Origin of the sequence: Gluconobacter frateurii (genome assembly GCF_002723955.1) — a bacterium.
Taxonomy (GTDB): Bacteria; Pseudomonadota; Alphaproteobacteria; order Acetobacterales; family Acetobacteraceae; genus Gluconobacter; species Gluconobacter frateurii.
Genome location: NZ_BEWN01000001.1, coordinates 1,034,672 through 1,131,991, shown reverse-complemented (window position 1 = coordinate 1,131,991; position 97,320 = coordinate 1,034,672). Strand labels below are relative to the sequence as shown.

The window sequence follows — 97,320 nt, the reverse complement described above, 5'->3', positions numbered from 1 at the left end:
TTCTTTGCCCCACCTGCCCTAGCGCTCGATGGTCAGATCAGGAGCACTCTGTTAACGGTGTGAAAAGCTTTCTACGGTATTCATCAGCGAGATATATGAGAGCGCCTTTACCAAGCTGTGTATCGTACGCACCCATTTTCTCGTGAGCCGTTTTTCGTTCCAGGAGTCTCTGATGACGGTCGATACACTGCCCGTAACTACCTCTTCCCTCTCTACCGATGAGATGGAATGGCAGTTCATCATAGATGCTGTAGATCCAGCAATCCGCTCGCTTGTCGCCGATATCGTAGAAAAGTGTGCTCCTGAAGGAGTCGAATTCTTTTACTCCACCCTATTAAATCACCCGGAGGCAACTCCCTTCCTCTCAAGCCAGATTGTCAATGATCACCTGCATGCAGCGCTGTTGAAATGGTGTCGGTCTCTTTTTTCTTCAACTGCGCCAGATCTATCGGCACTCGTTGCTACTCAACGTAAGATCGGCTTTGTCCACGCGAGGATCCGGGTTCCTCTCCACGTTGTCATGCATGGAGCACGCCTTCTTAAAAGTACTCTGAGACAATCACTTTTCGAAAATCTAAGTTCCCCGACAGACTTGCCCAAGGCGATCAACTATGTCGAAAATATGATGGATCTCGCTATAGAAACGATGAGTAGGGAATTCGTCCGGGACCTTCAGAAGGAAATTGAAACTGATGAAGCGTATCGCCTGGTTACGCTAGGACAGGACGTTACCCTTGAAAGAGAAGTCCAACGGGCGGCCCTTCTCGACTGGGGCCACAAAATCCTATTGGCCATCTGCTGCAATGCGCCCCCTCCCCTCCCCTTGCTTGAAGCTTCAGGTTTTGGCTTATGGCTCAATCACAAGGGTAGCCTACTTTTTCCTAATACTAGTGGGATCGAACATATCAAGGCTGCCATCCGTAAAATTGATCGCGTTCTAATTCCCTCTCTCGCCACCGAAACTCCCCCTGCAGCTACACGCATTCATGAGTTACAGGCCCAAATCGAAGAAATCCGGTTTTTAATGGATGACCTATTCAAGAAGAGCGAAGCATTTGAAAGCGGTCGCGATCCACTCACCTGCACTCTGAACAGACGTTTCCTACCCACGATCATGGCAAGAGAAGTTGCTCAAGCCATTAGAAGACAAGTTCCATTGAGCATTCTGATGATCGACATCGACCACTTCAAAACCATCAATGATCGTTACGGGCATACCGGGGGGGACGCTGTTCTTCGGGAAGTCGCTGAAAAATTAATCGCCTCTTGCCGGACCAGTGATTTCGTCTTCCGTTACGGAGGAGAAGAATTCCTTGTCGTCCTGGTAGAGACCGACCAGCAACGTGCGTTCCGAATTGCTGAAAATATTCGCGGGAATATTGCTAAAGTTTCAACACAACCAACTGGGAACGCTTTATCTGTGACAGTCTCCATCGGCGTCGCCCATTTTGACGGACACCCGGATTATACTCATCTTATCGAGGATGCTGACCGTGCCCTTTACTACGCAAAAGAACGGGGCAGAAATTGCACCGTTCTTGCAACTTCAGAACTGGCTAGCCTGCCACGTTTATAGAGCCTAGGTTTTGTTGATAAGATGTAGGAAAATTTTACAGCTACTCGGTTAAGAAATGCGCGAAGCGATTGTTTTGTCCTAGCCGGATAGCAATATATCTAAACTTTTCAGTTTGTTGAGCAGAAGATTGATACAATTGCGATCCTCATAACAAAGAAACAGGCGCTCATCTTCAGTCTGCTCACAGAACCTGAAACAGATTCCCCTGCCCAAATCCATGGGTCCTGAGCCTGGGCTTAAGTGGGTTTTATTTCATTTAGGCTAGCTCTGTACGGCCCTTGCATTAATCTGAAAAGATTTTGTGGCTTAGTCTGACCAGAGACAAAAGCTATGATCATTACCCCACAAGGAGCCGAGCCCGTTCGCGCACCGCTTCAAGTTTCTTTTCCGAGACCCGCCCTTTATGCTTCGCTCGGTGGGCACGCCAGTCAAGACTACGCACCTGATCAGAGAGAACGACGCTCGTAGCCTCGCCCGCCAAAGGCAATTCAAAAGGATACCCTTTGATTTTTGTCGTTGTGGGACAACAAACAATCATACCGGATTTTTTATTGTAGCTGGCTGGGGAGAGCACCACAGCAGGACAATGTGCGGCCTGTTTGCGTCCTGACTGCTGATCGCGTTCTAGCCAGACAATGTCTCCGCAATCTGGCACCCAGGAGGCTGACATTTATCAGACCTCTCCGCCTGCCTCAGGCCCAAAATTCACTTCCCCATGACGCTTATCATCTGTGATGGCAGCAGTTAAGGCTTCCAGAGAAAGTGTCGCAGGCCGAACAGGCTGAATGATAATACGCACATCTTCTTCGCTGACATCAACGGCCTGATCCACCTGCAGCTGAGCAGCTTCAAGAATATTGGATGGCAGACGGATGGCAGCACGGTTTCCCCATTTCCGAACGGTTCCAAGGATTGGATCTCTCCTGCGTATGTCTCCATGGTAGATACTATTCCGAGTGACCTTACTTCTATCCTAAAATGGCCGATGTCCGCTTTTAACGGATCGAACGTACGAAACGGACATTCCTCCTCCCCGGCAAAACGGCCACAACTCTAGACCATGGTTCGCAGCACGCCATCGCGACGGATCAGTCCATGGAACAACGCCGCTCCGATGTGAGCCAGAACCAGCCCAAAGAGTACAAACGCCAGAATTGAGTGAGCAAAACGAAGCCAGGACCAAAGCACCGGATTGTGCGGCAGAATTGGAGGGAGAAGAACGGACTGCCCCCATAGCGGGATGGGAAAGCCGCCTGCTGAAAGCATCCCCCAGCCTACAAGCGGCAGAGCAATCATCAGCCCGTACAGCAAAATATGCGAAGCTGTAGCGGCACGTCTTAAAAGGCGAGGCAAATCATTTGGGATGGGCGGAATGGATGATCGCAGGCGATTTCCCAGACGGAGGATTGCCAGCACAAGGATCGCAATGCCCAGAGGGCGATGCAGTGTTACCAGTCGGTGATAATTTGGCCCGACTGAAGACGCCATGAACAGACCAATAAACAGCATAGCCAAAATCATGACGGCCATGAACCAGTGCAATACGCGCGACAGAAGCGGGAAAGATGCCATGCGGGTCATGATTTTTTGCTTTCATAGGTTTGAATGAGGTTGGGCGTCACAGCGCTTGGACTACGTTTTTCGCCAGAACGGAGTGAAAATGAGCGCATGTAAGCGGCTGAGCGGACCTGAAGGATTGGATCATCCGACGGCTGAATGCCTGGCGGCAAAACGAGAGGGTCAAAGGTAATACCTGTACAGGGACCACCGTCCTCGCTTTCAATGGAATTCAGAGTCAGGGTTCCAGCATCGATCGTCTGGTCATTCAGTGCCCAGATCTGGCTGGGATCGTTGATAACGTCATGCGCATCCGCCAAGGTCATCACCAGATGCCACTGCAAGGGACGTTCATGAATGTCACCAATCAGCGTGCGGAACAGATAGTCATGATCTCCTGTTTTTCCGTCACCCGGCTTAACAGGTTGCATCGGTATCATGGTCCAACGCACAGCTGTTTTCGTGCCGTCGGCAGCGACGAGCACAAAGCTATCAAGACTGTGAAATGTATCGTCTGCAAAGCCTGATGAAATAAAGCGATGGGCATTCTTCTCAGCCGCAGACTTGAGCCAGGGATGGGTCAGACCGAACGCTTTCGTGCGTGCGGGGCTAGGCTTTCCAGTTGCCGGATCAATCTGCTGCGATGCAAAAAAATCAGAGACGTCGCGCGCATCACGGAGTGGCAAAACTGGCGGATCATTCATACCTGTCCGCCATTCTTGTGCGTCGGGCGGCATAAAGCGGAGCGCCATACTTCGCACAGTAGTGCCGCTATCCGGCATATAAGGCTGTCCTACGGCAAGGGCGAACCGCCCAATGACCGGCACATGCTGCTCATGAAAAACTGCGGCTTGTGACAGATGCGCGGCGTCGCCGCTCGCATCAAACCATCCACTGACACACACCCCCTTGGCATGAGCTCGCCGGAAGCCATGTCCATAGCTTCCGGCGTTATGCAACTCACCCATCAAGCGGTTCTGCGTCACGCGGGCGGGAGAAAAACAGCCTCCAGCCCATAGGAAGGCCAGCGCAAGTGCGGTAGGTCCGGCACCAACGCCGAGCCAGCGCAGAGCCAGCATTGCAGGACGTGTAGGTTTTTGAAGCATGGTTTTCAATCCGATGCGGTTATCTCCCGCAAAGACGCCAGGCAGGCCGGATTTATTCCCGGGGAAACATGTTATTGGGAAATATTTCAGTAATCCGCTGTTTTGTACGGAATAAATGACCTCCCAGAACGTCTTTGTCTGTGAGAGTGATCCTGTGAAAGGCAAGACGGAGTTGAGTGATGACGCACATCTCAGGTTGCAGGCCGCCATTCCGGCGTTGAGACGATACGCTCGTGTCCTGACCCGCGACCCGCCTCAGGCGGACGATCTTGTACAGGACTGTCTGGAACGTGCCCTCACCCGGCTGCATCAAGTTCGCGGTCAACCTGACCTGCGCCCCTGGCTCTTCACGATCGCGCATCGTCTTAATGTCAATCACTGGCGTCGTTTACGGCGCTTCGTGTCGTGGGCAGAAACAATGCGCCCTGAGGCGTTACAGGAGGCCGCACAGATCCCTCATCTGGAATGGCAGGACGTCGTGCATGCGTTTGAACATCTGTCGGATGATCATCGGCAGATCATGATGCTGGTCGGTGTTGAAGGGCTTCAATACGGCGTGGTCGCAGAAATTCTGGATCTGCCGATCGGGACCGTAATGTCACGCCTTTCCCGTGCGCGTGCAGCGCTGCACACTCTTGTTGAACGTGAGGAGCGCCCAAAGCTCCGGAGGGTCAAATGACACAGCCTGATCGCCCTGTGACCGAAGATGACCTGCAGGCCTGGGTTGATGGATTTCTATCTCCCGAGCGGTTACGAACAGTCGAGACATGGTTCGAAAGTCATCCCGAGACATTGCGACGTGTCATGGCATGGCGGCACGAGCGTGATGTACTCCGCTCAGGACTGGGCCCGGACCTTAAGCAGCCGGTGCCCGCGCGCTTTAATATTTCGAACCTGCGGCAACGGAGTGCAATGGGTTCCAACACGCCTCGGATGGCGGCCTCCATCGCTCTTGCATTGTCGATAGGATTTGGTAGCGGGTGGTTTCTTCGGGATCATCGCGTGCCGGTCGGACTTGCCGCCGTTGAACAGGAAGCAATGATCGTACGTGATGCTAGCAAAAGGAGCGCGATTACGGAAGGCAATGTTGCACAACTGGCAGCGTGGGGCGGAAGAACACTGGGCCGTCCGGTACGACCACCTGATCTGTCGGCGGCAGGCTATCATCTGGAGGGAGGACAACTTGTACCAACGGATCATGGGCCGGCCTGCGTCTTTTTCTATAAGGATGACAGTGGTACCCGGATCTCCCTGTTCGTAAGGCCAATGTATGGTGTGGACGTTACGGCCCCAATGCGTCCGATGCGTCATCTGCCGGGCTATCTCTGGGCACAGGACGGACTGGGGGTTAGTATGGTGGCAGACACTTCCATGAGCAGCCTGCACACTCTGGCTGACCGTGCTCGCGATCTAATGGCGAAAGGCAGTTGAGGGTCAGAACATCAATCAATGGTTCTTCGATCCCTCCAACTCGCGTCGCATATCAAAATACAGTGGTTTTTTGCCCTAAAATCCATGTCCATTTTTCCCTTATTATCGGACATAAGCCAGTTTTCTATCAGCTCACGGAATTTGTGAGAATTTCTCACTGAAGAGAATGGCATTTTATGGTGGCTTCGCGACCGGTACAGTCATCTCCTTGAGGGAGTGAAACCAGTGCGCTGTCTGCGTGCCGCAGGCGGGCTCTGAAAAAGTTTGGGGGGCAAGCAGGATGTCTGGTTATGGACGAAATTGCCGATATTCAGACATTCCTTTCAGCTCGCATGGATTAAAAAGATATCCGATCTCTTTCCATAAGACCCGTAACAATCTCAATTCAAACGGAAAATCCCGAGAAGATATTTCTCACCCTAAATTTCTTGTACCCAGCCATCGGACTTTCTCAGGATCGCGGTGATCGAAGAAACTGCTGGCTTTCTGATCAAGCGTGGCAATTGCCTCAACATCAGCATCGTCCAACGTAAAGTCGAAAATAGAGAAGTTTTCGGCCATACGCTCTTTGCGGACTGACTTGGGGATTGCGACAATTCCACGCTGGTTCAACCAACGGAGCACGACCTGAGCGATGGTTTTGCCATGTTTCTGCGCAATTGACTGAAGCACATCATTAGAGAACAGCCCGTTTCGCCCCTCTGCAAACGGTCCCCAGGCTTCCGCCTGAACATCATATTGCTTCAGGATTTCCAACGCATCGTCCTGTTGATGAAAAGGATGGAGCTCAATCTGATTGATCGCTGGCGTGATCTCGTTATGCAGGACGAAATCCACCAGTCGGTCAGGATAGAAGTTACTGACGCCGATCGCCCGGATGCGTCCCGCACGATACAGTTCTTCCATTGCGCGCCATGCCCCATAGACGTCACCGTAAGGCTGGTGGATCAGCCAGAGATCGAGATAGTCCGTCTGAAGTTTGTTCAATGAGCGGTCGAAGGCAGCCTTGGCTCCCTCATAGCTTGCATCTTCAATCCAGAGTTTTGTGGTGACGAAAAGTTCGTTTCGGTCGATCCCATGGTTGCGGATCGCATGACCGACTGCTTCCTCGTTGCCATAGGACGTTGCTGTATCGAGAAGCCGATAACCGACATCAATGGCGTCCCGAACACTGCGTTCACACTCGGCAGGCTCAGGAACCTGAAATACGCCGAAGCCAAGAGAGGGCATCTGGATCCCATTGTTCAGCATCACGGCAGGAGTGGTGTTTGTCATGACTATTCTCTCCGTGGCCCTGGCTCAGCGATTGATCAGGTTCTGATATGAAGCAGGATAACGAGCCCCTTGAAGCGGGATGTCATTGAGGGACCGTTCAATGCGGGCCAGATCATCCTGCGTCAGAATGACATCAGCCCCTCCCAGATTTTCTTCGAGGCGGTGAAGTTTGGTTGTACCGGGGATGGGAACAATCCAGGGCTTCTGAGCCAAAAGCCACGCCAAGGCGATCTGCGCAGGCGTGCAGGATTTTTCAGATGCGATGGCTTTGACAAGATCAACAAGAGCCTGGTTCGCGGCCAGTGCCTCAGCCTGGAAACGGGGAACGGTGCTGCGGAAATCATCCTTGGGAAACACGATTTTCGGGTCGAGTTTTCCGGTCAGGAATCCTTTTCCAAGAGGCGCGAACGGGACGAAACCGATCCCCAGTTCCTCAAGGAGCGGCAGGATTTCTGCTTCGGGCTCGCGCCAGAACATCGAATATTCACTCTGGAGCGCTGCAATCGGCTGTACAGCATGCGCACGACGGATTGAATCCGTACCCGCTTCGGACATGCCAAAATGCTTGACCTTGCCCGCTTTGATAAGATCTTTCACCGTTCCGGCAACATCTTCGACCGGCACGTTCGGATCGACGCGATGCTGGTAGAAGAGATCAATCCTGTCAGTCCGCAGGCGCTTCAGGGCTTCATCCGCGACCTGTCGAATACGCTCCGGCCGACTATCCAGCCCGTGTGCTGGCACGCCGTTTACGAAACCAAACTTGGTGGCAATCACAACCTGGTCACGAACCGGCTCAAGCGCCTCCCCAACGACTTCCTCATTAATGCCTGGTCCGTAAGCTTCAGCAGTATCGAAAAAAGTAACCCCACGCTCATAAGCAGCACGGATCAGGGTAATAGCATCATTGCGGTCGGTAGCAGGGCCATAGCCATAGCTTAGACCCATGCAGCCGAACCCAAGCGCTGATACTTCAAGGCCGCTCCGGCCTAATAGACGTTTCTGCATGCTTCTTGACCCCACGTGTTGATTCCTGGGCAGCTCTGCCAAGGCTCTGTTTGGCAGAACTGTACACTCGGGCTTATCAATCAATTAGACAGGGTAAATTTCTTGGGTCTATGACGTTTAGTCATTAAACTCATAAAAGGGTTAAGCACAATGCGGCGTGAAGAGCTTGGAAGTCTGGCCATGTTCATGGCAGTTGCTGATGAAGGCAGCTTCACCAAGGCCGCAGGCAAGCTTGGTATTTCACAATCTGCGCTCAGCCATTCTCTTCGGCGGCTTGAAGCCAGACTGGGCCTACGGCTCCTTACGCGCACAACCAGGAGTGTCGCACTTACACTGGCTGGGGAACGCCTTATAGAAACACTTCGCCCCGCCCTTGAGGATATTGATCAGAAGCTTGCCGCATTGACCGAGTTGCGAGACCGCGCCGCTGGCACGGTTCGAATCACAACGAGTTCTCACGCGGCGTATACAGTGCTCTGGCCAGTGATTGATCGTCTCACAGCCGAAAATCCTGACATCAACGTGGAAATCAATATCGAAGGAGGCCTCGTCGATATCGTGGCTGAGCGATATGACGCGGGAATAAGGCTTGGAGAAAAACTGGAGCAGGACATGATTGCGGTGCCAATCAGCCCACGCCTACGGATGGCCGCTGTGGTCGCACCATCATATCTGAGCGGAAAGGCCATTCCGGAAACGCCGTACGATCTTGCGCAACATAACTGCATCAATCTACGCTTGCCAACTTCCGGCGGATTATATGCTTGGGAGTTTGAGCGCGATGGCAAAGAGATCCGGGTTAAAACGCAAGGACAGCTTGTGTTTAACGATATCAATCTGATTGTGAAAGCCGCACTTGCCGGACACGGTATTGCTTTCATGCTCGAGGATCATGTCGGAGATCACCTTTCTTCCGGAAGGCTGGTACGAGTTCTGAAAGAATGGTGCGAGCCATTTGACGGCTATTATCTGTATTACCCAAGCAGGCGCCAGCCCTCTCCAGCGTTCAGTCTTGTTCTGGACGCTTTGCGTTATCGAAAATGAATAAGGTTCATTACGAAAAAGAAGAGTCTGGAAGATCTGTTATCGGTTTAGAATGCCCAAAGTCAGACATTCGCACAATTAACCTTTATAATTAAGTGCCGTGATTATCCATCCCGGTGTCCAATCACCAGCTATGCGCGTGACATGAACCCTGTGCTATGATGGTTCGATTAGGGAGAATAAAATGCCCAACCGAAATGGGGAGCGTAAAAAGGCCAAACAATCTTTGCCGAAAAAGCCTGATCGTCTCAATGAGGCAAGGAAAGTACTTGCTCCGGTTATGATCATCGCGGTTCTGTTGCTCGGGGCAATCGGAATGCGTAGCATTTTGCTGAATCGAGCTTCACATGCCTTAGGCGGCCCTTATACGCTTATTGATACGCAGGGCCATACTATCACCGAGCGCCAGTTTCAGGGGCGCTATACACTGATTTATTTTGGATACACGCATTGCATTGATGTATGTCCGTTAACCCTTGCGACTGTTACACAGGCTCTCGACCTCATGGGGAAAGATTCACACCGAATTGTCCCACTTTTCATCACGGTCGATCCATCGCGTGATACTCCAAAGGTCGTAGCCGATTACGTCAACCATTTCTCTCCTGACATTGTCGGGCTAACGGGAACGACAGCGCAGATTCATGCGGTAATCGAGAGCTTTCACGTAATGTCGCGACGTCGCGACGTTCCAGCGGGGCATATGTCCTCAGACTACCTTATGGATCACAGTTCTGTTCTGTATTTAATGGATGGTGATAACCGACTGGTGTCTGTCCTTCCAGTTGACACCAGCCCACAGGAAATCGCCACACGACTGAGGCGTCTCGTTCCTGCCAGTTAGTTACGACGCACGGTGAAATCGTCTTGAGAGCATGGTAGCAATACCAAGCAGCAGAAGAGAGGCCCCGAGTTCTGGCAGGAGTAATCCCAATATGATTAGAACAGCCCACATGCTCACACCAATCTGTTTATCAGACAGCGCAGGCGGAGCTCCCAGCTGTCCAGGCGGTCTACGCCTGAGCCATAGGACGATCGCCGCCGTGCTCATTGTGAGCAGCCCCGACGCCACAAGAAAGTTCAAAAGCTGATTGGTTCTTCCAAAGAGCTGCCCTTCATGGGCTGCAACTCCATATCCGATAATACGATCAATCAGCGCCTTCTCTTCAAAGCGTTGGACTGAGCGTACCGTCCCGGACGCTTCTACAAGCGCACTAACGCGTTCTGGACGGTTCTGAGTATCTGAACGAATATGCCACGCGGTCTCGTTCGGTTCTGGTGGCGTTATGAGAACAGGCGCGGGGAAGTCCAGTTGAGATGCAATCATCACCACACGGTTCAATCCGTCTGGGAGGGGGTGGCCCGACATAGTCATGGATCCCATATCCATCCCTGGCATTATGTCCGCCTTTTGCGGAGAAAGCTGGCGTCCAGCAAGAAGATTACGCGCAGAAACGGCTCCAATTTCCCAGTCGGGGATCGTGGTCATTCGGCTGATTTGTGTCTCCACACGCGACAAAGCGTGTCCCCAAACGAAAGACCACGGTAAGCCGGAGACCAGAAAAAGCAGGAGAAACAAGGATATCCATATCCCTGTTACGGCATGGAGATCCCGCCATCGAAGCCGACCTTTTCGAGTAATCCGAGGATAAAAAACACCTCCCAAGCTCTGCGCGCGGCGTGGCCACCAAAGATACAGGCCCGTAGCAATCAGCACGATTGTCCAGGACGCCACCATTTCCATGATGATGGAGCCAGTGTTCCCCAATAAGAGCTGCCCGTGCAGTTTGAAGATGATGCGTTCAAAACGTTCTTCTTCAGGGACCTGTTTGAGAACCCTGCACGATGTCGGGTTGACAAACACGCGAATGGCCGTGTCCTGGTGATCAACGATCACCCGAACAGCACTGGACCGCGTCTCTGGGAGTTCATAGGCTAGGAAATGACTATCAGGTACAGCGCTCAGGGCGGCTCTGACTTCCTGCGTTGGAGTGGACTGTGTCGCACCACGCGCAAGGTGATCATAACGCCAGTCGATCCAATGATCGATTTGCGGCTTGAACAGGTAAATGGACCCCGTGAGGCACAGAAGTATTATAAAGGGCAGGCAGAAGAGCCCTGCAAAAAAATGCCATCGCCATACGGTGTGATAGTCCGGCCACAGAGGCGTTCTGAAAGACTTCATCATCGTAAACACTTTCAGAACTTGATCCGAACGCCACCGAAAAATGCTCGGGGCGATCCAGCGTAGATGGATCCGGTTTTATCGGCCAGAACACTCCGCCCAGCCTGCTGTCCTGTCGAGAGGAGCGTATCACTGATGTCGGTCGCACCGGCAGCATAGACCTGATTGGTCACATTCTGCACTTCGAAATAGCTGTGCAGGCGGTGAGCCCAGCCCATACGCGGAGGTGGATCGTAATGGATTTCCAGGTTCAACAATGCGTATGAGGGGGCTTTCAGAATATTGGCGTTGTCGAGGTAAAAGGCGCTCCGCCATGTCACTTCTGCAAAGCCCCCCAGTCCTTGGAGCCATCCGTCTGGCTGATCATAGAGCACGCGCGCATCTAGGAAATGCGGCATAACACCTGGGATCAGGTTGCCCCTCCGTGAGAAGTTCCGCGCCATCGTGCTGTTGGACAAGGTCTCGGTGTATTTCGTATAGATCTGGTTGTCGTAGGTATAAGACAGCTTCAGTCGTGCACCCGGCAGAGATGCCTGTAATGGCTGCCACGTTGCACCAAGTTCAATGCCACGATGCTCAGAAGCCGGGGCATTGAAGGTATAGCTTCCTGCAGGCGTATTGACACCGGCCGACTGGCTTACGAGTTCGTTTCTATAGAATTCATAGAACCCGGTGGCCTGAACATTGATGCTGGGCGAAGGGTGCCATTCGGCACCCAGATCGAAGCCGAGACTTGTTTCACTCTTGAGCTGCGTGTTGTTTCCGTAGATTCCCTGAGGGGTCACGAAAAAACTGGAATAGCCGGGAGTAGCATAGGCCGTTCCGACACGGGTATGGAGGGTCCAGTCTTTGGTCGGCGCATAAACCAGCGATGCCTCCGGTGCGAGATTGAAGAAGCGCCGATTGGCTGTGATGTTTTGAAGAGAGGTTGCGCTTACAGACCTGTTATAGAGCGTCTGAACGGCTCCAACATCGGACTGCGTGCCCCCAAGTCCGATAATGGCATGCCAGACCTCAGAAAACTGCCAGTCTTCCTGGAAGTGAAGTCCAATATTCCATTGATGACCGTAAGACGTGGAATTCAGGGCACCGCGCGTCGCACCGCCTTGCGAAGTCAGATTATAGACCTGATAGCCATAATCCATGTAATCAAAACTGGCACCGACAAAGCTGGTCAGGGGCATTGTTCCAATATGGCCACGGTTCGTCAGATCCGTTTGCACATTGTAGGAATTAAACGGACCGACAAAAGCCGTCGTCGAGGTTGGCTGGTCAGTATGACGTTGATCGTAAGTAAACTGGGTATGCCAGGTTGTTCCTGGATCGAAGTCATGTTCCCATCGAAGGCCAACAATGGTACGTCGGTCAAAGCGACCTAGCCCTGCCTGCTGCGGGCTCATCGTCTGGGTCGGTCCATACGCACCGTTTACCAGGAGGTTTACCGAGGCGCATCCGGCAGCCGCCGATGCGGCGTTGGCGCAGCCGGTCTGGTAGGGATTGCTGTGGAACTGGTTAAGAGAGAGACGCAGTGGTAGCGACGTATCGGTGACGTTATTAACGAATTTTAGGATGAGGCGATCTGAGGAGGTCAGATTGACCCGCAGACGCATATTTTCGGTGGACGTGTTGTACTGACTGTTCGCGATAAAGCCTTTGCCACGCACATCACTGCCAAACAGCATGAAGTCATAGCTTTTATTGCCTGTACCGATGGTGACGTAGTTATTGAACAGGCTGAAACTTCCAAAATCTGAACCCAGTTCCAGACCGTGAATATCAGCTCCATTTCGTGTACGGAAATTGATCGCACCGTTGATTGCATAATTACCGTATATCGTGGAAGCCGGTCCCTGAAAAACGTCCATGCCTTCATAGGCATGCGGATCGATTATGTCCGCTCTAGCCGTGCCATCGGGTTGCGTCATGGGAAATCCGTCTTCCATGACCTGAAGGTTCTTCAGTCCATAGGACTGACGTGCGCCCGACCCACGGACGGAAACGACGCTATCGCGTGGGCCATTACCTTGCAGAACGGTCACTCCGGGAATGGTTGCAACCATATCGCTCACGGTCTGTGCGACCCTGTTGGCGAAATTTGTGCGCTCTGCGCTGTAGGTCGTTTCACCGACTGGGCGAAGGAGTGCCGAACCCCACGCCGCACCTCGCACGACGATGTTTTCAGTTGCTTGTCTCTTGTGCAACGCAGATCTGATCGTTGCTGTCTTGCGAGGACGTGTATGAAGGCGTTGCGCGTGAGCCGGAAAGGCCCCCAGAGAAACGCAGGCAAGCACAAGCAAGCCGAGGGAACGGCTTGATTCAAAAGAAGTATTCATCTGTTCGTTCTGATCTGAAAAACGCAGAAAACCTTTCATCGCATGGGCGATAAGGCACTAAATCATTGTCAGATCAGGTGGGGAGGTCCTTGAGCACAAATGCCCGATAGCCGCAATAAGGGAGGGCCTCGCACTGGCGGAAAACACCAGAAAAAACGCCGACCTGCCGTAGAGAGTACGAGAAAAACAGTAGCGGCGCATCCAATTACCAGGATCGTCAACAGATCGTTGATCAGGAAAATACCATCACCGACATCCGCTGCGTGCTGGTGGTCGGGACTATGGGGATGTGGGTCCTGGCTGTCGCAAAGGGTCGACAAGCTGGCGAGCTGTTTGACCGGATCGTCGAGAAATACCTGAGGTAAAGGCAGACTCCCAACGCTGATACGAATGATGATGGCGAGCAGAGCCAACGGCCAAAAGACCAACCCCCATCTACTCTGCCAAGAGTCTCGCATCATGCTTCTGCACTTAAAGGGTCTTACCGAACTTGGCCAGCCGGCGATTCTCCCCCTGATCGTTTGGGGTGTAAAGCATTTCGTTCAGATTGCTTCCGTCCTCGGACCCTATTGCCTATGTCCGCTTTGCGGATAATCAGTAATGACAGACATGAAGACGATGGCGGAGCGGCTGCTCCCGCCGTTAGCAAAGTCGTCTTTACCTAAAAAGACAGCGATGCAGGTATGGTGATAACCTGTGGTCTCTCCGGAGGCAGTCACGCTTGAGCGAATAAACCTGCTCTTGGCCATGGCCTGACACGACGAGGATTGGCCTCGTCCGTGGTCGGTCGTCTTTGGCCATGTTGCGACCGGCTCGTGTCCGTCATACCAACGACGGAAAGGCACAGTCATGAATCGGAACCACATCAACCTTTACAGCCACGATACTGAGACTGGTTGGGCAATGTTCGAGCAGTATTTCGGTTTGCACACTCTCGTTGTGCGTGGAACCAAGATGGCCGTCATGCAGGACAGCGATGGGTTGGTGCTGATCGTCAACCATTTTGACAACAAGCTCGAAGGCTTCAATTATCCCAAGCAACTCGACATTCTACACATCCGTTTCATCCAGAAGTCTCGCGACGCCGTTGATGCTTTAATATTAGAGGTTGAGCGAGGACGACTGGGAGGCGCAGGCCTCTCGCGACGCACATGACGCGTGGTCTTTCTACTTTCAGGCCAAGGGCGGATATTTCGTCGAAGTGACGACCCTAACTCGGGTTCGCCCCGAAGAAGCATATCAAAGAAAATAACAATAATGCCCGGTATGATCAGCTGAGTAATCGGCCGATCCCCGCCAGTCATGCGGATCACACGCGCCGTTATTGCTCCAAAGTCAGTGAACTAAGGAGGCTGCTTAAGTGTGGGCCGTAAGTGTGTTTCCGCTCGGATCACGAAGGTAAACTCTTCTAAACAGGCATTTTGATAGGCAATTACTGGGGTGATATCAGACCTCTGTTTTGTCAGCGAGCGGCAAAGAGTAGTTCACTAACTAACGATGGGCGTTTATCCGGCATTGCTAGCAAGACCTAAGCCGGTCCGGTTCGATGACTAGGCCCATGTTTTCAGTTCAAAAGGGGCCCTTTGGCAACCCCGATGCTCCTGGCAAACTGTACCTGAGACAATCCAGTCCGGGTTCTGATGACTGCCACGTACACAGACAGAGCACGTCCCTAAGGGGGTATAGCTGTTTGTCTGCCTGAACTTCCGAGTATGCGAGAGCCTTATTCAGGCCCTTGTAGAATACTGTCATAAACACTCATGATGATTCTTCATATTTCGCAGTCAGCGTCTTTTTCGGTTTTAGGAACAAACAGTCAGCAGAAACAGAGACCTCTATCTTGCACCAAAGGCGTCAAAAGATTCTGTCCCCTTCCCTCTTTTCGGTACTCTCGCGTGAAAAGCGGATTTTTCGCAGACCCTCCCTCTATTTTTCTATTACCCGGTACAAGTTCCTTATTTTCAGTCCCCTCGCAGTGCCTGAATTTAGGACCTTTCTCTGAAATTTAGCGATCCTGTTTCTATAAAAAGAAGCCACATAAAAGCATCATCACCCGATAACAATTTTGAGCCTTCCTGGTAGGACGTTTGTTTGCGAATGATTCTTAGTTGTGCTAGATGGCTGATCATCACACGGGGTTGGATCACTACAGAAAGTGGACAGAACACGAATAAGCCGCCTGTTTTCGGGCCATAGACGGGAGTTGGCTGACTATGTCGGGCGGCAACTGAATGACCGTGATCTTGCCGCTGACTTCGTACAGGAAACCTTCATTCGCTTCATGGAGCATGGAGACGCCCTTCCGGCGGATTCATGTCGCGCGTTCCTGTATAGTACACTTCGTAATCTGGTAATCGACCATGTCAGATCTGTCCGTCGACGCAAGACATCCAATGTCCTTATCGAAGATCTAGCCTGCACGATCGACGACAGGCCTCATGCGGAAGACGTAGTGGCGGCGAGGCAAAAAATTCGCCAGATTGCAGCGCTTCTGGATGAACTACCGCAAGTAACTCAACGTATATTCGTGCTCAATCGCGTGACTGGACTGAATTACCGCACGGTAGCGAAACAGCTGGCCGTCTCGGAAAGTACCGTGCAAAAGCATCTTGCAATAGCGCTTCGGCATCTTCTGTCGCGCCTGCCTCGCTGATTTTCATGTTTTTCTTTACTGGTCTTGTGATCTCCAGACGTCTTATCTGTAGCGGGTCCAGCACGATCAGAAGGCTGATCTCATGACGGATACTACGGACGACCAGCTGGACAGGATTGATACGGAAGCTGCGGAGTGGGTCATTCGCCGCGGCGGTGGCGAACTAACGCTGGAAGAGCAGCAGTCTTTCGAAATATGGCGATCTGTATCGCCTCTTCATGAGGCGGCATTCTGCCGGGCATCCAGTCTGTGGTCGGATCTTGATGTGGGCGGTCGAAAGAAGAAGACCCGGCAGCGGCAAACAGCAACACATGCCGCGGCGGCAGGTATATTCGTACTCGTGCTCGGGGTTGGTGTGAGCTGGCTTGAACCCGCCCGCTGGTTTGCCGATTACACAACGAGCACAGGAGAAATTCGCACTGTCGAGCTTAATGATGGCAGTCTTGCCGAGCTGGATACCCATGCTGCCCTCACCTTGCGCTATACGGCAAACGAACGACGCGTCATCGTGGTTGGAGGGCAGGCCTATTTTACCGTTGCTCCTGTGAGTGGGACGGAACACAGGCCTTTTGTTGTCGATGCGGCTGGTGGCACGGCGACTGCACTGGGCACCCAGTTCATGGTGGCACGTGACGGTTCGGACGCGGATACAACCGTCACTGAACATACTGTCCGTGTCGCAAGACAGGATCATGACGGTATTTTACGGTCCGTTGTCGTTTCGGAAGGACAGAGCGTCCATTTCGGCCGATCGGGCCTGAGTGACCCGCATGCAGTGTCTACCACAACGCTGACCGCATGGCGGACTGGCCAGCTTGTTTTCGATAATGAGCCACTTTCGGACGTGATCGCTCGCCTGAATCGATACCGCCACGGCCGGATCGTTTTGGCGAAGCGAAGTCTGGCCAGTCGAAGAGTAAGCGGCGTCTTTGCCTGTGAGGATATTGAGGGTGCCCTGACAACGATCAGTCAGGAACTGCATGTAAAAACAATTTCTGCGGGTATGCTGGTAACAATCATCTATTGATGGCTGCTTCAGGCAGAAGCGTAGAGAGTTTTTGCAACGATAAAGGGCTGTAAACAAACAGATAATCGAAAAAAACTGGAAAAACCGAAAAAGCCTTACTGATTCCCGCTGGCTCAGTCGTCCTACTCCCTGAAGAAAATGCAATTCATTCGCGGTTGCGTCCATAAGGCTTCGGGAAATGGGAAGAGAATGAGTTTTCAGAAGGCGTACCGTCTGGCAGGACGGTGCAGAAACTGCACAACGGGCCTTTATTGGTTGATGTCGGGAACGGCCCTGGCTGTTACGGGCCTGCTGATATCTGAAATGCCCGCACATGCGCAGGGACAACTCGACCCCAGTGCCGCAGCCCAACCGATGATCTCGGTCAACATTCCTGCAGGTGATCTCAACGCATCTCTGCTTACCCTGAGCCGAAAAGCCGGGCTGCAGGTGTTTTACGACATGAACAAGGTCGATGGGCTAAGAGGGAACGCCGTGTCTGGGACCATGACACCAGATGAGGCCCTCAGTCGTATTCTGGCCGGAAGTGGTTATACGTTTTCGCGTTCAGGTCAGCGCATTTCCATCTTGAAAGCCTCCTCCACCATTATGCTTGGCCCCGTACGGGTTGGAGGGCGTTATCGCATTGCAGTCCCCGCCACAGCAATGATCGGCAATCTGCCACCGACGCTTCCCGGCGGAGAGATCGCGCGTGGCGGACAGCTCGGGCTGCTTGGCAACCGGGATGTGATGGACACGCCGTTCAATATGACAAGCTATACTGAGGCGTTCATCGAGGAGAGACAGATCCGGACAATCCGGGATGCCCTGAAGGACGATCCTTCGGTCAGAGGAATATTCTCCGAAGGAACGGCTGGCGTAGAGCGCCTGCAGATCCGTGGCTTTACACTGGATAATGTGGATATTTCCTACGGTGGAATGTACGGGATGATGCCATTCAGCGGCATCACCTCGGAACTTGCCGAACGGGTTGAAGTGCTGCGCGGTCCCGCTGCCTTGCTGAACGGCATGTCCCCTGGAGGTGCGATTGGGGGTGTCGTCAACGTCGTGCCCAAGCGGGCCCATGATACGCCGATCACGAAGATCGAAGCGGATTACACCTCCAACTCGCAGTTTGGGGGGCATGCTGATATCGGACGGCGCTATGGCAAGGAAAAGCAGCTCGGTATCCGTGTAAACGGTATGATCCGCTCAGGCTCGACAGCAGTCCCCTATAGCGGAATGAAAACGGCGCTGGTTGGAGCGGGCGTTGATCTTCGACTACACCATGTCCGGCTGTCGACTGACTTTGGCTACCAGGTTCGTAACATCGATGGGGTTCTTCCGTACTACTCGCTGGCTGCAGGCGTGCCGGTCCCCGATGCCTCGAAGGTTAAAAGAAACTACAAGCTGCCGTGGAGTTACTTCAATGGGGAAGACATTTTCGGAGTATTCCGAGGGGAAGTAGATCTTTTCCGTAACTTTACGGCCTATGGCAGTGTTGGTGTTCATGATTACAAATACAGAGGCGCATATTCCCAGTATGTGGTCGTCAGCAATGCCCAGGGAGCGGGATCTGGCTCCAGCCCGGTTGGGATTGTACAGAACGGTCGTTATCTGACTGCCGATTTGGGCGTTCGCGGAAAAGTCGATACCGGTCCCCTCAAGCATGATCTGGCGTTCTCAGCCAATCGTCTTGATCTTACGATGGGTCGGATTTTTGGTTCGAACACTGATATTCCCGCGTATGCTTTGAATATTTACAGCGGAAAGAATTATTATCTTCTGAGTCGCAGTGTCTCTGTTCCCTATAGTTCGCCGAAGACTGGAACATCGACCCTGTCCAGTCTGGCTTTTGTCGACACGATTTCTGCATTGCATAATCGTATTCAGGTCACGGCCGGGCTGCGCGCTCAACGCGTACAAAGTGCGAGCTACAGCACCACAACAGGGGCAGCTTCTGGACTCTATGACAAGACAGCCATAAGTCCGGCTGTGCTTGCAGTGTTCAAACCGCTGAAGAATGTCTCGATCTATGGAAACTGGATTCAAGGCCTACAGCAGGGAACGACGGTTGGCACGACTTATGCCAATGCAGGTGAAATCCTCGCTCCATACAAGTCGACGCAATATGAAGTCGGCGTAAAGGCGGATTTCAGGAAATTCATAGCCACATTCGATGTTTTCCAGATATCCCAACCAAACACCGTTTCCAACACGGCGACCAATATACTGACAGTAAACGGGAACCAGCGTAATCGCGGTCTCGAACTGAATATTGCCGGCGAAGTCCTGCATGGTCTGCACGCTACGGGCGGTGTGATGCTTCTGGACCCTACCCTTACAAATACGCAGGGCGGCACTTATAACGGCCAGCGCGCGCTGAATACCTCTCCAGTCAATTTCAACATGGGGCTGGATTACGATGTACCGTTTATAAAAGGTGTCTCTGTAACGTCCGACATCATGTACACGGGGTCGGAATACATTGAAAATTCTACATCCTATCGGAGACGTATTCCCAGTTGGGTCAGGCTCGACCTGGGCGCACGTTATGTCATGAAAAATCCGGCTACGAAAAAAGGAAAAATCACATTTTTCCTGAACGTGGATAATGTAACCAACGCCCGATACTGGAACTCCAGTGGAGCCAGCTACCTGTCATTGAGCGCACCGCGAACGGCTCGTTTCTCGATCGCTGCTGATTTCTGATGAGCCGGTCCAGATCAGGCGTTGTCGCGAGAGTTCTTCTGGCAACCGGAGGCGCCTATTTTGTCACCTCTTCAACTCTCGCGGCGTTCTGCATCGTGCTGTTTGCTTCGGGTATGTCGCGTGTGAACGCCGTAGCATTGGGAACAATGCTGGGATTCATTCTCTATTTATGTCTGATCCTTTGGGTCTTCTCTTCCCGAAGGCCGTGGCAGGTTCTCGCAATATTTGTTCTCGTGATTGCCTCTGAGAACTGCATGATTTTTGTCATCGGTCACGGACACTGACATGGAGCAGGATTTCAGACGTTCCATGGGCTGGCTGCACACCTGGGCGGGGGTCGTACTGGGAAGCATTCTGTTTGCGGTCTTCTGGATGGGCACGCTTTCCGTGTTCGATAGCGAGATCGATTCCTGGATGGAGCCGGCCACGCGCCTTCCTGCCGCGACTAGCCCTTTACCACTTGAAACGTTCAGACCCTCACTGAACGACGCGATCGCTGCGAAAGCCGCCTTCTGGAACGTGATCATGCCCGATGACCGTCAGGCCGTCGTTCATGTCCATTACCGAACGCGCCAGAAATTCATCACGCGTGAGTTCGATCCGGTAACAGGCAAAGAACTGCCGAATAGCGGGACGCTTGGAGCGACAGGTTTTATTTTCCCGTTTCATTATACACTTGAAATCGGGTTAATGAATCTTGGGGAATGGCTAGTCGGATTAGCGTCCATGGCCATGCTGGCCCTGTGTGTCACGGGCGTTATCATCCACCGCAAACTGTTTGCGGAGTTTTTCACCTTCAGGCCCACCAAAAAGCCACGCCGAATGTTATTGGACTTGCACAACATGGCTGGTGTGCTTGGCCTGCCCTTTCATATCATCCTCACATTTTCCGGGCTCGTCATTCTGAGCACGACCTATTTCCCCGGAAGCGTGAAAGCTGTTTATCCGAACCCGCGTGGTTACTTCTTCGAGGTCAACGGCCTGACATTCCTCCCGGTAAAGCCCGGCAAGGCTGGTGCCTCCGTTGCTTCGCTGGATAAGGCCGCCTCTTACGTTCGGAATGTATGGGGCGGAGCGGAACCTCATACGATACTCGTGATTAATCCCGGCACGACAACAAGCCGGATGGCGTTTTTCCGCGAAAGCGACAGACAGGTCATCGTTGACAGGGATGTCATCTCGTTCGAAGGTCCGACAGGGAAAAATTTCTCTCGATCTCCAGCGCCGCATCCGATCATTCGCGCTGAACGCTTTCTAAGTGGTGTGCATCTCATTCAGTTTCATCATTGGGCCTTGCGCTGGCTCTATTTCATTCTGGGGCTGGGCAGTTGTGTTCTGATTGGAACAGGATTTCTGTTCTGGCTTGAAACACGTCGAAAGACACAGGAAAGCACTTTCGGCTTCCGGGTAGTCGAAGGGCTGGCTTCAGGATCAGTGACGGGGATCATCATTGCGACACTGGTCTTCTTCGTCGCCAATCGCCTGCTGTTTCCGAATGCGAATTTATTTGGGCAAGACCGTGCCACTCTTGAAATTGGGGCGTTCTATTTTGCTTGGCTGGCAACATTCCTGCATGGCTGGATCCGGCCTCACCGAATGTGGATCGAACAAAGCGCCACAATCGGGGTTCTGGCGGCCCTCGCCGCCTTGCTGAACTGGATCACAACGGGGGACCATCCACTGCGAACGCTCTTCCATCGCTATCTCTGGCCGGTAGCAGGAATGGATGTCGTGCTGCTAGTCGGGGCTGCGCTGGCGTTACTGACGACGATACGCCTGTCTCGTAGGACACGGGTACCCACTCCCCTGAACGTCCCGTTTGGAGAACGCCTGTAATGGTAACTGTCATGATCTACACGGCTTTTGGACTAATATTATTTGTCGCTTTTGCACTGTTGGCGTTAACGCAATTTCCGCACCGCCGAGCTACAAAGACGCCGCAGTTATTGCCGGGTGCGGCGCTTAAGGCTCGCCTGCTGGCAGGACTGCTGCTGGTCGGTGTTCTGATCATGGCTATCTGGCGCGAAGGAGGCGGCTTCGGATTTCTGCTTTGGGGCAGTCTGCTATCGCTTTCTGCCTGTGCTGTGTCGCTGATTTTAGGGTGGTGGCCCCACCTGCTGGCACTATTGGCGAGACTGATGCTCTCCCTGAACTCTCGCCATACCACTGTTCGCCTAGACGTAAAGGGATGAGGTCAGTCGGACTGATACAATATACTCAAACCTCTTGGGTATTTAATTCTTGGTTTCTATAGAATAAATTAAGATGGGTTTTTTCGGTTTTGAAACCAGTATCTTGTATATATATTTTCGATGCGTTAATATAGAAACAACCTAAACATCAACTATAATATTTAAGAAGTATCGATTATTGTATATTAAAGTTATTACTTGGTATTATTGTGATATACTTTCTATGTCATATAATTAAATATATTTATTTTCAGTACGATGATAACGAAAAATATATCTCACCTACATTAGGTCAGACCTCCTCTATATCAAGAAGGAAGAAGCAGACTGTATAGTGCCTGAATCACTGATGTTGATCTTATCGCCTTTGATGGCCGCCAGAGATTAGCCTCAGGAGTCATAGTCAGACCAAACGGTTGCAGCGAGGCAGATGGCCGAGAAGAAGACAGCCGGGCATCTGTCGTGCGGGTGGCGACCCGCTGCTAGTGCTTGAGCCTTCCGAACATGATCTCGATGCGGTTGCGACTGAAGGGGGACAGACAGTATGGGAGAACTAGGAAGTGGGATGTACCGGGACGTTGCGGGATCTCACGGGATATAAAACGGCGGGTTTCTTGGTGTGATGTGCCGTTCGTCCCTTTCGCCGCCCTGTGAGGCGGGCTTGCCTCCACGACTGCCTTTCGGGCGGAAGAGACAATCAATTTGGAACCTGCTGTGAAATTTAGGCTTCCAGATTTAGCCTCGTTTTAAGAAGTGTTTTAGACAATCTTAAAACCCACTTACTCGTCAGCCGTCTGTTCGTCCCGATCTCGCTTCGGGTCGTATTGCACCTGCGGAACGGCTATTGGGTGAATGCGATGGGATCGAACGATCTTTAGGATCTCATTTGCTCGGGCGACCGCAGTCTGGTCCCTTACCCCGCCTACAGCTTCGCACCTGTTCTTAGTGATGTCTTTGTCCAGATCACTGAGATAAGGAGATCCCAAGCGCATCAGAACAAGCCTCCAGGCGCAGCTCTGAATGTTGTTGACGCGTACAGCGCCCGCCAACGGTTCAGAAAACATGGTCGAGACATTCGAGATTGCCAAATAGTCTCCGGAATGCGCGTTGATATATTCTCTGACGAACTGATCCTGAAAATCCATACAGTCTTTAACGGAGTAATCTCCCGTATTGAGGCATGGAGACAGGTATTCAACTGCCTCACCTGAAAGGTTTTTAGGCAAAATTTGTGTCGTATCGGGCAGGTGAAATTTGTTTTCTTCTACCTCTGGTACGGGACTACTTTTTGCATCAGTGGGTGTATTGCTACCGAATATCGTGAGCAAACCTAGAACGAGGAATAAAGGAACTGTGATTGCAATAAAAATTCTCTTTATCACGACAGTCCCATTCCCATTCTCCAGACAACTCTGCCAATGATTGCCATTGGAGAGCCGCCGTCTTCTGTCATTTGGCGAATTTCGGTGGCGCTAATTTCGTCCGTCGGGTAGCGGGCATTGTCGCTGGCTACGATCAGATTACCGTTCGCGCGGACGGAAAGCCGTTTGACCAGGAGCTGATCCCCCACGCGTAAGCCGTAAACACCGCCAGTAAATATAGACCTATCATTAAGGTCTAGAACGATAATATCCCCCGAACATATATAAGGCTCCATACTGTCGCCCCTTGCCCGAACGGCAATTAGCTTTCTGTATGGTTGTAGAAGCTCGTCTGGGAGGATATCCGCGCTTATTGAAAATGAAACTACTTCGATATTTGTATTTGGCGTAAATCCGAAGCCCGCAGATAACTCAACGTCATATCCAGATATTATTTTCGTTTTATCGTTTGTTTTCTCTGAAAGCACTGGGGGCGTTCTATCGGAGGAAGTGCCTTGCTTGCCTTCGTCTCCAAATAATAGCCATTGAAGAGAGGTACCGCACGCATCCGCGATTTTGCGAGCGACGCCAACCTTCCACTCTCCCCCATTCATGTATGCGCTGAGAGTAGATGCCGCGATACCGGATAAGGCTGCCACGTGAGCGTTGCCACCAGCGGCTTCAACACAGCTTTTCAAACGTCGATAGCGAAAAACCTCTTCGGAGTTGTTTTCGCTATCTGCGAAATCTTCTTTTCCGATTTTTTGATTAGTTGAAGTCATTGAAAAGCCTATTGAAATTCGACTTATCAACAGAAAAGACGATTTTATGATCTGCGAAATCGTTTTTTCCGGTTGCTGCAAATCCGAAAAAGACTATTCTCACCGTCAATCCTATCGAGCAAACGGGACCGCGAAAGTTCCCGTGGATGGGGGTCAAGAAAAGGGGCGGCTGGCACCGCCCCGGTCGAGGAGAGTTATCATGGCACGAAAGCCAAAAGGAATGCACCCCGAGGAGATCGTGGCGCATTTCCGTATGAAGTACGGCAGCCTCAGTGCCTACGCAAAGAAAATCGGGAAGACTGTTCATGCCGTTTCGAACGCAATCCGCCAGCAGGGCTATTCCCTGCCGATCCAGCGGGAAGTTGCGAAAGATCTGAACATGTTGCCGCATGATGTCTGGCCTGAGTGGTTTCTGTATGACGGCACGCCCGTCTCCGTTCGTGCCACTCGAATTTCTATCGAGGATTCTGTGGCTGATCTTCGTAGAAACGGAGTGGCGGCATGAACGTCATTGAGATCCCGCTAAACCAGATCGAGGTTGGTAATCGTCTGCGGACGGTAGACCCGTCATGGGTTGAGTTTCTGGCCGCTTCCATTGCGGAACGTGGACAGGACACACCGGTCTGGGTTCGCAAGATCGGGCGCAGTGAGAAGTATGCGCTGATTGCTGGTGGTCATCGCTACGCGGCGCTGGAGAAAGCCGGGAAAGAGGTTGCGATTGCATCTGTCGTTAAGGCGACGGAGACAGAAGCACAGCTTCTTGAAATCGACGAAAACCTGATCCGCCGTGAGCTGACGCCACTGGATCGCGCAACCTTTCTTGCACGGCGTAAGGCCGTTTATGAAGAGCTACATCCAGAGACGAAACAGGGCGGCGACCGCAAGTCCGATCAAAACGCAGAGCTTTGCGGTTTGATCCCTGCGTTCTCGGAAGCGACTGCCGAGAAGCTGGGTTTGTCCCGCCGAACCATTGAAACAGCCGTGCAGTTGCATGGTCTGATTGTCGATGATGTGCGCAAAACGATCTCCGGGACATGGCTGGCGGCGTCTGGTGCGCAGCTGATGGCTCTGGGCAAGCTGACGCCTGATCAGCAGCGCAAGGTTGCGTTCTTTACGGTTCAGCATCCTGACGTTCGCAATGTGGGCGAGATTGTTCGGCAGATTGAGAACCGTCCGAAGCCACCTGCACCGGAGAAGCTGGAAAAGTTCCTGTCCTTCTGGCGCAAGTGCGATCCGGAAGAGCAGCAGCAGATCGTTGAATATGCGTCTTCGCAGATGCCGTCTGTGGCGTGCAATGCGGCGTGGCTGAAGGCTTCCGAGTTTGAGAAGCGCACGATTGTGGAAGACTTTGCGCCTCGTCTTCCGGGGTTTTCTGAGAAGGAGGCCGCGTGATGAACCATCGTTTGAAAGATCCGGCGACCGAGAACCGGAATCAGGCTTTCCGCTTCAAGTTGGGCGCTATCATCCGGCGTGAACGGACGAACGCAAGGCTGTCCCGCCGGGTATTGTGCGAGCGTGTCGGGCTGGCAGAAACGAGCCTGTGCCGGATCGAGGACGGAACCATGACCCCGAACATTGTTCTGGTGATGGATCTGCTGTGGGAAATTGATGCGCCCCAGTCCGCCTGTCTGGAGCTGTTCCAGGCTGATGCCGAGCTGCGGAGGGCTGCGGCATGATCAGGAGTGGCGAACAGCTTGATCTGCTGGCCTGGGCACCACCTGAAACGGTGTTGTCTTTCGATCCGCAGATGATCCGGGGAAACTCTTATTCCAGCCGGTTGTCTCGGGCGATTTCGGTGTCTTTGGATAGCTGCGGGTATTCTCGGGCGGAGATTGCCGAGCGCATGAGCCAGCATATGGGGCGGAAGATCAGCCTCAATATTCTGAACGCTTATGCGTCCGTTGCACGGGATACGCACGAGATTTCGGTGTCGCGGTTTGACGCGCTGGTGACGGCGACGGGGGATCGGAGGCTGGTGGAGTTTGTGGCGGCCGATCACGGGTGGAGTGTCATCGACCGCCGTTACCTACCGATGATCGAACTTGCGGCGGTTCAGGAACATAGGCGCGATCTGGCCCGGAAAGAAAGGGAAATCCGTGGTGCAGTCCGGGGAGGACGCTGGTGATGAGTGGCACGTCTCACATCTGGTATTCCGCTTCCCAGCTTGCAGCGATGGCTTTGCCGGGGATGCCTGGAACGGCACGTGGCGTGCAGATCCGGGCGGAGAGCGAGAACTGGCTTGCGCCTGAGCTTGAAGGACAGACGTGGCGGAGACGTCAGGGGCGTGGCGGCGGGTTTGAGTTTACGCCGTATGCCTTGCCGCTATCCGCACGCGTTAAACTCGCCGTGGCAAACGCGCCAGCACAGGCTGAGACGTTCGTTGAGAAACGCGAGCGGGAGGATCTGTGGCGGCGGTATGAGGGCATGCCGGAAGCGTTGCGGCGCAAGGCACAGAAGGCGCTTGAAGTGATCAACGCTGTTGAGACGCTGGTGGCCAGTGGCACGCGCAAGACCCATGCCGTGATGATGGTGGCGCATGAAACGGGCGTCGGGAAAACCACGATCAACAACTGGTATCGCGACCTGCGGGGTCTCAACCGGTGTGACTGGCTACCTGCGCTGGCTCCGCACTGGGGTGGTGGTGGCAATGCGGCGGAATGCACGCCGGAAGCCTGGGAGATGCTGAAATCTGACTGGCTTCGGGTGGAACAGCCAAATTTCACGGACTGTTATCGTCGCGTGAAGGCCGCTGCGGTGGAGCATGGCTGGAAGGTGCCGTCTGCCAAGACGCTGCTGCGTCGGTTGCAGGCTTTCCCGCCCGAACTGGTGGTGCTGGCCCGCGAAGGCGTGGACGCGCTGAAGCGGCTTTATCCGGCGCAGCAGCGTCGCCGCGATGTGTTCCATGCCCTCCAGGCGGTGAATGCGGACGGTCATCGTTGGGACGTATTCGTGAAGTGGGAAGACGGCACGATCGGACGTCCGGTCATGGTTGGTTTTCAAGATCTGTTTTCGGGCATGATTTTGTCCTGGCGGATCGACAAGTCCGAAAATGCGGAGACGGTGCGTCTGGCATTTGGCGACATGGTCGAGACCTATGGCATTCCGAAGATGTGTTACCTCGATAACGGCCGAAACTTTGCCTCAAAATGGATGACGGGCGGTATCCCGAACCGGTTCCGCTTCAAGGTGAAGGAAGACGAACCGGTGGGTATCATGACGCAGCTAGGCGTCGAGGTGCATTGGACCACGCCCTATTCCGGCCAGTCCAAGCCGATCGAACGCGCCTGGCGCGATCTGGCGCAGGGTGCGGCCAAGCATCCGAAGTTTGCTGGTGCCTGGACGGGTAACAACCCGATGGCCAAGCCTGAGAACTATGCGTCCAAGGCCGTGCCGATTGAGGTGTTTGTGGAGACCATTGCGGCGGAAATCCGGGAGCATAATGCCCGCACGGGCCGTCGGTCTGCGGTGTGTGGCGGGAAGCTGTCTTTCATGGAGGCGTTCAAGGCGTCTTATGAGGCCAGCCCGATCGTTAAGGCGACAGCGGAGCAGCGCCGTCTGTGGCTGATGGCGGCGGAGGCAATCAAGCCTAACCGCATCTCGGGTGAAATCACGCTGGAAGGAAACCGCTTCTGGGCGGAGGAACTGATGGCGTTGCGTGGGCAGCCCTGTGTGGTGCGGTTTGATCCGCAGGCGTTGCAGGAACCGCTGCATGTGTATCGGGCGGACGGGACTTTCGTTGTTTCCGCGCCATGCATCGCGGCGGTGGGCTTCTCGGACAAGATGGCGGCGCAAGAGCATGGCCGTGCACGGCGCAAGTTCGTCAAGGCGGCGAAGGAGCAGCTGGAGGCAACGAAGACGCTGTCTCTCAAGGAGCTGGCTGCCCTTTCCGCACCAATGCTGGAGGATGATCCAGAGCCGCTAGACGCGAAGATCGTCACGCCCTTCCAGCCCGCCACACGCTTTCATGGGAACGCCGCACTGGCACCGGAGCCGATGCGATTTGAAGACGAAGACGAAGATCAGGACGCGATCGAGGCTGCAAAGATCCTGAGCTTTATTCGGGGATAGATCGGACCGGAAGTTGCGATCCGGTTGAGCAAGTAAAACACGACTTAGAGGTCAATAAATCATGAGTGAGACGGTTATTAACGACGCCCCTGTGGGCGGCGAACAGGAGAGCTTTATCCCTTCGGAGGCGGCTGTCCGCTTCAAGGCGCATATGGATGCAGAAGGGCTGACACTGAACCAGGCGGCGCAGGTCAGTGGTATTCCGAAGGGCACGCTGGGGCTCTGGCTGCACGGCAAGTATCCGGGCCGCAATGATCTCCAGGATGAAAAGGCAGAGAAGTATCTGGAGAGCCTGCGGACGCGGACACAGGTTCGCAATCTCATGCCACGCGATCCGGCCTTTATTGAGACGCCAAGTGCTCTGACGTTTCGCATGGTGTTCGAGTACGCACAGAGCGGGCCAGACATTGGCCTGATCACCGGAAACGCTGGTGTCGGTAAGACGATGTCTGCCGAGGCATACCGGAAAGAAACGCCGAACGTCTGGCTGATGACGGCAGACAGTTCCATGCGCTCACCGACCGCAGTTCTGCGGGAACTGACGGAGATTGTGGACGCGGCGGAGAAGCGTGGGCCGCGCATGATGGCAGCCCTGATCCGGAGGGTTCAGGGGACGCATGGGCTGATTATCGTGGATGAAGCGCAGCACCTTCAGACGGAAGCCATTGATCTTCTGCGGACGATTAATGACCGCGCCCGGATCGGTCTGGTGTTCATGGGGAACGAGCCTCTGAAGGGTCGCATTGAAGGCATGAGCCGCGACACGTCTCACGCACAGATCTTCTCCCGCATTGGCATGCGCAAAAACCGCAAGCAGCCGCAGGTGAAGGACACGCGAGCTATTTTCGATGCCTGGAACATTGCGGATTCCAAGCTGTTCGACCTGTGCAGGTGGATTGCGGGGCAGCCGGGTGGTCTTCGTTCAATGAACAAGACACTTCGCTATGCCTGGATGTTGGCGGCTTCTGACGAACGGACCCAGATTGGCGAGCAGGATGTGCAGGCCGCATGGAAACAGCTGACGAACGGTGAACTCCCCTCCTACGCAGGGAGGGAGTGAGCGCCATGGCACGCAAACCGAACAAGGCGTCGCAGGACGAGACCGTCAAGGCGAAGTCGGACGAGGATATTCACGAGGCGTTTCTTCAGATCACGGACCAGCGGACCGTGACGGCCAGCATCGCGCCGGAATCCCGCATCGTCATCCGCGATTTCCTGCTCTCGGTGGATGGGGACAAGCGCGTGTTTGAAGTGCTGTCCGCTCTTGAGGAGGCGTTCTCGTGAATGTGGTGACAGCAGCCCCGCGCCTGGAGCGCGCGGGTAAAACGCCGAGCCAGAAGGCGATCCTCTGGCTCCTGCGGGAACATGGGCGCGTGAGGCATGAGCGTGGGTCACGGGAATTTCGGTGGCGCCTGGTGGACGGTGTGGTGACGGTTCTGGCTGAACCGGGACCGTGGGCATTTCTGGCTGCTTGTGGGGCGACTGTCGTAGGTGCTGACGGGTTCGCGACACTGACGGCAGCGGGGCGCGCGATCTGTGCCGGTTATCGTGTCGAGCCGGGGATTGTTGCGGCGGGGCGCATGCCGGACCAGGTGACGTGGCTGACGGAGGAACAGATGGAGCGCGTTGCACCGTGCTTCCCTCTCTCGCACGGCAAGCCGCGTCTGGATGATCGGGTCGTTCTGAGTGCGATCGTGCATGTTCTGCGTCATGGGCTTCGCTGGAGCGATGTTCCGGCAGAGTATGGCGTTCAGTACCGCCGCCTGCGGAGCCGATTGATCCATTGGGCACACCGCGGGGTGATGGATCAGGTTCTGGCGCAGCTGATGGAACGCCGCGACGGCATCCTGCGGCTGGTTCTGAGTGAACGGCAGATCCTGTCTCACCCGACAGGCGCGCTTCTGGCATCGCGTGGGCTGTTTCCGATCATGGCTCCGGTTGAGGAGGACATGCCATGTGCGGCGTAAAGTCCATCCGGCAGCTTGGTGTGGAACTGGCAGAGAAGCATGGCACGACTGCGGACTACGCGCAGCGGGCTATGACGGCCTATTTCCGAGGCTTGAGTGAGCTGCGGACAGTAGGCTGGTGCAAGCAGGTTCGCGCTCTGAACCCGATCCCAAAACCTTCGAAGGGGCAAAGCATCATTGTGGATGCTGTCGCCTACTACCCTGAAAATCTGACTGTGGGCGACGTGCTTGCCCTGAAGGACGTGTCATGAACGCTGTTGTCATGCTTCGGGAAGCGGCTTCCCAGACGATGAATTTCGATATGAACCGGCTGCCGCTGGTTCAGTCTGCCTTGGTCAATCTTTTCACCCGTTGTGCGGATGGCCTGACGGTTGAGCAGTGCCTGGACGGCATGAGCCGAGTGGGACCGGACGCGGTTATGGATGCGGTGATGTGCCGCATTGCGCTGCGGTTTCTGGCGCGCATGCCGCATGATCGGCTGGTTCGTGAGGTTTACGACGAGCTTGCACAGGATCTGGACGGTGCAGCTGTCACGGAAGCTGCACGGATTTACGACCCTCTTTCGACAAAACTGCGGCGCGAAGCCGAAGCCATGCGGGGCTTGGGCTTTGTTGCGATCACCCGGACGCAGGGTGAGGAATTTGCCCGTGATCTGGAGGAAAGCGCTCTCCAGGCGCTTCGCCTGGAACAGCGATGTGCAGCGCTGGAAGCGCAGATCCGGATGATGGTGGGCGCGCAATATTCGCCCAGCATTATCGGCATTGATTTCGCTCAGGGCGCGGATTTCACGGTCGATACTGTTCGTTCCATGCGTGGAGCCAGAGCATGAGAGCGACGGTGATGCTGACGCCTCTGCTGATTGACAGCACTGTGCGTGCTTTCAGGGCGGATCTGGAAACTCACCTGGCGAAAGCTGGTCCCGTTTCGATCTCCGGGGAGGTTCAGCTTTGTCGGGAGATGCTGAAGCGGGTCTCCCATCAGGGTGATGGTGTGCTGTCTCCTGAGAACGAAACCCGGATGTGGGGCGTGGCCCTCTCTGCGGTTGTTGCCGTGATGATCGGGCAAGCCGTGCACGGGATCGGCATTCCAGAATCAGATGTGAATTGAGGGCTGTCATGATCAACAAAGAAAAGTCCCTTGCTGAGGGCCGTATTCTTCGTTCTTGGTGCGGGGTTGAGCGCCGTGCAGACCGTTTGAAGCCTCGGGAGCTACTGGCCAGTGATCTCGCAGAGGAAATGATTGCGCTTGCGGTTGCCGAACAGGAGCGCATCCGGGCGTGGAAAGAACAGCGTTATGCCGACATTGATGCGCTGCTGGATCTGATCCTTCAGGACTACGGGCTGCGGCTCGGTGGTTCGCGTGGGGGCAACACGTTTGAGAACCATGACCACACGCGGAAGGTGACGATCACGGTTGCTGATCAGAAGTCGGTCAATCAGGCAATTGTGGCTGCCCAGGCGCTTCTGAACCAGATCCTGGACGACATGATGGGGACCGTATCAGCGGACCTGCGGAAGGTGGTGAACAGTGCCTTTTCCCGGCATCCGACCAGCGGCCGGATCTCGACCGAACGCATTCTGGCTCTGAAGCGGCAGGACTTTGATCACCCGTTGTGGCCGGACGCCCGCAAAGCCCTCTCTGACGCTGTGGAAGTGATCGGGAGCCGGACTTACCTGCGGTTTTACATGCGTGAAACCAGCAAAGAAGGCTGGAAAAACGTCGATCTCAATTTCTCTTCTCTCTGAAAGAGCCGACCATGCTCCATTATTTCCTTATTGCTGTTCTTGCTGGCCCGCAGATGCTTCCATTTCCTCGCCTGGTCCAGGGAAGCACGTTCTTGCCCGCGCCCGCCGGACAGAGCCTTGTGGCGCTTCACCCTCAATTCCGGCCTGTGACGCAGGTTCTTTTGTCGGGTGGCCGGCTGTCGTTTGAGAGCCAGCAGGCGTGCACGGCATTCGCTCAAAACGAACTCAAGTCGTCAGGTGGCGTGCAGCTTTTGTGCCAGCCTGACGGCACGCCGTGAGGGGGAAGCGATGAATATTCTCACTCTTGTCGGGATCGGCTGGCTGGTTGTCAGTCCGGTTGTGGCTTTGATCTGGGGGCGCATGTGCGCTGCTGCCCTTGGTGGCGCGGAGGCCGATCATGTCTGACCATAAATTTCAGATTGAGGTTGTGCAGACGGTTTCCGTGACGCTCAAGAAAGACGCGTTTACCGAGCAGTTCATGGAAGAGTATCGGGCCGGTTTTTTTCCGTTTTTCGAGATGCGGGAACATGCCGAGCATATCGGACAGATGGTTGCACGCGGCGTGATGGACGAGGTCACGCGTCACTATGGAGCCGATCAGTTCATTGAAGGATATGGCCCGATCGGGCCGTTCGTTTCCGAGGCGACGATTACTGAGACGACGGTTGATGAGGTGATGTCGTGAGAGGACGCGTGCTGAAAAAGATCACCGTGAAAATCGGAAAGACTGAAGCGCAAGCGTATCTGCGGAGCCAAAAGACTGTGGAGGCGCAGCTTCGGGAAGAGAATCACACTCTTCGAGCGGCGCTCAACAAAGCTGAATATGCCTCTCGCAAAGACAGTCTGACGACTACCGAGCGACTTGAAAGCGTTCGTGCTGTGTTGATCGCTGCCCTCACACGCGAGGGAAAGGTCGATGGCTGATAATCGCAAGGGGCGTTATGCCCGGTTATCCATTGCCCGGAAGCAGTTGTGCCTGGATGAGGATGCCTATCGGGATCGGCTGGAACGCGAGACAGGAAAGCGGTCTGCGAAGGACATGACCATCGCGGAGATGGACAAGGTTCTTGCGGGGTTCAAGCGGGACGGATTTCGGCCCTCGCCTCCCAAAGGCAAGCCTACGTCGTCCCGGCCGGAGGTTCGGAAGGTGTTTGCATTGTGGAAGGAGCTGGCTCCTTGCCTGCGATCGGGCGGATCTCGGGAGAGCCTTCGGGCTTTTGTGAAGCGGATGGTTGGTGTGGACGATCCGAATTTCCTGTCAGGCGCGCAGGCTGGTGTTGTGATTGAGGCGCTGAAGGCGTGGGGAGAGAGAGTGGAAGGGCAAAAGTCATGACTAAGATGGCTATTATTGAAATAGGTTATCGCAACTACGCCATGTCCATGACTGATGCGATGAAGCTAATTTCGATCGCGCAAAAAGCAGTAAGGGTTGAGCAAAAAGATTTTCGCGGCCCGTATTACATTGAAGAAAATCCCGGAGAGGAACCGTTCGCTTCGCGTATGGAGATTGCAGATGTCCAGAAAAAGAAAATTTCCAAAATCACGGCTCCGGAAATCCTTCAGATCACGCACGTCAGAAAAATTGGAAAAGAATAAGGGAATGCCAGATTTATCGTCCGAACAGCGTGCCAGACTGATAAATCTGGAAAGGAGCCTGATCAGTCTTCGTCAGAAGGTCTCTGGGGCATTGAATGGCGGGATAGAGAAAAACCGCGAACAGCTACATTTGGAGATTGGATATCTTCAGGTGCGGCTGTGTGCTTTGGCGGATGCAGAGGATATCTCTGCAACCGAATGCAGGCGGCACGCCCGAGGAATACTTGGCATAATGAACGACCTGGAATGATGATCAGAAAGAGCCCCTTCACCGGGGCTCTTTTTTGTCTGCATTATTGGAGGCATGATGATTTTGGCTGATGAACAGACACGCTTCGAGGCGCTCGAACAATTCTTGCGAGCACAGTGCATTTTGCGGGAGAAACTTTCTCTGGAACTATATCCAGATCGACTGACTCCAAAACTAGATCCGCGAATTTTAGAGGATATTTCTGATCCCGCAGGATCGAGGAAGAACTTTTACAGAGGAACTATGGTACCGCTCGACGCTAAAAGTTCTGAGCTTAAAGGGAAAACCTTCAACATGAGTATGACTAACGCTCGCTTTTTCGGCGGTGCACGCCATGGTATGGTGACGGCGCTCCTTAATGCGAATAGCGCGATCTGCCCTGAAACCAACGATGAACCCTATTATCCTCGGGAAGTTTATCGGCGCACTGATCTGGTCCTGTTCGGAGAGACGTTATTCGTGCCGAAAGATATGACGGATCAAGAAGTGAAAGACCTCGTCTTTGAAAGACTTTTTAAGCGAGAAAAGCGATAAATTTATTAAAAGGAGAGCCCCTTCACCGGGGCTCTTTTTTTGTCTGCACGATTATTTTTGACGTGGTACAGTTCTTTACGGAAAGCGCAGAAAACAGAGAAATATTGGTTATGGTCCCGGTGCCGGAAAGTTTGGCTTGTCTGCTCGACGAGGTGGATGAAGACGTGGTGCTTGCGTTCATTGAAGGAACGCAGGGACAGCGTATTTCTGTGCCTAAGAAATCCGAAGGATCGCGGCTTGCTGCCGTTTATGGTGAGGGTATTGCGCGGGCATTGTGTCGTGCCTGGGGCGGCGATAAATACGTTGTCCCAAGTTGTCGGGCGTGGCGGGCTCGGAAATACGCTGACCGGGGACTGCCGGTTTCTGATATTGCCGCCCGCCTTGGTCTGACGCGAGGCGGCACTTACGATCTGTTAAACAGATCCGGGACGCAGCTTTGCCAGAACCGCCGTTCGTGGCAGGATGATCGCCAGATTTCCTTGTTCTGACAGGTCTGGGGGTAAGCTCTCGGACCCTGAATAGATAAAGCCTCCCCGCCTAATGTCGGGGCATGGATTTCAATTTCGATATCGCCGCACAATTTACCGCCTCGCGCGAGGGGCTTTACCAGTGTCTGCACTCTGATGCGGGGAACTGGACCTTTGGCGCTGTAGGCCAAGGCAACCTCGTTGGCACGATGCGCGGGATTTCTGCGCCTGTCATGGTGCGGTGGCTGGGCGACGCGTCGATGGTCACGAAGACTGTCATGCAGTCCATCACACAGGATCAGTTCAACGCTATTTCGCGGTGTCTTTACTGGCGGGCGATCAATGGCGATCAGCTTCCGGCTGGTGTGGATCTGCTGCTGTTTGACTTTGCGTTTAACTGCGGCGTGGCGCGGGCTGCCAAGCAGTTGCAGCGCGTGCTGTGTATGCAGCCTGAGCAGATTGACGGCGATATTGGCGAACTGACGCTTGCCGCAGTTCTGCGCGCGCCCGTTCAGGACATTCTCCTGTCATTGTCAGACCGATATCGGCGTCGTCTTCAGGATGATCTGGGTGTGACGTCTGATGGCATTATCGGTCCGGGCACACTGAAGGCCGTCAAAGCCCAGGACGCGCGGCTGCGGGTACTGATTTATGCGTGTGCCAGCCAGCAGGAAGCGGCTTATCGCTCATTCAAGGGTTTTGCCCAGTTCGGTCGAGGGTGGCTCGGGCGGCTGGATCAGCGTGTTGAGGCTGCTGTTGCTCTTCTGACGGCAATGCCCGCGCTCGCCTAACGGTTCTGGCCGTGCTGCGGGCGCGCACCGGCCGGTCAACGTACCTGCGCGAGAACGCGGCGCACCCAGGGAGGCCGACATGGCCGTTAAGCTCAATCTCACGTCTCTTGCGTCCATTGGTGCGCTGATTACTCCGGTCATTGCCAGCGCGATTTCCGGCAAAGGGGCGCGGTACCAGAAGATTGCCAATCAGGCTGTCCGTTCGGCCGTGACGGCCACGAATGGTGGCATTGACCATCTGGTGACGTCTTTCAAAACCTTTGAAAGCGAAAACCCTCTGGTTCAGACCGCGATTTCCGAGTTTGCCACTCTGGCCGTCGCAGCCGGTGTCTCCGTGCCGTCTCTCGACGCTGTGCAGAGCCACCTGAAATCGGCGATTTACGATCTGGCGACGACGCTGGTTCCCCTGGATCAGCTTACGGATGCGACGTCTGACGACGCAGCTTCTGGTGCGCAGACCGAGGGTGCGTCTGTCGAGCCTGCCGCAAGCTGATGGGCGACGCGGCCCATGTGGCCGCGAGCGTGGTGTTGCCTTGGCCGGTGATGATCATTGCCCTGATTTTTGGGCTGGTCCTCACCGTCTGGGCGGTGGTTGCGCTGTTGCGGCATCTGACAATCGAGCGGCGCATCATTAGCCTGGAACGAGGGCACGCCAGCCTGGAGCAAGGGCATGCCATTCTTGAGCGAGAGCACGCTGCGAATGAAGAGCGTGACCGGCACACGGCGCAAATGCTCCAGAAAATTTCCAATGACCAGGAGCAGTCAAACAAGCTCCTGCACCTGATTGTTGAAGGGCATCTGAGAAAGCCATGAAAAGCGTTTTATTCGAGGTGGCAATCATCGCTGTGGCTTTTTTGGCGGGTGCCTTTCTGGGCGTGACGGCCGATAACCTCAGTTGCCCGCCTACCACTCATTTATCTCGGGGAGAGCGGCTGTGAACGCTGTTCGTCAGGTCTTGGTTGAAAACCGTCGCTGGTATGTTTTGGACGCGATTGCGCAGATGGCAGACCGTCGTCTGAACGCAGACATTGTTCTGAAGTGCATCCGGGCCATGGGCCATCCTGCGCAGGCGCAAGACATTCAGGAAGATCTGGAGCATCTGGAACGTGAAGGCTGTGTCACGCTGGAACGCTATCCGCTGGCGCCTGGACGGCCACTCTGGGTTGCCACACTGACAGTCGAGGGCTTGCAGGCACGTGATAACGAGCGAGCCGTTCCCGGTGTCGCCTCTCGGAAGCCACTGTAAATCATGGCGCGGCCGTCTTCGATTGATCGTATGCCGGATGAGATCCGGGAGCGGATTGGCCAGTTGCGTGATGGTGGCTCAACCATTGATGAAATTCTGGCGGCATTGGCTGAACTGGACGGTGTCGAAATCAGCCGTTCGGCACTAGGACGTCATATTCAGAACCTTGACCGGCTGGGCGTGCAAATGCGTCGTTCGCGCGATGTCGCGACGGCTCTGGTCGGACGGTTGGGAGCAGCGGAAATCGGACGGAATGCGCAGCTGAATATTGAGCTGATGCACACGGCCATTCTTGACCTGTTTATGAAGGCTCAGGAGGGAGACCCGTCCGAACTGTCCAAGGGCGGACAGGCATTTGCCAAGCGCGATCCTATGGGGATTTCCCTTGTGGCTAAGGCTCTGGAGAGCTTGTCCAAGGCCAGTAAGACGGATGCGGAATATCGGGCCGAGGTTGAGCGACAGGTTCGCGAGATGCTTCAGGCGGAAGCCAAGGAAAATATTGGTGTCATCGCAAAGAAGCAGGGTCTGTCTGCCGAGACGGCAGCGGCTCTTATGGCAGGAGCGTTCGGCGTCAAATGAGCCAGCCAGTTTTCCTGCGTTACCAATCCGAGACTATGCAGGCCGTTCGGGACCACAAGGTGGTCGTGGTGGAGAAAAGCCGCCGTACGGGCTTGTCCTGGGCCGCGTCCTTCATTGCTGACATCACGGCGGCGACGGCACGTGGCGAAGGCGGCATGGACGTCTTTTATATGGGCTATAATCTCGAAATGGCGCGGGAATTTATTGATTACTGCGCCGAACATGCCGCGACGATGCAAGACGTCGTGGCGACTGTGCAGGAATCCTTCTGGCGAGATCCAGAGCACCCTGAGAAGGACACCAAGGTTTTCCGGCTGGATCTGGCATCGGGGCACAAGATCCTCGCACTTCCTTCCCGTGCGCGAGCGCTTCGAGGAATGCAGGGACTGGTTATTCTGGATGAGGCCGCGTTCCATGATGATCTGGACGAGCTACTGAAGGCCGCCATGGCGCTGCTGATCTGGGGCGGGAAGGTTCTGATCATCAGTACCCATGACGGGGATCAGAACCCGTTCAATGTCCTTGTGCAGAAGATCCGCGCCAAAAAAGTGCCGTATCATCTGATCCGGATCACGCTGGATGATGCATTGCGGGACGGCGTGTATCACAAGATCTGTGAGGCTCAGGGCATTGAATGGACGCAGGCCGGACAGGATGCCTGGCGAACCGAAATGCTGGCGTTTTATCAGGATAATGCGGACGAAGAGCTGTTCTGTATCCCGAACCCGTCTACCGGGGCATATATTCCCCTGGCGCTCATTGACGCCCGGAGCGACAAGGCCGTTCCAGTCAAGCGATGGGCCTGTGACGCGGCATTTACGCTGATGGCAGATCGCCTTCGTGAGCTTGAAGCCCGCTCATTCTGTGAAGAAGAACTTGCGCCTGTTCTGGACGGGCTGGACCCAAAAGCATCGCATGTTTTTGGCGAGGACTTCGGTCGTTCAGGCGATCTGACTGTGATCTGGGTTCTTCAGATGCGGCCCAATACAGACCGGGCGACAGTGCTGGTTGTTGAATTGCGCAACACGCCCTTCGAGCAGCAGAAGCAGATCCTGCATTATGTTCTGGACCGTCTGCCCCGTTTTCGGGCGGGTAAGATGGACGGACGTGGTAACGGCCAATATCTGGCTGAAGTGACGGTGCAACGGTACGGCTCCCGCGTTGAAGCGGTCATGCTTTCTGAGGGCTGGTACCGTGATGAGATGCCGCCCATGAAAGCGGCGTTTGAAGATGCAACACTTACGCTTCCAGCAGACCAGGAAATTCATGATGACATTCGCGCCCTGAAGCTGGTTCGAGGTGTCGCGCGTGTACCAGATCAGCGGAGCGAAGGTGGCACCGGCAAGCGGCACGGTGATGCTGCGATTGCGCTCGCCATGGCTTATGCGGCCAGCAGGGCCGATCCGGAAGAATATGGCTATCGGGCAGCGCCCTCTCCTTATGCGAGTGCGGCGGATGATGAGCGCAGAGCGGGTACTTGGCCGGTGCAGCAGGAAATAGCGGAAGAGCGGTCCAGGCGGCACACTGGCCTCGATAATTACGGCATTCGTGGGAGGCTTAACTGATGGCTCTGCTTGATGCTGAAGGGCGTCCGATCCCGCAGGATCTTCTAAAGAGGCCCGTTGCTCCGCCCACTATGGTTGGATTGAGACCAGCGGCTGTCAGCACACCAATGGCGGGAATGAATCCTGCCTCTCTTGGTAGTCTGATGCGGGCGGCCGATCAGGGAGATAGTCAGGCCTGGCAGGAAATCGCGGCAGAAATCGAGCGGCGGGATCTGCATTATCTGGGCGTTCTCGGGACCCGGAAGCGGTCCGTTTCCCAGTTGCCGATTACGGTCACGCCAGCTGATGACAGCAAGCGTGGCAAGAAGATTGCGGACTGGGTTCGGGACTGGGTTGAGACCGGAGTGCTTCGGCGTTCCCTGTTCGATATGCTGGATGCCATCGGAAAGGGCTTCAGTGTTCTGGAGATCGACTGGAAGCTGGAACCGGGGAACAACCGGCCGTGCGGTTTCCAGTTTCGCCCGCAGCGCTGGTTCGAGATCTCTTATCAAGACGGGGAAACCGTCAACCTTCGCAGTATGGAGGGCCAGAGCGCTTCGGGGATCGAGGACGGCTATCCCATGGCCGGTCTGGCAGAACTTCCCGCACGAAAGATGGTCATTCATCGACATCCCAGCTGGTCGGGACTGACAATCCAGAGCGGCCTGACGCGTGCTGTGGCTTGGGCTGTGATGTTCAAGATGTTCACGCTTCGGGACTGGAGCATCTTTGTTCAGAACTATGGCCTTCCCATGCGGATTGGCACGTATGGGCCGGAAAGCACAGAAGAAGACCGGGACGTTCTGTGGCAGGCCGTCACGGATATTGCAGGGTCCTGCGCGGCTATCATTCCAAAAGGAATGGAGGTTGAGTTTGTTGAACCGAAGGGTGGCGCGGGCTCCCATGAACTGCATCTGAGCCGTATCCGCTGGTTTGACGAACAGATTTCCAAGGCGGTGCTGGGTCAGACCGGAACGGCAGACAGCCATCAGGGCGCGCACGCCTCCAGCAAGACGCATCGGCTTGTCCAGGAGGATATTGAGCGGGCTGATGCGATGCTTCTGGCTCATACGGTCAATGAGCAGATTATCCAGGTCATGGTGGATTTCACCTTTGGCCCACAGGAAAAATATCCAATCCTTGCGATCGGCCGCCCGGATGAACCGACGCTGGATGAACTGATCAAGTTTATTCAGTATGCCGGGCCGCAAGGCTGGAAGGTTCGGGCGCAGGATCTTTATGACCGGTTAGCCCTTAACCCGCCTGAAGAAGGCGACGAGGTTGTGGGGCTTGCTGCCCAGCCGCAGCCCGTTATTGCGCCTCAGGCCAAGCCGGGGACGATCGAGCCACCACGCGACCAGCCGGGCACGGTGACGCCGCCGTCGGTCAAGCAGCCACGGGATGAGGATCAGAATGTCCAGGTTCAGCCTGCCCAGGACCCGGAACGCGTCGCGTTGCATACGCAGATCGGGAGGCTCGTGGATCTGCATGTTCAGTCCGAGGGGCCGCAGCTGATCGAGTTGATGACGCAGCGCCTGGGACGTGATGCGATGGCTGGTCTGTCGAAGATGACGGATGCCGCCCGCGAAGTGGTGGAAACGTCCGGGAGCCTGGAGGAGATGAAAGGCCGCCTGGCCGGACTGAAGTTGCCGGACGAAGAGTTTGCTGAAGCCGTCAGCACCGGCATGGCAATCGCACAACTCGCCGGACAGGCACAGATGCTTCAGCAGATGCAGCGTCGTGGCTGACGGTTTCGACCACGCTCTTCTGGATGGAGCTGCGCTGGCGCCGAGTGAGGCTATTTCGTTCTTTCGTCAGAAGGCTCTGGTGCCGACCGAGCGCTTTGGCGAGGTGATGGACAAAGCGCATTCGGTCGGATTTTCCGTTGCCGGTGCGGCTTCTCAGGCGTTGCTGACGGATCTTAAGACGGCTGTAAACCGTGCTTTGACCGATGGCACGACGCTGCATGACTTCCAGCAGGACTTCGACAGGATTGTTGCGAAGAACGGCTGGCAGCATGGTAGTGATCCGGCCTGGCGGGCCAAGATCATCTACAACACCAATCTGACGACAGCCTATGCGGCCGGTCAGTATGCCCAGCTGGCGACCGAGGAAGCACGGGATATTTTCCCGGCATGGCGCTACCGGCATCATACCTGCCCGCATCCCCGGCCGGAGCATGTTGCCTGGGACGGACTGGTTCTGGCGAACGACGACCCGTGGTGGGATACGCATTTCCCGCCGAATGGCTGGCACTGTCATTGCACGGTTGAGCCGGTCACGCGCTCGCAGCTGAAGCGGAATGGCTGGACGATTTCTGAAGCACCGCCGCTGGATCTGCGCCCCTGGAAGAACCCGGCAACCGGGCGAACGGAGATGGTCCCCAAAGGGATTGATCCCTCATTCGCGTATAATCCGGGCAAGGCGTGGCTGGACAATCAGAAGGCCCGCACGGCCGTTCAGCCGAAACTGGAGCCGAGACCCACCGCGCCACCGTCGCATCACGTGACTGTTCCAGCTGATCGGGAGGCGCAGCAGGTCAAGGATGTGGAAGCGCTGCTGAAGCCAGGGGCACATGGTGAAGTCACGGCCGGGACCATGCCTGCGGAAGTGCAGCATGTTCTGGGGTCTGAGACAGCTGACGTGATCCTGTCAGACGATACGCTGAGCAAGAATATCAAGCATGGTGAGGTCGAGCCCCATTATGTGGACCTTCCCGGCATGATCGGTGCGCCTGGCGTAGTGTTGCCAGGGAATACGCCGCTGCATGTCCGGATGGTGACGTCCCATAAGGACAAGCTGTTTAATATCGTTGTGAAGCGCACAGGAGATGGGACGAAGAACTATCTTCAGTCGTTCCAACGGATCAGCGCCAAGGATGTGCGGCGTTGGCTTCGGAAGCACTCCCCTCTGTTCGGCAGAGGGGCTGACCTTCCGGATTTTGAACAGTGATGCGACGCACGGGTGGGCCTACAAAAACCCACATGGCGCTCCTGCTCCTGAACGGGGCAGTGCTACGGCCGGTAGATTTATCACCGTGTCACCGTGCGTCGCGGTTTGGACTGTACTCCTGCGGGTAAAAGGATTGCAAGCATGGCGAGCATCAGTCTGACGGGATCATTCCAGCCCATGCGGGACACACTGGAACGCATTGCGGGCATCGGCCGGAACCCTGAGAATGTTCTGAAAGCTGTGGGGCATATCGTTCTGACCAGCACCCGGCATCGCATTGAACAGGAAGTCGATCCGCAGGGGCAGCCGTTCAAACCTCTGAACCCGCAGTATGCTTTGACGAAAGAAGGACCGGGCATTCTGCGCGGGCCAAATTTCAATGCAGGGCTGTACGGTTCTTTGACTGCTCAGGCGTCCGGACCGGTTCTGCGGTGGGGATCAAACAAGGTCTATGCCGCCGTTCATCAGTTTGGCGCGGTGATCAAACCCAAAAATGCCAAGCAGCTTTCGTTCGAAATGGGTGGCAGCCTGTTTCACAGGGGCAGCGTGACGGTTCCGGCGCGGCCATACCTCGCATTCACCTCTGAGGACCGCGAGGATGTTCTCACAGAGCTTGAAGGGTTCCTTCGGCGGGCAATGAGGCCGCGCTGACGAACCGTGGGTGCTGATTGAGTTTTTGAACACGTTTAAAACAGTTTAAGACGGGTCTAGAGCGCGTTTCAGGTCTTTCCGGTAGAACCGGAGGGGCAAAAGGGCTTTCATGGGCCTGTCGCGCGAAATATGCAGGACGGAATTTCGGGGGTATGAACCCGGACCGTTAGCAGCGCTGACACGAACCGGCAGTGTGCTGGTTCATGAGAAACCTTCATCTCCACATGACCCTGCCCGAGGGCAACGATGTTCCGCAATGGATACACCTGCTTCCTGCCGGTGACTTCCGGGGCACGGATGGTCGTGGCCCTTATACGGTACCGGATGCCGAGAAACTGATCCTGCACACCATGCAGGGACAAAAGCGGCTTGTCCTGGATGAAAACCACGCAACGGATCTGGCGGCCGTAAAAGGCGGCAGCGCTCCGGCCGTGGGCTGGATCGTCGAGCTTCAGGCTCGCCAGGACGGGATCTGGGGACGTGTGGACTGGAACCGTCGTGGCAATGCCCTGATGCAGGACAAAGCCTATCGGGGGGTTTCACCTGCTTTTGCCGTTGATGCGTCTGGTAAAGCGGTCACGCGTCTGGTTCGCGCCAGCCTGACCAACCTGCCGAACCTGACGCTCACTGAACTTCACACACAGGAGACCGGGATGAACCCCTCCGACATCGCGCGGAGGCTTGGCCTCCCCGAAAATACTCCGCAGGCAGATCTGGAAGCGGCTTTGTCCCGTGCCGGTCAGGCCCTTCAGCTTCATACACAGGTCGTCGGACTTGCTGGCCTGAGCGGTGAGCAGACCGTAGAGGCGATTGTGACGGGTCTGAAGGCCAAGACATCTGCGGTGCAGACGCATGCGCAGCAGGTGACGGCCCTTGAGGCACAGGTGAAGACACTTCAGGAACAGGCGTCTCGCACAGCGGCTGAAGCGGCTCTGAAGACTGCGGCCGATGGCGGCGCTGTCATCACCGAGGACATGAAGGCCGAGCTGATCACCCTGCATATGCAGAACCCGGCTTCTGCCGAGAAGATCATTTCTGGCCTGCCCAAGCTCGGAACCTCAGTCGAACGCCATACGCAGCGCAAGACATCCGCCAGCGACGACGACACCAAGGTGGCTGGGCTCCTTGGCATCAAGGTCGAGGACATGAAGAAAATGCGGGGTGATGTCTGATGCTGACCGCTGATCGCACGCTTCGTCAGAAGATGGGGCCACGCTCCCCGCAGTTCTCCGGCAAGGTTGCTACAGGATTTGCGCTCTATCGCAATTCCATCACGGCCGTCTGCGCAGACGGCACGCTGGTTCCGGCCGGTTCCACGGGGACGCCGTCCGCGCTGGTGGCCATTCTGGGTCTGGCGCGACACGCGCAGATCAACACGGCGAATTTCCCAGGCACAGGTCCGGGCGTTGGTGGCGATACGGCGGTGGACTGTCTGACCGGCTGTTATGACCTGCCGTTCTCCGACACGGCTCCGACCTGGGCGGACAAGGGCAAGCCTGTCTATGCGGTCGATGATGAGACCGTATCCCTCACACAAACGCCGGAGGGCGGCACGGCCCGTCTCCAGGTTGGTGTCTTTGCAGGCATCGACGCTGACGGCACGCCTTACACGGAGATCTGATCCATGGCAGAAATTTCTGGTCCTTTCATGCGGACTCTGGACGTGGGTGTTCGCACCCAGTTCAACCAGTTTCTCCAGACCGCGCCGTCGATGTTCAAGACGATTTCGATGGTTATCCCGTCCACCTCGCGTGCGAACTTCTACCCTAAGCTGGATGAAATTCCGGGTCTTCGGGAGTGGCTGGGCGATCGCGTCATCCACAGCATGAAGACTGGTGGATTTTCCATCGAGAACAAGACGTTTGAAGGCACGATCGGCATTGATCGCGACGATATCGACGATGACCAGTTCGGCATCTTCAATATCGGCGTGCAGCAGCTGGGAAAGAATGCCGGTGACTTTCCGGATCTACTCGTTTTCGGCCTTCTGAAGAAGGGCACGACGACGAAGTGCTGGGATGGCCAGAACTTCTTCGACACGGATCACGAGACGTCCGATGCGAACGGCGACACGATCAGTTACGCCAATATCAGCACCCCGCAGGGCACTGAGACGGCAGGACCAATGTGGTTCCTGTTTGATACGAACCAGCCGTTGCAGCCGATGATTTTCCAGAATCGTCGTGACTTCAGCATCACGTCCAAGACGGCGCTGGATGATGACAATGTGTTCCGCAACAAGCAGTTCCTGTGGGGAACGGACGGCCGCTGCAACGCTGGCTTTGGACTGTGGCAGCTGGCTTACGCTTCTACCCGTCCGCTGAACAGCGACACCTACGGGGCAGCCCGTGCGGCCATGGCGGGCCAACGTCGTGTCGATGGCACTCCATATGGCATCAAGCCGAACATTCTCATGGTGCCTTCTGCCCTTGAGGGGCAGGCCAACGGACTGATGACGTCCGACCAGGTTCCTGTTCTGGCTCCGGATGGCAAGACGTGGGTCAGCGGGTCCAACCCCTGGAAGGGCACCGCCAAGCCGGTTGTCTGTTCGCATCTGTAAGGGGAAAGACGCATGACTGCGAAAAAGAGCACACCGGCTGCGAAGTCGACTGATCTGCCTGATGAAGTGCTGCCACCGAGGCCGGAGGATCTGCCGGAACAAGAACTGCTGCCCCCAACGCCGCGTGTAGAGTTCCTGTCCATGCGGACGTCCGATCTGGAGCCTGTTTCGGGACAGATCATCATTGTCTCACGTCAGCCAGGGCTGCGCCGTGCTGGTGTCGTTCATCCTCCCGTCGCGGTCTATGCCGATGGGCATTTTTCCACTGATGAGATGGATGCCCTGACGAAAGAGCCTCTTCTGGAAGTGATCGAGGTCCTTTGATGCCGTACGCATCCGTCAGTGACATGATCGACCGGTTTGGTGAACGCGAGCTGATCGCGAACACCACGCCTGAAGGGATGCCGAAAAACGGTATTGATCAGGCCAAGGTGACCTTGGCACTGACGAATGCGTCATCATTGATCGACAGCTATCTGAACCGGCGTTTTGCAACACCGCTTGCAACGCCGCCGAATAGCATTGCGGATGCCTGCTGCCGGATCGCACGCTATGCGCTGGCCCAGACGGGAGCCTCCCAGCCAACGGAACAGATGCGTCTGGACCGCAAGGATGCTGTGGAATGGCTCACGCATATTTCGCGCGGGACAGTGACGTTGGACGGACAGACACCTGCCAATGAAAGCAAGTCCTGGTCCCGGATCAGTAGACGGCAGGCTATGCAGTCTGGAGGGCGTCTGTGGTGAACCGGGTATTTTCTGACAACCAGTATCCAGACATGCTGATTGCCGGGGGTTCGCTTGCGGTCGCTTTTGGGACGATCCGAAAGCGCCTTGAAGAGCTGTTTGATCCGGCGGTTTACGAGCACGCGGTTATTCCACCACGGGCGACGCTTGCGGACTGGAAAGAACTGACACGGCGCATGCCGATGGTGGGACTGGGCTTTATGGGGTGCCCGCCAGCGCAGCGGGTCGGGGCCAATTTCCGAGGGGATGCGCAATTCTATCTGGTGCTTTTGACCCGTCAGCAGCCTGGTCTGGAGGCATATTTCGGAGACGGGACACTGCCGGGCATTCTTGGCTTGAGTGCCGTGGCGGCTCTGGGGCTGCATGGCATGAAGGTCAAAGGACTTGGCACCTGCGAGGTTCGTCAGCTGACGACAACCGGCGAGCAGGAATGGCTGGAGGACAATGTGGCGTCCGTCCAGTTGCAGGTCACGATCCCCGGCCTTTCCTTTGATACGCCAGAGTACCTGGCGCAGCTCGATACACTCAAAACGCTGTCCCAGACGTACGTGGACAGCACGGGAGAAACACCGTGACGACAGTTCTGGTTCGTCCTGCGGCGGGGCGGCTTGTGCTGTCTCCGGCCGGACAGGCGGTTCCTGAGAAATTTCTGATCAATCCGGCTGATCCGTACTGGGCGCGTGCGCTGCGGGACGGTGACGTGGAGCAGGCCGATCAGAGCGACAAGCCTGTCAGTCTGGGGGCACCGGCCGCTCCGGCTACGCCTGAAGGGGGCAAGAGCAATGGTTGATTTTGTGCAGATCCCTGGTGAATGGGCCGTTCCCGGCTCCTACACCGAAATAAAGGATGTGCCGTCCCAGGATACATTGGCTGGAATGCCGTTGCGGGTCGTGATCGTTGGGCAGGTGAGCGGCGGTTCCGCTTCGGTCAATACGGTCTATCGTAACGTCACATCCGGCACTGCGGCGGGTCTGTTTGGTGTTGGCACTGTTCTGACACAGGCGATCAACGCATTCAGCACAGAGCGTTCGGATATTGTTCTGGACGCGGTGGGTGTTGCTCCTGCGACCGGAGGCGTTGCGGCCGTCGGCTCTATCACCTTCTCCGGGACGGCAACCTCTGCTGGAACCGGCGCAGTCATGATTGGCGGGAACCGCTTCACTTTTGCTGTGGCGTCCGGTGCGTCGGCTACGGCCGCCGCCGCTGCACTGCTGGCGTCTCTGAATACGCAGGCCTCCGGTGCTAACGGGACTGTCCTGAAAATTGCGTGCGGACTGACGGCGACGGTGTCAGGTGCAGTCGTCACGCTGACGGCCGGAGAAACAGGCGACGCCAGCGGCGGCAACTGTGAAATCCGCACGACGACGAGAACGGCAGATCAGGTGCCCGGCCTGACGATCGCGACCAGTCCGATGCAGAACGGTGCCGGGCTTCCGGATATTACGCCAGCGCTCCAGGCACTGGGTGAGACCTGGTATTCGGACATTGTTCTGACGGGACATGATGCTGCCAATATTTCTGCGGCTGTTCTTGAGGCGCGCCGTCGCAACAACGCGATGGTTGCAAAAGACGCGCGTGTCTGGGCGGCCTACACGGGCACGCAGGCCCAGATCCAGGCACTGGCAGCTCAGTTCTCCACGGCGGAAGAGCTTGTCCTGATCGGTGCGCAGGGTCCGTATTGGTCCCCCTGGGTACTGGCCGCAGTCTGTGCGGCACAGGGTAGCCAGTCTCTGAACAGCGATCCGTCCCGACAGTTGCGGGGTATCGCTCTGAACGGACTGTCAGGGCTAGGGCCGCCCGCGTCATCGCAATTCAGCTCGACGCAGCGCAACGTGCTTCTGACAGCAGGCTGCACGACGCTCACGCTCAATCGTGACGGAACAGTCAATTTCGAACGTGTTGTCACCACACGCCAGACTGATCCCACGACCGGACTGGCCTCAGGCGTATGGGATGTGATGATCCCAGCGATCGGAGCACGCGTCCGCTATGAGTGGAACACGTACGTCACGGCGAATTACTACAACGCCAAACTGGCTGACGACAGTTCTCCGCTGGCGAATACGCCTGGCGTCGTGACGTGCCGAACGCTTCAGGCATCGTGGGTGGCGCAGTGCAAACTCTACGAGTTGCAGGGTTGGATTGATGACGTGGCGACGCTCGGTCCGACAGCTGTTTTCAAGCGAGACACGAGCGACCGGAACCGGGTCAATTCGACGCTACCGATCAAGCCCATGGGCAGCCTGATCGTGCTGGCAAACCAACTCCAGATGCAGGTGTAACGCCGTGACGCAGACTATTGGAACAATCGCGCTCGTCTGGCGTGGGAAAACCTATGACGTCCAGAAAGGCATCCGTTTTCGGCTGCCCGGACAGCAGAACAATGACGTCAATGCCGGACGGCGGACCCTGCGCAGTCAGCAGTACAATCCGGGCATGGTTCAGGCGACGGTCCTGATCACGCCGGATGTGTCTCTGACCGAGTTTGATCCTTCCCTCGGTGAAGGGGAGCTTCAGCTTCAGGCCGATACTGGCCAGACCTGGACGATTTCGGATGCGTACGTGAAGACGTTTCCGGACGCCCAGGACAACGGACAGGCCCAGATCAACTGGACCTTCAACACCTATCAGGAACTGACATGAGCAAGCTGGCTGTCAAAACTGCCCTTTCCGTAGCGGCTGATCCTGTTCTGCCGAAATTGCCGAATGGCTGCACCTGGCAGGATGACGGCACTGTTCTGATGCCGCTGACGCGTGTGGTTAGTTTGAAGGGATCGACTTCCGAGGGCGAAAACACGGTTACGGTGTCCGAACTGGTGTTCCGTGAGCTGGATGCCGGAGACATCATCGACAGCTCCAATCTGCCGAAGGCGGGATCTCGCACGTTGTTCCTGCTGGGTGCATCCACCGGTCATTCAGGACCGGCCGGTGAGAAGGTGCTGCGCAAGCTGTCTGCCCGCGACTACATCCGTGCCACAGGCGTGATCAACGTTTTTACGGACGATGGCCCGAAGGTTGGAACGTCCTCCTAGCGGCGGTTGCTCATAACCTGAATTTTGGACGGCAGGATCTCCGGGCGTTGACGTCTGGGGAACTGCGGTTCTGGGCCGGGTCCTGTTCTGAATATGCGGACCAGGTCCGCAGAGAGACGAGCGGGGAATAATGTCCGGCACTTTGACAGCACAGTTCGAACTGACACTGCTCGACAAGCTGTCAGGGCCGGTCGAGCGGATCGAACAAATGGTTGGGCGTTTGACGTCCAGCCTGGATCGTCTGGGGCAGAACAGCGCGTTTGACAGCGTCTGGGAGCCCGTTCCGCGTTGTGCGGAGCAGACGGACGTTCTCTCTGAAGCGATGAGCCGGGCAACGGGTTCGGCTGATATTCTGGGCGAAGGGCTCGGGGTCACGGCCGCGACTGCGACTGAGGCCGGATCGGCGCTGGAACGGACGGCCATGGGGGCTACCGTTCTGGAGGAAAGTCTGGCGCGGACCCGTATTGGCACCTCTGAGGCAGTGACGGGGCTGGAGGCCGTGACGGCCGCAGCTGAACGTACGACACGGGCTGTCGAGCAGGTTCCGCAGATTGGCGGAGGGCGACGCCGGTCTTCTGAAGAAGAGGAAGAACCGGAAGGCCGGTCTCGTTATGGGCGGCGCGTTATGGACGCGGCCGGGCATTTTCACGAATCGGTGGAACGCGGTGTTGGGCAGGCGTTTGGCGCGGCTGCGGCCGGGTTCGGATTGGTCGAGCCAGTCAAAGCCGCTGCGGAATACGACAATACCATCAGGCATATCGGGATTGGTCTGGATCTGCACGGTGCGGCGAATGACGCGTTTGCGGCCGCCTTCGCAACGCAGATGGATCGTCTTGCTCGGGAAACGGGGCAGCGGGGCGAGGATCTGGCAGAAGGCGCAGGCTTCTTCTCGCGTGAGGGATATAGCCAGGCGCGCCTGAATGCTGTGATGCCAGTGGTGGCTCATATTGCCACGGCCTATAACGCGGCTCCAGACGCGGTTGCGAAATCGACATTCGCCCTTCAGGAAAACATGGGGATCAGTGACCAGCAGTTGGGTGGTGCACTGGCTTCTGTCGCACTGGCCGGGAAATCGGCTGACCTTCCGTTTGAAAAGCTGGCCCCTTTGCTGCCTCAGGTGGCCGCTGCTGCCGGTGCTCTGGGCGTGCACGGTCGATCAGGCGTGGACGATTTGGGGGCAGCGCTTGCTGTCGTGCGGAAATCCACGGGTACCGAAGGGGAAGCGACCACAGACGCACGTGCGTTTATTCAGGCCATCACCAGTCCACACACGGCCAAGCGGTTTCAACACTACGGGGTGGATCTGTTTGGGCTGGAAGACCATGCGCGGCGGCATGGTGAAGATCCGATGCTGGCAGTGCTCCGGGTGGTGGACCGGATCACGCATCGAGGACAGGATCGGAGAGCCTTGGGAACGCTGTTCAACAATGAGCAGGACCGTGGGTTCGTCCAGGCGATCCTGATGCACATGGATCAGTATGAAGAGATCCATCGTCGGACGTCTGGGGCAAACCAGAGTGTGATTGATCGGGATTTCGAGACCGGTATCAAAACGCTGAAAATTCAGACGACGTCATTTGATGAGAGCTGGGAGCAGCTGGAGCGACGTATGGGGATTGGTTTTGCGCCTATCCTGCATGGCGTGACGGTCGGCTTCCACGGGCTGACCGAGGCGATGGAGGGCTCTGACAAGCATCTGCCTGGCCTGACCACGGGCATTCTTGGACTTGCGGGTGGGTCGCTGGCAGCCGTCGCAGGTCTTGGGGCTCTTGGCGCTGTAGCAGGTCCGATCAAGGCGGGTGCTGGCATCATTACTGTTGCGCTCGAAGGGATCGGGATTGCCGGGATCGCGGCTACGGCTGAGATCGGAATCGTCGTCGGGGCGGCTGCCCTTCTCGGATATGCGCTCTACCATAACTGGGATCATATCAAGGCCGGGTTCACGTCATTTGAGCACTGGGTTGCGGGTTGGGGAGATCGGGTCAGTGGCTCGATCTCCGGGGCTTTCACGCATATGGACCCGAAGATGCCGGGATCTCCGACCATTCGCGGTCCCCTAACAGTCCCGACGACGGGGCCGGGTTGGCATGGTCTGCCTGCGCATCAGCCACTGGAAGTGCATGTGACGCATGCGCCTGGACTGGCTGTCCACGCTTCGCCCCATCCACACGTCAAAACCACCGTGCTGCCTTCGGGCGGCCGTATGATGAACAGGCCCTGAGATGAGTGGTTCTCTTTCGACGTTCGGTCTGGGGTCTTCTGCGTCCGTACTGTCTCAGATCCCCGGTGTGGGTTCTCTGGTTGGGAATGCCCTGTCCAGTCTTCTCGGATCGGCTGCGCTTGGTGGTGTGGTTTTTGACTGCCTGGACAGCCGGGAAGCTGCTGGACGTCGGGTTCAGCGGTTTCTGTTTCCGGAACGGCCGGTCGAGGATCAGCTCTTCCAGGACTTCGGGGCACTGGATGCGCCGCTGCACCTGACGGGGTTCCTTTCGGGGGACGATTACGTCATCCGTGCGACGCGGATGCGCAAGGTTCTCCTGAAGAAAGGGCCGCAAACGCTGGTTCACCCGTGGTGGGGCCGTCTGCGGGTGCGGATCGTGGAGCCGGGCGAGATCTCGTTTTCGTCCAGTCAGATCCGGCTGGCGCGGTTTTCGGTCTCGGTCATCAGGGAACCTGCAAAATCCACCACGGGTGGTCTCCTCTCGAAGATTACGGACACGCTGAACAGTCTTTTGGAAAAGGCTGACGATCTGGTGGATGAGGCCACACTGGCGGTTCAGGGTGTGCTGGCCCCATTGGCTATTCCACTGGCCCTGGCAGGCGGCGTCAATTCTTTGATCTCCGAGGCGAGTGGGATCTGGGACGGTCTGACGGCCAGTGCGCCGCAGCCGATCCAGGCAGCGGTGACGACGCCCCTTGCCACGCTGTCTGCGGGTGTTTCGGCACCTGCGGATAACAGTTCGACCGATTACGCCAATGCGGTTGTGGGCGCGTTTGCGGGTGTTCCTGTTGCTCTGGCCAACGCGGTGACAGATCCGGATGAGAGTGTGGTGGCACCGGCGCAGGCAGTTGTCGGGGATACATCAGACACAGTGACTGCTGCGGCGATCGGGGCGCTGTTGTTGTCTGGGGCCGATCAGATTGCGACGTCTGCCACCACGCTTGCCGCTGTTTCAGGTGTGCCAGGACAGGTGCAGGGGGTGGCGGTTGCTGTCCGCGCAATCACGGTGTCGCAGATTTTGGCATGTTGGGGCGGTCTGGATTTTGTCAGTGGCGCGGATGCGATTGCCGCTCGTGATATTTATCTGGCGGGGCTGGATGGTCTGATTGCAGATCTGGAAAGCGCTGCTTCTGCCGGGTGTGGTGTTTCGCTGAGTGGTTTGTGGACGGCGGTACGGGCGGCCAGAATTGCGCTGATTGCTGACTGTTCCGCCCAGGTGGGCCGTTTGCCGAGTGTGGTGGCGGTCACCGTTCCGGCGCAGATGTCTGCCTGGACGCTGGCCTATGCCATTGCCGGTGACGACGTTTCGCAGGTGCAGACGGTTCTGGACGATCTGGTGACACGTAACGGAATTTCGCATCCGGGCGCTGTTGGTCCTGGCACCGTGGAGGTTCTGGAGCAATGAGCGAGACCGTCACGGCGCATGCCCGGAACTGGATTGTGCGGGTTAATGGCAAGGCCATTCATAACTGGACAACCTGCGAGGCGGGCATTGATCTGGCAGATCTGGCGGGCGTGTTTCGATTTACCCTGGCGGAAAAAGTCCCGGAAGACAGCAGCTATCAGCCAACCGTCAAAATGCACGACGCAGTGGAAATCGAGATCCACAGCGTTGTCGTGTTGAAAGGGTTTGTCAAAGGGCTGAACTCTTCCGGATCTGACCGAGATCTGTCAGTCACAGTTTCCGGACGTGACAAGACCGGGGATCTGGTGGACTGCACAGCCAATCCGGTTGGACCGGCCGAGTATCGTCAGATTGCTCTGGAGACGGTCATCGGGCATCTGACCAGCCCCTATGGCGTGACGGTCTCCCGTCAGGTTGAAACCGGCGCCCCCTTTACGCTGGTGGCACTGGAGCAGACTGACACTGTTCTGGGGGCGGTTGAGCGTCTGTCGCGGCAGCGTGGCGTGCTGGTCACGTCTGACGGTCTGGGCAAGCTGCTGCTGACAAAAGCCGGAACGACACGGGTTCAGGACAAGCTGGTCTATCCGGGCGGGAATGTCAGCCATATGGAGGCACAGATCTCGGAACGGCATTCGGATGTCTACGTCAAGGGACAGTTTAACAGCGTTTTAAGGGGCTCTAAATCGGCGTTGAACGTGGGTTCAGTTCCAGGGCAGACGACGCTGACGAACGGGCACCGCGCGAAAGAGCTGGGGGCGTCATGCCGGATCGGGCATTGCGTTGATCCGGGCGTCAAACGCTTCCGGCCGATTGTCCACATGGCGAAAACCCAGAGTGGCGCGTCCGCTGCGACGCAGAACAGCGCCAATCCGACACTCGACAGCGTGGCGCAGGGACAAGGGACAACGGCACCGGCCGGGAATGCGGCCTATCAGACCGGCACGCGGGCACCGAAACGCAAGCGTACGCCCGCGCGCCAGGCGGCGGACCCGTGGTCGCTTCAGGATCAGGCAGACTGGCGGTATCGCACGGCCCGCGCTCATTCCGAGGCGTTTGTTTATACGGTGCCAGGCGTGCTCGATGCCACCGGTGCGCTGTGGCGGCCGAACATGCTGGTTCCTGTTCAGGATTGGTACAATGGCCTCAATGGCGACATGCTGATCGGCGCTGTGACATGGGCGAACACGGGGCATGGCGAAGAAGCACGGATCTCCGTTGTTCCGCCTGACGCGTACGACCTGAGTGGCGAGGCAGATACACCGCCGACATCCGGACGCAGAAAAACGACTACGGGAACGACCTGGGGGAAATCGTGAGCGATCCGCTGACAGAGTTGCACCACGCACTGAGGGGGCAGCACGTCCGGGCAGTTGTCGAGGATCTGGACGATACCGGGCCGGAGCAGCTGCTGACGTTGCAGGCGCATTATGGGCAGGTGCGGAGCCAGGTGCCGGTCTGGCAGCCGTTCGGGTTCGCGTCGTCCGTGCCGTTGGATGGGGCGATCACGCACCTGATCCAGGTGGGCTCTGATCCGTCTGATGTGATTGCGCTGCCACCTGCCAATCCGGCTGCGGCCCGGATGGGTGGCCTGACGGCTGGCGAAAGCTGCCAGTATGATTCTGTTGGTCAGAAAATCTATCTTCAGGACGGCAAGATCGTCAGGGTTGACGCGCATCAGGAACTGCTGGTTTCAATCGGTGGGCAGACGGTTCTGGACGTGACGCCAGACGGGGTCGCGATTACCGGGAAGCTGACGGTCACGGAGACGATCGTGGCTCAGGGCGATGTGAAGGGTGCCGGGATTTCCCTGTCCACACATACGCATTCCGGGGTTCAGACGGGTTCAGGGACTACGGGCAAACCGCAGTAACGGGGTGCAATCGCTTCCCTGAACGGGGACAGATCCGGCGGGCACGATGCCCCGGCATGGACACGTCTGTTTTACAGTTTCTGAAGCGCAGTAAATCCGGGGGTATGATCCCGGACCGTTATCGCGTTCCCGGCTCTGGCGAATAGTCGCGCCTATGCCGACGACGACGTTTTGCACAATGCAGATTGGGATCAATGCGCTTACGGGCGCATGTGATCTGATGATCGTGCCGACCGGCAACGGGCGCGGGCGGATTGCGGTTGACCGCACGCCCGTGTCTTCCCTGCTGATCGCGATGGGGTCAGACCGTCGCGCCGATACAGACGACGTTATTCCAGAACTTCTGACGGCTCCGGCCGGAACCGAGGGCGGCGTTTTTTCACGTCGTGGCTGGCCGGGAGATGTGTTGCTGCCGGACGGGCAGCGTCTGGGGAACCGGTTCTGGCTGTATGAGCGCGGGAAGCAGGACGAAACAACGCGGCAGGACGTCGAGAACGCGGCCGCGGAGGCGGTCGAGCCGATAGCGGATTATCATGGGATCGAGATTGATACGTCTGCGGCCTGGGGCACACAGCGCGGGCGGTTGAACGTCACTGTCAGTGCGCAGGATTATGGTGTTTCCGCACAGGTGCAGACGCTGTGAGTGCGCAGATCCCGACACCGCAGACGCTGGCGCAGCGGTTTATCACGGCGCTGGCCGGGCAGCAGTTCCAGGCACAGGATGGCACGATCGTCACACTGGATGCGACAGCACCGGCCACGTTCGAGCAGGTTCTGGCTGTTCTGCATGGGCTGTCTGACTACGAAATCTATCTGTTCATTCGGGATTGCCTGCTGGAAGTCATTGTCACGACGGCGACCGAAAACGGGAAATTGCCCGATCATGCCCTGATGTGGCGGACGCCGCGCAATCCGGCGACGGCTGCGGTCGGGATGGTTGTGTTTACGGCCAGCGCGTCCGTCACGATCCCGGCCGGGACATTGCTGACGTCTGATGGGTCGGTTCAATGGGCGACCAATGAGGCGCTAACGATTGCAGCCGGTGCAACCGCGACAGTGGACGCGACCTGCACCACAACGGGAACGGCCGGGAACCTGCTGGGCGGCACTGGCCTGACATTGCTGTCACCGATTGCGGGCGTCTCGTCTGTTGCCGTGGATGCGAACGGCTTTGCAGGTGGTGCGGCGATTGAGGGCGTTGAGAGCTGGCGTGCGCGTATTATCGCGTCCGTCCGGACGCCACCGGGTTCGGGAACGGTTGCAGATTACACGAAATGGGCCACGGGCGGCGGCGCTGTTCTGGTGGACGTTGTGAAAGGCTGGGTCGGTATCGGGACCGTCGGGGTGATCTTCGAGCTGGTTCTGGGTGTCGCTCCGACGGCTGCACAGGTTGCGCAGATGCAGAGTGTGATCGCGGCATCTGCTCCGGTCCGGGCGAATTTCACGGCCGTTGCGACCGTAGTTGTTCCGCAGGATCTGACGATCAAGCTGGCCTCTGACACCGCGGCGAACCGCGCGGCCGTCACCAACGCCCTGTCACCGTATTATCTGGGGCTCGGTGTTGCGCCTCTGATCTCGGTTGAGGCGCTTCAGGCGAAAATTTACGCAGCGGCACCGGGATCGAACGTCCTGGTCTCACCGGCCGCAGATATTCAGTTGGTGGCCCCGCAAAGGGCTGTTCTGGGAACAATTACCTGGGCAGCGGCATCATGATCGTAGGACGGTCCGCTGACACGATTGCGAGCGAACTGCGCTCCCTGCTTCCTCCGGGATCTGCGCTGTCCGGCCCGAACGTCGCGGCATTGATGCAGGCGTTTGCCAGTGCCCGCGCCATCCTGGAAGGCGATGTTGCGGCGCTTCAGAACGAGTTCTGTCCGGGCACGTCAGTTCTGCTGTTGCAGGACTACCAGGACCTACTGGGGCCTGATCCATCCGGGCGGGATGTGGGATCGCTCACGGATGACGAGCTGCGGGCTCTGTTGCAGGCCCGGTGGACGGCAACCGGCGGCGCTCGGATTGTCGATATCGAGGGCATGGGAACGTCTTACGGGATTGCCGTCACGGTCACGGAACCGGAGCCCGCGATCTGCGGTGTGGCGAAGTGCGGTGCGGCCACGTGCAGCCAGCACACGCTCCGTTTTTACTGGTTCTGTGATCTGGCCGAGGACAACGCGGGCCTGAGAACCCAGATCGAACTGGCGGCACCCGCCGACACGATCGTGCTGTTTCGCGTCAATGGGGAGTGGGTCTGAGTGGATTATATCAGTGCGCCTGGCAATGTTGTGGACGCTCAGGGCCGTCGCCAGTTTGCCAATCTCATTCCAGGGCAGCGGGACGGCACGGATCTGGACGAAACGGTGTTCAACCCGACCATCAATGAGGTCATGCATTGCATCGAGCAATCGGGGCTGACGGGATCTTCCAACGACGAAACCCAGCTTTGGCAAGCGATCGCCAAGGGACGGCTGTTGCGGGTTGTGGATGTCACGAGTTCCCGCACGTACACGCCAGGATCAGATGCCAAATCCCTGCTGGTCCAGATGCAGGGCCCTGGCGGCGGCGGCGGCGGTGCACTGGGGGGCAGCAACAGTTCCAACCCTGCGGCCTGCGGGTCTGCGAGCGGTGCCGGGAGCTGGGCGCAACTCCTGATTAATCTGGCACTCCTGCCAGTTGCGAACATGCAGCTGACTATCGGCGCTCCGGGGCTGGGTTATCGGGGGGCGGACGGCAGCGATGGTGGGACCACCTCGTTTGGTAGTCTGGTGCAGTGTAACGGGGGCCGTGCTGGCACGACGACAGGTTCCATTGCGGCCGGGAAAGCTGCCTGGACTGGGCAGGGTATTGGCGGAACCGTCACATACACACCGACGACCGGAATGCAGATGATCCACGCGTTGCAGGGGGCAAACGGGTCGTCGGGATTCCTAATCCCCAATTCGGACGGGACTACAGCGAGCGTTCCGGTTCCACCAATCGGACCAGACAGCAAGATGGGCGTCGGAAGTGGCAATGCGACCACGAGTGCATCTGACGGAGCACTCGGACCGACGAGCGGGTTCGGTGCGGGCGCAGGCGGTACGGGCACTGTAGGCGCTGGCAGCATGACCGGTGGGGTTGGCGGAATGGGTCGGATACTGATTTGGGAGTTGGGCTGATGTCGTCCGTGATTGGATATGCAGTTTATCGCACCGTTGCTGTTGACGGGTCGCCAGCTGGCACAGTCGTCAACCGGGTTCTGTGGGACGGCGTGCAGGCGTGGGAGCCAGGAGATGGTCTGGCTGCCGTCGCTGATCCTGACGGCACTTATCGGATCGGCTCTGTTTATGAGGCGTCCGAGTGACAGCGCTTCAGGTCAGAAATGGCCAGACGTTCCAGATTTCCTGTCGGATTGCTGATCGTTCGGGCGCGCCGATTGATCTGTCCGGTTTTGCGATTACTGCGCAGGTCCGGGACGCGCTGGGTGTGCTGGTGGCAGACCTGTCGGGACGCCCGCCAGTCGGGCACGTCGGGATCGTCAATCTCTGGGCATCAGGTCCGATCAGCTGGCCGTGCGGTCGGCTGTTCTGTGATCTGAGGTTCCTCCGGCCGGACGGTGTGATCCAGTTTTCCGAACAATTTGCAATTCAGGTCAGCACGCCGGTGACGCGTGCCGGGAGCGCATCATGAGTGTGGATGTGAACAATTCAGCAGGCGTGGCTGCGGTGACGGTCAGTCCGGGCGGGACGCCAGATGCGACCGCTCAGGTTACGGCCATCGGCTTTAACGCCACCACGGGCGAGCTTGTGTTTTCCTATTCTGACGGAACCCAGGTTCCGGTCACGGGGCTGGCAGAAGGTATCGCCCAGTCTCTGGGCGGCGCGTCACTGGCAGTTCTGGATAAAAACGGAGCGCTGCTGCTCGGTGGAAAGCCACGTCTGGGCGTGTCGGAGGCCGGAAATCTCACGGTGCCCACGGCTCTGCCTGATACGGCCACCGGATACGATCCCGTCACGGGATCGGGCGAACTCTACCAAAACGGCACCGGGCCGATCCAGGAGGCATGAGCATGCGTCGTTGTTTGGTTTTGCTGGCAGCTCTGACGATCCCGGCTTTCGGAAGCGCAGCGCCGATTTTCACGCCTGGTGGTGGAATTGCTTCCAGTCGGCTCAATCCGACCTATCAGATCGGCCAGGACGGGATTGCGAAATTCATCAATCTCGATCCTGCGACGATGCTAGGCGGACAGCCGATTTCTGTGGTTCTGTCGCAGCTCGGGCAGAACGCCACAGGGCTTGCGACAGAGACCAATCGCGCTCTGGCTGCTGAAAAAGCGGCGTCAGACACGATTTCTACAACGCAGACAACGGCCAATGCCGCGCTGAAAAATACGTTCGATTTATTGACGACGCTGAATGCCAACTTCCTGTTGAAAGCGGGTGTCAACGCACCAACGGCCAGCGGGATTATTGGGTTGGCGGGCCTGGACGCTAACGGTGCTGTGACAGCCCCTGTGAATACGACGGGATCTGCGTGGGGGCAGTCCTATATCGGCGGCGGCTTTATTCCTGCGGGGAACGGCTATACGGCGCGGCCGTCGTTTTCGTCAGGCTGGAATAACGGAGATCCGTTCCTCTATCCAAATACGACGCTAGTTGGTGGCCACACGGACCACGACGACGGTTATCTCAAAGTGACGGGTTCACCGTGGTCAATGAGCGATTCTGGCGGCGCGATCGCGGCTATTTACGACACGATTGGCGACCAGGGGACGGGCCGCAACGGTTGTGGCAACGACGACGGCTGCTCATTGTACGTTGGCAGCCAGATCACCCCGTTCAGGATTGAGGCCGGTTCGCAGGTCACGCGTGACGACAGTACCCCGCGAACTGTCGCGCTGACGGGATCAACTGTCACGATCACGCCTGCCCTGAGCACCGCTCAGATCCGTCTGCTGAAGCAATGGATGCGCGTGTATGCCAATTATGACGCGCCTGGGGGAAACGCTGCCGGTGGCAGCTACTGGACGAACTGGAACGGCCAAACGCTGACGACTGCCACGTTTACGCCTAACGTCTATTACGGATATGTGGCCTCGTGGACCCAGGGGACTGACTACACGGTCCTGAATATCGTCAGTGATCCAGACGGTCGTGCAGCTGGTTGGCGCACCGAGGCCAGCGCCGCGACGGTGACGACTGCTCCCGGTCAGAATAGCGGCGACCTGATCGACGCAGACAGCGCCAGCCCCACATGGACTTATCGGACACCGAGCGTTTTCATCGGGGGTGCGTACAAAAAATTCAATATGAACCAGACTGTCGCGTGTCTGACGACAGAGGTGGACACACTCACCCGGCAGTGTGAAGCGAATGAGATCGACCTGTGGGGCGGTTCCACCGCGTCGGGTGTGCGTGGTCGAACGCTTCACGGCCTCACGATTTCCTACGGTGGCGATCAGCCAGCAGATGGAAGCTATAACCTCGCCCTCGCAGGGGGAAATAGTAACCTCCTGGTGATGGCACCGAACTGGTACGCAACGGCTGTCCAATCTGATCCACTATACGTTGGGCCGCTGGAGGGACCGTCTCGGGACGTTTCTGGTGGTCCGACGACTGCCGTCATCGCCAGCCTGGCGTCGTCCACCAATACAGGCGGCCAGACCTTCAGTAATTTCACGTATATTCGCCCGATGTGGTGGGCTCAGCGGTTCGCCACAGACCCCGGCAGTACAACGGATTACGCAAACGAGACCATCAGCTATGGCGTGTCTGTTGGGGCCGGTCGCGGGCAGCTGGGGACCATCCAAGAGCGAATTGAGCTGAACCCGCAGGCATACAAAAACGGGATTGGCCTGTGCGGCTATAATGCCTGCGCCTACGTGGACTCACATGGAAAAATTGTGTCGGGCGGCGATATCCTGACTGGCAACGGAGCCGCGCTCTACACGGTTGATCCCAACGGGTCCAATGCGGCGTACGCGTATTCTGACAGCACCTACCAGATGAATATCGCGTTCAATTCCCAGGCTGGGACCAGTGCTTCATACTCTGGCGCTCAAGGGGCACCAGGCCTCCACCTGAAGGGCGCGCTGCTGGCGGACGGAAATGTCAGCGTTGCCGCCGGTAAATCCTTAGGTCTGAACGACAGCGACGGCGTGATGGGCGGTTACCAGTATCTGGTAGATGCGACATCTACGACCGGACCCGTGCTGCACCAGGTCGTGGCCAACAAAAACGGTCTGGCCGGGACGTTCTACGTGGACGGCGCATTGACGACCGGTGGTGCGGCTAAATTGGCCTCTCTGGAAACGGTAGGCACGGCTGTGTTCGACAGCGCGATCACCGTATCAGGAGATATCAACCTGGCCGCTGGCAAGAGCGTCAATATGTGCGACAGCGCCACGCCGTCTCTGTGCAGCTATTTTCACAGCACCAGTTACGCCAATGCGAAAATCAGTCCGTACACTGGAAACTACGGTGGAGCGTTCGTGGCGGGATCGTTCACGCTGAACAGCCTGCCGACTGCCGACGATGACGGCGCGCAGGTCTGGTGTTCGGACTGCAAAGTGAACGGTGTGGTGGGCGTGCCTGTCTGGTGGCACGCTTCAGTCTCTGGCTGGCGAGACAGCACGAACGCCGCGCTGGTGGCGCAATGAGTTTTCTCGCGGCGTTCTGGCACGAATGGGGCGACCCTATTCAGTGGGCGTTTGGGGCTGTCGGTGGGTGGGCCGGTGCAGTGGGGCAGTATCGCCTGCGCTCCCAGTCGAACAGGCTGACCGCTGGCGATCAGGCGCTGAGGTTGCTGGATACCGCCCAGAAAAGAGAATCTGTTCTGTCAGCGTCGTATGAGCGCGTTGTCCTGCTGGAAGCGGCGGCGCGAGCGCATGCAATCGCGTCTGCCGAAACCCTTCAGACTGTTTACGAGCAGGCAATCGGGGCGCGTTTGCAGGTCCACGCTCTGGAGGCCGTTGCGGGTCACTCATTAACCGAGTTTCCACCGCTACCGCCGTTTCCTGTCGCAGTCGTGCCACCGCAGAGCGAACTGGCAGATGCTCCCGCGCTGGCGGCACCGGATGCGGGCACCGCTCCATTAAATTCGAAAACTGAAAAAGCAGGAGCTTCCCATGATTGATCGTGTTGTTGTCCAGTCCGAAACGCTTAACCGCAGCCGTCGCCGGTTCCTGGGGCGTGTGTTTTCCGGGGCCGCTGTGGGGCTGTCCCTTGCATCGTTGCCGGGGTGTTCGACCAGCACGTCCGCCGATGGCGCCAAGACGCTGACCATCGACGTTGACGAGCTGGTGTCCTACGGCACCGCAGTTCTGTCGGCTGGAAAGACGGTTGTAGGAATCGCACAGCTTTCCTCCCTGATCGGAGCCACACAGGCCGCAGCCATCACGTCTCTTCTGACGACGGTTCAGACCGGACTGAGTAATTTCGAGACCTACGCTGGCACGTCGCTGTCTCTGACACTGAGCACGGGCAGCGTTCCTGATGTGGTGACGTCGCTGCTGGCGGATATCCAGCAGCTCGCAACCCTGCTGTCGTCTGTAGCAAGCGATTATGCTGCGCAACTCGGCGCTTCACTGGTGAGTGAGATCACGACGGCGGCCAGTGCGATCAGCACCATTGCGGCGGCTTTCAAGGCTGCCATTTCGTCTGTCACCCTGACGAAGGCGCAGCGCTTGGCTCTCACGCGCCCGGCCATGACGCGGTATCAGGTCAGTTATGAGGGTGTTCGTGCGGCGCGTCTGGTGAGGCTCCGCCGATGAGGGGCGTTCTGGTGGCGGCTTTGCTGCTGTTGGGGGGATGTCAGGGAGCGGCCCTCACGACCACGACTATTCCGGCGGCTCTGTCCGGTATTCAGGAAGACATGGCGCATGCGGGCGCAATTCCGGCGGCGCGTGTCACGTCTTGGACAACCACGCAGGGGGCGGCGTTTGATCAGGATGTGCAGGCTGCGCAGTGTCTGGCGATGCGTCCAGATCCGGTTGTGACGGTGCTCTCCGGGGATATGAACGTCACGCTGACTGGCAGTGTGACGGCTTCGGGCAAGATCACGCTGGCGTCCATTACGTCCGCGCCGTCACTGGGTGCGGAAGCGGATCTTGCGAAGACGCGGGCGCAGACGGTTCTGGCTCCCGTGACAGTGACGGCACTGTCGCTCCTCCCAGATGTTGAGATGTCGCGTCGGTTGGCCTGGGAGCATGACCTTCTGTCAGGCGACGGGGATAAAGGCGGTGGCAGTCAGGCGGTTCAAGCGCAGCTGGATCAGGAACGCGGGGATATTCTGGCAGACCGGAATGCGCTGCGGGAGCGTGTGGACGGTCTGATTGAGGACTGGACGGAAGCGGTCTGTCCGTTCAAGTCGGCAGCTCCGTTCGTGGGAGCACGGCCATGAAGGGTCAGCGTTGTCTGGGTGGGGCACCGGCACGGCTGGACCCGAGAATGCCGCTGCTGTCACAGACCAGTAAGCGCGTGATGGCGAAGCGGGCTCCGGAACGTCTGCCGCGAACGGGAATCAATCCGGCTCCGCTGCTGCTGGGCAACGACAGGCTGGGGAACTGCTCCGCTGTGGGGGTGGGTAATTCGATCCGGGCCACAGCAGCGCTAAACGGGTTTCAGGTTTCTGTCCGTGAGGCCGACGCTGTTGCGTTCTATTCTGCGTCCACGGGGTATGTGCCGGGTGATGAGGCAACGGATCTGGGCGGCGATGAGCTGTCTGTTCTGACCCATGCATCGCGTCAGGGGTTTTCTCTAGCATCACAGACGCTCTTCCCGGTGTTTGGGACAGCCGATTTCGAGGATCTGAACGCGGTTCGCAATGTGATTGCGGGCATGGACTGCTCTTATGCAGGGTTCGCTCTGGCTAAGGCCGATCAGGCGGCTGGAGTGTGGGACACGCAGACGGCTGGAGACCAGACGCCTGCGTCCTGGGGGTATCACTGCGGGCTGATCTGGTCCTGGGATGGGACGGCCGACGATGATCTGGTCACGATCCTGACGTGGGGGATGGAGCAGAAAGCGACGTGGCGTTGGGTACGGTCTCGCCTGACGGAAGCGCATGGGCTGCTCTGGAGGCAGTTGTTGCCACCGGCGAAGGTTCAGGACTGGGGGACGTTGATTGAGGCGAACCAGGAGTTTTTATCTGCCGTTTAATCGGGGTTTAAAACCCGTTTAAAGACGGTCTAACGGACAGGGTGAGACCTATGAAAAAGGGTTCCAACTTGTCTGTCCGTTAGTTCCAAATTGAGTGTCGCGCTTCAGCGACGTTTGTATTTCCGCTTGTCGTATTTGACAGGTTTCCCGCGGAATTTCCGTCCCGGAATGCAGGGTTTGATCCCTTTCTCCTCCAAGACATCCCTGAATCAGTCAGCGTCATATCCCCGGGCTCCCAGCATCCATTGTGCTGCAGAAAGACTGCCCAGAAGGGCAGCGGCACGGGTGTAATCACTGATCTGCCCCGCCGTCATGAAGAAGCTCAGCGGACGTCCGTTCTGATCCGTGACGGCATGCAGCTTCGTGTTCATACCCCCTTTTTTAGCCCCAGGCTCGAAGCCGTACGGTCTGCCTTGAGATAGGCCACATCAATCATGATGGTCTGAGGCTCTGCCTTCCCAGCAGACAGCCCATCCATCATCCGCGCGAAGACTCCCATGGCACTCCAACGCTTCCAACAGTTGTATAGCGTCTTGTGCCGCCCATAGTCCCGGGGCGCATCCTGCCAGCGCAGGCCGTTCCAATTAACAAAAAAGATGCCACTTAACACGTGGCGGTCATCAACGCATGGTCTGCCGTCGCTCTTCGGAAAAGGAGCGCAAGCGTCGTTTCTAGGCGTGTTCCACAGATACTCGTCTACGGCAAAGGTGGCTTCTGGAAAGAAACTGGCCATAGAAACGAACAGATTACCCGTTCTCAAAATTTTATTGCGGTGATTTGGTGCGAATAATGCGAAAGACTCGTCGTCCGATATGATCAGTCTAGATGCGTAAACACGCTTATGCAGGGTCTTAGAGTATGAATTCACGTGTCCAGAAGCAATCCTTCCAGATCCGCGATGCCCGCCTGAAGGAGGTAGAGCAGTTGCAAACCATTGAGATTTCTGCAGCGCAATCTTTCAGATTTGTGCCAGCGCTGAATTGGATTGCGGCGTCAGATACGATGTCAGCGGACACGCATCGAAGATCTATACGGACAGGGACATGCTGGGTCGCTGTAAATACAGTGGATACGCCTGTCGGTTTTTTGACAGCTTTCGTGGACCGCAATGACGTTCATATCCTCGAGATGTCAGTTGCTTCACCCTGGCAGAGATGTGGTATCGGGAAAGCATTACTTCAGCACCTCACACAATGGGCTCTGCGCGAAAAACTGACGTGCATAACCTTGACCACTTTTCAAGAAGTTCCATGGAATGCGCCATTCTACTCCAAAATGGGTTTCGTAATCCTTTTGAATAAAGATTTGGATCAGCGTCTGCTATCCGTCCTCGATAGGGAGCATGACCAAGGATTTCCAAAGGGTTCTCGGTGTGCGATGCGGTTCGATCTGAAGAGCATCGCACACAAACATCGCAATTAAGTGGTCGTTATTCGAGTAACGAGGCTTGGCAACTGTGCCCAAGATGAGGGCGAAATCTGACAAAGCTTATTGTTCCATGACCTCGATATTGGCAAGGACCTGTCTAAGTAGCATTATAAGCGTATCGATCTCCTCCGAGGTCAGGCCCTTTGTCATGTCGGCATTACCTTGACGCAATACGGCGCGGCCGGCTGGCAGTCGTTCGAGGGCCATCTTCGTCAACGAAATCAGGCTTGATCGCCCGTCATTGGGGTCTGGTGTGCGTTGGATCAGACCGTCGCGTTCCATGCGGGACAGCATCTGCGCCATGGTTGGCTGCTCAACCTTCGCCCAATGCGCCAACTGCTTTTGTGAGAGCTGCGCGCCATCTTTGAGCGCGGTCAGGATGGGCAGTTGCGCCGTGGCCAATCCCAGATCACGTAGTCGTGCATCCCCGACGCGGCTCAGGCCTCGGGCGATCCGGCTGAAATAGTGGCCAGGATGGCTCAAGGGATCCCATTCGTTATCGTTCATTGCATAGGCCCCTACGTTGATATATAGGAACCTATATAAACAAGAGGCGCTGACATGGCAATGAATCGGATCGCGATCATCGGAGGTGGGCCCGGAGGCTTGATGCTTGCCCGGCTGTTGCAACGTTACGGCCGATCTCCCGTGGTGTTCGAGCGGGATACTCACGTTGACGAGCGCCCGCAAGGTGGCTCTCTCGACCTCCACAGCCAAACCGGCCAGTACGCAATGCGGCAAGCGGGTCTGGAAATTGCGTTCGCCGCGGCTTCTCGTCCGGAGGATCAAGGTGACCGGCTCTACGATGCCGATGGTACCTTGTTGTTCGATCGTGACGATCCCACGGACGACCGGCCTGAAATCGATCGAACTGCGTTACGCAACATTCTCCTGGAAGCGCTTCTGCCCGGCACGGTTCGTTGGGGGTGTCGTGTTGCGGGGATCATTCCCAGTGCTGACGGTTTCGTACTGGTTGGCGAGGGCTGGACCGAACAGTTCGATGTCGTGGTGGGGGCCGACGGCGCTTGGTCGCAAGTCCGGCCACTGCTCAGCGACGCCAAACCAGCCTATGAAGGAGTCACTTTGGTTGAGTTGGGCTTCGACGTAGCAAGACATCCGGCAATAAACAGGCTGACTGGTAGCGGGAAAATGTTCGCGGTGGGTGACAACCGTGCCTTGATCACGCAGCGGAACGGGCTTGGACATATTCGAGGCTATGCGGGCGTCCGTCTGGCCGAGGCCACGGCAAAAGAATGGCGGGCGTCGTCTCCCGAGCAGCTACAACAGGTCCTGCAAGACGCCTTCGCAGGGTGGGCACCTATGTTGAGAGAGGTAGTGGAGACTGGCGATGTGATTGGTGTTCGGCCACTTTATGCGTTGCCCATCGGGCATCAATGGAAGAGCCGGGTTGGTCTTACGCTGTTGGGCGATGCGGCGCATCTGATGTCCCCATTTTCAGGTGAAGGCGTGAATCTGGCACTTGCTGATGCGGTCGACCTTGCTGGGGCACTAACTTCAGACGGTGGCTGGACGTCCGTCACCCGGTATGAACGGACGATGTCCAGGCGCGCGGCCAAGGCGGCCGAAGGAGCAGCCCAAGGGCTGAACGGCGCATTCTCGTCCGAGGGCGTTATGCCGGTTCTGGAACATTACCGTGCGCGCATAAGGAGGGTATGAAACGCCAAGTGGATTTCGGTTCAGCTATCCGGATTTTCACCTGTCGCACAGTACGACTGACATGAAGGCCGAATGGGTCGTTCTATTTCCTGCTTCACGGATCGGAAAGCAAAAATTATAGCGTAAAGTGTATCCTCAAAAATTAGCCCGAGGTATATTATGATTTTTATTAATGTTCCATTATTTTTTATATTTAATCAAGTGTAATACTATTATTGGAACAAATACATAAATCATAAGAATTATTTTTTCCTCGTGCAATCGCGTGTGCTTTGCGATGTGTCTCTGTGAATCCGCTCACATGGGCCATCAACCAGTGATGTGCAGGATCCGAAGTGCGATGATCGGGCCATTGCGCGAAAACGGCAGTCTGTTCTGTGGGAAATGGCAAGGTAACAACTTTCACCGGCAGCATTGAGGCATAATACTGAAGCACCCAACTGCTTCCTGTTGCCACAAGGTCCGTCCCAATTATGAGTTCAGGAAGTGTTCCATACCGGCTTGTTGTGGCAACGATCCGCCTCTGGGAGAGTATTCCCCCTGCACGAGAGGACAAATCTAACGTCTCGGAGACTGCTACATGACGAGCCGCTAGATATTCTTCAAGAGTGATACTGGATTTGATAAGAGGATGATGTTCCCATACCATGCAGGACAGTCGATCCGTCATAAGTTCCAGAGACGGGAAATTTGGATCAAGGCTTGATTGGGGGGTAATCACCATATCTGCCCCTTTTTCAAACAATTCGGCCTGTGTCGTATTGTTCAAAGATGAGACGACAACATTGATATTTTCGGCCTCCATGAGCATCCGGGGTACGACACGCCCTAAAAGCATCGTAGCCAGGCTCTCCGAAGCTGCCAGTCGAAATGTTTTTCTACTGGTTTTCGGATCGAAATCGATTTGCAGATTGAATGTCTCATTCAATTCCACAAGGATCCTCTTAACACGCGGCTTCAATTTTTCAGCCAGAGGCGTCAGAACCCGATTACCTGACAGATAAATGATCAGTTCGTCATCGAACTGGTCCTTAAGCTTCTTGAATGCAACACTCATCGCAGGCTGGCTAAGCCTGATCAGGCGTCCTGCATCGGTAAGGGAATCCGAATTCAATATTGCATCAAGAGTATAAAGCAGATTCAGGTTTAAACGCCTGAGATGCATATGATTCATATCGGGTTTTGTCATTCCAGAGTCCACTTTCTTATAGGAAACCGCAGACCAGGTAACGTCTCAGTTTGACCAATGATATCACGGCTGTATGAACATACCGTCTGGTTCTTGGTGATAGACGTTCGCGAAGATTGAAAAATATGCTCCCGGGAGAAATGGAAAGCTCTTCGCCTTCTGAACATTCCGAGACAACAGGGGAGTTTTGTAGACAATCCCTTCAGAAATATTTCACCAACTATCTTTTTCCCTTCGCTATCATCCAACTAGCCGTAGCAACAGCTTTGGTTCCTCGTCAGACCTCATACGAAAAGCAGGATAGCCCGGTGTGCTTTGACGAAGTCTTTTCATGACACAATGATCTTGCGGCCTCCAAGACAAAGAGTAGACCGCAAGGCATTTCAACCAGTCAGATCCTACCTCTTTAGAAGAAAGAGTACGACATTGTGCCTCGAAACATGCGGGGCCCATTGACAGAAATATACGTCGACGTACTGCTCACCCCATAGATATTGCGGTTTTCAAGATTAGTAATTCCGAAGTTGAGTTTCATTTTCCTGTAAGTGTAGAAGAAGTTCAGATCAATTTCGTGCTGTGAACCCAGCGTATATTTCGGATAATAAGACGACGCCGAACTGCTGCTGTTTCCATATACTCCAAAGGCCATTCCCGCACGTTTGAACATGCCATTCTGGATCACATAGCTTGTATAAAGGCTGTATTTAATCTTTGGCTGTGCCGGAACAATGTATTTTTGAAGAGCATTGCTGAGGAATTTGAAGCCTGCGTAAGTGAAGCTACCAGAAATCTGCCATCCCGGCAGGATCGTTCCACTTAGATCGATATCAACACCCTGCGTACGCATACCCGGCAGAACTGTGTATCTGTTCGTATATCCTGCTGCCAGCACGGAATAGTTGCTCTGGTCCAATCGATAGACCGATGCAATGAGATCAAGTTTCTTCTTGAAAAACTGCGCCTTGGCGCCAGCTTCGAAATTCGTGGTCGTCTGGGAGGGCAGAAGCTTGTTGTCTGTTCCGATGCTATAATTAGGAGTAAACCCCTTCACCCAGCTTCCATAAATGGAAACCTGCTTTGTCAGATCAATAACGACACCAGCAATCGGAGTTATCTTACCAATCGTAACAGGAGCCGAGTTGTTTCCCCAAGAGCGGTAACTGGTATGACGGATGGCCCCGAAGAAATGGAAGCGCCCATACTCGATCAGATCCTGACCGTAAAATCCCAACTGCCGTGTTCCGAGACGATATTCGAATGTGTTAGCGGGCTGGAAGGCGGCAAGGTGCGTACTGGAGTTGAGTGGACCAACGGTAAATACATTATTGTCAGTTGCATCTGCACCATAGTCCGATACCATATACTGAGAATAATTCATTCCCGTTGATATTGTGTGCTTTACATTGAATGTTTTGAACTTGGCACGCAGATAATCATCCGTAGCCTGCTGCGACGATACCTGTTTGTCGATGGTCTGCATAATCAGGTAGTTGTTGTTACCTTCATAGGCAGCCGTACCATACATATCAACCAGTGTTGTTGTATTGGATAGATGACTTCGGCTGACAAATGTCAGCCAGCGGTTGATATTCCAGGTCGCTTCGTAGAACCACCGCGTGTTCCACATGTCGATGCCCTGATTGTCAGGCCCGAAGGCATGACCGTAAGTTACGATCTGCGGATCATCGCCAGGAGCCTGAATGACGGCATATCCCGTCTGGGGCTGGCGGACCTTTGAATTTTCTACACCGACCGTGATATCGACACTCCGGTTCTTGAAGCGGATCGACGGTGCAATCGAGTATTCCTTGCGTCCCTTGTATCCCGCCCAGGTACGATCCTGATCTGCGAAGTCACCGACGATCCGAGCGCTTATCGTCTTGTCGTGGTTCAGCGCGTCGGAGCCATCCACCGTGATCTTGCGATCATCGTAGGAGCCATACATACCCTCAATGTTCAGAAGCGGATCGGATGTAGGCTTTTTCGTCACGATGTTAACCGATCCGCCCATATTGTTGCCGCCTGAAAGCAAAGCCGCCGGACCTTTGAGAACTTCGACACGCTCGACATTCGCAACTGGCTGCATGGGCCCGGTCGGATCAAGCATGCCGTTCGTCATGCCGGTCGCTGTCCAGCCACGAACCGTATAACCATTTGCCCCCTGGAGGTTGCTTTTGTTAACCGTCATGCCGCTTGCGTTTCGCATGGCATCCGCGACTGTCTGGATCTGCTGGTCTGCCATCAACGCACTGGTAATCGTTCGCGAGGACTGGGGAAGATCCCGGACCGAGCCACCGGTTCGCGTCGAAGATGCAGATGAATCTACATTATACTGGCTCTCAGCTTCATTGCGCTTGGCCCTGACGTTCATGTTTTCACGATTGGCCGGCCGGATATAAACCGCGCCTGCTTTGTCCGTATAGATCGTGTAGTCTGTTCCGACGAGTGCCTGCTGGAGCGCCTCAGCCGCGATCCTGGATTTAACCGGGGACGCATATACCGTATCAGGCACCTCCGGTCCGATGGTGACCGGAACGTGCATTCGAAGGGAAATTTCTGAAACTGTCTTTTTCAGAGGCTGGCGTGGAAGAACGACGACCGTATCAGAAACCTGCCTGATTCCACCCTGCAGAGTTTGTGTCTCCGCTGCATAAGCCGGAATGTAGACGCCCACCAGCCCCGCAGTGAAATACAGCGATATGTTCCGTGTTCGAAACAATGTATTCATTTTCACTTCCAATATTATTCCAGAATGCATGGGTCTTTTCCATGCAATACGGATTATTTATTACAAGAACCGGAGTAAATATCCGAAGAAACCATGTTCTTCAGCATATACATCGGAACTTAACTTCTGCACTCTCGAGTGTGGAAATAATAATATGAAATCCTGCCTGCCTCTGTCTGACCGCTTCTTCATGCTGGATCCGATGAAAATCCCTCATGTCTCTATATTCTTTGGGGTAGCGTTCTTCGAGAATTCCGAAAACATGAATAAACTCTTTCGGATCTTTTCTTTTCTTCCGCTCTTCTTCGTGAATTCTGTCGAGAAGATGCTTGGTTTCTTCAAACGTGCTGAGACCCTGCTCCCCCACTTTTTGCTGAACAGTGGCATCCCGCCGCGCATTGATCCACGATCGGAACGTATCCGCGACGACAGAGCGTGATGTCCGGGGATCCCAGGCTGCCGCTTCGATAACGGCTCCAAATTTTGCTTCAGGACTATCTGGGGCGGCCTGATCCGTTGCGGTAATAGCCTCGGATCGTGCCTCGCGCCATTCGGAAGGTTTTAGCGATTTTCCCGACATTTCAGCTTCATGCAGCGCCATGACGCCTGCCAGAGATGCCCGTAGAGGATGATTCGTGGGAAGAAACGACAAATCTTTTTCCGTCTCCTTCAGAAAGCGGGAGAGAACAAGGTTGCCGTACTGATCCAGATCGACACCCACAGGCAGAGCTTCCAGCAGCGAAATCTGAGCCGCTTTCGCCTCTTCTGCGGAAGGCGGCATTACGGCAACCATGTCCAGCAGCAGGGCCGTCCATTTCGGCAGCGCAAACTCGCGGGTCCATTGATCGAGATCTTCACTGCCCAGCAGACCGCCGACCAGACTGCCCCCTTTTCCATCCCAGTAGACTGGACGAGTGGTCCAGCCATCGGATGCCTGGAAGGCCTGGGTTTTCTGCAGCAGAGAGCGCTTGAGGGCAGGATTGTCCTGAAAAGACTGCATGATGCTCAGCCCCCGAGATTACGGTCGATGAAAGCGGAAATACGGCTCTTGGTCTGCAGACCAGAGAAACGCTCACGTTCCTCGCCATCAGAAAAAAGAATGACGGTCGGCAGGCCACGAACATGGTATTTTCCGATGATAGCCGGGTTCTCGTCGGCGTTGACCTTCGCAACCACCACTTCGCCCGCATAGGTCTCGGCAGTATCATCCAGAATGGGCATCAGCTGCTTGCAGGGCGAGCACCAGGGTGCCCAGAAGTCCACGACAACGGGAAGTTCGGAGTTCAGGACGATATCGTCAAAGCTGTCTTCTGAAACGGCGATGATGGTGCTCATGGTTTTTCTCTTTTCAGGATCTGGATTTTTCGGGACGATCTCAGTGCGCAAAAGGTGTCATGATCCCTTCCCGCCCACGATCAGATCGTCCACGCGCAATGTTGGCTGCCCTACCCCTACAGGCAGGGTCTGCCCGGATTTGGAGCACACACCGACGCCACCATCGAGCATCCGGTCATTGCCGATCATGCTGATCTGTCGCAGCGTGTCCGGACCGTTCCCGAGGATCGTGGCGCCGGCGACAGGCGCGGTGAGTTTTCCGCTTTCGATCAGGAACGCCTCGGACGCCTCAAACACGAAGCGGCCGCTTGTCACGTCCACCTGACCGCCGGAGAGGTTGTCGACATAAATTCCATGTTCGACGGATGCGATGATTTCCGCAGGCTCCATGGTTCCGGCTTCCATGTAGGTATTCGTCATGCGCGGCAGGGGCAGAGACGCATAGGACTGGCGGCGACCATTACCGGTCGGGGCACATCCCATCTGCCGTGCACTCAGCAGATCGTGCATGTAGCCTCGCAGAATCCCGTCCTCAACCAGAACCGTCCGATGGCTCCCGACACCCTCATCGTCGATGTTGAGGGAACCCCGGCCGCCGGGAACCGTGCCATCGTCAAGGATCGTGACGCCGGGAGCCGCAATCTGCTCTCCGATGCGCCCGGAGAAGGCCGAACTGCCGCGCTGGTTGAAGTCGCCCTCAAGCCCGTGACCCACCGCCTCGTGCAGAAGAACGCCGTTCCAGCCTGCGCCGATGACGACCGTCATCGGACCTGCGGGTGCGGGGCGGCCTTCCAGCTTAGTCAGTGCAGACGACACAACCTTCCGGACAAGGGTTTCCACCGCATCGGGGGTCAGCACCTCGTATCCAGCACGTCCGCCAAATCCGGAGCTGGACATTTCACGACGGCCATCGGCCAGAACCGTCACGGCGACAGCCAGCTTGACGAGCGGACGGATATCGCCGCTCGAAAACCCGTCATGCCGCGTGACCCAGACCGTCTCATGCGAGGCCTGCACGCTGGCATTGACCGACACGACCCTCGGATCCAGCGAACGGGCAAGTTCGTCGATCGACCGCAGCAGCGCGATCTTGCGATCCGCATTCCAGGACAGCAGCGGGTCCGCAATCCCATACAGATCCGCCCGTTCGGAACTGGTCCGCTGCACGAGGCCAACCGACGCGACCGGGTTGGCCTCGCCATATCCTTCTGTCAGCCGGCGCGCCATCGTCTCCATGGCGGCGCGGTCAATCCGCTGGGACGAGGCGAAAGAGACCTCCGCATCCCGCATCGCTCGCATGCCGTATCCGAGATCGATCCCGAAGGTCCCGGCCTTGATCCTGCCGTTCTCGATCCGCCAGTTTTCGGACGCACGGGACTGGAGATAGAGATCCGCAAAGTCTCCCCATTTCCCCAATGCGTTTTCAGAGACCTTCCGCAGAAAGGCCTCATCCAGCCCATATCGTTCCACGATGGCGGAACGCGCGGCTGCAATACGACTAATCTTCGTGCTGTTTTCTGAAAGACCCGACATCTCAGACGCTCCCCCCGACGGACATATCAGCCAGAAGCCACGATCCCGTGCGGAAAGGCCCACGCTCGACCGTATCCGCACCGACCGCGACGAGCCCCGAGAACATCTCCCGCAGGTTCGAGGCGACCGTGACCCCGGCAACCGGCTGCACGATCTTTCCGTCCTTCACCCAGGCCCCCCGTACCGCCCGGGAAAATGTTCCTGTGGTCAGGTCTGACGAACCGGCCATATGCGTGATCAGAAGGCCCGTCCCGAGCTTCTTGAGCATCTCTGCCAGGGTATCAGACGGGGCTGTCAGCGCACTGACGATCTCCATGTTGTAGGTCTGTCCGCCATTTCCCGTTGGCGCCATCTTCAGCGAGCGGGCCGAATAGAGATCCAGGAAATATCCACGCAGCACCCCCCGATCCACCACGTTACGGACCGTTCCGGCGATCCCGTCCGCATCATAAGGCGAGCTGGAGCGCCCTCTCGGACGGAAAGGATCTTCGGAAATGCTGATATGTTCGGGGAAAACCGCCTCGCCGAGCGTGTTGGCAAGGAATGAATTTCCCTGACGCAGCAGTGGACCGGAAACGGCGCGCATGAACTCACCGAGCAGCCCCGTAACCGTAGGCGCATCGATCAGGACGCGATATGTGCCGGTCGGGATCTGCTGGCCGCCGATTGCGCCGAGTGCACGTTCACCCGCGATGCGGCCGACATCCGCTGCCGTTTTAAGCTGCTCCGCGCTCCGCTCATTGCTGGACCAACTTTCGACCTGACGCGCGCCATCGCGCATGGCGATGGGAGAGCAGGAAATCCCGTGCTGGGTCCAGGGAATGGCGCCCATGAAACCCTTGCTCGATGCCAGAAAGGACAACCCGGTCGAGCTCCACAGAGACGCGCCTTCAGTCTGCTGGATGCAGGGATCGACAGCCAGCGCGCGCTCTTCCGCCTCAAGCGCCAGTGCCAGCGCGTCCGGATAGCGGATGTCCCACGGATGACAGAGGTCCAGATCGCGGATATCGGTGCAGTATTCGGAGGCCTCGGAAAACGCGGCAAGATCGTCACGTTCCCCGTATCGGGCGATATCGATCGCAGCGTCCAGAGCGCGCCTGACGGCATCGGGTGAAAAATCCGTAGTGGCGGCGGAAGCCCGGATGCCCTTGCACATCACGCTGATCAGCGCATTGCGGCGAATGGAATTGTTCCGCTGAAGCGGCTGCCCGTTGCGCGCGCCCACGGTCCAGTTTTCGGTTTCCTGCAGGGAAATCTGCACATCATCGGCACCCGCCGTCTTCCCGAAGGTGAAGGCCTGGTCTGCGATCTGTTCAAAGTCCTGCCGGAGACGGACGATCTCGCTGCGATGAAGCATGTCAGAACTTCCTGTTTGAAGAGAGGAGAGACACCGGCGATGTCTCCGAAATTTCAGAAATAGTGGCTGTCCCGTTGGCGATATGCAGACGTTTGTCATGCAGCGTCACGATATCGGCTGTGTGTGCCACGCTGATGAGAGTCAGGTCGGGACGCGCCAGAAGATTGGCGTAAATGGTATCGGCCGTGTTCTGGTCCAGCCCGGATGTGGCCTCATCGAGAATGAGAACGTCAGGGGGAGATACGAAAGCCCGTGCCAGCGCAAAGCGCTGCTGCTCACCGGGAGACAGTCTCTGGTTCCAGTCTCCACCAATATCCAGCTGGGCAACCAGCCAGGGCAGACGGAACTGGCACAGAAGATCAGCGCAGAGTTCGCGCGCCTCTTCGGACGGCGGCTGCGTCTGGAGCATCAGTTCCAGTAGGGTCCCGTGCGGCAGATAAGGCAGTTGCGGCAGAAACGTGATCCGTGCGTCCTGCGGAAGGGTGATCGCGCCCTCACCGATCCGCCACAGACCCGCCAGTGCCCGCAGAAGGGTGCTCTTTCCGCTGCCAGAGGCCCCTGTGATAACCCATTTTTCTCCAGGGGCGATCGACCACGCACCGATAGCCACAAGCGGCTTGCTTTTGCCGGGAAGACGAATATCGAGATTGGCGACAGAAATTCCGGAATTTGACGTTCGGCTTAGGATAATGCCTGGTTCCTCAGGCATCCGGATGGCATCAAACAGAACAAAAAGTCGGTCAAACGAGGCATTCGTCTCGGAATACATCGGATACATCTGCATCAGCCAGGTCAGTGAAGAACTCAAAGTCCCGAACACGGATTGCGTCTGCGTGATATCACCATACGTCATTCGGCCAGCCAGATAGCGCGGAATGGTCAGGGCCAGTGGCAAAACGCGCTGGATATGGGTGACGATCTGCGTGGAAAATGAAACGATCACTCCCATGCGCTGCTGGGCAAAATAATTGTGCATCAGGCTCGAAAGAGCCGTGACGATACGCAGATGCTCGATCCTGCCACGGACCATGAAAGCGATCTGCTCCGCGTGCTTCCTGATCGATACGAGCGTGAAGCGCAGGTCAGCTTCATAATGCTGCTGACGCATGTTCAGGCGCGTCAGCTTGCGGCCAATCCGGAAAATAATCCCGGTTGCGAGGATGGAAGACACATAAGCGGCAAGCAGGATATCGTAGCGCGTCGTGATTTCATGCCCGAAAAGGTGAAACGTCACAGGCACAGATCGGTGGATCAGCAGGGCTGTAAAAACCACGATAGTGTAAAGGGACCGAAGGCTCCCCATGAAGATGCCGGACACGCCGCTGATAACGAGCCGGACGTCCTCAGCAATACGCTGGTCAGCATTCTCAACGCGCTCGGCCCGCTCGATAAAATAGAACCTGTCGTTACTCAGCCACTCCTCGGCAATCAGTCCCGAAATCCTGTTGCGCCAGAGCATCTCCAGAACGTTTTCGAGGTAAACCCCCAAATAGGTCAGGCTGTAGACAAACGATCCGACTGCCACGAATTCGATGGCATACCGGGGGATGACGGCGATGTTCTTGTACTGAAGTGCGTCAAACAGCTTCTTGTTGATGCCAGTCTCTAAAGAAAAAACATACACGGCACCGAACTGGATGGTCAGGCAGAACAGCAAAAGCGGCCAAGCTTTTTTCCATTCTTTCGATACAAAAAAGGCACCTGCAATCCTGCCCAGGAAAATAATTTTCCGGAGGGACCGGCTTTTGGCGGCCCATTCAGCCCCAGACCCCGCAGACAGCGAAGTCACTCCCTTCACTGTCATATCATTCAGACCTGAACCGCCCTGCAGGGAGTCCGGCACTTCAAAATGATCATCACGTATCATGGCCGCCCTCCCTCTTTTCAGCTCAGAACCATTTCTCCACATCGCTTCCGATATGGAAGAAACCACCTGCCCTCGATAGCTCTGCAAACCGGCAGATTCTTCGAAAAGCCAAGTTCATCAACCTGCTTCCGTTGTGATGAGGCAACAAAGATCCCATTCTTTCAAATAAGAAATACATATTTTGAGTATTACTTTTTTATATGGTCATCTGAAGATGAGCTGCGTGTGAGCTTGCGTGCAACCATCGTCTGTCAGGGGCATGTTTTAGACGCAAGCTCGGACACGACATCAAAGTGCGCGTGGATGTCATCAATCTGTTCGACAAACGCTATCAACTCAGGAACAGCAGCGGTCACGGAAAAGCGGCGTAGTCCAGACCGCCGCCTTTCGCTCATCGCACGCATAAACCGCAATCTGACAAGCTGGTTCCTGACGCCCTACAGACCTGTACCGGACATTGCTGCATCCGCCCGACGCTGCTAGATATCAGTCGTCGCGAAAAGCGGCTGCCAGCGCCACGCGGCGTGTATAAGGCAGCCAAGCACACGTCGATCATCTGATGATCCGGCCAGCGTCTCCAAAACTCTCGCCAGCAGCCTTCGGCTAATGGCCTCATCCGCAGTCTGGAATGCTGCGGCAGATGGAGCGTGAAGATGAAGGCAGTCGAGTTCAATGAATATGGTGGCCCGGACGTACTACGCCTGGTCAAGGTCGATATGCCTCGCCCCGGACCAGGCGAAATCCGGATCAAGGTCCATGCCGCCGGCGTGAACCCGTCGGACTGGAAGCGGCGCGAAGGGCAATATCGTGCGTTCGAGAAGGTCCACTTCCCTGCTGGCCTCGGCGTGGAAGGGTCAGGAGTTGTGACCGAAGTCGGTCCAGGCGTCACGGACGTAGCGATCGGCGATGCCGTGTTTGGTTTCGGCAATGCCATGATGGCTGAACAGGCGATCCTGACGCATTGGGCGCGGAAACCGGACGTGATCTCCTTCGAAGTTGCGGCGGGTCTCCCCGTCATCTCCGACACCGCGACGCGCGCGCTCGATCAGGTCGGCATCCAAGAGAATCAAACCCTGCTGGTGAGTGGCGCCGCGGGTGGTGTCGGCACGGCCATACTTCAGCTCGCGGGACTGCGCGGCATCACCGTGATCGGCACGGCGAGCGCGGGCAAGCAGGAGTATCTTGCCAGCCTCGGCGCGATCCCCACCACCTATGGCGAAGGTCTTGCCGAGCGTGTTCGCGCGCTAGCACCGTTTGGGATAGACGCCGCCATCGACGTTGCCGGCTCAGGGATCGTCCCGGAGCTGATTACCATCGTTGGCGACGCTTCTCATGTCCTCTCGGTCGCCGACTTCTCGGCCGAGGAATATGGCGCGAAGTTTTCGCACGGGCCGCCCGTCGATCCTGCGCGCCTGTTCACCACAATGGCGCAACTCTGCGAAAGCGGCGCATTCACGCTGCACATCGAAAAGACTTTCTCTCTCGACCAGGTCAGGCAGGCACAGGAAACAAGCCAATTCGGAAGCGTCACGGGCAAGCTGGTCGTTCGTGTCGACTGATCAGCGCGCAACGCGACACTCGCTCACCGTCATCTATGCCACGGTCGCGCTTGACGCTGCGGGGATCGGGGTCGTCTTTCCGATCCTGCCTCGGCTTATTCAGGATGTGACGCACACGGGCGATGTCGCTGCCTGCGTCGGGTGGCTCGCATCCCTTTACGCAGCGATGCAATTCGTCTTCGCGCCTGTTCTGGGCGCGTTGAGCGACCGGTTGGGACGGCGACCAATCCTGCTCGTCTCGTTGGCCGGGACGGCAGCCAACTACGTCATAATGGGGTTTGCCTTCGAGTTCTGGATGCTGCTGCTCGGGAGGGCCGTAGCGGGGCTAACGAGCGCCAACGTATCGGTCGCTACGGCCTACCTCACGGACATTACGCCAGAAGAGTTACGCCCTCGCCGGTTCGGCATGATGAGCGCAATGTTCGGCGCCGGTTTCATCGTCGGCCCGGTCCTGGGCGGAGTACTCGGCGAATACTGGGTTCGCCTGCCTTTCATCGCAGCGGCCATACTCAATGCCGCCAACCTGCTGCTCGCATTCGTCACCCTGCCTGAGTCACACCCCCGCTCGACGGCCCCCTTCGATCCGAGGGCCTTGAACCCTTTAGCTCCCCTGCGCTGGCTGTTTTCGATGCCGAGGCTTCTGCCTTTGGTGCTCGTCTACTTTGCACTGAGCGGCGCGGGCGAGGCTTACGGCGTCTGCTGGGCTCTGTGGGGCTATGACGCTTTCCGCTGGAATGGCTTCTGGATTGGCCTGTCGTTGGGCGCGTTCGGCGTTTGGCAGACACTGGTTCAAGCCGTGCTGCCTGGACGGGCAACGAAGCGACTGGGCGAGCGCAAAGCGATATTGACCGGTCTCGCCTGTTCCTGTGTCGCTTTGGCCGGCTTGGCGCTCGCCTCCCGCGGGTGGATGGTATTCCTGATCATGCCTGTGTTCGCGTTGGGCAGCATCGGCACGCCAGCCCTTCAGGCTCTCGCCACCCGGGCCGTGGACAATGACCGCCAAGGGCAGTTGCAGGGCCTGCTCGCCTCGACGGTGAGCCTTGCATCGATCATCGCGCCACTTGGCTTCACGGCGTTCTACTTCACGGTGCATCGACAATGGCCCGGTGCGATCTGGTTGGCGGTAGCTGCTATCAACCTGGCAGCTATGCCGCTCGTGCTGCTCGGCACGAGCCGAAGGCGCAAGGCACTGGATAACAGCTGAGAAAACCGCTTGGCCCGGTCGATAGCTGCGATCCTTGCACAGCAGTTCCTGAAACAAAGGTTCAGCGGAAAAGCTAGAAGAGCGTTGGATGGGCTATGATGCGCCTTCACAAGCTTATCACCGCCTTGATTCGTCCAGTGGGGTGGCAAGGTTGTTGTTTCCCCGACCAAAATCGATGAAACCCTACGCAGGGACGTCGAGCGGCTGTCCTAACCTCATCACGTAATCTGTTTGATTTACCCGCGGGCTTTCGGGGTCATGATAGCCGTTGTGATGACATCGAAAAATCGGCTGTTGCGTGCCGCAAATGAAGGCTGCTCTCCCAGCCACCCAAGAGCACCAATCAGCCCAAATAAATCCGTCCCATCGATATCCTTGCGCGCCGTTCCTTCGGCTTGAGCACGAGCAAGGAGCCGAGCGCCTGCCGACCGCAGGTTGGTGCAGGAGATATGGAGGGCGGAATTCTCGTCTTCCAGGGCAATGGACATCATGCTGACGACACCATTGTAGGCTCCCATAAATCTCACGGCATCGCTGAGCCACGAGAGTAGGGCGTTCGAAGGCGAAGCGGATTTCTCGAGCCTCTCTGCTGTCCCGGTAAGTTCATCGAGAGCTGCTCGCAGCAGAGCCTCAAACAAGGTTTCCCGGGTCGGGAAATGACGCAACAGTGTGGCGAAGCCGACCCCCGCTCGACGGGCAATGTCACGCATGGAGACGTTTACACCATCTTCTGCGATGGCCTCACGTGCGCTCAAGAGAAGGCGGTCGTAATTTTTTCGGGCGTCAGCTCGCATGGGTTCCGCTTGACAAGTGGTTCAGTGGTCCGTTTATCTGGGCCAGTGAACCACTTGTAGCGTAATTGCTCGCGGAAGGACATGAGAATGTCAGTTAATATGCGATACAGACTTTTGGGCGAACACACCGGCCTGAGGGTTTCTGAGCTTCTGCTCGGGACCGCGAATTTTGGCCGCGCCTGGGGTGGACATGGTGCGGACCCGGACGAAGCGCGCCGCATTCTGGACACTTATGCTGAGGCGGGCGGGAATTTCATCGATACTGCCAACGGTTATCAGGAAGGACAGTCCGAGGAATTTCTGGGAAACCTGCTTGCGGGACGACGCAACGAATTCGTTCTGTCCACAAAGTACTCAGTAAAGACCAATGCGACGTCCGGCATCCTTGAAACTGGCAATAGTCGTCAGGCCATGGTGTCATCCGTCGATGCGAGCCTGAAGCGGCTCAAGACCGACCGCATCGACATCTACTGGGCGCATGTTTCGGATGGTGTTACGCCGCTTGAAGAAATTGTGCGGGGGTTCGATGACCTCGCACGTGCCGGCAAGATCCTCTATGCTGGACTGTCAAATTTCCCAGCATGGCGCGTGGCAAGAGCTGCAACGATCGCGGAGATTCGCGGCGCTGTTCCAATTGCGGGTATCCAAGTCGAACACAGCCTCGTGCAGCGCGCAACCGAGGATGAATTGATTCCTGCCGCCCGGGCGCTTGGCCTCGGTGTGGTGGCCTTCTCGCCGCTTGGTGGCGGTGTCCTGACCGGGAAATATCGGGCAGAAGATGCTACAGAGCGGCGCAACGAGGCCTGGGCCGGCGCCGGCTTCCAGCCTGAAAATACGCCACAACGCACGGCCATTATTGACCGTCTGTTTCAGGTCGCGGCAGAGATGGACGTGACGCCAGGAGAAGTCGCCATTGCCTGGGTAGCCGCCAAGGGCTCGTTTCCGATTATCGGCCCTCGCACACTTGCCCAACTCGAAAGCAATCTGGCCGCCACCAAGTTGGCGCTGTCATCCGAGCAGGTAGCGCGCCTTGACGAAGTGAGCGCGACCCCGCGCAGCTACCCCTACACCGTGCTTGACGATCCCCGGATCAAGGACCTCATTACCGGGGGCCTGGACGCCAGGGTAAACCCTCCTGTAAAACCCGTCGCCTGAGAAAGCGTGTGAGGGCTGTCGGAAGCTTGGGCAGTCCTGGCACTTCAGGCGGAAGTGAAAAAACCTTTCGTCGGCCGTAGGACGTCAGCTTACGGATCTCTATCCTTCCAAGCTGATAGCCTGTCCTCCCGGTTTAGCTGTCGATTTTCCTAGAGAGTTCCAAAACAGGCCGCCAGTGGCAGCTTCTTACACAATACGGATGACGCCTTTTCCTCGGGCAGCCTGAAGTCGCCGAATTGTGTCAACAGAGAGACCTTGAGCCAGCATTTCATCGATAAGATCAATATGCAGCGCAGACAGTAAGACGTGGGCACTATAGATCGCATAATCTTCATCAACCTGATTTGATGCCTCCATAATGAAGTTTTTCGTCTTCGCATGCATCCATCGATAATGCGGAGATTGCAGTAATCCCCCGGTGGCTTCTCGGGCATGGATCAGGTGCCTGTTCGCAATCTTAAACATCAAGATGGAATCGAGAAATGCAATAAGGCGGTCCAGGGGGGTAGCGCTTTCGTCAAATGGTGGGACACCGGTCGTCACTCTTTCTTTAAGAATGGCGAGCTTTGTGGCCCACAGCGCGTCCAGAAGGCCGTCCCGGTTACCAAATGCTCGAAATAAGGTTCCTTTCCCGACAGATGCGGCTGCGGCGATAGCGTCCATCGTCACCGAGCCCGGCAGTTTACTTTGAGCGAACAGCATATCTGCGGCTTCCAGCATGCCTTGAAGGGCGACTGGCGGCCGCCCCCGATGTTTATGTTGCATTTCGGACTCTCGGTCCGTTATAGGTGAAGCCTCTGAACTCATAGTCTTTAATTTATGCCGGAGAGCACTGCATGTCACCAACATCTGTCCTTCCTAACTGGCTCGAAACAGCATTTGAAGCACTTGAACGTGGCGATATCGACGGCTGGATGTCGATTTATGATGCAGATGCCGTGCATGAGTTTCCATTTGCTCCGGACGGCTCTCCGACCCGTTTGACGGGACGGGATGCTATCGCTGCATACATGCAGCGTCTCCCGACGTTCATTCGCTTCGGCTCGCTCAGCGATGTGCACGTGCGTGAAGTGAGCGATGAACTGATCGTGGAAGCCACAGGCCACCATCACAGGATCTCGGATGGCGCTCCCCGAGACATCAGCTATGTCTGGTTCATCACCCGACGTGCCGGCAAGGTGACGTTGATCCGGGATTATATGAACCCGCTCCAGTTGCAGCGCATCGCATCGTCCTGATAAGAGAAAGGCGAGGTCCGCTTTTGCGTTCTTCGGTCGATAGCAGACATTCCGTTTCTCCCTCCAAAAAACTGCCCGGTTTCTAAGGTCTATTAAGCAGGCGGCCAGCAGTCGCCTCGCAACTGATTTTGTAACGATTAAATGTTGGGATTTCAGTTCGGCATCATGAGTTCTCAAATTCTGTGAGGCCAAAATTTTCCATGCCTGCCCTCTCCTCACCCGGCCGCAGTTGATCTGCTCTCCAAAATTTCTTCGGACCTAAATACCAAGATCGCTTCTCTTGAGCGCCGACCTATGTCCGTAAAACTATTCGCATTATCGGATATAGGGAGGCACAAAAAAGACCTGAAAAAGCTTTTCCGATGTGCTTACCGAGGTCGTTCGTCCAAGGATAAAGGCGCCTCCGGGAAAGACTGTCCGATCGTCTCTGGCTCTCTCTGCGAGAGGCATTTCAACTCACGCAGGCTTGGAACCATTTCTCTGTGTTGCGGCTGACGGAATGTCGGCTCTGAGTTGTACTTTTCTATTCCCGGACACGCTGGTACGAAAAACGCAACCAAAGCCATCCCAGCAGAGCAGACAAAATAGAACCAGCGAAGATGCCCATCTTGGCTGGCACAGCCAGATCGGATCCGAAAAATGCCCGGTTCGCTACAAACAGGCTGATTGTGAATCCGATGCCGCACAGCAGCGAAAGACCAAACAACATTCCCGTTGGTGTTTCAGCCGGAAGCGTCGCGATCTTCAGGTGGGTCGAAAGTAATGTCGCGCCAAAGACGCCAACAGGTTTGCCAATAACCAGCCCCAACATGATACCGAGCGGAACAGCGTCCAGCATCATGCATGGTTGGATCCCCGCCATCGAAACACCCACGTTCATAAAGCCGAAAAGTGGCAAAACGATCCAAGTGACGAAAGGCGTCAATGCGGATGATACACGATCGAGAGGCGCAGCCTGTTTGGCATTCTTTTCCAACGTGGTTACAGGCAGACATAGACCGGTGATGACCCCGGCCAGCGTTGGGTGCAAACCGGACTCTTGAAGCGTTCCCCACAGCAGAACGCCACCAATACCGTAGCTCCAAAGGGTTCTGATCCCAGCTCTGTTCGCTAAGATCAACGCTGCTATGATAATCGCGGCCATCGTAAGCGCGGGCCAATACAGAGCGCTTCCGTAAAACAGCGCAATTACCATGATCCCCAGCACATCGTCGAAAATGGCAAGCGCCATCAGCCATGCTCTAGCTCCCGATGAGACATGCCTTCCGAGAGTAAGGATGAGTGGCAATGTGAACGCAGCATCCGTCGCTACAGGCACTGCCCAGCCGCGCGCCACTTCCGGATGCCCGTATGTCACCAAAAGATACGTCAGGGCGGGAACGATCATTCCGCCCAATGCTCCGATAAGCGACAAGGCGATGCGGCGTAGTGATGACAGGTGCCCCGAAACGATATCCTTCTTGATTTCAAGAATGACTACCAGAAAAAACAGGGTCATGAGTCCGTCAGAAACCCAGGCGTCGATGTGCTCTGGTCCTCGCGCTCTCAAAAAAGAAAGCGTCATGGGTGTCGTTTTCAGGGCTGTATAACCCAACGCCCACGGCGAATTTGCCAAGATAAGACCAGAAAAAGACGCGAGCAGGAGAACGAACGCACCGTTTGCGGGTGAACCTAGGAAACGTCGAAGATGGGTAGTAGACGTGCTAGAGGCTTCAGTCATTTCTCTTTGTTGAACAAGACAGACTTCCAGACAAGTCAAAGACGCCGTGCAATCTTGTTATAATGTTTCTCATTGCGTCCGCTTTCCCGATGCCCATTTCATGAGCTTTACGTCCGACATGAAGACGAGGGCCGTCTGTCTGTTCCACATGAACGAAGCAGGTAGGTGGATAAGGAGGGACTCTGCTCAGTCCGCTAATCGGTTCCGGAATTGACAGGGGTTAGTTGCGGTTACGGGATAAAGCGTCAGGTTGTACGATCAGATTCACGGCGCACGTCATGAGCGAAGCCGCTACGGCTTCAATGAAAGCCATGATGTCAGGAGATCAATAAAGGCGCGCAGCTTAGGCGCGAGTTGTTTGCTGGTCGGCCATAAAATCGTCATGGCACGCGGCATGGAAGTCTCTGTGGCCAACACTCGTTCCAGCCTGTTCTCAGAGAGGGCCGATCTCACCTCAAAATCGGGCAGGCAAGCAACTCCTTGTCCTTGAAGAGCAAAATACATAAGCGTCTCGATCGAGTTACAACTGACCGTCGATAGCTGCCCGCTGCCCAGAATACTCTCCCACCCCGACACCGGCCATGATTCGATCTTTCCAGTCGTGGGAAACCGGTAGAGCAGGCACGTATGGTGCAGTAGCTCTGTCGTGTTCTTGGGTCGTCCTGTCTTGTTTAAATAACTGGGGGATGCGACGAGGTTGCGATGAAAGACACCGAGCCTGCGGCTGAGCAATCGCGTGTCATCTGTATCGCCGATGCGGACTGCTGCATCGAAGCCTTCGTCGATCAGATCCACTTTTCGATCCGAAAAATCGATGTCGAGTTCAACGTCGGGGTAACGCCGAATGAATTCCGAGAGCGTTGGTAACAGCAACGTGCCGATCGCCGGAAGGCTCACGCGTAACTTTCCTTTTGGCGCAGCCCGTATATCACTTAGCTCCTGCTCGGCAGCATCCAGTTCTCCCAGAATGCGATGACACCGTTGAAGGAAGAGCGCCCCTTCCGCCGTTAGTTTCATGCTGCGGGTGTTGCGGTGGAATAGGCGTACCTCCAATCGCCCTTCAAGACGGGCAATTGTTTTCCCGATTGCCGATGCGGAAACACCAAGCAGACGGCCAGCCTCCACGAAACTCAGGGTCTCCGCTGCAGAGACGAACGCAGAAATGCCAGAGAGATTATCCATTTTTAGAGCATAAATCGGACAATTGCGGACGTAAACGTCCGATCTGAACGGAACTCGAGCCTGTTTTTCGGTTCTGGAACAATGCCTATCCTGTTGCACGTGGCGTCGTCGAGTAATGCGCCTCAACAACATTCACCAGCATTTTCCCAGGAATGGCATGAACCAGACTAACCTATTTCCCTACTCCGGACGCTCCTTCGTTGTGAATTATGGCAAAGGCCTCGTCTTTCGGAACACCTATGCCGGTGACGGCACAACCGTTACGGCCGAATTCCTTGAGGGTCCGCAAACAGGCGCCAAAATGACAGTGCCTTTCCAGTGGACGGCTCTGGAGGGAGGATCGTATCTGCTCTCCTGGCAGGAAGAGGACAAATCCACCGTTGTCCATTGCGACAACTTCGAAGCGAAGACCACCCGCTCCTTTTACACGATGATGGACGGCAGCTTCTACGTTATGTCCGGCACGATCTCAGAGTAAGTAATAACACAAGGAAGAACACCATGGCTCAACTTCATGGCAAGAAAGCCTTGGTCACGGGCGCGTCTCGTGGCATGGGTCGCGCGATAGCACTTGCTCTCGCTTGCGCCGGCGCCGAGGTGCTGGTCCATTACAGTTCAAGCGAGCAGGCGGCACAGGCCGTAGTTGCGGAAATTGCAGGAAACGGCGGCAAGGCCCATGCCATTCTGGCTGATTTGCGTGACATTCAAGGCACTTTCGACTTATCCGAGCGCACTCGTCAGATTTGTTCCGGAAAACTCGATATTCTCGTTGCCAATGCTGGAATTGCGCGGCCAGCCCGCCTCGAAGACACGACAGTCGAAGACTTTGACGACATGTTTTCTGTTAACGTCAGAGCACCTTTCTTTCTGGTGCAGCAGTTATCTCCTGTCATGAACGCCGGAAGCAGCATCATTCTCACCTCATCGCTGGCGGTCCGCACAACCGTCGGCGAACTGTCGGCCTATGCCGCCTCGAAGGGAGCAATCTCGACCTTGGTGACCCATCTGGCAGCGGAACTGGGCGCGCGGGACATTCGCGTCAACGCGGTCGCGCCGGGTGTCGTCGCCAACGACATGTCATCAAGCTTCGTCGAAACGCAGGAGGGCCGGGAATTCACTCTGGGTATCCAGGCGATCAAGCGTGTGGCGACACCGGAGGACATTGCCGGGGTGACCGTGTTCCTTGCTGGTGATGATGCCCGTTGGATCACAGGGGACGTCATCCGGGCCGACGGCGGTTCCAAACTGTGACAGTGGCAGCGCGTCGGATGCACCGGGATGCATCGGCGCTGCTTTCGGGTGCTTTCCTAGCGACCGCTTAAGAGGTGCAGTAGTTGGGCGCAGAACCGCCGTAATGAGGCGATTGCTGCCACAGCATCTTGCCTTTCGCGAAGGCGCCAGACTTCTCACATCGGGGGTCGAATAGCTCATCAACGGTGAAATTACGACTTCGTATCCATTGCACTGGCTCCAATGTTTCGGAAGGGTTCCAGCCGGTCCGAAAGATAAAGACGGTTCATCCGCCGTAACTCGTCGGGAGCACCAGGTGTGGTGGGGGCCTCCTTCGCGAGCATACTGCGCAAGGCTTTCATGGTGTTCAGAACGACGGCCGCGATATCTTTCGCCAGCATCTCATCCAATCCCGGCGCGCAGACACGCAGCGCAGCCGCGATTCCGGCTATGGCATGCCCGCGTGCACGCTCGCGAATCTCCATGCTATCTGTCCGTGCCTCCATTAACGCAGACAGAGATTTCACACCTGGATGCAACGCGATGAGCAACTCGATCAACACATCCCCCAATGCTTCTGGAGAAAGCGTGGCCGCCCGTTGGGCGAGAGCTGCGTATTCTTCCTCCAGAATGGTGACATGCCGCTGCACTAGCGCGTCCGCCACCGCCTCCTTGTTCGGAAAAAAGCGATAAAGCGAGCCGATCTTCGCTCCGGCTCTTGCTGCAATTTCCGCCATGGTCGTCGCCTCATAGCCGCGCTCTGCCATCAGATCCGAAGCGGCTGCCAGCAGTTCTTCGACACGCTGACGTCCGGCTGCTCGCAGCGGTTGAAGCGTTGCTCGTTTTGCTCTTGACGTATTTGAGCTCATACTCAAATAATACTCCTACTTGAGTATCCACTCAACTTTTAACGTCTCCGCATGTACCGGACAGCGGTGCGGAGTGGCGGTTCAATGATCCCCAGAGAAAGGTCATATCATGACTTCGCTTCAAGCAACCAAAACAGCCCTCGTCCTGATCGATCTCCAGAAGGGTATCACGGGGCTGCCTTTGGCCCCAATATCGGGCGAAGCAGTCGTCGAACGATCGAAAGAACTTGCAGCGCGTTTCCGGGCCTCCGGTGCTCCCGTCATTCTCGTGAACGTCGCGTTCGCGCCAGATTTTGCGGACGCTGCGCATACGGTTGTCGACCGCTCCTTCTCCCCGCAGGGAGGCTTCGCGCCAGATTGGGCGGAACTGGTCGACGGACTTGCCGAACCGGACGATCTGCGTGTCACGAAACGGCAATGGGGGGCATTTTACGGTACGGATCTCGACCTCCAGTTGCGGCGACGTGGGATCACCACGATCGTGCTCGGCGGGATCGCGACAAATCTGGGGGTGGAATCTACCGCTCGAGCGGCGCATGAGCACGGGTACAACGTCGTGCTCGCCGAAGATATCATGTCCACCTTCACGGAAGAGATGCAGCGTTTTGCCTCAGAGGAAATCTTCCCCCGCCTTGGCCGCGTGACGACGAGCGACGCGATCGCACTGGATGCGTGAGCTCATGGTGTCCGGCATTGCGTATTAGGGCTTTTAGTAAGGCCGCCCATGAAACTTCAAATGCCGCTACCATCGCAGGGCGCGGATAAGCTGCCTCCGGGCACATGAAAAATCGTGAGCGTCGCGGCGATCGGGTCTTTCATGACGCAACTGGACGCCACGATCGTCAATGTGTCGCTCCCCGATCTCGTCGCCACCCTGCGCGCACCGTTTTCAAGCATTCAGTGGGTGGTCAGCGGCTATCTGCTGGCGCTCGCCCTGACGCTGCCGCTAAACGGATGGCTCGTGAGCCGCATCGGGGGGCGAACGGTCTATTTATGGTGCTTCGATGCCTTCACGCTGACATCAGGCCTATGCGCGCTGGCCTGGTCGGCGCCGTCGATGATCGCGTTCCGTCTGCTAAGGCATGGCGGGGGCTTGCTCGCGCCGATGACGCAGATGACGGTTGCCCGTGTGGCGGGGCGGCAGATGCCGAGGGTCGCGAGCGCGATGACGGCACCGGTTCTGCTCGCACCACTTCTTGGGCCGGTCGTCGCAGGAGCCATCGTCTCCGTCGCGTCATGGCGCTGGATCTTTCTTCTCAATGTCCCGGTCGGGCCCGCGGCCTTTATCCTTGCCGTCCTGTATGTCCGATCCGCGCGACGCAAGGGGGACGACGCGCTGATCGATCTGCGCCTGTTGCGTGTGCCTGCGTTTTCGGTGTCGGCGGTCATCATGTTTCTGACGAACGGGGTGTCATTCGCTGGTCAGCTGCTGTTACCAGACTGGCTCATCCACGCCTGCGGTGCCTCTCCCGAGCGGACAGGCCTGTTCATGGCGCCGTCGGCATTCCGGCGATGAGCGCAGGATACGCGTCGATCGCACGCACAGATATCCCGATGGCGACGACCGCACTGAACATCATGCAAAGGATTGGAGGCCCAACACTGACTACAGCGTGCGCCACCTTCCTCGGATGGAGACTGGTAGCAGTCGGCGAGCCGCGCTTGACGTCAACGGCTTTCGCCGAGGTATTCGGACTGCTCGCAGCATTTCATGGCGCGCTGCTGCTCGCGACGCGCTTCATCAAACCTTCAGAAAACAAACGCAGTCAGGACCATCCCGATCTGACCGGGCTTCGAGATACACCTGGGTAAATAAGGCCATTCAGGCGAGGGTGAGCAAAGTCGTCCGCTTTGAGACCATTCGTCTGTGCTTCAGATTGTCTGATATGAAGGCGTAAGCAGCAAGTCCGCTTACGCCTCCTTACGGGCATAGGGGTCGGGAAAATCAGCTTCCTGACAACCGCTACCGATCCTCAGAAGAAGCAGCCGTCCGTCGACCGGGTCAATTCTTCCCAATCTGCGATTTCGCTTTCCATGCGAGAGAGACGGTCACGAACCAGACGCAGAGCATCGCTACCCATGAGGAGTTGCGGTGGGGGGGCGTCCGACGCAACAAGTTGAAGGACTGCGGCGGCAAGTTTCGCCGGATCACCCAACTGCTTACCGTCCTTCTCGTGTCGTGCAGCCCGGATCGGATTGAACAGAGCATCATAGTCTGTAATTGAGCGCTCGGTCCTGACCATCGAACGCCCGGCCCAGTCTGTGCGGAACGATCCAGGGCACAGCGCCGTGACATGAACTCCAAAGGGTGCCATTTCCGCGCGCATAACTTCCGAAATCCCCTGTAAAGCGAATTTGCTACCACAATAATACGCTATGCCGGGCATGGTGATCAGACCACCCATTGAGGTCACGTTCACGATAAACCCGCTGCGGCGCTCGCGAAAACGCGGCAGGAAGGCTTTTGCAACCGCAACAGCTCCGAAGACATTGACGTCGAACTGGTGGCGCATTTCCTCGAGAGGAGATTCCTCTAGAATACCTTCATGTCCATAACCGGCATTGTTGATGAGCACATCGACCGGGCCGTGGTCTTGCTCTGCCTGTTCGACGATGGTGGGAATCCGGTCGAAGTCTGTGACGTCACACAGGACTGCGCGAACATCTGGCAGTCGCTCCAGTAAGGACGCTCGTGCGGTTTCCGACCGGACTGTACCAATCACCCGATGGCCTGCTTCAAGGGCGGCCTGCGCGATGGCAAAACCAAACCCTGAATTGGCTCCGGTAATGAAAAAAATCTGCCCTGACATGGCCTTACTCTGCTTGATTGTAGTCATTCTTGATTAATAATATCATATTGATGCAGTCTCTATCACAATTCCTCTGATTCTCTTGCTCAATCCTATGGTTTCTCGATCCACACCCTCTCCACTCCTCGAGCTGGCCGCCGAGCTCGCACCGCGACCTGGCTACAACGCTACGCCCATGCCAGGGCTCCGCATCCTGCGCTCCGAGACCATCCTTGAAGATGTACCGGTCCTTTATCGCCCCGGTGCGGTCTTCGTCTTGCAAGGGACCAAGCAGGGGTTTCTCAATGGCGAGGTTTACCGCTATGACGCCGACCATTATCTCGCCGTTTCGGTCCCGGTGCCTTTTCGGATGGCCTCGCAGGCTAGTTCTGAACGACCTCTACTCGCCATCTACTTCGACTTCGACTTGCCCCTCGCCGCTGAAATCGTAACCACACTGGAAGGCCAGTTCAGTCATGAGGAGAAGACGCAGGCAAGAAGCCTGGTCTCGAGTCAGATGGTACCCGCCATTGCTGATGTGCTCCTGCGCCTGCTTCGTGCTCTTCATCATCCGCAGGCACTCGCTATTCTTGGTCCTGGAATGCTACGCGAGTTGCATTATCACATCCTGATCGGCCCTCAGGGGGGATCGCTTATGGCAGCGTTGCGTCGCAATGACAGTACAGACAGGATCGTACAAAGCCTGTCGCTGATCCGCGAACGCTATAATGAAGGCCTGTCGGTATCCGAGCTTGCTTCGACGGTCGGGATGAGTGTTCCTTCCTATCACGTCGGCTTCAAGGCCCTGACTGGCAACACCCCGATCCAGTACATCAAGGCTTTACGATTGCACGAAGCCAGGCTGATGATCGCACGGCGTAAGGGAGCGATTGCTGCGATTGCCGCCGAAGTCGGCTATGCCAGCCCCGCCCAGTTCAGTCGGGACTTCAAGCGCCATTTCCGTCGCAGTCCCAGCGAAGAGGCTGCGTGGATGCGGGAACATCTGGGGGAGCCGGCCTAGGCTTGAAGCGAAAATCCTGCACTTGAAGCATTACGAAAACGATCACATTTGAAAAATGGTCCAGATTGGTAAATCCGCCCAATCGGGTTTTAGAAAGCGCAGTTCTGTTCTTCTTCAGACGCCTCACCTATATGTATCACGCAGCACATATTGGGGACCAGGATGACGAAAACGCCTGCAGCACGACGTGGCAGACCGCGTACCTTTGATCGGGACAAAGCACTGCAAAGCGCCATGAACGTGTTCTGGCAGCATGGTTTTGATGGTACGTCGATGTCTCAGCTTGTCGCCGCCATGCAAATCAACTCGCCCAGCATTTACGCTGCCTTCGGGAGCAAGGAAGACCTCTTCCGCGAAGCAGTTGAACAGTACGTCGCCTCCGATGGCAGTTCGACCATGCAGGCGCTGACAGCTGACGATGACGTACGCAATGCGCTACGATCCATGCTGGCCAATGCGATCCAGACCTTTACCCGTCATGATGAACCGCGCGGTTGTCTGATCGTGCTCGGCGCGCGCCATCTCGGGCCTATCAGTGATCCCGTTCGCACCTTCCTGCGAGACCAGCGGGAACGCATCCGCGTCCTGCTCGCAGAGCGTTTGTTAAAGGCGAAACAGAAGGGTGAACTGGCACCCGAAGCCGATGAGAAAGCGCTGGCGGCCTGCGTCATGACGTTCCTCAATGGGATATCGATTGAAACCGTAGACGGCACCTCACAGCCAACGCTCCTCGCTGCGGCCGAGCTGTTCGTGGATCGCCTGCTGCCCCGTTAGAATTATGTGCTGACTGTCACAGAATCGTTGCCGATAAGCGCTGAGCAATATATGTGCTGCGCATCACATAAAGGATGATGCGCATGCAACCTACCGGGTTTTCGATCCGTGAACCTGTCTCTGGCTTTGGTTCGGTAACAGGCGTTCCCCTTTTACCGCATGGCTTTACCGACACTTTCAAGAGCTCTCTGGTCGATATCGGCGCCGTGCGTTTGCATGCCGTGATCGGCGGCCAAGGACCTGCGTTACTGTTACTCGGCGGTTGGCCGCAGAACTGGTTTGCATGGCGCGCGCTCATGCTGCCGCTGGCCGAGCGCTTCACAGTTATTGCCGTCGACCCGCGGGGCGTCGGCCTTTCCGACAAGCCGGACGATGGCTATGATGCCGATACTCTTTCAGCCGACATATTTGCGCTCATGGATGCGCTCGGCCACCAACGCTTCGCCATGGTCGGTCACGACATCGGCATGTGGACTGGCTACGCGATGGCCGCAGACCGGCCGGAGCGGATTGCCCGCATCGCACTGGGAGAGGCGATTATCCCTGGTGTCTCCGCATCGCCCCCACTGATTAGCGACGACCGCCGCACCAGCGACTTCCTGTGGCACTTTAACTTCAACCGTGCGCTTGGCGTTAACGAGGCTCTGGTTCAGGGCCGTGAAGCAATCTATTTTGGCTACCAGTTCGCCACCAAGGCGGGTTCGCCGGAGGCGCTCCCCGCCGCTGCGCGTGACTTCTACATCGAGCAACTGCGTCGCGACCCCAAAGCCCTCCGCGCAAGCTTCGATTATTATCGGGCAATTGATGCTTCGATCCCGCAATATCGTCGGCGCATGGCGCGCAGGATCGCACTGCCGGTGCTCGCCTTCTCCGGCGCCCTGGCGTGCGGCGATATGGTCGAACAGGCACTCCGATCTGTCGCCGACGACGTGCAATCCGTCATTATTCCCGACAGCGGCCATTACCCGGCCGAGGAACAGCCTGAGGCCCTGTTGGCAGCACTTCAGGCCTTTCTCGCACCCTACGCCTGACAGACAGGAAACACGACATGCCCCACCCTTCCCTGACACACGCCATGGCCCAGATCGGCGACATGCGCCTCCATTATGTTCGCGCAGGTCAAGGCGAGCCGGTACTGCTCGTCCATGGTTGGCCCCAGACGTGGTACGAGTGGCATCGCGTCATTCCCCACCTCGTCGAGGCTGGCCATGAAGTGATCGCGGTCGATATGCGCGGCGCCGGTGATTCCTCGCGCCCTGCCAGTGGTTACGACAGCAACACCGTCGCCGATGAATTACACGAGCTCGTCCGGCAGCTTGGATTTACAACCATCCGCCTCGTTGCGCACGATAACGGCGCACGGGTGGCCTATGCCTACGCCGCGCGCCATCCTGCCGAGGTCAAGAGTCTGGTGTTTCTTGAAAGCAAGATCCTTGGCATAGAAAGCGACGATGATGCATCGAAGGAATATTGGCATTTCGGCTTCCATCAGGAGGCTGACCTGCCGGAATTTCTGCTGGCCGGGCGTGAGCGCGAGTATCTTAGTTTCTTTTTCAAGCGCTACTCGTTCGACCCGCGTTCGATCACGGAAGCCGATATCGACGAATATGTCCGCTGTTACAGCGGCCTCGGTGGAATGCGCGCCGGTTTCAATTACTATCGCGCCTTTCCGGAAACCGCAGTGCAAAGTCGCGAACTGGCGAGAACGAAGCTAACGATTCCAGTCCTTGCCTATGGCGGATCACATTGCATGGGCGAGATTCCGCTTCGCTCGATGAATCTGGTGGCCGATGATGTGCAGGGTGGCGTCATTCCGGAGTGCGGTCACTGGGTACCCGATGAGAAACCGGAATGGATCGCGCGGGAGATCAACCGGTTTCACGGTTTCTAAAGGTTGAAGAGGCCGGACGGCACACGGATGGCTGCTGACTAAATTTTCCAATCCACTGTGGCATGCAGAACTGAGCAGCAGTCGTGCCAGTTTCCCAGGTTGTGTCACAGGGTCCGGAAGAGGAAGACCTGTCGGCAGTAGGTGCTTTCCATCAACAGGATCAGGCCACCAATCAGCAGGTCGGGATAATAGAGTCTACCAGGCAGTAATATGAAAATTCCATACCCCAAAACAAGAAAACACAGCGCCCCCACGTCTTTGTGCTGGTGGTCGGACTCACGTTTCTCTCGTTGCTGGTGTCTGCCGGTGTCCAGGCTATACCCGGGGTATTGATGATGCCGTTGCAGGATGCGTTGGGGTGGAGCCGCAGCAGCATTTCCGTCTCGACTGCCGTGGGGATATTCCTGTACGGGCTCGTTGGGCCTTTCTCCGCAGCCCTCATGCAGACGTTCGGCATCCGCCGCATTCTGATTGGTGCGCTTCTTCTGGTCGGCTTTTCGGCACTCCTGTCACTGGGCATGACGCTGCCCTGGCAGTTCTTTCTGACCTGGGGTGTGCTGACAGGTTTCGGTACGGGCGCGGTGGCGATGGTACTCGGAGCCACGGTTGTGAACCGCTGGTTCGTGACTCGACGCGGCACGATTATGGGCGTGCTGGCCGCCAGCACCGCAACCGGCTCACTGTTGTTCCTGCCCGGACTTGCTGCACTTGTCCATCGTTTCGGGTGGCAGGCACCTGTCATGGCAGTGGCCGCAGTCACATTGATACTGGTCCCCTTTGTGGCTCTTTTCCTTCCCGAGCATCCGGGGGATCGTGGGCTGGTACCACATGGGGCAGAGCACGATCATACGTCGCTCCAATATACGGATCAGAACCCGTTACGATCGGCCATAGCAGCACTATTGGCGGCCGCCCCGAAACGTGACTTCTGGTTTCTGTTCGCCACTTTCTTTGTGTGTGGCTTCACCACGAATGGGCTGATTGGCACGTATTTCATTGCCATCTGTGCCGATCACGGCATCGGAGAAGTTCCGGCAGCGGGATATCTCGCCATGATGGGCCTGTTAGATCTTGTTGGCACCACGCTGTCCGGCTGGCTGACGGATCGATTGGATGCCCGCTGGCTGCTTTTTTCCTATTATGGGTTACGAGGGCTGTCTCTGATTGCACTGTCATTCATCGATTTCTCACCTGAAAGTCTGACGATCTTCGGGATTTTCTACGGCCTCGACTGGATCGCAACAGTTCCGCCAACCCTGCGTCTGTCCAACATGGTGTTTGGGGAGCGCTCTGCCCCGATCGTGTTCGGCTGGATCGTCTTCGGGCATCAAATTGGAGCCGCCTGTGCTGCATTTCTCGCGGGTATGCTGCGACAGGCGCAGGGAAGCTACCAGGACATGCTTGTCCTGACAGGCACCGCTGGAGTTGCAGCAGCATTTCTAGCCGTGAGCATTGGTAAGTGTCGCGTTCTGCACAAAGCAGCGAGTTGATCGGATCATTAAGGGGTAACGATATAGATTGCGTAAAACTTGGCTTTACGGGAATGGGGGTTTCCCGCCCTTGCCGGGATTGCATGACTTTTGAAGACCCCAATACAAGACCATTCACAGCGGCAGTCCATGCGCCAAAGGACAACATGGTTCGATCCGCGATATCTGATCCGAGAAGACTATCACGCCTTGACCGGTGCATATGGTCGAAGTACTGGATCAGGCAGATCACGGGGCAAGCGCTTGGGAACTTGGCTTCTCAAATATGGGGCTCGAACTTCGATCTGCGTTATGGGTGTGCGAGGGGCCTGGGATCAGGGGTGGAGTTTCGCACCCTTGACGGTCTTGTCCACGTCCTTCTTTGGACCACGCAACGCCAGCCCAACCAACTCCGGTGCGTCGGGGTCCTCTGCCAGGTATGCGGCGCGGTTGGCCGCATCATGCCCAGTCGAGAACATCGCCTTTACATAGACAGCGGTGGTCAAGCCTCGAGCAATTGCCTGGCGGTGAGCACGCTGAAGATCAGCGCGGGTGGCTGCGAAAACCATCATGGGCTGGCCGAGAAGGCGAGCGAAGGTGCGGCCTGCCGCATCTTCGTAAGGCTCGCCCATGGCCTCCGGTGCCACTCCCGCGATCCCGGTTGCCAGAAACGCTGTGACGTTGAGCTTCTGCCAAACCGCCAGATCGTCGAGAACAAGGAGGGCGACCTTTGTATCAAATTGCATATCTGACTCCGATAAGGAACAGAACTTCACTTCCATGTCCGCAGTTAGGGGGCAATCAGAGCCTTGTCGAAAAGGACGCTGAGTTGCGGGAAGGATCCAAGTTGGACGATCTGCGCATCGAGGAGTCCCGCTTTTATCAGTGGCAGGCTCGTCACTTCGCGCTCGACGGCAGCACGATCGGCCATCTCGTAAATTAGCGTGACCGCCTGAGGGTCAGGCGAGAAGTAGAATTCGCGCAGTTCCCCAGCCGTGTAGCTCTCCCACACATGTTTGATCTCGGCGACCATGTGGGCTGCGAACTGATCGGGGGTTTTCCCAGCGACCGGTGTCAGTAAGACTAAGTATTTCATCTTTCTCTCCATCCTAAGTAAGAACTAATATGTGACCAATCAGGGTGTTCTTGAAGCTAAACAGCGTTCATGTCAGTGTTGACTGTATGTCCACACCGTCACTGTCTCCGGGCCTTCTTCAGCTTTTGTGGTTCGTTCGCATCGTCGAAGCGGGCTCATTCGCGGAGGCCGCTCGACGGGCAGGCGTCACAACCTCAGCTATGTCAAAGGCTCTTGCCCGGTTTGAACAAACGCATGGTGTTCGTCTGCTGCACCGCACGACACATGCTCTCTCGCTTACTGACGAAGGTGATCGACTGCTTAGCCAGGGTCGTCACTTGCTAGACAGTCTGGAACAAATTGAAACGTCGCTTGCCGAATTGGGAAACCAAAGTGCCGGCGGACGTGTCCGGCTCACCGCTCCAACAGCATTTGCGCGAGCCTGTATCATGCCTGAACTACCTGCGTTCTTGCAGGCACATCCAGAAATCAATATCGAGCTCCAACTCGGTGACGAAATGGCGGACCTCGCTACACGTGGCATTGATCTCGCTATCCGTTCCGGTAGTCTCGTCGGCCTACCCGGCCACATCTCCCGCAAGCTATACTCGTTCCCCTGGATAGCGTGTGCCACTCCCGAATATCTTCAGCTTCACG

At 56.5% G+C, this 97,320-nt stretch carries 107 protein-coding genes and 2 pseudogenes (1 of these 109 running past the window's edge); 82 read left to right on the top strand and 27 right to left on the bottom strand.

The window, feature by feature from the left end:
- Positions 1-172 precede the first annotated feature (172 nt).
- Positions 173-1,576, top strand: coding sequence for a diguanylate cyclase (locus tag GFR01_RS05395; protein ID WP_099181559.1), 1,404 nt, complete (start codon positions 173-175; stop codon positions 1,574-1,576).
- A 337-nt stretch (positions 1,577-1,913) separates the two neighbouring features.
- Here GFR01_RS05395 and mazF read toward each other — a convergent pair whose 3' ends face one another.
- From mazF to GFR01_RS05375, 4 genes are all read right to left on the bottom strand, one after another.
- Positions 1,914-2,246, bottom strand: coding sequence for an endoribonuclease MazF (gene mazF / locus GFR01_RS05390; RefSeq protein ID WP_099181558.1), 333 nt, complete (start codon positions 2,244-2,246; stop codon positions 1,914-1,916).
- Positions 2,247-2,249: 3 nt separating this feature from the next.
- On the bottom strand, positions 2,250-2,489 hold the full coding sequence (locus tag GFR01_RS05385; protein ID WP_099181557.1) for an AbrB/MazE/SpoVT family DNA-binding domain-containing protein: 240 nt from the start codon (positions 2,487-2,489) through the stop codon (positions 2,250-2,252).
- A gap of 140 nt (positions 2,490-2,629) precedes the next feature.
- Positions 2,630-3,157, bottom strand: a complete 528-nt coding sequence (locus GFR01_RS05380; RefSeq protein ID WP_099181556.1) for a cytochrome b — start codon at positions 3,155-3,157, stop codon at positions 2,630-2,632.
- Positions 3,154-4,239: a catalase family peroxidase gene (locus tag GFR01_RS05375; RefSeq protein WP_167384206.1), complete on the bottom strand. Its 1,086-nt coding sequence runs from the start codon at positions 4,237-4,239 to the stop codon at positions 3,154-3,156. Before GFR01_RS05375 ends, GFR01_RS05380 begins: the two co-directional genes overlap by 4 nt.
- Before the next feature lie 115 nt (positions 4,240-4,354).
- Here GFR01_RS05375 and GFR01_RS05370 point away from each other — a divergent pair, with 115 nt between their 5' ends.
- Positions 4,355-4,918 (top strand): RNA polymerase sigma factor, encoded by a 564-nt coding sequence (locus GFR01_RS05370; protein WP_244902167.1) that lies wholly within the window; start codon positions 4,355-4,357, stop codon positions 4,916-4,918.
- Entirely contained in the window at positions 4,915-5,670 is a 756-nt protein-coding gene (locus GFR01_RS05365) for an anti-sigma factor family protein (RefSeq protein ID WP_099181554.1), read from the top strand. Before GFR01_RS05370 ends, GFR01_RS05365 begins: the two co-directional genes overlap by 4 nt.
- A gap of 414 nt (positions 5,671-6,084) precedes the next feature.
- Here GFR01_RS05365 and GFR01_RS05360 read toward each other — a convergent pair whose 3' ends face one another.
- The gene (locus GFR01_RS05360) at positions 6,085-6,945 is read right to left on the bottom strand and encodes an aldo/keto reductase (RefSeq protein ID WP_099181553.1); all 861 of its coding nucleotides are present in this window, start codon (positions 6,943-6,945) and stop codon (positions 6,085-6,087) included.
- 24 nt (positions 6,946-6,969) lie between these two features.
- Positions 6,970-7,953 carry an aldo/keto reductase gene (locus GFR01_RS05355; protein WP_099181552.1) on the bottom strand — a complete coding sequence of 328 codons (984 nt, stop codon included), beginning with the start codon at positions 7,951-7,953 and terminating at the stop codon, positions 6,970-6,972.
- Positions 7,954-8,103: 150 nt separating this feature from the next.
- Between GFR01_RS05355 and GFR01_RS05350 the strand changes: the two genes are divergently transcribed.
- Together GFR01_RS05350 and GFR01_RS05345 are read left to right on the top strand one after the other, a co-directional pair.
- Positions 8,104-8,997 carry a LysR family transcriptional regulator gene (locus tag GFR01_RS05350; RefSeq protein ID WP_099181551.1) on the top strand — a complete coding sequence of 298 codons (894 nt, stop codon included), beginning with the start codon at positions 8,104-8,106 and terminating at the stop codon, positions 8,995-8,997.
- Positions 8,998-9,181: 184 nt separating this feature from the next.
- On the top strand, positions 9,182-9,841 hold the full coding sequence (locus GFR01_RS05345) for an SCO family protein (protein WP_099181550.1): 660 nt from the start codon (positions 9,182-9,184) through the stop codon (positions 9,839-9,841).
- Here the strand turns inward: GFR01_RS05345 and GFR01_RS05340 are convergent, their stop codons facing one another.
- On the bottom strand, positions 9,842-11,185 hold the full coding sequence (locus GFR01_RS05340; RefSeq protein WP_099181549.1) for a PepSY-associated TM helix domain-containing protein: 1,344 nt from the start codon (positions 11,183-11,185) through the stop codon (positions 9,842-9,844).
- Positions 11,186-11,196: 11 nt separating this feature from the next.
- Positions 11,197-13,515 (bottom strand): TonB-dependent receptor family protein, encoded by a 2,319-nt coding sequence (locus GFR01_RS05335; RefSeq protein WP_099181632.1) that lies wholly within the window; start codon positions 13,513-13,515, stop codon positions 11,197-11,199.
- An 849-nt stretch (positions 13,516-14,364) separates the two neighbouring features.
- Between GFR01_RS05335 and GFR01_RS05325 the strand changes: the two genes are divergently transcribed.
- The 7 genes from GFR01_RS05325 to GFR01_RS05290 all read left to right on the top strand — a co-directional run bounded on the left by GFR01_RS05325 (position 14,365) and on the right by GFR01_RS05290 (position 22,078).
- The gene (locus tag GFR01_RS05325) at positions 14,365-14,670 is read left to right on the top strand and encodes a VOC family protein (protein ID WP_244902166.1); all 306 of its coding nucleotides are present in this window, start codon (positions 14,365-14,367) and stop codon (positions 14,668-14,670) included.
- Positions 14,671-15,670: 1,000 nt separating this feature from the next.
- Positions 15,671-16,168, top strand: coding sequence for an RNA polymerase sigma factor (locus GFR01_RS05315; RefSeq protein ID WP_063902692.1), 498 nt, complete (start codon positions 15,671-15,673; stop codon positions 16,166-16,168).
- An 82-nt stretch (positions 16,169-16,250) separates the two neighbouring features.
- Positions 16,251-17,195 carry a FecR family protein gene (locus GFR01_RS05310; protein WP_099181548.1) on the top strand — a complete coding sequence of 315 codons (945 nt, stop codon included), beginning with the start codon at positions 16,251-16,253 and terminating at the stop codon, positions 17,193-17,195.
- Between the two features lie 189 nt (positions 17,196-17,384).
- Entirely contained in the window at positions 17,385-19,886 is a 2,502-nt protein-coding gene (locus GFR01_RS05305; protein WP_244902165.1) for a TonB-dependent receptor, read from the top strand.
- Positions 19,886-20,170, top strand: a complete 285-nt coding sequence (locus GFR01_RS05300; RefSeq protein WP_099181546.1) for a hypothetical protein — start codon at positions 19,886-19,888, stop codon at positions 20,168-20,170. The genes GFR01_RS05305 and GFR01_RS05300 overlap by 1 nt, the downstream gene beginning before the upstream one ends.
- Position 20,171: 1 nt before the next feature.
- Positions 20,172-21,722 (top strand): PepSY-associated TM helix domain-containing protein, encoded by a 1,551-nt coding sequence (locus GFR01_RS05295; protein WP_099181545.1) that lies wholly within the window; start codon positions 20,172-20,174, stop codon positions 21,720-21,722.
- Positions 21,722-22,078 (top strand): DUF3325 family protein, encoded by a 357-nt coding sequence (locus tag GFR01_RS05290; protein ID WP_099181544.1) that lies wholly within the window; start codon positions 21,722-21,724, stop codon positions 22,076-22,078. The genes GFR01_RS05295 and GFR01_RS05290 overlap by 1 nt, the downstream gene beginning before the upstream one ends.
- A 779-nt stretch (positions 22,079-22,857) precedes the next feature.
- Here GFR01_RS05290 and GFR01_RS05285 read toward each other — a convergent pair.
- Positions 22,858-23,460: a hypothetical protein gene (locus GFR01_RS05285; RefSeq protein WP_099181543.1), complete on the bottom strand. Its 603-nt coding sequence runs from the start codon at positions 23,458-23,460 to the stop codon at positions 22,858-22,860.
- Positions 23,457-24,221, bottom strand: a complete 765-nt coding sequence (locus GFR01_RS05280) for a LexA family transcriptional regulator (RefSeq protein WP_099181542.1) — start codon at positions 24,219-24,221, stop codon at positions 23,457-23,459. Before GFR01_RS05280 ends, GFR01_RS05285 begins: the two co-directional genes overlap by 4 nt.
- Positions 24,222-24,420: 199 nt before the next feature.
- On the opposite strand from GFR01_RS05280, the gene GFR01_RS05275 reads away from it, so the two are divergent.
- The 54 genes from GFR01_RS05275 to GFR01_RS05005 all read left to right on the top strand — a co-directional run bounded on the left by GFR01_RS05275 (position 24,421) and on the right by GFR01_RS05005 (position 63,579).
- Positions 24,421-24,726, top strand: coding sequence for a helix-turn-helix domain-containing protein (locus GFR01_RS05275; RefSeq protein ID WP_244902164.1), 306 nt, complete (start codon positions 24,421-24,423; stop codon positions 24,724-24,726).
- Complete coding sequence (locus GFR01_RS05270) at positions 24,723-25,613, top strand: ParB/RepB/Spo0J family partition protein (RefSeq protein WP_099181541.1); 891 nt, start codon at positions 24,723-24,725, stop codon at positions 25,611-25,613. Before GFR01_RS05275 ends, GFR01_RS05270 begins: the two co-directional genes overlap by 4 nt.
- Positions 25,610-25,897 carry a helix-turn-helix domain-containing protein gene (locus GFR01_RS05265; RefSeq protein WP_145994557.1) on the top strand — a complete coding sequence of 96 codons (288 nt, stop codon included), beginning with the start codon at positions 25,610-25,612 and terminating at the stop codon, positions 25,895-25,897. The genes GFR01_RS05270 and GFR01_RS05265 overlap by 4 nt, the downstream gene beginning before the upstream one ends.
- A complete protein-coding gene (locus GFR01_RS05260) occupies positions 25,894-26,346 on the top strand; it encodes a phage regulatory CII family protein (RefSeq protein ID WP_099181539.1) in 453 nt (150 codons plus the stop codon). The genes GFR01_RS05265 and GFR01_RS05260 overlap by 4 nt, the downstream gene beginning before the upstream one ends.
- Positions 26,346-28,289 carry a transposase domain-containing protein gene (locus tag GFR01_RS05255; protein WP_099181538.1) on the top strand — a complete coding sequence of 648 codons (1,944 nt, stop codon included), beginning with the start codon at positions 26,346-26,348 and terminating at the stop codon, positions 28,287-28,289. Before GFR01_RS05260 ends, GFR01_RS05255 begins: the two co-directional genes overlap by 1 nt.
- A gap of 61 nt (positions 28,290-28,350) precedes the next feature.
- Positions 28,351-29,349 carry an AAA family ATPase gene (locus GFR01_RS05250; protein ID WP_099181537.1) on the top strand — a complete coding sequence of 333 codons (999 nt, stop codon included), beginning with the start codon at positions 28,351-28,353 and terminating at the stop codon, positions 29,347-29,349.
- 5 nt (positions 29,350-29,354) lie between these two features.
- On the top strand, positions 29,355-29,573 hold the full coding sequence (locus tag GFR01_RS05245; protein ID WP_099181536.1) for a hypothetical protein: 219 nt from the start codon (positions 29,355-29,357) through the stop codon (positions 29,571-29,573).
- Positions 29,570-30,256: a transposase gene (locus GFR01_RS16220; RefSeq protein ID WP_099181535.1), complete on the top strand. Its 687-nt coding sequence runs from the start codon at positions 29,570-29,572 to the stop codon at positions 30,254-30,256. The genes GFR01_RS05245 and GFR01_RS16220 overlap by 4 nt, the downstream gene beginning before the upstream one ends.
- Positions 30,244-30,507 carry a hypothetical protein gene (locus GFR01_RS05235; RefSeq protein WP_099181534.1) on the top strand — a complete coding sequence of 88 codons (264 nt, stop codon included), beginning with the start codon at positions 30,244-30,246 and terminating at the stop codon, positions 30,505-30,507. Before GFR01_RS16220 ends, GFR01_RS05235 begins: the two co-directional genes overlap by 13 nt.
- Positions 30,504-31,085 carry a hypothetical protein gene (locus GFR01_RS05230; protein ID WP_099181533.1) on the top strand — a complete coding sequence of 194 codons (582 nt, stop codon included), beginning with the start codon at positions 30,504-30,506 and terminating at the stop codon, positions 31,083-31,085. Before GFR01_RS05235 ends, GFR01_RS05230 begins: the two co-directional genes overlap by 4 nt.
- On the top strand, positions 31,082-31,363 hold the full coding sequence (locus GFR01_RS05225; protein WP_099181532.1) for a hypothetical protein: 282 nt from the start codon (positions 31,082-31,084) through the stop codon (positions 31,361-31,363). The genes GFR01_RS05230 and GFR01_RS05225 overlap by 4 nt, the downstream gene beginning before the upstream one ends.
- 8 nt (positions 31,364-31,371) lie before the next feature.
- Positions 31,372-32,001, top strand: a complete 630-nt coding sequence (locus GFR01_RS05220; protein ID WP_099181531.1) for a DUF3164 family protein — start codon at positions 31,372-31,374, stop codon at positions 31,999-32,001.
- 11 nt (positions 32,002-32,012) lie between these two features.
- Entirely contained in the window at positions 32,013-32,279 is a 267-nt protein-coding gene (locus GFR01_RS05215) for a hypothetical protein (RefSeq protein ID WP_099181530.1), read from the top strand.
- A gap of 119 nt (positions 32,280-32,398) precedes the next feature.
- Entirely contained in the window at positions 32,399-32,686 is a 288-nt protein-coding gene (locus tag GFR01_RS05210) for a hypothetical protein (RefSeq protein WP_099181529.1), read from the top strand.
- A gap of 8 nt (positions 32,687-32,694) precedes the next feature.
- On the top strand, positions 32,695-32,925 hold the full coding sequence (locus tag GFR01_RS05205) for a hypothetical protein (RefSeq protein WP_099181528.1): 231 nt from the start codon (positions 32,695-32,697) through the stop codon (positions 32,923-32,925).
- Complete coding sequence (locus GFR01_RS05200) at positions 32,918-33,334, top strand: gp16 family protein (protein WP_099181527.1); 417 nt, start codon at positions 32,918-32,920, stop codon at positions 33,332-33,334. Before GFR01_RS05205 ends, GFR01_RS05200 begins: the two co-directional genes overlap by 8 nt.
- Positions 33,331-33,597 carry a hypothetical protein gene (locus GFR01_RS05195; RefSeq protein ID WP_099181526.1) on the top strand — a complete coding sequence of 89 codons (267 nt, stop codon included), beginning with the start codon at positions 33,331-33,333 and terminating at the stop codon, positions 33,595-33,597. The genes GFR01_RS05200 and GFR01_RS05195 overlap by 4 nt, the downstream gene beginning before the upstream one ends.
- 304 nt (positions 33,598-33,901) lie before the next feature.
- Positions 33,902-34,381, top strand: coding sequence for a hypothetical protein (locus tag GFR01_RS05185; RefSeq protein WP_145994556.1), 480 nt, complete (start codon positions 33,902-33,904; stop codon positions 34,379-34,381).
- Positions 34,382-34,491: 110 nt separating this feature from the next.
- Entirely contained in the window at positions 34,492-34,869 is a 378-nt protein-coding gene (locus tag GFR01_RS05180; RefSeq protein WP_099181523.1) for a hypothetical protein, read from the top strand.
- 62 nt (positions 34,870-34,931) lie between these two features.
- Entirely contained in the window at positions 34,932-35,639 is a 708-nt protein-coding gene (locus GFR01_RS05175; RefSeq protein ID WP_099181522.1) for a glycosyl hydrolase 108 family protein, read from the top strand.
- Between the two features lie 79 nt (positions 35,640-35,718).
- Complete coding sequence (locus GFR01_RS05170) at positions 35,719-36,132, top strand: hypothetical protein (protein ID WP_099181521.1); 414 nt, start codon at positions 35,719-35,721, stop codon at positions 36,130-36,132.
- Positions 36,132-36,452 (top strand): hypothetical protein, encoded by a 321-nt coding sequence (locus GFR01_RS05165; RefSeq protein WP_099181520.1) that lies wholly within the window; start codon positions 36,132-36,134, stop codon positions 36,450-36,452. The genes GFR01_RS05170 and GFR01_RS05165 overlap by 1 nt, the downstream gene beginning before the upstream one ends.
- Positions 36,453-36,573: 121 nt before the next feature.
- A complete protein-coding gene (locus GFR01_RS05160; RefSeq protein ID WP_099181519.1) occupies positions 36,574-36,885 on the top strand; it encodes a hypothetical protein in 312 nt (103 codons plus the stop codon).
- 3 nt (positions 36,886-36,888) lie between these two features.
- The gene (locus GFR01_RS05155) at positions 36,889-37,464 is read left to right on the top strand and encodes a phage protein Gp27 family protein (RefSeq protein ID WP_099181518.1); all 576 of its coding nucleotides are present in this window, start codon (positions 36,889-36,891) and stop codon (positions 37,462-37,464) included.
- Positions 37,461-39,029 (top strand): hypothetical protein, encoded by a 1,569-nt coding sequence (locus GFR01_RS05150; RefSeq protein ID WP_244902163.1) that lies wholly within the window; start codon positions 37,461-37,463, stop codon positions 39,027-39,029. The genes GFR01_RS05155 and GFR01_RS05150 overlap by 4 nt, the downstream gene beginning before the upstream one ends.
- Positions 39,029-40,756 carry a DUF935 domain-containing protein gene (locus tag GFR01_RS05145; RefSeq protein ID WP_099181517.1) on the top strand — a complete coding sequence of 576 codons (1,728 nt, stop codon included), beginning with the start codon at positions 39,029-39,031 and terminating at the stop codon, positions 40,754-40,756. The genes GFR01_RS05150 and GFR01_RS05145 overlap by 1 nt, the downstream gene beginning before the upstream one ends.
- Positions 40,749-41,960 carry a phage head morphogenesis protein gene (locus GFR01_RS05140; RefSeq protein ID WP_099181516.1) on the top strand — a complete coding sequence of 404 codons (1,212 nt, stop codon included), beginning with the start codon at positions 40,749-40,751 and terminating at the stop codon, positions 41,958-41,960. The genes GFR01_RS05145 and GFR01_RS05140 overlap by 8 nt, the downstream gene beginning before the upstream one ends.
- A gap of 141 nt (positions 41,961-42,101) precedes the next feature.
- On the top strand, positions 42,102-42,611 hold the full coding sequence (locus GFR01_RS05135) for a phage virion morphogenesis protein (RefSeq protein WP_099181515.1): 510 nt from the start codon (positions 42,102-42,104) through the stop codon (positions 42,609-42,611).
- Between the two features lie 224 nt (positions 42,612-42,835).
- Positions 42,836-43,783: a phage protease gene (locus GFR01_RS05130; RefSeq protein WP_167384204.1), complete on the top strand. Its 948-nt coding sequence runs from the start codon at positions 42,836-42,838 to the stop codon at positions 43,781-43,783.
- A complete protein-coding gene (locus GFR01_RS05125) occupies positions 43,783-44,232 on the top strand; it encodes a hypothetical protein (RefSeq protein ID WP_099181513.1) in 450 nt (149 codons plus the stop codon). The genes GFR01_RS05130 and GFR01_RS05125 overlap by 1 nt, the downstream gene beginning before the upstream one ends.
- Before the next feature lie 3 nt (positions 44,233-44,235).
- Positions 44,236-45,171 carry a Mu-like prophage major head subunit gpT family protein gene (locus tag GFR01_RS05120; RefSeq protein ID WP_099181512.1) on the top strand — a complete coding sequence of 312 codons (936 nt, stop codon included), beginning with the start codon at positions 44,236-44,238 and terminating at the stop codon, positions 45,169-45,171.
- 12 nt (positions 45,172-45,183) lie between these two features.
- Complete coding sequence (locus GFR01_RS05115) at positions 45,184-45,495, top strand: hypothetical protein (RefSeq protein WP_099181511.1); 312 nt, start codon at positions 45,184-45,186, stop codon at positions 45,493-45,495.
- The gene (locus GFR01_RS05110; RefSeq protein WP_099181510.1) at positions 45,495-45,917 is read left to right on the top strand and encodes a gp436 family protein; all 423 of its coding nucleotides are present in this window, start codon (positions 45,495-45,497) and stop codon (positions 45,915-45,917) included. The genes GFR01_RS05115 and GFR01_RS05110 overlap by 1 nt, the downstream gene beginning before the upstream one ends.
- Positions 45,914-46,492, top strand: a complete 579-nt coding sequence (locus GFR01_RS05105; RefSeq protein WP_145994555.1) for a hypothetical protein — start codon at positions 45,914-45,916, stop codon at positions 46,490-46,492. Before GFR01_RS05110 ends, GFR01_RS05105 begins: the two co-directional genes overlap by 4 nt.
- Complete coding sequence (locus GFR01_RS05100) at positions 46,489-46,707, top strand: DUF2635 domain-containing protein (protein ID WP_099181508.1); 219 nt, start codon at positions 46,489-46,491, stop codon at positions 46,705-46,707. The genes GFR01_RS05105 and GFR01_RS05100 overlap by 4 nt, the downstream gene beginning before the upstream one ends.
- Positions 46,700-48,199, top strand: coding sequence for a phage tail sheath subtilisin-like domain-containing protein (locus tag GFR01_RS05095; RefSeq protein ID WP_099181507.1), 1,500 nt, complete (start codon positions 46,700-46,702; stop codon positions 48,197-48,199). The genes GFR01_RS05100 and GFR01_RS05095 overlap by 8 nt, the downstream gene beginning before the upstream one ends.
- Before the next feature lie 4 nt (positions 48,200-48,203).
- Positions 48,204-48,560 carry a phage tail tube protein gene (locus GFR01_RS05090; protein WP_099181506.1) on the top strand — a complete coding sequence of 119 codons (357 nt, stop codon included), beginning with the start codon at positions 48,204-48,206 and terminating at the stop codon, positions 48,558-48,560.
- On the top strand, positions 48,557-48,949 hold the full coding sequence (locus tag GFR01_RS05085; RefSeq protein ID WP_099181505.1) for a hypothetical protein: 393 nt from the start codon (positions 48,557-48,559) through the stop codon (positions 48,947-48,949). Before GFR01_RS05090 ends, GFR01_RS05085 begins: the two co-directional genes overlap by 4 nt.
- A gap of 130 nt (positions 48,950-49,079) precedes the next feature.
- Complete coding sequence (locus tag GFR01_RS05080) at positions 49,080-51,170, top strand: phage tail tape measure protein (protein WP_099181504.1); 2,091 nt, start codon at positions 49,080-49,082, stop codon at positions 51,168-51,170.
- A 1-nt stretch (position 51,171) separates the two neighbouring features.
- Positions 51,172-52,575, top strand: coding sequence for a DNA circularization N-terminal domain-containing protein (locus tag GFR01_RS05075; protein ID WP_244902162.1), 1,404 nt, complete (start codon positions 51,172-51,174; stop codon positions 52,573-52,575).
- Complete coding sequence (locus tag GFR01_RS05070; protein WP_099181503.1) at positions 52,572-53,891, top strand: phage baseplate assembly protein; 1,320 nt, start codon at positions 52,572-52,574, stop codon at positions 53,889-53,891. Before GFR01_RS05075 ends, GFR01_RS05070 begins: the two co-directional genes overlap by 4 nt.
- A complete protein-coding gene (locus tag GFR01_RS05065) occupies positions 53,888-54,445 on the top strand; it encodes a phage baseplate assembly protein domain-containing protein (protein WP_167384203.1) in 558 nt (185 codons plus the stop codon). Before GFR01_RS05070 ends, GFR01_RS05065 begins: the two co-directional genes overlap by 4 nt.
- A 154-nt stretch (positions 54,446-54,599) precedes the next feature.
- On the top strand, positions 54,600-55,088 hold the full coding sequence (locus tag GFR01_RS05060; protein ID WP_099181501.1) for a phage GP46 family protein: 489 nt from the start codon (positions 54,600-54,602) through the stop codon (positions 55,086-55,088).
- Positions 55,085-56,158, top strand: coding sequence for a baseplate J/gp47 family protein (locus GFR01_RS05055; protein WP_099181500.1), 1,074 nt, complete (start codon positions 55,085-55,087; stop codon positions 56,156-56,158). Before GFR01_RS05060 ends, GFR01_RS05055 begins: the two co-directional genes overlap by 4 nt.
- Complete coding sequence (locus GFR01_RS05050; protein WP_099181499.1) at positions 56,155-56,697, top strand: putative phage tail protein; 543 nt, start codon at positions 56,155-56,157, stop codon at positions 56,695-56,697. The genes GFR01_RS05055 and GFR01_RS05050 overlap by 4 nt, the downstream gene beginning before the upstream one ends.
- Positions 56,698-57,600, top strand: coding sequence for a hypothetical protein (locus GFR01_RS05045; RefSeq protein WP_099181498.1), 903 nt, complete (start codon positions 56,698-56,700; stop codon positions 57,598-57,600).
- Entirely contained in the window at positions 57,600-57,785 is a 186-nt protein-coding gene (locus GFR01_RS05040) for a hypothetical protein (RefSeq protein ID WP_099181497.1), read from the top strand. Before GFR01_RS05045 ends, GFR01_RS05040 begins: the two co-directional genes overlap by 1 nt.
- Positions 57,782-58,111, top strand: a complete 330-nt coding sequence (locus tag GFR01_RS05035) for a hypothetical protein (protein WP_099181496.1) — start codon at positions 57,782-57,784, stop codon at positions 58,109-58,111. Before GFR01_RS05040 ends, GFR01_RS05035 begins: the two co-directional genes overlap by 4 nt.
- The gene (locus tag GFR01_RS05030; protein ID WP_099181495.1) at positions 58,108-58,488 is read left to right on the top strand and encodes a hypothetical protein; all 381 of its coding nucleotides are present in this window, start codon (positions 58,108-58,110) and stop codon (positions 58,486-58,488) included. Before GFR01_RS05035 ends, GFR01_RS05030 begins: the two co-directional genes overlap by 4 nt.
- A gap of 2 nt (positions 58,489-58,490) precedes the next feature.
- Positions 58,491-61,079 carry a hypothetical protein gene (locus GFR01_RS05025; protein WP_099181494.1) on the top strand — a complete coding sequence of 863 codons (2,589 nt, stop codon included), beginning with the start codon at positions 58,491-58,493 and terminating at the stop codon, positions 61,077-61,079.
- Positions 61,019-61,555: a hypothetical protein gene (locus tag GFR01_RS05020; RefSeq protein WP_145994554.1), complete on the top strand. Its 537-nt coding sequence runs from the start codon at positions 61,019-61,021 to the stop codon at positions 61,553-61,555. The genes GFR01_RS05025 and GFR01_RS05020 overlap by 61 nt, the downstream gene beginning before the upstream one ends.
- Positions 61,548-62,192, top strand: a complete 645-nt coding sequence (locus GFR01_RS05015; RefSeq protein ID WP_099181492.1) for a hypothetical protein — start codon at positions 61,548-61,550, stop codon at positions 62,190-62,192. The genes GFR01_RS05020 and GFR01_RS05015 overlap by 8 nt, the downstream gene beginning before the upstream one ends.
- Positions 62,189-62,821, top strand: coding sequence for a hypothetical protein (locus GFR01_RS05010; protein WP_099181491.1), 633 nt, complete (start codon positions 62,189-62,191; stop codon positions 62,819-62,821). Before GFR01_RS05015 ends, GFR01_RS05010 begins: the two co-directional genes overlap by 4 nt.
- Positions 62,818-63,579: a hypothetical protein gene (locus GFR01_RS05005; protein WP_099181490.1), complete on the top strand. Its 762-nt coding sequence runs from the start codon at positions 62,818-62,820 to the stop codon at positions 63,577-63,579. The genes GFR01_RS05010 and GFR01_RS05005 overlap by 4 nt, the downstream gene beginning before the upstream one ends.
- A 107-nt stretch (positions 63,580-63,686) precedes the next feature.
- Here the strand turns inward: GFR01_RS05005 and GFR01_RS05000 are convergent.
- Positions 63,687-64,267, bottom strand: a pseudogene (locus GFR01_RS05000) (IS5 family transposase); the annotation flags it as partial.
- A 170-nt stretch (positions 64,268-64,437) separates the two neighbouring features.
- Between GFR01_RS05000 and GFR01_RS04995 the strand changes: the two are divergent.
- Positions 64,438-65,001: a GNAT family N-acetyltransferase gene (locus tag GFR01_RS04995; protein ID WP_099181489.1), complete on the top strand. Its 564-nt coding sequence runs from the start codon at positions 64,438-64,440 to the stop codon at positions 64,999-65,001.
- A 66-nt stretch (positions 65,002-65,067) separates the two neighbouring features.
- Here GFR01_RS04995 and GFR01_RS04990 read toward each other — a convergent pair whose 3' ends face one another.
- Complete coding sequence (locus tag GFR01_RS04990; RefSeq protein ID WP_099181488.1) at positions 65,068-65,514, bottom strand: MarR family winged helix-turn-helix transcriptional regulator; 447 nt, start codon at positions 65,512-65,514, stop codon at positions 65,068-65,070.
- Positions 65,515-65,568: 54 nt separating this feature from the next.
- On the opposite strand from GFR01_RS04990, the gene GFR01_RS04985 reads away from it, so the two are divergent.
- Positions 65,569-66,684, top strand: coding sequence for an FAD-dependent oxidoreductase (locus GFR01_RS04985; protein WP_099181487.1), 1,116 nt, complete (start codon positions 65,569-65,571; stop codon positions 66,682-66,684).
- Positions 66,685-66,877: 193 nt separating this feature from the next.
- On the opposite strand, the gene GFR01_RS04980 is transcribed toward GFR01_RS04985, so the two are convergent.
- The 7 genes from GFR01_RS04980 to GFR01_RS04950 form a co-directional block, all read right to left on the bottom strand.
- Positions 66,878-67,873, bottom strand: coding sequence for a LysR family transcriptional regulator (locus GFR01_RS04980; protein ID WP_099181486.1), 996 nt, complete (start codon positions 67,871-67,873; stop codon positions 66,878-66,880).
- 406 nt (positions 67,874-68,279) lie between these two features.
- Positions 68,280-70,601: a TonB-dependent siderophore receptor gene (locus GFR01_RS04975; RefSeq protein ID WP_167384202.1), complete on the bottom strand. Its 2,322-nt coding sequence runs from the start codon at positions 70,599-70,601 to the stop codon at positions 68,280-68,282.
- 100 nt (positions 70,602-70,701) lie between these two features.
- Entirely contained in the window at positions 70,702-71,601 is a 900-nt protein-coding gene (locus GFR01_RS04970) for a hypothetical protein (protein WP_099181484.1), read from the bottom strand.
- Between the two features lie 5 nt (positions 71,602-71,606).
- Positions 71,607-71,936, bottom strand: coding sequence for a thioredoxin (trxA, locus tag GFR01_RS04965; protein ID WP_099181483.1), 330 nt, complete (start codon positions 71,934-71,936; stop codon positions 71,607-71,609).
- A gap of 57 nt (positions 71,937-71,993) precedes the next feature.
- The gene (gene tldD / locus GFR01_RS04960; protein ID WP_099181482.1) at positions 71,994-73,469 is read right to left on the bottom strand and encodes a metalloprotease TldD; all 1,476 of its coding nucleotides are present in this window, start codon (positions 73,467-73,469) and stop codon (positions 71,994-71,996) included.
- A gap of 1 nt (position 73,470) precedes the next feature.
- Positions 73,471-74,826, bottom strand: a complete 1,356-nt coding sequence (locus GFR01_RS04955) for a TldD/PmbA family protein (RefSeq protein ID WP_167384201.1) — start codon at positions 74,824-74,826, stop codon at positions 73,471-73,473.
- Between the two features lies 1 nt (position 74,827).
- A complete protein-coding gene (locus tag GFR01_RS04950) occupies positions 74,828-76,693 on the bottom strand; it encodes an ABC transporter ATP-binding protein/permease (RefSeq protein ID WP_167384200.1) in 1,866 nt (621 codons plus the stop codon).
- 653 nt (positions 76,694-77,346) lie between these two features.
- Here GFR01_RS04950 and GFR01_RS04945 point away from each other — a divergent pair.
- Both GFR01_RS04945 and GFR01_RS04940 read left to right on the top strand, forming a co-directional pair.
- On the top strand, positions 77,347-78,252 hold the full coding sequence (locus tag GFR01_RS04945; protein ID WP_099181479.1) for an NADP-dependent oxidoreductase: 906 nt from the start codon (positions 77,347-77,349) through the stop codon (positions 78,250-78,252).
- Positions 78,242-79,456 carry a TCR/Tet family MFS transporter gene (locus tag GFR01_RS04940; protein WP_099181478.1) on the top strand — a complete coding sequence of 405 codons (1,215 nt, stop codon included), beginning with the start codon at positions 78,242-78,244 and terminating at the stop codon, positions 79,454-79,456. Before GFR01_RS04945 ends, GFR01_RS04940 begins: the two co-directional genes overlap by 11 nt.
- 236 nt (positions 79,457-79,692) lie before the next feature.
- On the opposite strand, the gene GFR01_RS04935 is transcribed toward GFR01_RS04940, so the two are convergent.
- Positions 79,693-80,250 (bottom strand): TetR/AcrR family transcriptional regulator, encoded by a 558-nt coding sequence (locus GFR01_RS04935; protein WP_063902710.1) that lies wholly within the window; start codon positions 80,248-80,250, stop codon positions 79,693-79,695.
- An 87-nt stretch (positions 80,251-80,337) separates the two neighbouring features.
- On the opposite strand from GFR01_RS04935, the gene GFR01_RS04930 reads away from it, so the two are divergent.
- Positions 80,338-81,405 carry an aldo/keto reductase gene (locus GFR01_RS04930; protein WP_218016649.1) on the top strand — a complete coding sequence of 356 codons (1,068 nt, stop codon included), beginning with the start codon at positions 80,338-80,340 and terminating at the stop codon, positions 81,403-81,405.
- A gap of 186 nt (positions 81,406-81,591) precedes the next feature.
- On the opposite strand, the gene GFR01_RS04925 is transcribed toward GFR01_RS04930, so the two are convergent.
- Positions 81,592-82,170, bottom strand: coding sequence for a TetR/AcrR family transcriptional regulator (locus tag GFR01_RS04925; protein ID WP_244902160.1), 579 nt, complete (start codon positions 82,168-82,170; stop codon positions 81,592-81,594).
- A gap of 71 nt (positions 82,171-82,241) precedes the next feature.
- On the opposite strand from GFR01_RS04925, the gene GFR01_RS04920 reads away from it, so the two are divergent.
- Positions 82,242-82,643 (top strand): nuclear transport factor 2 family protein, encoded by a 402-nt coding sequence (locus tag GFR01_RS04920; protein WP_099181476.1) that lies wholly within the window; start codon positions 82,242-82,244, stop codon positions 82,641-82,643.
- A gap of 523 nt (positions 82,644-83,166) precedes the next feature.
- On the opposite strand, the gene nhaA is transcribed toward GFR01_RS04920, so the two are convergent.
- Positions 83,167-84,363, bottom strand: coding sequence for a Na+/H+ antiporter NhaA (nhaA, locus tag GFR01_RS04915; protein WP_099181475.1), 1,197 nt, complete (start codon positions 84,361-84,363; stop codon positions 83,167-83,169).
- Positions 84,364-84,654: 291 nt separating this feature from the next.
- On the bottom strand, positions 84,655-85,545 hold the full coding sequence (locus GFR01_RS04910; protein ID WP_099181474.1) for a LysR family transcriptional regulator: 891 nt from the start codon (positions 85,543-85,545) through the stop codon (positions 84,655-84,657).
- Positions 85,546-85,702: 157 nt separating this feature from the next.
- Here GFR01_RS04910 and GFR01_RS04905 point away from each other — a divergent pair, with 157 nt between their 5' ends.
- Positions 85,703-86,023, top strand: coding sequence for a MoaF-related domain-containing protein (locus GFR01_RS04905; protein ID WP_099181473.1), 321 nt, complete (start codon positions 85,703-85,705; stop codon positions 86,021-86,023).
- 23 nt (positions 86,024-86,046) lie between these two features.
- Positions 86,047-86,796, top strand: coding sequence for an SDR family NAD(P)-dependent oxidoreductase (locus GFR01_RS04900; protein WP_099181472.1), 750 nt, complete (start codon positions 86,047-86,049; stop codon positions 86,794-86,796).
- A gap of 191 nt (positions 86,797-86,987) precedes the next feature.
- On the opposite strand, the gene GFR01_RS04895 is transcribed toward GFR01_RS04900, so the two are convergent.
- The gene (locus tag GFR01_RS04895; RefSeq protein ID WP_099181471.1) at positions 86,988-87,644 is read right to left on the bottom strand and encodes a TetR/AcrR family transcriptional regulator; all 657 of its coding nucleotides are present in this window, start codon (positions 87,642-87,644) and stop codon (positions 86,988-86,990) included.
- A gap of 109 nt (positions 87,645-87,753) precedes the next feature.
- Here GFR01_RS04895 and GFR01_RS04890 point away from each other — a divergent pair, with 109 nt between their 5' ends.
- Positions 87,754-88,320: a hydrolase gene (locus GFR01_RS04890; RefSeq protein ID WP_099181470.1), complete on the top strand. Its 567-nt coding sequence runs from the start codon at positions 87,754-87,756 to the stop codon at positions 88,318-88,320.
- A gap of 111 nt (positions 88,321-88,431) precedes the next feature.
- Positions 88,432-89,456 (top strand): annotated as a pseudogene (locus tag GFR01_RS04885) (MFS transporter).
- A gap of 161 nt (positions 89,457-89,617) precedes the next feature.
- On the opposite strand, the gene GFR01_RS04880 reads toward GFR01_RS04885, so the two are convergent.
- Positions 89,618-90,454: an oxidoreductase gene (locus GFR01_RS04880; protein WP_099181469.1), complete on the bottom strand. Its 837-nt coding sequence runs from the start codon at positions 90,452-90,454 to the stop codon at positions 89,618-89,620.
- Between the two features lie 94 nt (positions 90,455-90,548).
- Between GFR01_RS04880 and GFR01_RS04875 the strand changes: the two genes are divergently transcribed.
- From GFR01_RS04875 to GFR01_RS04855, 5 genes are all read left to right on the top strand, one after another.
- Positions 90,549-91,454, top strand: a complete 906-nt coding sequence (locus tag GFR01_RS04875; protein WP_099181468.1) for an AraC family transcriptional regulator — start codon at positions 90,549-90,551, stop codon at positions 91,452-91,454.
- Positions 91,455-91,616: 162 nt separating this feature from the next.
- Entirely contained in the window at positions 91,617-92,228 is a 612-nt protein-coding gene (locus GFR01_RS04870; RefSeq protein ID WP_099181467.1) for a TetR/AcrR family transcriptional regulator, read from the top strand.
- Between the two features lie 83 nt (positions 92,229-92,311).
- On the top strand, positions 92,312-93,259 hold the full coding sequence (locus GFR01_RS04865) for an alpha/beta fold hydrolase (protein ID WP_099181466.1): 948 nt from the start codon (positions 92,312-92,314) through the stop codon (positions 93,257-93,259).
- A 17-nt stretch (positions 93,260-93,276) separates the two neighbouring features.
- Positions 93,277-94,119 carry an alpha/beta fold hydrolase gene (locus tag GFR01_RS04860; protein WP_099181465.1) on the top strand — a complete coding sequence of 281 codons (843 nt, stop codon included), beginning with the start codon at positions 93,277-93,279 and terminating at the stop codon, positions 94,117-94,119.
- A gap of 260 nt (positions 94,120-94,379) precedes the next feature.
- Positions 94,380-95,609, top strand: coding sequence for an MFS transporter (locus GFR01_RS04855; RefSeq protein WP_276327967.1), 1,230 nt, complete (start codon positions 94,380-94,382; stop codon positions 95,607-95,609).
- Between the two features lie 314 nt (positions 95,610-95,923).
- Here the strand turns inward: GFR01_RS04855 and GFR01_RS04850 are convergent, their stop codons facing one another.
- Positions 95,924-96,334, bottom strand: a complete 411-nt coding sequence (locus tag GFR01_RS04850) for a DUF2000 family protein (RefSeq protein WP_099181463.1) — start codon at positions 96,332-96,334, stop codon at positions 95,924-95,926.
- 44 nt (positions 96,335-96,378) lie between these two features.
- A complete protein-coding gene (locus GFR01_RS04845; RefSeq protein ID WP_099181462.1) occupies positions 96,379-96,684 on the bottom strand; it encodes a hypothetical protein in 306 nt (101 codons plus the stop codon).
- Positions 96,685-96,770: 86 nt separating this feature from the next.
- Between GFR01_RS04845 and GFR01_RS04840 the strand changes: the two genes are divergently transcribed.
- Positions 96,771-97,320, top strand: partial view of a LysR family transcriptional regulator gene (locus tag GFR01_RS04840; RefSeq protein WP_099181626.1) — the 5' portion only. The gene runs 380 nt beyond the window's last position; the window shows 550 of its 930 coding nt (coding positions 1-550); the start codon lies at positions 96,771-96,773; its stop codon lies beyond the right edge, outside the window.

Coding starts and splice junctions, on each gene's coding strand:
- GFR01_RS05295 (WP_099181545.1), top strand. CDS start 20,172: ATGGAGCAGGATTTCAGACGTTCCATGGGCTGGCTGCACACCTGGGCG.
- nhaA (WP_099181475.1), bottom strand. CDS start 84,363: ATGACTGAAGCCTCTAGCACGTCTACTACCCATCTTCGACGTTTCCTA.
- GFR01_RS05080 (WP_099181504.1), top strand. CDS start 49,080: ATGTCCGGCACTTTGACAGCACAGTTCGAACTGACACTGCTCGACAAG.
- GFR01_RS04875 (WP_099181468.1), top strand. CDS start 90,549: ATGGTTTCTCGATCCACACCCTCTCCACTCCTCGAGCTGGCCGCCGAG.
- GFR01_RS05075 (WP_244902162.1), top strand. CDS start 51,172: ATGAGTGGTTCTCTTTCGACGTTCGGTCTGGGGTCTTCTGCGTCCGTA.
- GFR01_RS05005 (WP_099181490.1), top strand. CDS start 62,818: ATGAAGGGTCAGCGTTGTCTGGGTGGGGCACCGGCACGGCTGGACCCG.
- GFR01_RS05145 (WP_099181517.1), top strand. CDS start 39,029: ATGGCTCTGCTTGATGCTGAAGGGCGTCCGATCCCGCAGGATCTTCTA.
- GFR01_RS05360 (WP_099181553.1), bottom strand. CDS start 6,945: ATGACAAACACCACTCCTGCCGTGATGCTGAACAATGGGATCCAGATG.
- GFR01_RS05025 (WP_099181494.1), top strand. CDS start 58,491: ATGCGTCGTTGTTTGGTTTTGCTGGCAGCTCTGACGATCCCGGCTTTC.
- tldD (WP_099181482.1), bottom strand. CDS start 73,469: ATGTCGGGTCTTTCAGAAAACAGCACGAAGATTAGTCGTATTGCAGCC.
- GFR01_RS05195 (WP_099181526.1), top strand. CDS start 33,331: ATGACTAAGATGGCTATTATTGAAATAGGTTATCGCAACTACGCCATG.
- GFR01_RS05370 (WP_244902167.1), top strand. CDS start 4,355: ATGACCTCCCAGAACGTCTTTGTCTGTGAGAGTGATCCTGTGAAAGGC.
- GFR01_RS05310 (WP_099181548.1), top strand. CDS start 16,251: ATGACGGATACTACGGACGACCAGCTGGACAGGATTGATACGGAAGCT.
- GFR01_RS05270 (WP_099181541.1), top strand. CDS start 24,723: ATGAACGTCATTGAGATCCCGCTAAACCAGATCGAGGTTGGTAATCGT.
- GFR01_RS04945 (WP_099181479.1), top strand. CDS start 77,347: ATGAAGGCAGTCGAGTTCAATGAATATGGTGGCCCGGACGTACTACGC.
- GFR01_RS05030 (WP_099181495.1), top strand. CDS start 58,108: ATGAGTGTGGATGTGAACAATTCAGCAGGCGTGGCTGCGGTGACGGTC.
- GFR01_RS05305 (WP_244902165.1), top strand. CDS start 17,385: ATGAGTTTTCAGAAGGCGTACCGTCTGGCAGGACGGTGCAGAAACTGC.
- GFR01_RS05355 (WP_099181552.1), bottom strand. CDS start 7,953: ATGCAGAAACGTCTATTAGGCCGGAGCGGCCTTGAAGTATCAGCGCTT.
- GFR01_RS04880 (WP_099181469.1), bottom strand. CDS start 90,454: ATGTCAGGGCAGATTTTTTTCATTACCGGAGCCAATTCAGGGTTTGGT.
- GFR01_RS05015 (WP_099181492.1), top strand. CDS start 61,548: ATGATTGATCGTGTTGTTGTCCAGTCCGAAACGCTTAACCGCAGCCGT.
- GFR01_RS05365 (WP_099181554.1), top strand. CDS start 4,915: ATGACACAGCCTGATCGCCCTGTGACCGAAGATGACCTGCAGGCCTGG.
- GFR01_RS05245 (WP_099181536.1), top strand. CDS start 29,355: ATGGCACGCAAACCGAACAAGGCGTCGCAGGACGAGACCGTCAAGGCG.
- GFR01_RS05170 (WP_099181521.1), top strand. CDS start 35,719: ATGGCCGTTAAGCTCAATCTCACGTCTCTTGCGTCCATTGGTGCGCTG.
- GFR01_RS05280 (WP_099181542.1), bottom strand. CDS start 24,221: ATGACTTCAACTAATCAAAAAATCGGAAAAGAAGATTTCGCAGATAGC.
- GFR01_RS05200 (WP_099181527.1), top strand. CDS start 32,918: ATGGCTGATAATCGCAAGGGGCGTTATGCCCGGTTATCCATTGCCCGG.
- GFR01_RS05060 (WP_099181501.1), top strand. CDS start 54,600: ATGCCGACGACGACGTTTTGCACAATGCAGATTGGGATCAATGCGCTT.
- GFR01_RS04970 (WP_099181484.1), bottom strand. CDS start 71,601: ATGCAGTCTTTTCAGGACAATCCTGCCCTCAAGCGCTCTCTGCTGCAG.
- GFR01_RS05230 (WP_099181533.1), top strand. CDS start 30,504: ATGAACGCTGTTGTCATGCTTCGGGAAGCGGCTTCCCAGACGATGAAT.
- GFR01_RS04975 (WP_167384202.1), bottom strand. CDS start 70,601: ATGAATACATTGTTTCGAACACGGAACATATCGCTGTATTTCACTGCG.
- GFR01_RS05120 (WP_099181512.1), top strand. CDS start 44,236: ATGGCAGAAATTTCTGGTCCTTTCATGCGGACTCTGGACGTGGGTGTT.
- GFR01_RS04865 (WP_099181466.1), top strand. CDS start 92,312: ATGCAACCTACCGGGTTTTCGATCCGTGAACCTGTCTCTGGCTTTGGT.
- GFR01_RS05225 (WP_099181532.1), top strand. CDS start 31,082: ATGAGAGCGACGGTGATGCTGACGCCTCTGCTGATTGACAGCACTGTG.
- GFR01_RS05165 (WP_099181520.1), top strand. CDS start 36,132: ATGGGCGACGCGGCCCATGTGGCCGCGAGCGTGGTGTTGCCTTGGCCG.
- GFR01_RS05340 (WP_099181549.1), bottom strand. CDS start 11,185: ATGATGAAGTCTTTCAGAACGCCTCTGTGGCCGGACTATCACACCGTA.
- GFR01_RS04935 (WP_063902710.1), bottom strand. CDS start 80,250: ATGCGAGCTGACGCCCGAAAAAATTACGACCGCCTTCTCTTGAGCGCA.
- GFR01_RS05085 (WP_099181505.1), top strand. CDS start 48,557: ATGAGCAAGCTGGCTGTCAAAACTGCCCTTTCCGTAGCGGCTGATCCT.
- GFR01_RS05130 (WP_167384204.1), top strand. CDS start 42,836: ATGACCCTGCCCGAGGGCAACGATGTTCCGCAATGGATACACCTGCTT.
- GFR01_RS04980 (WP_099181486.1), bottom strand. CDS start 67,873: ATGACAAAACCCGATATGAATCATATGCATCTCAGGCGTTTAAACCTG.
- GFR01_RS04895 (WP_099181471.1), bottom strand. CDS start 87,644: ATGAGCTCAAATACGTCAAGAGCAAAACGAGCAACGCTTCAACCGCTG.
- GFR01_RS05010 (WP_099181491.1), top strand. CDS start 62,189: ATGAGGGGCGTTCTGGTGGCGGCTTTGCTGCTGTTGGGGGGATGTCAG.
- GFR01_RS05185 (WP_145994556.1), top strand. CDS start 33,902: ATGATGATTTTGGCTGATGAACAGACACGCTTCGAGGCGCTCGAACAA.
- GFR01_RS04995 (WP_099181489.1), top strand. CDS start 64,438: ATGAATTCACGTGTCCAGAAGCAATCCTTCCAGATCCGCGATGCCCGC.
- GFR01_RS05300 (WP_099181546.1), top strand. CDS start 19,886: ATGAGCCGGTCCAGATCAGGCGTTGTCGCGAGAGTTCTTCTGGCAACC.
- GFR01_RS05290 (WP_099181544.1), top strand. CDS start 21,722: ATGGTAACTGTCATGATCTACACGGCTTTTGGACTAATATTATTTGTC.
- GFR01_RS05050 (WP_099181499.1), top strand. CDS start 56,155: ATGATCGTAGGACGGTCCGCTGACACGATTGCGAGCGAACTGCGCTCC.
- GFR01_RS05095 (WP_099181507.1), top strand. CDS start 46,700: ATGGTTGATTTTGTGCAGATCCCTGGTGAATGGGCCGTTCCCGGCTCC.
- GFR01_RS05235 (WP_099181534.1), top strand. CDS start 30,244: ATGTGCGGCGTAAAGTCCATCCGGCAGCTTGGTGTGGAACTGGCAGAG.
- GFR01_RS04910 (WP_099181474.1), bottom strand. CDS start 85,545: ATGGATAATCTCTCTGGCATTTCTGCGTTCGTCTCTGCAGCGGAGACC.
- GFR01_RS05070 (WP_099181503.1), top strand. CDS start 52,572: ATGAGCGAGACCGTCACGGCGCATGCCCGGAACTGGATTGTGCGGGTT.
- GFR01_RS05180 (WP_099181523.1), top strand. CDS start 34,492: ATGGTCCCGGTGCCGGAAAGTTTGGCTTGTCTGCTCGACGAGGTGGAT.
- GFR01_RS05220 (WP_099181531.1), top strand. CDS start 31,372: ATGATCAACAAAGAAAAGTCCCTTGCTGAGGGCCGTATTCTTCGTTCT.
- GFR01_RS05350 (WP_099181551.1), top strand. CDS start 8,104: ATGCGGCGTGAAGAGCTTGGAAGTCTGGCCATGTTCATGGCAGTTGCT.
- GFR01_RS05125 (WP_099181513.1), top strand. CDS start 43,783: ATGCTGACCGCTGATCGCACGCTTCGTCAGAAGATGGGGCCACGCTCC.
- GFR01_RS05115 (WP_099181511.1), top strand. CDS start 45,184: ATGACTGCGAAAAAGAGCACACCGGCTGCGAAGTCGACTGATCTGCCT.
- GFR01_RS04925 (WP_244902160.1), bottom strand. CDS start 82,170: ATGCAACATAAACATCGGGGGCGGCCGCCAGTCGCCCTTCAAGGCATG.
- GFR01_RS05345 (WP_099181550.1), top strand. CDS start 9,182: ATGCCCAACCGAAATGGGGAGCGTAAAAAGGCCAAACAATCTTTGCCG.
- GFR01_RS05155 (WP_099181518.1), top strand. CDS start 36,889: ATGGCGCGGCCGTCTTCGATTGATCGTATGCCGGATGAGATCCGGGAG.
- GFR01_RS04990 (WP_099181488.1), bottom strand. CDS start 65,514: ATGAACGATAACGAATGGGATCCCTTGAGCCATCCTGGCCACTATTTC.
- GFR01_RS04905 (WP_099181473.1), top strand. CDS start 85,703: ATGAACCAGACTAACCTATTTCCCTACTCCGGACGCTCCTTCGTTGTG.
- GFR01_RS04920 (WP_099181476.1), top strand. CDS start 82,242: ATGTCACCAACATCTGTCCTTCCTAACTGGCTCGAAACAGCATTTGAA.
- GFR01_RS05040 (WP_099181497.1), top strand. CDS start 57,600: ATGTCGTCCGTGATTGGATATGCAGTTTATCGCACCGTTGCTGTTGAC.
- GFR01_RS04845 (WP_099181462.1), bottom strand. CDS start 96,684: ATGAAATACTTAGTCTTACTGACACCGGTCGCTGGGAAAACCCCCGAT.
- GFR01_RS05135 (WP_099181515.1), top strand. CDS start 42,102: ATGGCGAGCATCAGTCTGACGGGATCATTCCAGCCCATGCGGGACACA.
- GFR01_RS05110 (WP_099181510.1), top strand. CDS start 45,495: ATGCCGTACGCATCCGTCAGTGACATGATCGACCGGTTTGGTGAACGC.
- GFR01_RS05210 (WP_099181529.1), top strand. CDS start 32,399: ATGTCTGACCATAAATTTCAGATTGAGGTTGTGCAGACGGTTTCCGTG.
- trxA (WP_099181483.1), bottom strand. CDS start 71,936: ATGAGCACCATCATCGCCGTTTCAGAAGACAGCTTTGACGATATCGTC.
- GFR01_RS04860 (WP_099181465.1), top strand. CDS start 93,277: ATGCCCCACCCTTCCCTGACACACGCCATGGCCCAGATCGGCGACATG.
- GFR01_RS04930 (WP_218016649.1), top strand. CDS start 80,338: ATGTCAGTTAATATGCGATACAGACTTTTGGGCGAACACACCGGCCTG.
- GFR01_RS05150 (WP_244902163.1), top strand. CDS start 37,461: ATGAGCCAGCCAGTTTTCCTGCGTTACCAATCCGAGACTATGCAGGCC.
- GFR01_RS04870 (WP_099181467.1), top strand. CDS start 91,617: ATGACGAAAACGCCTGCAGCACGACGTGGCAGACCGCGTACCTTTGAT.
- GFR01_RS04850 (WP_099181463.1), bottom strand. CDS start 96,334: ATGCAATTTGATACAAAGGTCGCCCTCCTTGTTCTCGACGATCTGGCG.
- GFR01_RS05375 (WP_167384206.1), bottom strand. CDS start 4,239: ATGCTTCAAAAACCTACACGTCCTGCAATGCTGGCTCTGCGCTGGCTC.
- GFR01_RS05260 (WP_099181539.1), top strand. CDS start 25,894: ATGATCAGGAGTGGCGAACAGCTTGATCTGCTGGCCTGGGCACCACCT.
- GFR01_RS05335 (WP_099181632.1), bottom strand. CDS start 13,515: ATGAATACTTCTTTTGAATCAAGCCGTTCCCTCGGCTTGCTTGTGCTT.
- GFR01_RS04900 (WP_099181472.1), top strand. CDS start 86,047: ATGGCTCAACTTCATGGCAAGAAAGCCTTGGTCACGGGCGCGTCTCGT.
- GFR01_RS04985 (WP_099181487.1), top strand. CDS start 65,569: ATGGCAATGAATCGGATCGCGATCATCGGAGGTGGGCCCGGAGGCTTG.
- GFR01_RS05380 (WP_099181556.1), bottom strand. CDS start 3,157: ATGACCCGCATGGCATCTTTCCCGCTTCTGTCGCGCGTATTGCACTGG.
- GFR01_RS05275 (WP_244902164.1), top strand. CDS start 24,421: ATGGCACGAAAGCCAAAAGGAATGCACCCCGAGGAGATCGTGGCGCAT.
- GFR01_RS05215 (WP_099181530.1), top strand. CDS start 32,013: ATGCTCCATTATTTCCTTATTGCTGTTCTTGCTGGCCCGCAGATGCTT.
- GFR01_RS05250 (WP_099181537.1), top strand. CDS start 28,351: ATGAGTGAGACGGTTATTAACGACGCCCCTGTGGGCGGCGAACAGGAG.
- mazF (WP_099181558.1), bottom strand. CDS start 2,246: ATGTCAGCCTCCTGGGTGCCAGATTGCGGAGACATTGTCTGGCTAGAA.
- GFR01_RS05395 (WP_099181559.1), top strand. CDS start 173: ATGACGGTCGATACACTGCCCGTAACTACCTCTTCCCTCTCTACCGAT.
- GFR01_RS04890 (WP_099181470.1), top strand. CDS start 87,754: ATGACTTCGCTTCAAGCAACCAAAACAGCCCTCGTCCTGATCGATCTC.
- GFR01_RS04955 (WP_167384201.1), bottom strand. CDS start 74,826: ATGCTTCATCGCAGCGAGATCGTCCGTCTCCGGCAGGACTTTGAACAG.
- GFR01_RS04950 (WP_167384200.1), bottom strand. CDS start 76,693: ATGATACGTGATGATCATTTTGAAGTGCCGGACTCCCTGCAGGGCGGT.
- GFR01_RS05255 (WP_099181538.1), top strand. CDS start 26,346: ATGAGTGGCACGTCTCACATCTGGTATTCCGCTTCCCAGCTTGCAGCG.
- GFR01_RS05175 (WP_099181522.1), top strand. CDS start 34,932: ATGGATTTCAATTTCGATATCGCCGCACAATTTACCGCCTCGCGCGAG.
- GFR01_RS05325 (WP_244902166.1), top strand. CDS start 14,365: ATGAATCGGAACCACATCAACCTTTACAGCCACGATACTGAGACTGGT.